This is a genomic window from Bacillus inaquosorum KCTC 13429, assembly GCF_000332645.1.
GTDB lineage: Bacteria > Bacillota > Bacilli > Bacillales > Bacillaceae > Bacillus > Bacillus inaquosorum.
In genome coordinates, this window is record NZ_AMXN01000006.1 from 115344 (window position 1) to 230686 (window position 115343).

At 38.3% G+C, this 115343-nt stretch carries 118 protein-coding genes, 7 tRNA genes and 15 pseudogenes (2 of these 140 cut by a window edge); 101 read left to right on the forward strand and 39 right to left on the reverse strand.

The annotated features are described in order from the left end of the window. The 5 genes from BSI_RS05705 to BSI_RS05680 all read left to right on the forward strand — a co-directional run. Window positions 1-175, forward strand: the end of a protein-coding gene (locus BSI_RS05705) for a D-alanine--D-alanine ligase (protein WP_003240327.1). 911 nt of this gene lie to the left of the window's left edge; 175 of the gene's 1086 nt are visible here — the last part of the coding sequence; its start codon lies beyond the left edge, outside the window; it ends in the stop codon at window positions 173-175. Window positions 176-246: 71 nt separating this feature from the next. Continuing rightward, entirely contained in the window at window positions 247-1620 is a 1374-nt protein-coding gene (locus BSI_RS05700) for a UDP-N-acetylmuramoyl-tripeptide--D-alanyl-D-alanine ligase (protein WP_032732222.1), read from the forward strand. Between the two features lie 399 nt (window positions 1621-2019). After that, complete coding sequence (gene cshA / locus BSI_RS05690; RefSeq protein ID WP_019257533.1) at window positions 2020-3504, forward strand: degradosome RNA helicase CshA; 1485 nt, start codon at window positions 2020-2022, stop codon at window positions 3502-3504. Between the two features lie 171 nt (window positions 3505-3675). Beyond that, the gene (locus tag BSI_RS05685) at window positions 3676-4155 is read left to right on the forward strand and encodes a PH domain-containing protein (protein ID WP_003240334.1); all 480 of its coding nucleotides are present in this window, start codon (window positions 3676-3678) and stop codon (window positions 4153-4155) included. Then, complete coding sequence (locus tag BSI_RS05680; protein ID WP_003240336.1) at window positions 4145-5626, forward strand: PH domain-containing protein; 1482 nt, start codon at window positions 4145-4147, stop codon at window positions 5624-5626. The genes BSI_RS05685 and BSI_RS05680 overlap by 11 nt, the downstream gene beginning before the upstream one ends. Here BSI_RS05680 and BSI_RS05675 read toward each other — a convergent pair. Further along, on the reverse strand, window positions 5623-6222 hold the full coding sequence (locus tag BSI_RS05675) for a rhomboid family intramembrane serine protease (RefSeq protein ID WP_003240338.1): 600 nt from the start codon (window positions 6220-6222) through the stop codon (window positions 5623-5625). The genes BSI_RS05680 and BSI_RS05675 overlap by 4 nt on opposite strands. A 94-nt stretch (window positions 6223-6316) precedes the next feature. Between BSI_RS05675 and acpS the strand changes: the two genes are divergently transcribed. The 17 genes and pseudogenes from acpS to BSI_RS05595 all read left to right on the forward strand — a co-directional run bounded on the left by acpS (window position 6317) and on the right by BSI_RS05595 (window position 18481). Beyond that, entirely contained in the window at window positions 6317-6682 is a 366-nt protein-coding gene (gene acpS, locus BSI_RS05670; RefSeq protein WP_003240339.1) for a holo-ACP synthase, read from the forward strand. Window positions 6683-6846: 164 nt separating this feature from the next. Further along, entirely contained in the window at window positions 6847-7863 is a 1017-nt protein-coding gene (locus tag BSI_RS05665; protein ID WP_080030878.1) for a LolA family protein, read from the forward strand. Between the two features lie 114 nt (window positions 7864-7977). Continuing rightward, a complete protein-coding gene (alr, locus tag BSI_RS05660) occupies window positions 7978-9147 on the forward strand; it encodes an alanine racemase (RefSeq protein WP_003240348.1) in 1170 nt (389 codons plus the stop codon). Window positions 9148-9261: 114 nt separating this feature from the next. Continuing rightward, window positions 9262-9543 (forward strand): type II toxin-antitoxin system antitoxin EndoAI, encoded by a 282-nt coding sequence (gene endB / locus BSI_RS05655; protein WP_003225183.1) that lies wholly within the window; start codon window positions 9262-9264, stop codon window positions 9541-9543. Between the two features lie 4 nt (window positions 9544-9547). Next, window positions 9548-9898, forward strand: coding sequence for a type II toxin-antitoxin system endoribonuclease NdoA (gene ndoA / locus BSI_RS05650; protein ID WP_003156187.1), 351 nt, complete (start codon window positions 9548-9550; stop codon window positions 9896-9898). A gap of 115 nt (window positions 9899-10013) precedes the next feature. Then, window positions 10014-10838, forward strand: a complete 825-nt coding sequence (gene rsbRA / locus BSI_RS05645; RefSeq protein ID WP_003240350.1) for an RsbT co-antagonist protein RsbRA — start codon at window positions 10014-10016, stop codon at window positions 10836-10838. A gap of 4 nt (window positions 10839-10842) precedes the next feature. Beyond that, complete coding sequence (gene rsbS / locus BSI_RS05640; RefSeq protein WP_003225190.1) at window positions 10843-11208, forward strand: RsbT antagonist protein RsbS; 366 nt, start codon at window positions 10843-10845, stop codon at window positions 11206-11208. Window positions 11209-11211: 3 nt separating this feature from the next. Further along, on the forward strand, window positions 11212-11613 hold the full coding sequence (gene rsbT, locus BSI_RS05635; RefSeq protein WP_003240352.1) for a serine/threonine-protein kinase RsbT: 402 nt from the start codon (window positions 11212-11214) through the stop codon (window positions 11611-11613). Window positions 11614-11624: 11 nt separating this feature from the next. Next, a complete protein-coding gene (gene rsbU, locus BSI_RS05630) occupies window positions 11625-12632 on the forward strand; it encodes a phosphoserine phosphatase RsbU (protein WP_003240354.1) in 1008 nt (335 codons plus the stop codon). A 61-nt stretch (window positions 12633-12693) separates the two neighbouring features. Next, window positions 12694-13023 carry an anti-sigma factor antagonist RsbV gene (rsbV, locus tag BSI_RS05625; protein ID WP_003240357.1) on the forward strand — a complete coding sequence of 110 codons (330 nt, stop codon included), beginning with the start codon at window positions 12694-12696 and terminating at the stop codon, window positions 13021-13023. Next, entirely contained in the window at window positions 13020-13502 is a 483-nt protein-coding gene (gene rsbW, locus BSI_RS05620; RefSeq protein WP_003240359.1) for an anti-sigma B factor RsbW, read from the forward strand. The genes rsbV and rsbW overlap by 4 nt, the downstream gene beginning before the upstream one ends. Continuing rightward, on the forward strand, window positions 13468-14256 hold the full coding sequence (gene sigB, locus BSI_RS05615; RefSeq protein WP_003240361.1) for an RNA polymerase sigma factor SigB: 789 nt from the start codon (window positions 13468-13470) through the stop codon (window positions 14254-14256). The genes rsbW and sigB overlap by 35 nt, the downstream gene beginning before the upstream one ends. Further along, on the forward strand, window positions 14256-14855 hold the full coding sequence (gene rsbX / locus BSI_RS05610) for a phosphoserine phosphatase RsbX (protein ID WP_003240363.1): 600 nt from the start codon (window positions 14256-14258) through the stop codon (window positions 14853-14855). Before sigB ends, rsbX begins: the two co-directional genes overlap by 1 nt. A 220-nt stretch (window positions 14856-15075) precedes the next feature. After that, window positions 15076-15368: pseudogene (locus BSI_RS23120) on the forward strand (hypothetical protein). After that, window positions 15365-15803 (forward strand): annotated as a pseudogene (locus BSI_RS05605) (EVE domain-containing protein). Before BSI_RS23120 ends, BSI_RS05605 begins: the two co-directional pseudogenes overlap by 4 nt. Next, window positions 15787-16230, forward strand: a complete 444-nt coding sequence (locus BSI_RS05600) for a MarR family winged helix-turn-helix transcriptional regulator (protein WP_003240368.1) — start codon at window positions 15787-15789, stop codon at window positions 16228-16230. Before BSI_RS05605 ends, BSI_RS05600 begins: the two are co-directional and overlap by 17 nt. A gap of 91 nt (window positions 16231-16321) precedes the next feature. Then, window positions 16322-18481: a Tex family protein gene (locus BSI_RS05595; protein WP_003240370.1), complete on the forward strand. Its 2160-nt coding sequence runs from the start codon at window positions 16322-16324 to the stop codon at window positions 18479-18481. A gap of 9 nt (window positions 18482-18490) precedes the next feature. On the opposite strand, the gene cmpA is transcribed toward BSI_RS05595, so the two are convergent. Further along, window positions 18491-18604 carry a cortex morphogenetic protein CmpA gene (cmpA, locus tag BSI_RS22440; protein ID WP_003225207.1) on the reverse strand — a complete coding sequence of 38 codons (114 nt, stop codon included), beginning with the start codon at window positions 18602-18604 and terminating at the stop codon, window positions 18491-18493. Between the two features lie 103 nt (window positions 18605-18707). Here cmpA and BSI_RS05585 point away from each other — a divergent pair, with 103 nt between their 5' ends. The 9 genes from BSI_RS05585 (at window position 18708) to BSI_RS22220 (ending at window position 20732) form a co-directional block, all read left to right on the forward strand. Continuing rightward, on the forward strand, window positions 18708-19160 hold the full coding sequence (locus BSI_RS05585; protein WP_003240373.1) for a SprT family protein: 453 nt from the start codon (window positions 18708-18710) through the stop codon (window positions 19158-19160). Window positions 19161-19282: 122 nt separating this feature from the next. Continuing rightward, window positions 19283-19357, forward strand: a tRNA-Asn gene (locus tag BSI_RS05580). Window positions 19358-19361: 4 nt separating this feature from the next. Beyond that, a tRNA-Ser gene (locus BSI_RS05575) sits at window positions 19362-19452 on the forward strand. A 29-nt stretch (window positions 19453-19481) separates the two neighbouring features. Further along, window positions 19482-19553 (forward strand) — tRNA-Glu (locus tag BSI_RS05570). Between the two features lie 12 nt (window positions 19554-19565). After that, window positions 19566-19640 (forward strand) — tRNA-Gln (locus tag BSI_RS05565). A gap of 26 nt (window positions 19641-19666) precedes the next feature. Continuing rightward, window positions 19667-19742, forward strand: a tRNA-Lys gene (locus BSI_RS05560). A gap of 11 nt (window positions 19743-19753) precedes the next feature. Next, window positions 19754-19835 (forward strand) — tRNA-Leu (locus tag BSI_RS05555). Between the two features lie 79 nt (window positions 19836-19914). Beyond that, window positions 19915-19998 (forward strand) — tRNA-Leu (locus BSI_RS05550). 239 nt (window positions 19999-20237) lie between these two features. Next, window positions 20238-20732, forward strand: a complete 495-nt coding sequence (locus tag BSI_RS22220) for an arsinothricin resistance N-acetyltransferase ArsN1 family A (protein WP_003240375.1) — start codon at window positions 20238-20240, stop codon at window positions 20730-20732. Between the two features lie 33 nt (window positions 20733-20765). On the opposite strand, the gene BSI_RS05545 is transcribed toward BSI_RS22220, so the two are convergent. Beyond that, window positions 20766-22061, reverse strand: a complete 1296-nt coding sequence (locus BSI_RS05545) for an NAD(P)-binding domain-containing protein (protein ID WP_003240377.1) — start codon at window positions 22059-22061, stop codon at window positions 20766-20768. Window positions 22062-22120: 59 nt separating this feature from the next. Beyond that, a complete protein-coding gene (locus tag BSI_RS0121405; RefSeq protein WP_050556900.1) occupies window positions 22121-22441 on the reverse strand; it encodes an ArsR/SmtB family transcription factor in 321 nt (106 codons plus the stop codon). Between the two features lie 179 nt (window positions 22442-22620). Here BSI_RS0121405 and BSI_RS0121410 point away from each other — a divergent pair, with 179 nt between their 5' ends. The 3 genes from BSI_RS0121410 to arsC are packed head-to-tail and all read left to right on the forward strand — an operon-like array spanning window position 22621 to window position 24718. Further along, complete coding sequence (locus tag BSI_RS0121410) at window positions 22621-22968, forward strand: ArsR/SmtB family transcription factor (protein ID WP_032732223.1); 348 nt, start codon at window positions 22621-22623, stop codon at window positions 22966-22968. An 11-nt stretch (window positions 22969-22979) separates the two neighbouring features. Beyond that, entirely contained in the window at window positions 22980-24278 is a 1299-nt protein-coding gene (locus BSI_RS05540; RefSeq protein ID WP_032732224.1) for an arsenical efflux pump membrane protein ArsB, read from the forward strand. 20 nt (window positions 24279-24298) lie between these two features. Beyond that, window positions 24299-24718 carry an arsenate reductase (thioredoxin) gene (gene arsC, locus BSI_RS05535; RefSeq protein ID WP_003240381.1) on the forward strand — a complete coding sequence of 140 codons (420 nt, stop codon included), beginning with the start codon at window positions 24299-24301 and terminating at the stop codon, window positions 24716-24718. Window positions 24719-24924: 206 nt separating this feature from the next. On the opposite strand, the gene BSI_RS05530 is transcribed toward arsC, so the two are convergent. Continuing rightward, complete coding sequence (locus tag BSI_RS05530) at window positions 24925-25482, reverse strand: recombinase family protein (protein ID WP_003240384.1); 558 nt, start codon at window positions 25480-25482, stop codon at window positions 24925-24927. Between the two features lie 217 nt (window positions 25483-25699). On the opposite strand from BSI_RS05530, the gene BSI_RS05525 reads away from it, so the two are divergent. Together BSI_RS05525 and BSI_RS05520 are read left to right on the forward strand one after the other, a co-directional pair. Continuing rightward, on the forward strand, window positions 25700-27166 hold the full coding sequence (locus tag BSI_RS05525; RefSeq protein WP_003240386.1) for a SulP family inorganic anion transporter: 1467 nt from the start codon (window positions 25700-25702) through the stop codon (window positions 27164-27166). Between the two features lie 17 nt (window positions 27167-27183). Next, a complete protein-coding gene (locus BSI_RS05520; protein WP_003240388.1) occupies window positions 27184-27603 on the forward strand; it encodes a universal stress protein in 420 nt (139 codons plus the stop codon). Window positions 27604-28027: 424 nt separating this feature from the next. Here the strand turns inward: BSI_RS05520 and BSI_RS05515 are convergent, their stop codons facing one another. Genes BSI_RS05515 through immR form a run of 3 tightly spaced genes read right to left on the reverse strand, consistent with a single transcriptional unit; the run spans window position 28028 to window position 30039 of the window. Then, window positions 28028-29134, reverse strand: coding sequence for a tyrosine-type recombinase/integrase (locus BSI_RS05515; protein ID WP_003240389.1), 1107 nt, complete (start codon window positions 29132-29134; stop codon window positions 28028-28030). A gap of 12 nt (window positions 29135-29146) precedes the next feature. Further along, window positions 29147-29659 (reverse strand): metallopeptidase ImmA, encoded by a 513-nt coding sequence (immA, locus tag BSI_RS05510; RefSeq protein ID WP_003240391.1) that lies wholly within the window; start codon window positions 29657-29659, stop codon window positions 29147-29149. Further along, complete coding sequence (gene immR, locus BSI_RS05505) at window positions 29656-30039, reverse strand: helix-turn-helix transcriptional regulator ImmR (RefSeq protein ID WP_003240393.1); 384 nt, start codon at window positions 30037-30039, stop codon at window positions 29656-29658. The genes immA and immR overlap by 4 nt, the downstream gene beginning before the upstream one ends. A 273-nt stretch (window positions 30040-30312) precedes the next feature. On the opposite strand from immR, the gene xis reads away from it, so the two are divergent. The 24 genes and pseudogenes from xis (at window position 30313) to BSI_RS22230 (ending at window position 47205) form a co-directional block, all read left to right on the forward strand. Continuing rightward, on the forward strand, window positions 30313-30507 hold the full coding sequence (xis, locus tag BSI_RS05500) for an ICEBs1 excisionase (RefSeq protein WP_003240395.1): 195 nt from the start codon (window positions 30313-30315) through the stop codon (window positions 30505-30507). Next, window positions 30504-30764, forward strand: coding sequence for a hypothetical protein (locus tag BSI_RS0121415; protein ID WP_048356433.1), 261 nt, complete (start codon window positions 30504-30506; stop codon window positions 30762-30764). The genes xis and BSI_RS0121415 overlap by 4 nt, the downstream gene beginning before the upstream one ends. Window positions 30765-30816: 52 nt before the next feature. Then, on the forward strand, window positions 30817-31077 hold the full coding sequence (locus BSI_RS05495; RefSeq protein ID WP_003240400.1) for a hypothetical protein: 261 nt from the start codon (window positions 30817-30819) through the stop codon (window positions 31075-31077). A gap of 202 nt (window positions 31078-31279) precedes the next feature. Beyond that, window positions 31280-31407: pseudogene (locus tag BSI_RS22800) on the forward strand (hypothetical protein). Window positions 31408-31442: 35 nt separating this feature from the next. Next, window positions 31443-31823 (forward strand): helicase processivity factor HelP, encoded by a 381-nt coding sequence (gene helP / locus BSI_RS0121420; RefSeq protein ID WP_009966619.1) that lies wholly within the window; start codon window positions 31443-31445, stop codon window positions 31821-31823. A gap of 35 nt (window positions 31824-31858) precedes the next feature. Beyond that, the gene (conQ, locus tag BSI_RS05490; protein ID WP_003240403.1) at window positions 31859-33301 is read left to right on the forward strand and encodes a coupling conjugation protein ConQ; all 1443 of its coding nucleotides are present in this window, start codon (window positions 31859-31861) and stop codon (window positions 33299-33301) included. Further along, window positions 33294-34352: a DNA relaxase NicK gene (gene nicK / locus BSI_RS05485; RefSeq protein ID WP_032732225.1), complete on the forward strand. Its 1059-nt coding sequence runs from the start codon at window positions 33294-33296 to the stop codon at window positions 34350-34352. Before conQ ends, nicK begins: the two co-directional genes overlap by 8 nt. 264 nt (window positions 34353-34616) lie before the next feature. Further along, window positions 34617-34883 carry a hypothetical protein gene (locus tag BSI_RS05480; protein ID WP_003240409.1) on the forward strand — a complete coding sequence of 89 codons (267 nt, stop codon included), beginning with the start codon at window positions 34617-34619 and terminating at the stop codon, window positions 34881-34883. An 11-nt stretch (window positions 34884-34894) separates the two neighbouring features. Continuing rightward, a complete protein-coding gene (locus BSI_RS05475; RefSeq protein WP_003240412.1) occupies window positions 34895-35212 on the forward strand; it encodes a hypothetical protein in 318 nt (105 codons plus the stop codon). Window positions 35213-35224: 12 nt separating this feature from the next. Continuing rightward, complete coding sequence (locus tag BSI_RS0121425; RefSeq protein WP_032732226.1) at window positions 35225-35533, forward strand: hypothetical protein; 309 nt, start codon at window positions 35225-35227, stop codon at window positions 35531-35533. Next, a complete protein-coding gene (locus BSI_RS05470; RefSeq protein WP_003240416.1) occupies window positions 35523-36587 on the forward strand; it encodes a conjugal transfer protein in 1065 nt (354 codons plus the stop codon). Before BSI_RS0121425 ends, BSI_RS05470 begins: the two co-directional genes overlap by 11 nt. An 11-nt stretch (window positions 36588-36598) precedes the next feature. Next, the gene (gene conC, locus BSI_RS05465) at window positions 36599-36847 is read left to right on the forward strand and encodes a transposon conjugation system subunit ConC (protein WP_003240418.1); all 249 of its coding nucleotides are present in this window, start codon (window positions 36599-36601) and stop codon (window positions 36845-36847) included. Between the two features lie 12 nt (window positions 36848-36859). Beyond that, window positions 36860-37384, forward strand: a complete 525-nt coding sequence (locus tag BSI_RS05460) for a conjugal transfer protein (protein ID WP_003240419.1) — start codon at window positions 36860-36862, stop codon at window positions 37382-37384. Further along, on the forward strand, window positions 37272-39767 hold the full coding sequence (conE, locus tag BSI_RS05455) for a VirB4-like ATPase ConE (protein WP_219858579.1): 2496 nt from the start codon (window positions 37272-37274) through the stop codon (window positions 39765-39767). The genes BSI_RS05460 and conE overlap by 113 nt, the downstream gene beginning before the upstream one ends. A gap of 17 nt (window positions 39768-39784) precedes the next feature. Then, complete coding sequence (locus BSI_RS05450; protein WP_003240423.1) at window positions 39785-40111, forward strand: YddF family protein; 327 nt, start codon at window positions 39785-39787, stop codon at window positions 40109-40111. Between the two features lie 3 nt (window positions 40112-40114). Then, on the forward strand, window positions 40115-42562 hold the full coding sequence (conG, locus tag BSI_RS05445) for a transposon conjugation system subunit ConG (protein WP_080030879.1): 2448 nt from the start codon (window positions 40115-40117) through the stop codon (window positions 42560-42562). Further along, window positions 42559-43548 carry a bifunctional lytic transglycosylase/C40 family peptidase gene (locus tag BSI_RS05440; RefSeq protein ID WP_032732227.1) on the forward strand — a complete coding sequence of 330 codons (990 nt, stop codon included), beginning with the start codon at window positions 42559-42561 and terminating at the stop codon, window positions 43546-43548. The genes conG and BSI_RS05440 overlap by 4 nt, the downstream gene beginning before the upstream one ends. Window positions 43549-43562: 14 nt before the next feature. After that, complete coding sequence (locus tag BSI_RS05435) at window positions 43563-44069, forward strand: YddI family membrane protein (protein ID WP_003240428.1); 507 nt, start codon at window positions 43563-43565, stop codon at window positions 44067-44069. A gap of 62 nt (window positions 44070-44131) precedes the next feature. Beyond that, complete coding sequence (locus BSI_RS05430) at window positions 44132-44512, forward strand: DUF4467 domain-containing protein (protein ID WP_072592623.1); 381 nt, start codon at window positions 44132-44134, stop codon at window positions 44510-44512. A gap of 214 nt (window positions 44513-44726) precedes the next feature. Continuing rightward, complete coding sequence (gene rapI / locus BSI_RS05425; RefSeq protein ID WP_032732228.1) at window positions 44727-45902, forward strand: response regulator aspartate phosphatase RapI; 1176 nt, start codon at window positions 44727-44729, stop codon at window positions 45900-45902. After that, on the forward strand, window positions 45859-45978 hold the full coding sequence (gene phrI, locus BSI_RS22225) for a phosphatase RapI inhibitor PhrI (RefSeq protein WP_010886415.1): 120 nt from the start codon (window positions 45859-45861) through the stop codon (window positions 45976-45978). Before rapI ends, phrI begins: the two co-directional genes overlap by 44 nt. Before the next feature lie 73 nt (window positions 45979-46051). Next, window positions 46052-46738: a hypothetical protein gene (locus tag BSI_RS21865; protein WP_003240434.1), complete on the forward strand. Its 687-nt coding sequence runs from the start codon at window positions 46052-46054 to the stop codon at window positions 46736-46738. A gap of 305 nt (window positions 46739-47043) precedes the next feature. After that, window positions 47044-47130: pseudogene (locus tag BSI_RS23310) on the forward strand (aspartate phosphatase); the annotation flags it as partial. After that, window positions 47093-47205 (forward strand): annotated as a pseudogene (locus BSI_RS22230) (phosphatase RapI inhibitor PhrI). The pseudogenes BSI_RS23310 and BSI_RS22230, both read left to right, overlap by 38 nt. A gap of 147 nt (window positions 47206-47352) precedes the next feature. On the opposite strand, the gene BSI_RS05420 reads toward BSI_RS22230, so the two are convergent. Continuing rightward, the gene (locus BSI_RS05420; RefSeq protein WP_003240437.1) at window positions 47353-47667 is read right to left on the reverse strand and encodes a YfzA family protein; all 315 of its coding nucleotides are present in this window, start codon (window positions 47665-47667) and stop codon (window positions 47353-47355) included. A 156-nt stretch (window positions 47668-47823) separates the two neighbouring features. Continuing rightward, window positions 47824-47975: pseudogene (locus tag BSI_RS23125) on the reverse strand (IS1595 family transposase); the annotation flags it as partial. Between the two features lie 585 nt (window positions 47976-48560). Here BSI_RS23125 and BSI_RS0121435 point away from each other — a divergent pair. The 3 genes from BSI_RS0121435 to BSI_RS21870 all read left to right on the forward strand — a co-directional run bounded on the left by BSI_RS0121435 (window position 48561) and on the right by BSI_RS21870 (window position 50701). Further along, window positions 48561-48986: a MarR family winged helix-turn-helix transcriptional regulator gene (locus BSI_RS0121435; protein ID WP_032732229.1), complete on the forward strand. Its 426-nt coding sequence runs from the start codon at window positions 48561-48563 to the stop codon at window positions 48984-48986. Between the two features lie 172 nt (window positions 48987-49158). Further along, window positions 49159-50118, forward strand: a complete 960-nt coding sequence (locus BSI_RS05415; protein ID WP_003240443.1) for an NAD(P)H-dependent flavin oxidoreductase — start codon at window positions 49159-49161, stop codon at window positions 50116-50118. A 235-nt stretch (window positions 50119-50353) separates the two neighbouring features. Next, window positions 50354-50701, forward strand: coding sequence for an NADPH-dependent FMN reductase (locus BSI_RS21870; RefSeq protein ID WP_050556901.1), 348 nt, complete (start codon window positions 50354-50356; stop codon window positions 50699-50701). Window positions 50702-51522: 821 nt separating this feature from the next. Here the strand turns inward: BSI_RS21870 and BSI_RS05410 are convergent. Further along, window positions 51523-52344, reverse strand: coding sequence for a MerR family transcriptional regulator (locus tag BSI_RS05410; protein ID WP_003240447.1), 822 nt, complete (start codon window positions 52342-52344; stop codon window positions 51523-51525). A 162-nt stretch (window positions 52345-52506) separates the two neighbouring features. Between BSI_RS05410 and BSI_RS05405 the strand changes: the two genes are divergently transcribed. Next, window positions 52507-53331 (forward strand): SDR family oxidoreductase, encoded by an 825-nt coding sequence (locus tag BSI_RS05405; protein WP_003240449.1) that lies wholly within the window; start codon window positions 52507-52509, stop codon window positions 53329-53331. 130 nt (window positions 53332-53461) lie between these two features. Here the strand turns inward: BSI_RS05405 and BSI_RS05400 are convergent, their stop codons facing one another. After that, window positions 53462-54355, reverse strand: a complete 894-nt coding sequence (locus BSI_RS05400) for a DMT family transporter (RefSeq protein WP_003240451.1) — start codon at window positions 54353-54355, stop codon at window positions 53462-53464. 579 nt (window positions 54356-54934) lie between these two features. On the opposite strand from BSI_RS05400, the pseudogene BSI_RS22555 reads away from it, so the two are divergent. Next, window positions 54935-55175: pseudogene (locus BSI_RS22555) on the forward strand (response regulator aspartate phosphatase); the annotation flags it as partial. A 185-nt stretch (window positions 55176-55360) separates the two neighbouring features. Here BSI_RS22555 and pdxR (BSI_RS05395) read toward each other — a convergent pair. Then, the gene (gene pdxR / locus BSI_RS05395; protein ID WP_032732230.1) at window positions 55361-56836 is read right to left on the reverse strand and encodes a MocR-like pyridoxine biosynthesis transcription factor PdxR; all 1476 of its coding nucleotides are present in this window, start codon (window positions 56834-56836) and stop codon (window positions 55361-55363) included. Window positions 56837-57104: 268 nt separating this feature from the next. Between pdxR (BSI_RS05395) and BSI_RS05390 the strand changes: the two genes are divergently transcribed. Together BSI_RS05390 and BSI_RS22560 are read left to right on the forward strand one after the other, a co-directional pair. Then, window positions 57105-58043, forward strand: coding sequence for a DMT family transporter (locus tag BSI_RS05390; protein WP_003240459.1), 939 nt, complete (start codon window positions 57105-57107; stop codon window positions 58041-58043). A gap of 450 nt (window positions 58044-58493) precedes the next feature. Next, window positions 58494-58640 (forward strand): annotated as a pseudogene (locus BSI_RS22560) (tyrosine-type recombinase/integrase); the annotation flags it as partial. Between the two features lie 2 nt (window positions 58641-58642). Here BSI_RS22560 and BSI_RS22565 read toward each other — a convergent pair. Then, window positions 58643-58781 (reverse strand): annotated as a pseudogene (locus BSI_RS22565) (tyrosine-type recombinase/integrase); the annotation flags it as partial. A gap of 3 nt (window positions 58782-58784) precedes the next feature. Here BSI_RS22565 and BSI_RS23130 point away from each other — a divergent pair. The 3 genes and pseudogenes from BSI_RS23130 to BSI_RS0121445 form a co-directional block, all read left to right on the forward strand. Further along, window positions 58785-58886 (forward strand): annotated as a pseudogene (locus BSI_RS23130) (lipoprotein); the annotation flags it as partial. A gap of 691 nt (window positions 58887-59577) precedes the next feature. Continuing rightward, window positions 59578-59811 carry a helix-turn-helix transcriptional regulator gene (locus BSI_RS05385; RefSeq protein ID WP_003240464.1) on the forward strand — a complete coding sequence of 78 codons (234 nt, stop codon included), beginning with the start codon at window positions 59578-59580 and terminating at the stop codon, window positions 59809-59811. Next, entirely contained in the window at window positions 59808-60164 is a 357-nt protein-coding gene (locus BSI_RS0121445; RefSeq protein WP_032732231.1) for a hypothetical protein, read from the forward strand. Before BSI_RS05385 ends, BSI_RS0121445 begins: the two co-directional genes overlap by 4 nt. Window positions 60165-60379: 215 nt before the next feature. Here BSI_RS0121445 and BSI_RS22575 read toward each other — a convergent pair. Both BSI_RS22575 and BSI_RS05380 read right to left on the reverse strand, forming a co-directional pair. Next, window positions 60380-60558, reverse strand: a pseudogene (locus BSI_RS22575) (tyrosine-type recombinase/integrase); the annotation flags it as partial. 108 nt (window positions 60559-60666) lie between these two features. After that, window positions 60667-61293: a hypothetical protein gene (locus BSI_RS05380; RefSeq protein ID WP_003240468.1), complete on the reverse strand. Its 627-nt coding sequence runs from the start codon at window positions 61291-61293 to the stop codon at window positions 60667-60669. A 227-nt stretch (window positions 61294-61520) separates the two neighbouring features. Here BSI_RS05380 and BSI_RS0121450 point away from each other — a divergent pair. The 5 genes and pseudogenes from BSI_RS0121450 to BSI_RS05365 form a co-directional block, all read left to right on the forward strand. Further along, a pseudogene (locus BSI_RS0121450) lies at window positions 61521-62389 on the forward strand (hypothetical protein); the annotation flags it as partial. Between the two features lie 11 nt (window positions 62390-62400). Beyond that, window positions 62401-62703: pseudogene (locus BSI_RS22240) on the forward strand (lysozyme family protein); the annotation flags it as partial. Window positions 62704-62884: 181 nt separating this feature from the next. Continuing rightward, entirely contained in the window at window positions 62885-63577 is a 693-nt protein-coding gene (locus tag BSI_RS05375) for a FadR/GntR family transcriptional regulator (protein ID WP_003240477.1), read from the forward strand. Further along, window positions 63574-64782 (forward strand): CynX/NimT family MFS transporter, encoded by a 1209-nt coding sequence (locus tag BSI_RS05370; protein WP_003240479.1) that lies wholly within the window; start codon window positions 63574-63576, stop codon window positions 64780-64782. The genes BSI_RS05375 and BSI_RS05370 overlap by 4 nt, the downstream gene beginning before the upstream one ends. 734 nt (window positions 64783-65516) lie before the next feature. After that, window positions 65517-66386 (forward strand): EamA family transporter, encoded by an 870-nt coding sequence (locus BSI_RS05365; protein WP_003240481.1) that lies wholly within the window; start codon window positions 65517-65519, stop codon window positions 66384-66386. 781 nt (window positions 66387-67167) lie between these two features. Here BSI_RS05365 and BSI_RS0121455 read toward each other — a convergent pair. Both BSI_RS0121455 and desA read right to left on the reverse strand, forming a co-directional pair. Next, window positions 67168-67620: a hypothetical protein gene (locus tag BSI_RS0121455; protein WP_032732232.1), complete on the reverse strand. Its 453-nt coding sequence runs from the start codon at window positions 67618-67620 to the stop codon at window positions 67168-67170. A 789-nt stretch (window positions 67621-68409) separates the two neighbouring features. After that, window positions 68410-69435, reverse strand: coding sequence for a Delta(5) desaturase DesA (desA, locus tag BSI_RS05360; RefSeq protein WP_003240486.1), 1026 nt, complete (start codon window positions 69433-69435; stop codon window positions 68410-68412). Window positions 69436-70228: 793 nt separating this feature from the next. Between desA and cspC the strand changes: the two genes are divergently transcribed. Continuing rightward, window positions 70229-70432 carry a cold shock protein CspC gene (gene cspC / locus BSI_RS05355; RefSeq protein WP_003240492.1) on the forward strand — a complete coding sequence of 68 codons (204 nt, stop codon included), beginning with the start codon at window positions 70229-70231 and terminating at the stop codon, window positions 70430-70432. Between the two features lie 623 nt (window positions 70433-71055). On the opposite strand, the gene BSI_RS05350 is transcribed toward cspC, so the two are convergent. Both BSI_RS05350 and BSI_RS05345 read right to left on the reverse strand, forming a co-directional pair. Next, the gene (locus tag BSI_RS05350) at window positions 71056-71517 is read right to left on the reverse strand and encodes a CarD family transcriptional regulator (RefSeq protein ID WP_003240494.1); all 462 of its coding nucleotides are present in this window, start codon (window positions 71515-71517) and stop codon (window positions 71056-71058) included. A 490-nt stretch (window positions 71518-72007) separates the two neighbouring features. Further along, complete coding sequence (locus BSI_RS05345) at window positions 72008-72895, reverse strand: AraC family transcriptional regulator (protein WP_003240496.1); 888 nt, start codon at window positions 72893-72895, stop codon at window positions 72008-72010. Window positions 72896-73387: 492 nt separating this feature from the next. On the opposite strand from BSI_RS05345, the gene BSI_RS0121460 reads away from it, so the two are divergent. Beyond that, window positions 73388-73765 (forward strand): YdeH family membrane protein, encoded by a 378-nt coding sequence (locus tag BSI_RS0121460; protein WP_032732233.1) that lies wholly within the window; start codon window positions 73388-73390, stop codon window positions 73763-73765. Between the two features lie 577 nt (window positions 73766-74342). Further along, window positions 74343-74936, forward strand: coding sequence for a YdeI/OmpD-associated family protein (locus BSI_RS05340; protein WP_003240498.1), 594 nt, complete (start codon window positions 74343-74345; stop codon window positions 74934-74936). A 125-nt stretch (window positions 74937-75061) separates the two neighbouring features. Here the strand turns inward: BSI_RS05340 and BSI_RS05335 are convergent, their stop codons facing one another. Together BSI_RS05335 and BSI_RS05330 are read right to left on the reverse strand one after the other, a co-directional pair. After that, on the reverse strand, window positions 75062-76231 hold the full coding sequence (locus BSI_RS05335; RefSeq protein WP_003240500.1) for an MFS transporter: 1170 nt from the start codon (window positions 76229-76231) through the stop codon (window positions 75062-75064). A gap of 99 nt (window positions 76232-76330) precedes the next feature. Then, complete coding sequence (locus BSI_RS05330; RefSeq protein WP_003240502.1) at window positions 76331-76606, reverse strand: HPr family phosphocarrier protein; 276 nt, start codon at window positions 76604-76606, stop codon at window positions 76331-76333. A 444-nt stretch (window positions 76607-77050) separates the two neighbouring features. On the opposite strand from BSI_RS05330, the gene BSI_RS05325 reads away from it, so the two are divergent. Further along, on the forward strand, window positions 77051-77596 hold the full coding sequence (locus BSI_RS05325) for a TetR/AcrR family transcriptional regulator (RefSeq protein ID WP_003240506.1): 546 nt from the start codon (window positions 77051-77053) through the stop codon (window positions 77594-77596). Between the two features lie 37 nt (window positions 77597-77633). Then, a pseudogene (locus BSI_RS23140) lies at window positions 77634-77720 on the forward strand (GNAT family N-acetyltransferase); the annotation flags it as partial. Window positions 77721-77801: 81 nt separating this feature from the next. Here BSI_RS23140 and BSI_RS05320 read toward each other — a convergent pair. Further along, complete coding sequence (locus tag BSI_RS05320) at window positions 77802-78659, reverse strand: YitT family protein (protein ID WP_003240507.1); 858 nt, start codon at window positions 78657-78659, stop codon at window positions 77802-77804. A gap of 363 nt (window positions 78660-79022) precedes the next feature. Then, a complete protein-coding gene (locus BSI_RS05315) occupies window positions 79023-80399 on the reverse strand; it encodes a sigma-54 interaction domain-containing protein (protein WP_003240509.1) in 1377 nt (458 codons plus the stop codon). A gap of 202 nt (window positions 80400-80601) precedes the next feature. On the opposite strand from BSI_RS05315, the gene BSI_RS05310 reads away from it, so the two are divergent. The 3 genes from BSI_RS05310 to BSI_RS23315 all read left to right on the forward strand — a co-directional run bounded on the left by BSI_RS05310 (window position 80602) and on the right by BSI_RS23315 (window position 83975). Continuing rightward, window positions 80602-81585: a proline racemase family protein gene (locus BSI_RS05310; RefSeq protein WP_003240511.1), complete on the forward strand. Its 984-nt coding sequence runs from the start codon at window positions 80602-80604 to the stop codon at window positions 81583-81585. Between the two features lie 443 nt (window positions 81586-82028). Then, window positions 82029-83387 (forward strand): branched-chain amino acid transport system II carrier protein, encoded by a 1359-nt coding sequence (brnQ, locus tag BSI_RS05305; RefSeq protein WP_003240513.1) that lies wholly within the window; start codon window positions 82029-82031, stop codon window positions 83385-83387. Between the two features lie 204 nt (window positions 83388-83591). Then, entirely contained in the window at window positions 83592-83975 is a 384-nt protein-coding gene (locus BSI_RS23315; protein ID WP_373695040.1) for a VTT domain-containing protein, read from the forward strand. Between the two features lie 158 nt (window positions 83976-84133). Here the strand turns inward: BSI_RS23315 and BSI_RS05295 are convergent, their stop codons facing one another. Further along, window positions 84134-85024, reverse strand: coding sequence for a LysR family transcriptional regulator (locus tag BSI_RS05295; RefSeq protein WP_003240517.1), 891 nt, complete (start codon window positions 85022-85024; stop codon window positions 84134-84136). A gap of 169 nt (window positions 85025-85193) precedes the next feature. Between BSI_RS05295 and fumC the strand changes: the two genes are divergently transcribed. After that, entirely contained in the window at window positions 85194-86582 is a 1389-nt protein-coding gene (gene fumC / locus BSI_RS05290) for a class II fumarate hydratase (RefSeq protein WP_003240519.1), read from the forward strand. Window positions 86583-86870: 288 nt separating this feature from the next. On the opposite strand, the gene BSI_RS05285 is transcribed toward fumC, so the two are convergent. After that, entirely contained in the window at window positions 86871-87632 is a 762-nt protein-coding gene (locus BSI_RS05285; protein WP_003240521.1) for an MBL fold metallo-hydrolase, read from the reverse strand. A 240-nt stretch (window positions 87633-87872) separates the two neighbouring features. Here BSI_RS05285 and BSI_RS05280 point away from each other — a divergent pair, with 240 nt between their 5' ends. Next, entirely contained in the window at window positions 87873-88283 is a 411-nt protein-coding gene (locus tag BSI_RS05280; protein WP_003240524.1) for an Lrp/AsnC family transcriptional regulator, read from the forward strand. Between the two features lie 143 nt (window positions 88284-88426). On the opposite strand, the gene BSI_RS05275 is transcribed toward BSI_RS05280, so the two are convergent. Further along, complete coding sequence (locus BSI_RS05275) at window positions 88427-89290, reverse strand: DMT family transporter (RefSeq protein ID WP_003240527.1); 864 nt, start codon at window positions 89288-89290, stop codon at window positions 88427-88429. Window positions 89291-89444: 154 nt separating this feature from the next. Here BSI_RS05275 and pdxR (BSI_RS05270) point away from each other — a divergent pair, with 154 nt between their 5' ends. Next, window positions 89445-90836 (forward strand): MocR-like pyridoxine biosynthesis transcription factor PdxR, encoded by a 1392-nt coding sequence (gene pdxR / locus BSI_RS05270; protein WP_032732234.1) that lies wholly within the window; start codon window positions 89445-89447, stop codon window positions 90834-90836. 458 nt (window positions 90837-91294) lie between these two features. Then, entirely contained in the window at window positions 91295-91720 is a 426-nt protein-coding gene (locus BSI_RS05265) for a MaoC family dehydratase (RefSeq protein ID WP_003240530.1), read from the forward strand. Window positions 91721-91771: 51 nt separating this feature from the next. Here the strand turns inward: BSI_RS05265 and BSI_RS05260 are convergent, their stop codons facing one another. Then, entirely contained in the window at window positions 91772-92344 is a 573-nt protein-coding gene (locus BSI_RS05260) for an alpha/beta hydrolase (RefSeq protein ID WP_003240532.1), read from the reverse strand. Window positions 92345-92425: 81 nt separating this feature from the next. Then, window positions 92426-92755, reverse strand: a complete 330-nt coding sequence (locus BSI_RS0121465; protein WP_032732235.1) for a winged helix-turn-helix transcriptional regulator — start codon at window positions 92753-92755, stop codon at window positions 92426-92428. Between the two features lie 373 nt (window positions 92756-93128). Here BSI_RS0121465 and BSI_RS05255 point away from each other — a divergent pair, with 373 nt between their 5' ends. Beyond that, complete coding sequence (locus BSI_RS05255; protein WP_003240536.1) at window positions 93129-94001, forward strand: YitT family protein; 873 nt, start codon at window positions 93129-93131, stop codon at window positions 93999-94001. Window positions 94002-94122: 121 nt separating this feature from the next. Here BSI_RS05255 and BSI_RS0121470 read toward each other — a convergent pair. Further along, a pseudogene (locus BSI_RS0121470) lies at window positions 94123-94288 on the reverse strand (winged helix-turn-helix transcriptional regulator); the annotation flags it as partial. Window positions 94289-94635: 347 nt separating this feature from the next. On the opposite strand from BSI_RS0121470, the gene BSI_RS05250 reads away from it, so the two are divergent. The 4 genes from BSI_RS05250 (at window position 94636) to BSI_RS05235 (ending at window position 98897) form a co-directional block, all read left to right on the forward strand. After that, window positions 94636-96288 (forward strand): FAD-dependent oxidoreductase, encoded by a 1653-nt coding sequence (locus BSI_RS05250; protein WP_003240539.1) that lies wholly within the window; start codon window positions 94636-94638, stop codon window positions 96286-96288. A 54-nt stretch (window positions 96289-96342) separates the two neighbouring features. Further along, window positions 96343-96690, forward strand: coding sequence for a metal-responsive transcriptional regulator AseR (aseR, locus tag BSI_RS05245; protein WP_003240541.1), 348 nt, complete (start codon window positions 96343-96345; stop codon window positions 96688-96690). A gap of 12 nt (window positions 96691-96702) precedes the next feature. Next, the gene (locus tag BSI_RS05240) at window positions 96703-98001 is read left to right on the forward strand and encodes an arsenical efflux pump membrane protein ArsB (RefSeq protein WP_003240543.1); all 1299 of its coding nucleotides are present in this window, start codon (window positions 96703-96705) and stop codon (window positions 97999-98001) included. A 149-nt stretch (window positions 98002-98150) separates the two neighbouring features. Next, the gene (locus BSI_RS05235; RefSeq protein ID WP_003240545.1) at window positions 98151-98897 is read left to right on the forward strand and encodes a MerR family transcriptional regulator; all 747 of its coding nucleotides are present in this window, start codon (window positions 98151-98153) and stop codon (window positions 98895-98897) included. 116 nt (window positions 98898-99013) lie between these two features. Here BSI_RS05235 and BSI_RS05230 read toward each other — a convergent pair whose 3' ends face one another. Then, window positions 99014-99934: a DMT family transporter gene (locus BSI_RS05230; protein ID WP_003240547.1), complete on the reverse strand. Its 921-nt coding sequence runs from the start codon at window positions 99932-99934 to the stop codon at window positions 99014-99016. A gap of 135 nt (window positions 99935-100069) precedes the next feature. Between BSI_RS05230 and BSI_RS05225 the strand changes: the two genes are divergently transcribed. Next, complete coding sequence (locus tag BSI_RS05225) at window positions 100070-101518, forward strand: aminotransferase-like domain-containing protein (RefSeq protein WP_003240549.1); 1449 nt, start codon at window positions 100070-100072, stop codon at window positions 101516-101518. Between the two features lie 78 nt (window positions 101519-101596). Here BSI_RS05225 and BSI_RS05220 read toward each other — a convergent pair whose 3' ends face one another. After that, a complete protein-coding gene (locus tag BSI_RS05220; protein ID WP_003240551.1) occupies window positions 101597-102214 on the reverse strand; it encodes a flavin reductase family protein in 618 nt (205 codons plus the stop codon). Between the two features lie 89 nt (window positions 102215-102303). On the opposite strand from BSI_RS05220, the gene BSI_RS05215 reads away from it, so the two are divergent. Continuing rightward, window positions 102304-102984: an ArsR/SmtB family transcription factor gene (locus BSI_RS05215; RefSeq protein WP_003240553.1), complete on the forward strand. Its 681-nt coding sequence runs from the start codon at window positions 102304-102306 to the stop codon at window positions 102982-102984. An 86-nt stretch (window positions 102985-103070) separates the two neighbouring features. Here BSI_RS05215 and BSI_RS05210 read toward each other — a convergent pair whose 3' ends face one another. From BSI_RS05210 to BSI_RS05200, 3 genes are all read right to left on the reverse strand, one after another. Continuing rightward, window positions 103071-103508, reverse strand: coding sequence for a carboxymuconolactone decarboxylase family protein (locus tag BSI_RS05210; protein ID WP_003240554.1), 438 nt, complete (start codon window positions 103506-103508; stop codon window positions 103071-103073). Between the two features lie 89 nt (window positions 103509-103597). After that, complete coding sequence (locus BSI_RS22245; RefSeq protein WP_080030882.1) at window positions 103598-103774, reverse strand: hypothetical protein; 177 nt, start codon at window positions 103772-103774, stop codon at window positions 103598-103600. Further along, window positions 103771-103920 (reverse strand): hypothetical protein, encoded by a 150-nt coding sequence (locus BSI_RS05200; RefSeq protein WP_003240557.1) that lies wholly within the window; start codon window positions 103918-103920, stop codon window positions 103771-103773. Before BSI_RS05200 ends, BSI_RS22245 begins: the two co-directional genes overlap by 4 nt. Before the next feature lie 271 nt (window positions 103921-104191). Between BSI_RS05200 and ydfH the strand changes: the two genes are divergently transcribed. The 3 genes from ydfH to BSI_RS05185 all read left to right on the forward strand — a co-directional run bounded on the left by ydfH (window position 104192) and on the right by BSI_RS05185 (window position 108345). Beyond that, the gene (ydfH, locus tag BSI_RS05195; protein ID WP_087947097.1) at window positions 104192-105415 is read left to right on the forward strand and encodes a two-component system sensor histidine kinase YdfH; all 1224 of its coding nucleotides are present in this window, start codon (window positions 104192-104194) and stop codon (window positions 105413-105415) included. Then, the gene (gene ydfI / locus BSI_RS05190; protein ID WP_032732236.1) at window positions 105408-106049 is read left to right on the forward strand and encodes a two-component system response regulator YdfI; all 642 of its coding nucleotides are present in this window, start codon (window positions 105408-105410) and stop codon (window positions 106047-106049) included. Before ydfH ends, ydfI begins: the two co-directional genes overlap by 8 nt. Window positions 106050-106170: 121 nt before the next feature. Continuing rightward, window positions 106171-108345 carry an MMPL family transporter gene (locus BSI_RS05185; protein ID WP_003240563.1) on the forward strand — a complete coding sequence of 725 codons (2175 nt, stop codon included), beginning with the start codon at window positions 106171-106173 and terminating at the stop codon, window positions 108343-108345. A gap of 52 nt (window positions 108346-108397) precedes the next feature. Here BSI_RS05185 and BSI_RS05180 read toward each other — a convergent pair whose 3' ends face one another. From BSI_RS05180 to mneP, 3 genes are all read right to left on the reverse strand, one after another. Beyond that, complete coding sequence (locus BSI_RS05180; RefSeq protein WP_003240565.1) at window positions 108398-109087, reverse strand: DUF554 domain-containing protein; 690 nt, start codon at window positions 109085-109087, stop codon at window positions 108398-108400. Window positions 109088-109178: 91 nt separating this feature from the next. After that, window positions 109179-109991, reverse strand: coding sequence for a MerR family transcriptional regulator (locus BSI_RS05175; RefSeq protein ID WP_003240567.1), 813 nt, complete (start codon window positions 109989-109991; stop codon window positions 109179-109181). A 155-nt stretch (window positions 109992-110146) separates the two neighbouring features. After that, window positions 110147-111040, reverse strand: a complete 894-nt coding sequence (mneP, locus tag BSI_RS05170; protein WP_003240568.1) for a manganese transporter MneP — start codon at window positions 111038-111040, stop codon at window positions 110147-110149. A gap of 501 nt (window positions 111041-111541) precedes the next feature. Between mneP and BSI_RS05165 the strand changes: the two genes are divergently transcribed. The 4 genes from BSI_RS05165 to BSI_RS05150 all read left to right on the forward strand — a co-directional run bounded on the left by BSI_RS05165 (window position 111542) and on the right by BSI_RS05150 (window position 114183). Next, window positions 111542-112162 carry a nitroreductase family protein gene (locus BSI_RS05165; protein WP_003240570.1) on the forward strand — a complete coding sequence of 207 codons (621 nt, stop codon included), beginning with the start codon at window positions 111542-111544 and terminating at the stop codon, window positions 112160-112162. Window positions 112163-112189: 27 nt separating this feature from the next. Then, window positions 112190-113128 (forward strand): ring-cleaving dioxygenase, encoded by a 939-nt coding sequence (locus tag BSI_RS05160; protein WP_003240575.1) that lies wholly within the window; start codon window positions 112190-112192, stop codon window positions 113126-113128. Window positions 113129-113266: 138 nt separating this feature from the next. Further along, window positions 113267-113656: a DoxX family protein gene (locus tag BSI_RS05155; protein ID WP_003240578.1), complete on the forward strand. Its 390-nt coding sequence runs from the start codon at window positions 113267-113269 to the stop codon at window positions 113654-113656. Window positions 113657-113844: 188 nt separating this feature from the next. Further along, on the forward strand, window positions 113845-114183 hold the full coding sequence (locus tag BSI_RS05150) for a thioredoxin family protein (RefSeq protein WP_003240579.1): 339 nt from the start codon (window positions 113845-113847) through the stop codon (window positions 114181-114183). A 67-nt stretch (window positions 114184-114250) separates the two neighbouring features. Here BSI_RS05150 and pdxR (BSI_RS05145) read toward each other — a convergent pair whose 3' ends face one another. Beyond that, window positions 114251-115343: the 3' portion of a MocR-like pyridoxine biosynthesis transcription factor PdxR gene (gene pdxR, locus BSI_RS05145; protein WP_032732237.1), read on the reverse strand. Its footprint extends 293 nt past the window's final position; only the last 1093 of its 1386 coding nucleotides appear in the window; its start codon lies beyond the right edge, outside the window; its stop codon occupies window positions 114251-114253.

Genomic DNA, 115343 nt, shown 5'->3' on the forward strand with positions numbered 1-115343 from the left:
TGACGGCGAAGTTCTGATCAATGAAGTCAACACAATGCCTGGCTTTACACCTTTCAGCATGTTCCCGCTGCTCTGGAAAGAGGCCGGAGTGGAATACGCTGATCTGATTGAACAGCTTGTAGAGCTTGCAAAAGAACGCCACGCTGAGAAACAATTAATTAAGCATACATTCTAATGAAGATGGACACTGCCGGTAAGAGGGCAGTGTCTTTTCCCGTATATACAAAAGAAAGAGAGGGACCTCACTTGATTAAGCGAACAGTAAAGAACATTGCCGAGATGGTCAAAGGCACACTGACAAATCCGCAATATGAACAAACAGTCATTCATGGAGTGGCAACTGATACAAGAAAACTCGAACAGCATCAGCTTTTCATCCCGCTAAAAGGGGAACATTTTAACGGCCACACTTTTGTGCCGCAGGCTTTTGATGCAGGTGTTGCGGCCGTTCTTTGGGATCGGTCAGAACCAAATCCGCCCGAGAATCAAGCCGTCATCTTAGTGGACGACACCCTTTCCGCTCTTCAGCAGCTTGCAAAAGCTTATTTGCAGGAGCTTGGCACCCGTGTCATCGGGGTAACCGGAAGCAATGGCAAAACGACAACGAAAGATATGATTCACGCCGTCCTGGGAACCCGGTACCGTGTCCACAAAACAGGAGGAAACTTCAACAATCACATCGGTCTGCCGCTGACGGTTTTAGCTATGCCTGAAGATACGGAGATCGCTGTATTGGAGATGGGAATGAGCGCCAAAGGAGAAATTGATCTCCTGTCCCGCCTGGCAAACCCGGATGCGGCAGTGATTACGAATATCGGCGAATCCCACATGCAAGACCTTGGCTCAAGAGAAGGCATCGCGGAGGCGAAGCTTGAAATCATTAACGGGCTTAAAGAAGACGGAGTGCTGATTTATATCGGGGACGAACCGCTCCTTCAAAAAGCATACAGCTGCCAAACGAAAACGTACGGAACGGGAGCTCAAAATGATTATCAGCTTCAGGATGTCAGCCAGAGTGAAGCAGGAACTCATTTTACAATCAAAGGGATGGAAAAAACGTTTTTTATTCCGATACTCGGTAAGCACAATGTCATGAACGCCATGGCTGCGATCGCTGCGGGGGCTTATTTTGGCATCACGACTGAGGATGCGGCAAAAGGACTGAGCGGACTAAAGGTAACCGGCATGAGACTTGAACTCATCAAAACAGACAGCGGCATTTCGATTATCAATGACGCTTATAATGCGAGTCCGACATCCATGAAGGCTGCCATTCAATTGACAGAAAGCCTTGAAGGCTACGGGAAAAAAATGCTCGTGCTCGGCGATATGCTTGAACTCGGCGATCTTGAAGAAACGTTCCATAAAGAGTGCGGCGCTGTAATCAGCCCTGAAAAAATCGACCGCGTCTTTACGTACGGAAAACTGGGAGCATTTATTGCGGAAGGCGCACTGAAACACTTTGAGAAAGAACGCGTCAGCCATTTTACTGAGAAAAAGGATCTCCTTCAAGCTGTGAAAGAAAACGCGTCAAAAGGAGATTTGATTTTATTCAAAGCGTCCAGAGGTATGAAGCTTGAAGAAATCGTTAAAGATTTAATAGAGAGCCCGCTTTCGTAAAAAAATCTTGCGGAAAAACCGCATATTGCATCATAAAATAACATGATGTGCAAACACTAATGTATGCCGGCCAGAAATTATGTATATCTGGCCGGCTGCGGCTATGATACAATAAATACAGGTTATTTCGCGATACGAACATATTCGTCCGGCGTTTCATCCGCCGACCCGAAGTTCTCCGCCGGACACATGGGAGCGGATGGAGCATCAGCCGGCATATTCGAGAAGCTGATCTGCTTCTCATCTTATTGAAAAACAAATAGTGTAATGGTAAGATAAAACTTAAAGTAATTCGGGCTTTGTATACGGATGGATCCTGTCCTTTTTGTCTAAAGGGCAGTTTTATAAGTGGTAAATCACGACATTACTGAAACAGCAATTAGAAGGAGTTTGAATAATTTGACTATAACGTTTCAAGATTTTAATTTAAGTTCTGATCTCATGAAAGCAATTAATCGTATGGGATTTGAAGAAGCAACACCGATTCAGGCACAAACGATACCGCTCGGACTTTCAAATAAAGACGTCATTGGACAAGCGCAAACAGGTACAGGTAAAACAGCTGCGTTTGGTATACCCCTTGTTGAAAAAATTAACCCCGAGTCTCCTAATATTCAAGCAATCGTAATCGCGCCAACCCGTGAATTAGCCATTCAAGTATCTGAAGAATTATATAAAATCGGACAAGATAAGCGTGCGAAGGTTCTTCCTATTTACGGCGGACAGGATATTGGACGGCAAATCCGGGCGTTAAAGAAAAATCCGCATATCATTGTCGGAACACCTGGACGTCTTCTTGACCACATCAACCGCCGCACAATTCGTTTAAACAATGTAAACACTGTAGTAATGGATGAAGCGGATGAAATGCTGAACATGGGATTCATTGACGACATTGAATCTATTCTTTCAAACGTGCCGAGCGAGCATCAGACACTTCTGTTCTCTGCGACAATGCCAGCACCGATCAAACGCATTGCAGAGCGCTTTATGACTGAGCCGGAACACGTAAAAGTAAAAGCAAAAGAAATGACGGTTTCTAACATTCAGCAGTTCTATTTAGAAGTGCAAGAACGCAAAAAATTCGATACACTGACTCGTCTTCTTGACATTCAGTCTCCTGAGCTTGCGATCGTATTCGGACGCACAAAACGCCGTGTCGATGAGCTGGCTGAAGCCCTGAACCTACGCGGATATGCGGCTGAAGGAATTCATGGTGACTTAACGCAGGCGAAACGTATGGTTGCGCTTCGTAAATTTAAAGAAGGTGCAATCGAAGTTCTTGTCGCAACTGATGTTGCCGCTCGCGGACTTGATATCTCAGGCGTAACACACGTGTACAACTTCGACGTGCCTCAAGATCCTGAAAGCTACGTTCACCGTATCGGAAGAACAGGCCGTGCAGGAAAAACAGGTATGGCGATGACGTTCATTACACCGCGTGAGAAAAGCATGCTTCGCGCAATTGAACAAACAACAAAACGCAAAATGGACCGCATGAAGGAGCCTACACTTGATGAAGCGTTAGAAGGCCAGCAGCAGGTTACTGTTGAACGTCTTCGCACGACAATCAGTGAAAACAACCTGAACTTCTACATGACAGCGGCAGCTGAGCTGCTTGAAGATCATGATGCAGTAACAGTGGTTGCGGCGGCTATCAAAATGGCTACAAAAGAGCCGGACAACACACCGGTTCGCTTAACTGACGAAGCGCCGATGGTCAGCAAACGCTACAAGAACCAGCGCTCTTCTAAACGCAGAGACGGACAAGGCGGCGGCTACCGCGGCGGAAAAGGGAAAAGCAACAACCGTTCTTCCTACGATAAAAAGCGTTCAAACGATCGCCGTTCTTCAGGTGACAGACGCCAGAAAAAATCTTACTAATTCTATCGATTAAGAGCCCAAAACATAACGTTTTGGGCTTTTTTATGTTCATGATTTGTTATTCAGCAAACTTTCAGCTGACGGATGCCATTTTTCTATGTATGCTTAAGAATGAAACCTTTCTGTATAAGAGACGTATAAGTAACGACGAAAAAACGGGAGGTAGGTATTTTGAGAGAGCAGCCAAAAAACCAAATCAGTCCAGACGGATTAAAGGTTTGGCGACTTCAAGAGATTATCGTATCTGCTGTCTGCTTGCTTATTGTCATAGCAGTTGCAGTGTTAAGCTATTATTTCCATTGGCCGTACTGGATCAGCGGCGTGCTCGGCGCGGTTTGGCTGCTGGGTTCGGTTGTGACGGTCTTTATCATTCCAAAGATCCGTCATAAAGTATGGCGCTATGAAGTCCATGAACATGAAATAGATATTCAGTCAGGTATTTTTGTGGTAACGCGTGTGATTGTCCCGATGGTCAGAGTTCAGCACGTCGATACGTCACAAGGGCCGTTATTGAAAAAGTACAACCTGGCAACCGTAAAAATTTCCACGGCCGCGACCGTTCATTCGATCCCCGCTTTAGAGATGGAGGAAGCGGATCGGCTGAGAGACTCCATTTCCCGTCTGGCAAGGGTGACTGACGATGATGTCTGAACCGAAACGCCTGCACCCGGCGGCAGTTATTTTGAATTTATGCCATACCATTATTCAAACGATAAAAAATATCATTCTGCCATTCTTTTTTGTGTATATCGTCAATTCGAACAATACTGTCCGTTTTTACGGAGCCATTGCGCTCGGTGTGCTGTTCATCTGGCTTGTAGCCGCAAGCATCATCAAATGGAGAAGGTTTACCTATCGAATCGAAGATGACGAATTTAGAATTGAAGAAGGCTTGTTTGTCACGAAAAAGCGATACATATCGATTGATCGGATTCAAACGATGAATACGAGCGCGGGCGTGATCCAGCAAATCTTTAAGCTTGTGAAGCTGCAAATTGAAACGGCAGGCGGAGGCAAGGAGGCGGAAGCTGTTCTTTCTGCTATTTCTGTTGAAGAAGCCGAACGGATCAAGGAAGCCGTCTTTAAGAAAAAAGCACAAAGGCACGAAAGCGAACACGATAAAGAATGGCTTGAAGCTGAGCAGGAGCTGATTCCGGCGGTTGAGCCGGAAGAGCACTATCGGATGAACATGAAAGAATTGCTCATGGCCGCCTCTACCTCCGGCGGAATCGGAGTGATTATCTCCGCTGTATTTGCGCTTATTTCTCAGCTTGATGAAGTGCTGCCGATGGATTGGTTTTTTGATAAATTTTCCTTTCTTCAGCACGCCAGCATCGGCATTTACGCGGTACTCATTTTTATCGGTTTATTTATCGCCTGGATTTTCAGCATTGCCGGTATGATGTTTAAATACGCGAACTTTCAAATCATTAAAAAAGAGCAGGAACTGGTGATTTCAAGAGGGTTTATTGAAAAACATCAAGTCACGATTCCGCTACGAAAAATACAAGCCATTAAAATAAAAGAAAACATCATCCGCCAGCTTTTCGGCTTTGTGACGGTGTCCATCGTCAGCGCGGGCGGCGGCGACCGGGAAAAGGAAGAAGGCGCTTTGACCATTCTCTTCCCGATGATTCATAAAAAAAAGCTTCCGCACATGCTGCGGACATTTACGCCGGAATACACGCTGGAAGAAAACTTCCGCCGTCTGCCGCGGCACGCGTTGAAACGCTATTTATTCCGTTCCGTCATTTTTTCAATCTTTTTGATCATTCCATTATGTATCTTCTTTCAGCCATGGGGCTATCTGTCGATCATCCTGCTGCCGATTGAATTGATCTTCGGCTACCTCGCATATAAGGATGCAGGATGGACGATCAACGGGGATCGTCTTCAATTGACGTCCAGATTTATCAGCAGAACAACGGGAATTGTGTTAAAAAGACGAATGCAGGTTTGCAAGTTCAGCCAATCGTATTTTCAAAAGAAAGGCCGTTTGTATACCATTTCTACCTCGGTAAAATCATCGAGCCTTATGGAAGAATTATCGGTGAGGGATGTAGGTGAAGAGGATGCAGACTTCATTTTAAACTGGTACTCATATGAAAAAGCGGACGGTTAATACCGCCGCTCTTTTTTTTGCACACATAAAAACGAGAGAAGAAACCCGCCGCAAAGTCCAAACAGATGGGCCATCATGTTAATATTGGAGTTGATAAACGACATGAGAACGGCAAATGCGAGCAGTGTGAGAATCATTTTGGAATGCTCCTGCCCGATCAGCTCTTTGCGAAAAAGAACCATAAACAGATACACGCCGAACAGCCCGAAAATCGCTCCTGAAGCCCCGACATGCACGTAATCAAGCGGCTCTGTAACATATGTGCCGATATTGCCGATGATGCCGGAGCCAGCGTACACAAGCAGGAAACGCGCTTTTCCCAGCATGCGTTCCAAAGCAGGGGCAAATAAAAAGATGGACATGGAATTAAACAGCAGATGGGTAAAACCGGCGTGCAGCAAAACCGGTGTGATCAGCCGCCACCATTCACCGTTAGCGACGCCTAAATTATAGCCTGTGACGGCATCTCTCCATAACACGACTGAATGGACAGGAAGTGAAAAAAACAGCCAGAGAACGGCTTGCAAGGCCAATATAAAGGTGACAACGGGATAAAGCCTGATAAACGTTTGGAAATTTTCAGTCCGTATAAACATTCCGAGCCCCTTTTCTTCATTTTGGTATTTCTATAGTAACACGTTTATGAGACAAACCATTCAAATAGTACGTACGCAAAGGAGGTTATCACACATGATTTACGGCATTGGACTAGACATCACCGAGCTTAAACGGATCGCTTCTATGGCCGGCCGCCAGAAAAGGTTTGCTGAGCGGATTTTGACGCGAAGCGAGCTTGACCAATATCATGAGCTTTCAGAGAAAAGAAAAATAGAATTTCTTGCGGGGAGGTTTGCAGCAAAAGAAGCTTTCTCGAAAGCGTTCGGCACCGGTATAGGAAAACAGCTCAGTTTTCAGGACATTGAAATTAAGAAAGATCAAAATGGCAAGCCCTATATCATTTGCGCGAAGCTGAGCCAGGCCGCCGTTCACGTATCAATCACTCATACAAAGGAATACGCGGCCGCACAGGTTGTGATTGAAAGGTTGTCAAGCTAGTCTGCATATTAGCGAAACCCCACTCATATATTTGATAATGCATTAAGGGAGACAAGTTGTTTGAGGCTTTTATGGTACGCATCCGTTCTGCCTAACGTGTACCGAGCGTACCGTTAAAGTCAAACAAGCGATTTCTTCCTTTTACATCAATTGAGAAAAAGGGGTTGAAAAAGGTGAGAAAAAGCTTTGTTTTGCTTTTAACGGGACTGCTTGCTGTCCTTATTCTTTCTGCCTGCGGGGAAAAAACGCAGCAAGATATTGTGACCGGGTTAGATGAAAAGGCGAAAGAATACACCTCGTACAAAGCAAAAGCGAAAATGACCATCGAGACAGGGAGTGAGCCTCAAGTATACAATGTGGAAATCTGGCACAAAAAGCCGTCTCTGTACAGGGTTTATCTAGAAAATCCGAAAAAGGACCAAAACCAAGTCATTTTACGAAATGAAAACGGAGTATTTGTTCTCACGCCGTCTTTAAATAAGAGCTTCAGATTTCAAAGCGACTGGCCGAACAACAGCAGCCAGGTCTATCTGTTTGAATCGCTCGTAAAGGATGTTCAAAACGATTCAGATGCAGTCTTCACTGCGAAAGAAAAGAAATACGTATTTGAAACAAAAACGAACTATCAGCATAACAAAATGCTCCCAACGCAAGAAATCACGTTTAACAAAAAAGATATGAGCCCGTCATCTGTTAAAGTCATGGATACTGACCGAAAAGTGATGGTGAAAGTAGAATTCAGCAGCTTCGAATTTAATAAACAATTCGACAAAGAATCATTTGACGAAAAGAAAAATATGACCCTTTCTCAAATGGATGTTGCCACAAGCGCGAAGCCATCCGATACATTCGCGGTCAAAACGCCGCTTGAGCTGCCGCTTGGCGTAAAGCTGCTTGAAGAAAAAGATATTTCAACTGAAGACGGGAAGCGGATCATCATGACCTACGGAGGAGAAAAATCATTTACCTTAATTCAAGAAAAAGCCCAGATTGCCAAGGCTTCCTCCTCAGTTACGCTGAACGGCGAACCGGTAAATCTCGGCTACACCATCGGCGCCTTGTCGGATGCCTCATTATCATGGACATATGACGGCGTAGATTACCTTCTCTCATCAAAAGATCTTTCTAAAGAGGAAATGGTGGCAGTCGCGAAAAGCATGCAGGGACAATCATCTAAATAATTGCCAAAGGCCAAACATAATTTGGCCTTTTTTTCGTCAGGCATCGTTTCCCTTTGGACTATAATTTTAGTATGATATGTAAATGATATTGAATAAAAGCTAGGAAGTGTCATTATGAGCACAAAACCTTTTTACAGAGATACGTGGGCGGAAATCGACTTGTCCGCGATAAAGGAAAATGTCAGCAATATGAAAGAACACATCGGCGAACATGTCCATCTGATGGCAGTTGTAAAAGCGAACGCCTACGGACATGGTGATGCAGAAGTAGCAAAGGCTGCTCTTGACGCAGGTGCTTCATGCTTGGCCGTGGCCATTCTGGATGAAGCGATCTCACTGCGCGAGAAGGGCCTGAAGGCGCCTATATTGGTGCTTGGCGCGGTTCCCCCGGAGTATGTGGCAATCGCGGCGGAATATGACGTGACATTAACAGGTTATTCTGTTGAATGGCTTCAGGAAGCAGCCCGCCACTTGAAAAAAGGTTCCCTTCATTTTCATTTGAAGGTCGATACGGGGATGAACAGGCTTGGTGTAAAAACAGAAGAAGAAGTTCATCACGTGATGGCGATTCTTGATCGCAACCCCCGTTTCAAATGCAAAGGGGTATTTACGCATTTTGCGACAGCGGATGAAAAAGAAAGAGACTATTTCTTCATGCAGTTTGAGCGCTTTAAAGAACTGATTGCTCCGCTGCCGCTAAAAAAAATGATGGTGCACTGCGCCAACAGCGCCGCCGGTCTTCGGCTGAAAAAAGGCTTTTTCAACGCGGTCAGATTCGGCATCGGCATGTACGGTCTCCGTCCGTCAGCCGACATTACGGACGAAATACCGTTTCAGCTGCGTCCCGCATTCACCCTGCATTCGACGCTGTCGCATGTCAAATTGATCAGAAAAGGCGAGAGCGTCAGCTACGGAGCGGAATACACAGCGGAAAAAGACACATGGATCGGGACGGTGCCTGTAGGCTATGCGGACGGCTGGCTTCGAAAATTGAAAGGAACCGAAATTCTTGTGAAGGGAAAACGGCTGAAAATCGCCGGCCGAATCTGCATGGACCAATTTATGGTAGAGCTGGATCAGGAATATCCGCCAGGCACAAAAGTCACATTAATTGGCCGGCAGGGGGATGAATATATTTCCATGGATGAGATTGCAGGCAGGCTCGAAACCATTAACTACGAGGTATCTTGTACAATAAGTTCCCGGGTTCCCCGTATGTTTTTGGAAAATGGGAGTATAATGGAAGTAAGAAATCCTTTATTGCAGGAAAATGCAAGCAAATAGCATCTCATAATGAGAATTCATAAAACAGCTTTGCTTGAAGAGTGAATAATGGTATCATTATCACTGGATGGATAAAAGAGTCGTATCCGTAAGTTTGGTGGAGGTGTATGTTTTTTGTCTGAATCCAGCGCAAGAACCGAAATGAAAATCAGCTTGCCCGAAAACCTAGTAGCTGAATTGGATGGTGTAGCGATGCGGGAGAAACGAAGCAGAAACGAACTGATATCACAAGCAGTGAGAGCGTATGTCAGCGAACGAACAACTCGTCACAACCGTGATTTGATGAGACGCGGCTATATGGAAATGGCGAAAATCAACCTGAATATTTCTTCTGAGGCTCACTTTGCGGAGTGCGAGGCTGAAACGACAGTTGAGCGCTTAGTCAGCGGAGGATAATCATTTGATTGTGAAACGCGGCGATGTTTATTTTGCTGATTTATCTCCTGTTGTTGGCTCAGAGCAAGGCGGGGTGCGCCCGGTTTTAGTGATCCAAAATGACATCGGAAATCGCTTCAGCCCAACTGCTATTGTTGCAGCCATAACAGCACAAATACAGAAAGCGAAATTACCAACCCACGTCGAAATCGATGCAAAACGCTACGGTTTTGAAAGAGATTCCGTTATTTTGCTGGAGCAAATTCGGACGATTGACAAGCAAAGATTAACGGATAAGATTACTCATCTGGATGATGAAATGATGGATAAGGTTGATGAAGCCTTACAAATCAGTTTGGCACTCATTGATTTTTAGACATATGTACAGGTTGCTCAAATAGAGCAACTTTTTTTGTTTTCAAAAAACATAAACGATATAATAGTGAAATAACGAAAAAAATATGTTGTTTTTTATCGGGAGGTAAGCGAATTTGATGTCGAATCAGACTGTATACCAGTTCATTGCCGAGAATCAAAATGAACTGCTCCAACTGTGGACTGACACACTAAAAGAATTAAGCGAGCAAGAATCATATCAGCTGACTGACCAAGTGTATGAAAATATATCTAAAGAGTATATCGACATTCTTCTTTCATCTGTTAAGGATGACAGTGCTGCTGAAAGCCAAATCAGCGAACTGGCGCTGAGAGCCGTCCAAATTGGACTTTCTTTGAAGTTTCTGGCTACGGCGCTAGCTGAATTCTGGAAGCGTCTCTACACGAAAATGAATGATAAGAGATTGCCAGATCAAGAGAGTACGGAATTAATCTGGCAGATCGACCGCTTTTTCAGCCCGATTAATACAGAAATCTTTAACCAATACTCAATCTCATGGGAGAAAACAGTATCCCTGCAAAAAATCGCGCTGCAGGAGCTATCTGCGCCACTCATCCCGGTGTTTGAAAATATCACCGTGATGCCGCTTGTCGGAACAATTGATACCGAACGCGCTAAACGAATTATGGAAAACCTTTTAAACGGCGTCGTCAAACACCGATCACAAGTCGTGTTGATTGATATTACGGGTGTTCCTGTCGTCGACACGATGGTTGCCCATCATATTATTCAGGCGTCTGAGGCGGTAAGGCTTGTCGGAGCGAAATGCCTGCTAGCCGGAATCCGTCCGGAAATTGCACAGACCATCGTTAACCTGGGGATAGATTTATCCCAAGTTATTACTAAGAATACCCTGCAAAAAGGAATTCAAACAGCATTGGAAATGACAGATCGAAAAATTGTTTCATTGGGGGAATAACATTTTGAGACATCCGAAAATCCCGATCTTGAAACTGTATAATTGCTTATTAGTGTCCATTCAATGGGAACTTGATGACCAAACCGCATTAACCTTTCAAGAAGACTTATTAAATAAAATATACGAAACAGGTGCTAACGGGGTTGTCATTGACCTGACATCTGTGGACATGATTGATTCCTTTATCGCTAAAGTGCTGGGCGACGTGATCACGATGTCTAAACTAATGGGCGCAAAAGTGGTCTTGACGGGAATTCAGCCTGCTGTGGCAGTTACGCTGATTGAACTTGGAATCGCACTTGAGGAAATCGAAACCGCGCTCGACTTAGAGCAGGGGCTTGAGACATTGAAGCGGGAATTGGGGGAATAGCGAATGAACGACCAATCCTGTGTAAAAATCATGACAGAATGGGATATTGTGGCCGCCAGACAACTGGGACGAAACGTTGCAAAAGAACTCGGTTTCGGCACGGTAGACCAGGCTAGAATTACAACGGCTATTTCAGAATTAGCCAGGAACATTTATTTATACGCCGGTAAAGGCCAGATTGGAATTGAACAGGTCGCAGACAGAGGAAAAAAGGGCCTGAAAATCATAGCGGAAGACCAAGGGCCGGGAATTCCTGATATCCGCAAAGTCATGGAAGACGGGTTTTCAACGTCTGGCGGACTCGGAGCGGGACTTCCCGGCGTGAAAAGGCTGATGGATGAATTCAGTTTAAATTCCGTATCGGGGGAAGGAACAGAGATACAAGCCATTAAATGGCTTCGGTAGGAGGTAAGAACGTGGATTTTAGGGAGGTTATTGAGCAGCGGTATCATCAGCTGCTTAGTCGATATATAGCCGAATTAACAGAAACATCTTTATATCAAGCCCAAAAATTCAGCCGAAAAACAATCGAGCATCAAATTCCTCCGGAAGAAATCATCAGCATTCATCGCAAAGTGCTGAAGGAGCTGTATCCGAGTCTCCCGGAAGATGTTTTTCATTCGCTGGATTTTTTAATAGAAGTCATGATTGGATATGGAATGGCTTATCAGGAGCATCAAACCCTCAGGGGGATACAGCAGGAAATCAAATCAGAAATTGAAATTGCGGCAAATGTCCAGCAGACGCTGCTCGGAACAAAGATTCCGCAGGAAGAAGCACTGGATATCGGCGCCATCAGTGTGCCCGCTAAACAGATGAGCGGTGATTACTACCACTTTGTCAAAGACAAGGAATCGATTAATATCGCAATCGCGGACGTGATCGGAAAAGGCATTCCGGCGGCACTTTGCATGTCCATGATTAAATACGCGATGGACTCTTTGCCGGAAACGGGTATACACCCTTCTCAGGTGCTGAAAAATTTAAATCGGGTTGTTGAACAAAACGTTGACGCAAGTATGTTTATTACGATGTTTTATGCAAATTACAATATGGACAAGCATCGATTTACATACGCTTCAGCAGGACATGAACCGGGATTCTATTATTCTCAGAAAGACAACACGTTTTACGATTTAGAGGCCAAAGGGCTCGTTCTTGGTATCTCGCAGGATTATGACTACAAACAATTTGATCAGCATCTGGAAAAGGGAGATATGATTGTTCTCTTTTCTGACGGCGTCACAGAATGCAGGACGGAAAACGGCTTCTTGGAGCGTCATGATATACAGAAGCTCATTGAGGAACATATGTGTGGCTCTGCGCAGGAAATGGTCAAAAACATTTATGACAGCCTCCTCAAATTGCAGGATTTTCAGCTTCACGATGATTTTACGTTAATTGTTTTAAGAAGAAAGGTTTAGCGTTTGCGAGCCGAGGGTATACAACAATTAAAGATTTGAAGGATAATTTGAGGTGATACGAATGAATATAAATGTTGATGTGAAACAGAATGTGGATGATATACAAGTAAACATTGCAGGAGAAATCGATGTGTATTCAGCTCCGGTGCTCAGAGAGAAGCTTGTTCCTCTAGCAGAACAAGGCGCTGACTTAAGGATTTGCCTGAAGGATGTCAGCTACATGGACAGTACCGGACTTGGCGTCTTTGTAGGGGTTTTTAAAACAGTGAAAAAACAAGGCGGTTCCCTCAAGCTTGAAAATCTGTCTGACCGGCTGATCCGTCTATTCGAAATTACTGGTCTTAAGGACATCATTGATATTTCTGCAAAGTCAGAAGGTGGAGTGCAATGAAGAATAACGCAGATTACATCGAAATGAAAGTGCCGGCCCAGCCTGAATATGTAGGGATTATAAGGCTGACACTGTCAGGCGTCGCGAGCAGAATGGGCTATACGTACGATGAAATTGAAGATCTGAAAATCGCAGTCAGTGAAGCGTGTACAAATGCGGTTCAGCACGCTTACAAAGAAGATAAAAATGGGGAAGTGTCAATACGATTCGGTGTGTTCGAGGATCGTTTAGAGGTCATTGTGGCGGATGAAGGCGACAGCTTTGATTTTGATGAAAAACAGCAGGATCTTGGGCCGTACACACCTTCACACACAGTCGATCAATTATCAGAAGGAGGGCTCGGTCTATATTTAATGGAAACGCTCATGGATGAAGTCAGAGTGCAAAACAACTCCGGCGTCACCGTAGCGATGACAAAGTATTTAAATGGGGAGCGAGTTGATCATGACACAACCATCAAAAACTACGAAACTAACTAAGGATGAAGTCGATCGGCTCATAAGCGATTACCAAACAAATCAAGATGAACAGGCGCAAGAAACGCTTGTGCAGGTGTATACAAATCTGGTTGATATGCTTGCGAAAAAATATTCAAAAGGCAAAAGCTTTCACGAGGATCTCCGCCAGGTCGGCATGATTGGGCTGCTCGGCGCGATTAAGCGATATGATCCCGTCGTCGGCAAATCGTTTGAAGCTTTTGCAATTCCTACAATCATCGGTGAAATTAAACGTTTCCTCAGAGATAAAACGTGGAGCGTTCACGTGCCGAGACGGATTAAAGAACTGGGACCAAGAATCAAAATGGCGGTTGATCAGCTGACGACTGAAACACAAAGGTCGCCGAAAGTAGAAGAGATTGCCGAATTCCTTGATGTTTCAGAAGAAGAGGTTCTTGAAACGATGGAAATGGGCAAAAGCTATCAAGCCTTATCCGTTGACCACAGCATTGAAGCGGATGCGGACGGAAGCACCGTCACGATTCTTGATATCGTCGGATCACAGGAGGACGGATATGAGCGGGTCAACCAGCAAATGATGCTGCAAAGCGTGCTTCATGTCCTTTCAGACCGTGAAAAACAAATCATAGACCTTACGTATATCCAAAACAAAAGCCAAAAAGAAACTGGGGACATTCTCGGTATATCTCAAATGCACGTCTCGCGTCTGCAGCGCAAAGCTGTGAAGAAGCTCAGAGAGGCCTTGATTGAAGATCCCTCCATGGAGTTAATGTAATGATCCAGGTTGAAGAAAACGAGCATATTCAAACCCTTGTATACCAAATGAATAAAGAAGGAAAATCGATTTGCGGCGACAGCTTTTTTATGAAGGCTGATGATAAGGAGTTAATTTGTGCGGTAGCTGACGGACTTGGAAGCGGATCGCTTGCCAACGAATCCTCTGCAGCCATCAAAGCCTTAGTGGAAAACTATGCGAATGAAGACGTACAAAGCATTATCGAACGCTGTAATCAGGCGATGAAAAACAAAAGAGGCGCAACAGCATCTATCCTGAAAATCAATTTTGAACAAAGGCAGTTTACGTACTGCTCTGTCGGAAACGTACGGTTTATTCTGCATTCCCCGTCTGGTGAAAGCTTTTATCCTCTGCCGATTTCAGGCTATTTATCAGGCAAGCCGCAAAAATACAAAACGCACACCGCCACTTATGAAAAGGGTTCAAAGTTCATTATACATACAGATGGACTCAACGTGCCCGACATCCGCTCCCATTTGAAAAAAGGCCAATCGGTAGAAGAAATATCGAATTCGCTGAAAATGTATACGACATCAAGAAAAGATGATCTGACCTATATTCTTGGACAGTTGTCCTAGGAAGTCAGAAAACGAGAAGCTGGAATACCGGCTTCTTTTTTCGGTTGACTATTAATAAGTACACTTATTATTTAGGGAGGTTGTAGAATGTGGAATTATGAATACACAGCGATAGCGGATGTTGATCTAGAAGAAATATGGAATCATTATCAGGAGACAGATACATGGAATCAATGGGATGCGGGTATCGCATCAGTTTCTTTGAGAGGGCCATTTCAAAATGGAACGGAAGGTACATTGCTTCAGCAAGGAAATACAGTTCCCTTTTGGCTTGAACAAGTGGAGAAACATCGGTCATTTTCTGTCATGGCCAATATGTCGCATACCAATGTAAAAATTGAATTTTCTCATGTGCTTCAAAAGCAAAAAGAAGGTCTTCACATAACGCATGGGATTGTATTAGAAGGAGCTGAAGCAAAAAAATGGGGAGAAATCATCGGGCATGAACTGTCTAAAGACATCCCGGCGGCTGTCAGCAGGCTTGTCCACCTTTGCGGAGGAGTGATAAAATGAACACGAAATATTGGATCGGCGTTGTGTCAGAGCAGCATGTATTAAAAGGTGCTGCCAGCTTTTGCACAGCTGTGTCACGGAAAAAAAGCCCCGCTCGCCAAAATGAAAGAGGGAGATTGGCTAATTTATTATTCTCCGAGAGACGCATATCCAGACGGCAAACTGCTGCGGAGTTTTACTGCGATCGGCAAAGTGAAAAGCGGAAACATCTACCCATATCAAATGGCTCCGAATTTTATCCCATACCGATTAGATATAGACTACTATCCATGCGATAAAATCGGTTTTTACGGCATTAAATCACAACTTGAATTCGTTCAGGAAACCAAGCATCTCGGCTTTTTATTTCGGAGAGGACACTTTGAAATCAGCAAAAATGACTTTTTGACAATATCACAAGCGATGGGAGTAAATATAAGTGGAATGGCACTCTGAATTTAGCGGTCCGAACACAAGCCCGGGTTTTTTATTATGGCAGGTTACACAAAGCTGGCAGCGGAAAGTGGGAAAAGCGTTGGCTGAGTTTGATCTGACCCACGTTCAATTTGTTCTGCTGACCTCGTGCAGGTACATGATTGCCCACGGAGAAACCGTCACGCAAAAAAAACTCGCAAACTTCAGCCAGACCAATATCATGATGGTTTCGGAGGTTGTGCGGACGCTTGAGAGAAAAGGATTTATCCAAAGAAGCAAAAATCCTCAGGATAAAAGAGAGGTCCTCCTGTCACTTACAGAAACAGGAGGAGAAAAAGTAACAGCGGCTCTGCCGATTGTTGAGGAGATTGATCAAGCCTTCTTTGCGGCTGCGATGGAAAAAGAGAACTTTTTGAGCGGCTTGCAGGAACTTTTAAAAAATGAGTAAACACGGGCAGCGCCAGCTGTCTTTTTTTATGTGTTTTTTTCGGTTTTTGATACACTAGAGAAAGAACGACAAAATTGGAGGCTTTGGTTACATGGAAACGTCAGCCCTTTTAAAACAGCAAATTGCGAAAGAAATAAGTTTATCACAAAAACACGTTGAAAGTGTCATCCGCCTGCTTGAGGACGGCAACACAGTCCCGTTTATCGCCCGGTATCGAAAAGAGCAGACGGGTTCAATGGATGAGGTTCAGATTCAGACGATTTCTGAACGCTGGCAATACATACAAAACCTGAATCAGCGAAAAGAAGAAGTCATCAGGCTCATTGCAGAGCAGGATAAACTGACAGATGACTTAAAACGAAAAATTGAGCAATCGGTGAAGCTTCAGGAAGTGGAAGACCTTTACCGCCCGTATAAACAAAAACGCAAAACAAAGGCGACAGTCGCGAAAAGCAAAGGCCTCGAGCCGCTTGCCGACTATATCTTGACACTTCCGCAGGATGATCGTCTGGCAGAAATCGCAGACCAATACATCAGTGAAGAAAAAGAAGTGTTCACAAGGGAAGAAGCGATTGAAGGCGCCAAGCACATTATTGCGGAACAAATCTCAGACGAGCCGAATTTCAGAAAGTGGATTCGCCAGGAGACCTTTAAAAAAGGAACCATTAAGTCTACAGCCGGTAAGTCGGCAGACACCGACGAGAAAAATGTTTATGAAATGTATTACGAGTATGAAGAGCCAATCGCAAAAGTCGTTCCGCACAGGGTGCTGGCGATGAACCGCGGCGAAAAAGAAGGCATTTTAAAGGTATCTATCGAACCGCCTGCAGATCACATCAAGGCGTATTTAGAAAAACAGATCATCAAGAACCGCTCAACATCCGTAAAAGAGATTTTGCAGGAGACGATTGAAGACAGCTATAAAAGGCTGATCCAGCCGGCAATCGAGCGTGAAATCAGAAAAGAGCTGTCAGAAAAAGCGGATGAACAGGCGATTCATATTTTCTCTGAAAACTTGAGAAAGCTTCTGCTTCAGCCGCCGATGAAAGGCAAAACCATTCTCGGTGTTGACCCGGCCTTCCGAACTGGCTGTAAGCTCGCTGTGTCAGATGAGACCGGAAAAGTCTTGAAAATTGATGTCATCTACCCCCATGCGCCAGTCAAAAAAACGAAGGAAGCCCATGAAAAAGTCAAAGCGATTCTTGAGCAGTATCAAGTCGAGATGGTGGCGATCGGAAACGGCACGGCGTCCAGAGAAACGGAGCAATTCATCGTCAATGTATTGAAGGACATGCCGCGTAAAATTTATTATGTGATCGTCAATGAAGCGGGAGCAAGCGTATATTCGGCTTCTGAGCTTGCCAGAGAAGAATTCCCTGAACTTCAGGTTGAAGAGCGCAGTGCCGTATCTATTGCGCGAAGACTTCAAGACCCGCTCGCGGAACTCGTCAAAATCGATCCAAAGTCTGTGGGTGTCGGGCAGTATCAGCATGACGTCAGCCAAAAACGCTTAAATGAATCTCTGCGTTTCGTCGTCGAAACGGTCGTTAACCAGGTTGGAGTAAACGTCAACACAGCATCCGCCGCGCTGCTTCAATATGTAGCGGGATTATCAAAGTCTGTCGCAGGCAACATTGTCAAAAAACGTGAGGAAATCGGGAAGTTTTCTAATCGAAAGGAATTGAAGGACATCCCGAGACTCGGTGCGAAAACCTATGAGCAGTGTATCGGTTTCTTAAGAGTGCAGGAAGGGACAGAGCCTTTGGACAGAACAGGCATCCACCCGGAAAGCTACAAAGAAACAAAAGCGCTATTGAAAAAGCTCGGCCTTTCAACAGAACAAATCGGCACGGCGGAATTGAAGGACAAAATCAATCAGCTGGCGCTTTCTGAAACGGCAAAAGAGCTGGGAATCGGAGAAATCACCCTGAAAGATATTTGTGAACAGCTGACAAGGCCGGAACGCGATCCTCGCGATGAGGTGCCTAAGCCTTTACTGAAAACAGACGTCCTTCAGCTGGAAGATTTGAAAGAGGGAATGGAGCTGCAGGGCACCGTGCGCAATGTAGTGGACTTCGGAGCGTTTGTTGATATCGGAGTCAAACAAGACGGGCTTGTGCATATCTCAAAACTCAGCAATCAATTCGTCAAGCATCCTCTTGATGTCGTATCTGTCGGCGATATCGTGACAGTTTGGGTTGACGGCGTAGATGTACAAAAAGGCAGAGTATCGCTGTCTATGGTAAAATAAAAGCACTGCTTACGAGCAGTGTTTTTTCCTATAGAAATACCAGCATTGATTCAGCAGTTTAATTTGGTAATTATCTTTTTCAAGGAACGCTTTTTGCATCTGCTTTTTAAGCCAATTTGGCATAGGCTCATTCCTCCTCAGCTTTTATCATAAGAGGGACGGTGATTACCATATTGTATGCGAACGGTGAATTGTCCCGTTCAATGTTTTTTAAGTGAGGTGCACCATGGATAACAAAGAGCTTCAAAAGCTGACAGAGGATATTTCTGAAACGTATTTTAAAAAGCCGTTCCGCCATCAGGCGCTTTTTAATGACCGGCTCAAGACCACGGGCGGAAGGTACCTGTTAACCTCTCATAACATTGAATTGAACAGGAAATATTTGATTGAACACGGCAGGGAGGAACTGATCGGCATCATCAAGCACGAGCTCTGCCATTATCATCTTCACCTTGAGGGAAAAGGGTATAAGCACAGAGACAGAGATTTTCGAATGCTGTTGCATGAAGTCAACGCGCCAAGGTTCTGTACACCCCTTAAGAAAAAAACTGAAAGCAAAAAAACTTATATGTATATCTGCACGGCCTGCGGCCAACAGTATATAAAGAAGCGTGCCATGAACCCTGACAGATACAGATGCGGAAAATGCCGCGGAAAAATAAAAAGAATTTTTTCGTGAAAAAGGTTGACGAATATGGCAAGCCTATGTTACATTATAAAAGTCGTCACGAGAGATAAATAAAAACATTTACCTCTTGACACTGTAAATCGAGGCTGATATAATAAGTCTTGTCTCATTATTCCACAGTAGCTCAGTGGTAGAGCTATCGGCTGTTAACCGATCGGTCGCAGGTTCGAATCCTGCCTGTGGAGCCATATTGGAGAAGTACTCAAGTGGCTGAAGAGGCGCCCCTGCTAAGGGTGTAGGTCGCGTAAGCGGCGCGAGGGTTCAAATCCCTCCTTCTCCGCCATAAGAATTCGATATAAGTTCTCAACCATCGGCCCGTTGGTCAAGCGGTTAAGACACCGCCCTTTCACGGCGGTAACACGGGTTCGAATCCCGTACGGGTCATTCCATTTTCGTTGGGCTATAGCCAAGCGGTAAGGCAACGGACTTTGACTCCGTCATGCGTTGGTTCGAATCCAGCTAGCCCAGCCATTTTTATTTTTGAAATTGAATAGTAAGAGCCATTAGCTCAGTTGGTAGAGCATCTGACTTTTAATCAGAGGGTCGAAGGTTCGAGTCCTTCATGGCTCACCATTTGTATTTTTGCGGGTGTGGCGGAATTGGCAGACGCGCTAGACTTAGGATCTAGTGTCTTACGACGTGGGGGTTCGAGTCCCTTCACCCGCACTTTAATTACAAAGTGCACGCAAATTGGTTTTACTAGGTTAAGAGTCTAATAAACCAGCACAAACAATTTAATGATCACGCGGTCGTGGCGGAATGGCAGACGCGCTAGGTTGAGGGCCTAGTGGGTGAATAACCCGTGGAGGTTCAAGTCCTCTCGGCCGCATCAATGATACCAAGGGTTTTGACATCCTTGGTATTTTTTTGTGCTTGTTTTTAGATTGTCTGCTGCCCACAAACTGCCCACTTACCTAAAGTAAGTTATCTTTTTAAATTATTAGGATAGGTGTTCATGAAACATTTCTTGTATTTTTGATATTTTCCTTTAAAGTGGCAGGTAGTGTTTGTATACTTGATTAATCAAAAAAAATTGATTAAAATGTAAAAAAAGAAAGGGGATAGGGGATGCTTCTTATAAGAACTGCAAAAGAATCGGATGTAAATAGAATATTAGATATTTATAACCAAGGCATAGCTGATCAGATTGCTACATTAGAAGTAGAAGAAAAAGATATTGATTATATGGCAAATTGGTTTTCTAATCGTGAAGGGAAATATAAGGTCCTTGTTGCTGAAATAGACCATTGTGTAGTAGGGTGGGTTTCTCTAAATCCATATTCTCACCGTTGCGCATACCAAGGTGTTGCTGATTTATCTATATATATTGATCGTAATCATCGAGGAAAAGGTATAGGTAAAGAACTTTTGTCGAATATTGAAAAAGAAGCAATTAAATCCAAGATACATAAGATCGTGTTATTTACATTTCCTTTTAATCAATTAGGGCAGGGTTTATATGCTTCAATGGGGTATCGCGAAGTTGGTATATTTAAAGAACAAGGGAAAATCGACGGTCATTATGTAGATGTAATGGCAATGGAGAAAATACTTACAAAGTAAACAGGTCTCTAAAGAGAGACCTGTTTTTTTATATTAATCACAACAGCATGATGTTTTAGCAACAGAAGGTTTTGGTGTTAGTTTACAAACTCCTGTTTCAGGTAGTTTTAATTCCACACGTTCAGCAGATTCCTTATCACCAGTGATATATGCCACAACAGAACGAGCCTGCTCGTAACCAGTAGCTAATAAGAATGTCGGTGCTCTTCCGTAACTTTTTGAGCCAATAATATAGAAGTTTTTTTCAGGTTGTCTTAATTCTTTTTCGCCATGTGGTCGAACAGTTCCGCAGCTGTGGATATTAGGATCAATTAAATTAGCCAAATCTGGCACGCACTCTAAAGCAGAATCAAATGTATGGCGAATTTCTTTTAAAAACTGAAAATCTGGTCTTGCACCTGTATTCGCAATAATTTCGTCTACATCTTTAATTATTTTTTGTTCCTGTTGCTGGAATGCTAGAATATTTAATTTACCGTCAGATGTGGATGCGATATTTTCAATGAATGTTGAAGGGTACGATTTAATAAGTCCATTTTCTAAGATGCCCCGTAATTTTGTCCCTAATTGCCCTCTAGCAGGCAACTGATCATTTCCTTCTCCCCCGAAAACTTCTGTAATATCCTGTTTTCTTAGAATCCAGATGATCTCTGTATTTTCAGTTTGCTCTTTTAACTGTGTTAAATCTAGCAAAGTATTTACAGCTGAATGACCACTCCCAACAACTGCAACAGTCTTATTTTTATATCGATTTCGATCCCGATTTAAAATATCTGGAATTCCATAATAAATCTGATTAGAAATCCTTTTTTCAGCATCAGTTATGAGTCCTTCAGCGTTTATTGGATTTGGATTTTGCCAAGTACCTGTAGCGTCAATAACTGCTTTTGCTTCATATATTTTCTCTTCAGTGTTGTTTACTTTCACTCGAATGATAAAGGGTGCTTGATCTCTGCCTTTTGTTTTGACTTTATCAAACCCTTTTTTTCCAACATGAAGAACAGGGCTGTTCACATGGATATAAGGTTTCAGTTCAGGCAGTTCCGTTAGTGGTTTTAAGTATTTGGAAACAATTTCTTGTCCTAGTGGGAGTTCATCTTTTGGAGGAAGAGGAATAACGTGTTTTTGTAACAATTCTTTTGCTGCTTGGTCTATATTATATTCCCAGGGTGAAAACAGCCGTACATGCCCATAATTTAAAAAGTTGGTTCCGATTTCTTTTCCTGATTCAAACAGAATAAATGATTCGTTTCTTTTAACAAGATGAGCTGCTGCGGCAATTCCTACTGGTCCTCCCCCAATAATGGCTACTGGTAATGTTTTTTTCATAATATGTATCCTCCTATAAATCAATTTTTTTTGATATATAATTTAAAATAATTCCCTTCCTAGCGAGAAGGGCGGAATAAACAGCATAATTCTGCTGATAGCAAATGGTTTATTTCTTTTTCGTTCAATGAGTAATAACTCCATGTACCTTTTGTTTCTTTTGTAATTAAGCCTGCATCTAATAAAATTTTTAAGTGATAAGATAACTTAGATTGTGGCATCTGGATTTCATCAATTAAATCACAAACACAGGTAGAGCCACGTTCACAAAGAATGTGTAACAAATGAAGCCTTTTTCTATCAGATAATGCTTTAAACTTTTTTTCGTAATGTTCAAAGGTCTCTTGCAACTGCTTATTCTCTAGAGGTATTTGTAACAAATGAAGTCCTCCTCTGGTTTATTAATCAAATAATTTTGATGTTCTTATCATAAGTGAAATAAGAAAGGAAATCAAGATAAAAATCAATTTTTTTTGATGTTTAAATTGCTACTCATTTATATAAGCGTTGACTTATATTATTAACTTATTATACAATGTGCGCAAGGGGGGGAGGAGAAATGACTACTCAATCTAATCTTGAAGCTGTTAATGTGGTACATTGCTTAAAAATTTTAAGCGATCAAACGAGGCTCCTAATAATGAAACTTCTTCAAAGTAAAGAATACTGTGTTTGTCAGTTAGTTGATATGTTTCAAATGAGTCAACCTGCTATTAGCCAGCATCTCAGTAAACTAAAAAAAGCAGGACTTGTACATGAATCTAAAAAAGGGCAATGGCGTTTTTATTCTATAAACCAATCATGTCCTGAGTACGATTTGATACTGTCTATTCTTAATAAGATTGATTGTCACGATACGTTGTTACAGTCAATTAAACAAAAAGAAACTCAGGTTTCTTGTCGTTAGGAGGTTCTATGTTGTTATCGTCAATCTTAGCTTCACTTATTTTTGTGCTGACTCTTGTATTTGTTATTTGGCAGCCGAGAAACTTATCTATTGGCTGGTCAGCTTGCGGAGGCGCCGCATTAGCCTTAATTGTAGGAGTTGTTAATTTTCAAGACGTTATAGATGTGACGGGAATTGTTTGGAATGCAACATTAGCGTTTATTGCGATTATCATAATTTCTCTAATTCTCGATAATATAGGTTTCTTTGAATGGGCAGCCTTACATATGGCTAAAGCAGCCAAAGGTAATGGTGTGCTGATGTTTGTTTATGTGACGATACTGGGGGCAATTGTTGCAGCATTTTTTGCGAATGATGGTGCTGCTCTTATCTTAACTCCAATTGTTTTGGCTATGGTTCGAGCTTTGAATTTTCAAGAAAAATTGGTTTTTCCATTTATTGTGGCAAGTGGGTTTATAGCAGATACTACATCCTTACCACTGGTTGTCAGTAACCTTGTCAATATTGTATCAGCAGATTTCTTTCACATTGGATTCATTGAATATGCATCGAGAATGATTATTCCAAACCTGTTCTCGCTTATTGCGAGTATCATTGTTCTTTACCTTTTCTTTAGAAAAAGCATTCCAAAACATTATGATCTTTCTGAAGTTAAAAAGCCTGTTGAAGCTATAAAAGATCAGAAAATGTTTCGTATTTCTTGGATTGTTTTAGGACTCTTGTTAGTTGGCTACTTTATAAGTGAACTGTTTTCAATACCTGTTTCCATTATAGCTGGTATCATTGCTATTTTATTTCTCGCAATGGCGCAAAAGAGTTCAGCCGTTCAGACGAAACAAGTTCTTAAAGGCGCACCATGGGCAATTGTATTCTTCTCAATAGGTATGTATGTTGTCGTATATGGATTACGAAATGCAGGTTTAACAGATGTTCTATCTGATATTATCCAAGCTGCGTCTAACCAAGGATTGTTCGCGGGTACTATTGGGATGGGCTTTATTGCAGCTATATTGTCTTCCATTATGAATAATATGCCTACCGTTATGATCGATGCATTAGCGATTGCCGGCACAGATGCACATGGGATAGTGAAAGAAGCATTAATATATGCAAATGTGATAGGCTCTGACTTAGGACCTAAAATAACACCAATTGGTTCACTGGCTACACTTTTATGGTTACATGTTCTATCTCAAAAAGGTGTAAAAATTTCTTGGGGAACATACTTTAAAACAGGAATTATCTTAACAATCCCAACACTATTTATTACACTTGTTGGTCTTTATATTTGGCTTTTGATTATTCATTAAACTTTAAGGAGAAGATGAAAATGTCAAAGAAAACAATTTACTTTTTATGTACTGGAAACTCTTGTCGCAGTCAAATGGCTGAAGGATGGGGTAAAAAATACCTTGGAGATGAGTGGAATGTATACAGTGCCGGAATTGAAGCACATGGATTAAATCCGAATGCTGTTAAAGCTATGAAAGAAGTTGGTATCGATATCTCTAATCAAACATCAGACATTATCGACCCTGATATCTTAAACAATGCTGATTTAGTTGTTACACTTTGTGGTGATGCAGCTGATAAATGCCCGATGACGCCTCCTCATGTAAAGCGTGAGCATTGGGGGTTTGATGATCCGGCAAAAGCACAAGGTACAGAGAAAGAAAAATGGGCGTTTTTCCAAAGAGTACGTGATGAAATAGGGAATAGGTTGAAGAATTTTGCTGAAACAGGTAAATAGAATTGAATCTTTTCTTTACAAAGGATGCATTTTTTAAATGTGTCCTTTTATAAATATAGCTTTACAAACGTACACTAAATTCTTGCCCTGAATCACATCATTGTAATTAAATGTACATGCTCTTTTATTCTTTTAGAGTATAAAAAAGAGCAGACAATTAAGGCATTCTGCTCCAAGTTTTTAATTTTCCAAAGAAAAAATAAAATTTAGTCAAAATCATTCCAATTATCTAAGTAGCGGTATAACGTTGTTTTACTGATACCCGTCTCTTTGGTAATTTGCTGAATGGTATACTTTTTGCTTTGATACATCTCCATAGCACGGCGGACATTATGATCAGGTTTTCTCGGACGTCCTGTATTTTTCCCCTTTAATTTTGCCTCTTGAATTCCAACCTTTGTGTTTTCACTAATTATGTCAAATTGAAATTCGCTGACTCTTTCTAAAAAATCGAAGAAAATGGAGCCGTCTTTTTTGGAGGTGTCCACTTTATCTAAAAACGAAATAAAGTTGATTTGTTTTGTTTTGAAGAATTGAATGATATCAATTAGGTTTTTTGTAGAGTCGGCAATACTGTACAACTTATAAATGACTACGGTATCTCCGATGTTTAAACTTCTACATAATGACTCAAATTCTGGTCTGTTTTTTGCTGAATTTGTTTGTTCAATATATATCTTTTCACAGTTGTATTCTTTAAGTGCGGCTAGCTGTTTTGTTACATCCTGATCTTGACTAAACGGACGTGCATATCCAAAAATCAAATCATCAACCCCTGATGAATTTTGTATATTTTATTATAACAAAATAAGATGGATAGCGCAGAGTGCGCTATTAGTTCCAAAAAAGATCTATTTTGGTACAAAAAATTGTAGACATTTGAATTCTTGTTTGTTACATTTTAAATAGTTACAAACGGCCCTGACTTCTATGAGAGTTAGAAGTCAACAAAAATAATCATAAAGAGGTGTACTGTATTTTATGTTAAAAAAATTAAATATGGAGTGGTTCTCAAATATAAAGGGGGACTTATTAGCTGGTATTGTCGTTGCTTTAGCTTTAATACCTGAAGCCATTGGTTTTTCCATTATTGCAGGTGTTGATCCTATGGTAGGATTGTATGCTTCATTTTGTATTGCTGTAGTGATTTCTTTTGCAGGTGGCAGACCTGCTATGATTTCTGCGGCTACTGGGGCTATGGCTTTGTTAATGGGAACGTTGGTGAAGGATCATGGATTACAGTATCTGTTTGCTGCTACGATCCTGACGGGTATCATCCAAATCATATTTGGGGTTCTGAAAGTGGCGCGATTAATGAAATTTGTACCTCGATCGGTCATGGTAGGTTTTGTTAATGCACTGGCCATTTTAATTTTCATGGCACAAGTTCCTCATTTTGTTGGTATATCCGGTATGACATATGTGTTTGTCGGCATAACCTTAGTCATTATTTATTTGTTCCCGTTTATTACAAAAGCTGTTCCAAGTCCTTTAATAGCGATAGTATTTCTCACGGTCGTTTCTATTTGGGGTCATTTTAATGTTCAAACAGTTGGAGATTTAGGAACAATCAAACAAGCTTTGCCGAGCTTTTTGATTCCCGATGTTCCATTAAACTTTGAGACGCTGTCAATTATCTTCCCGACTTCTATTGCTCTTGCTGTCGTTGGTCTGCTTGAGTCGCTGTTGACATCTTCAATTGTAGATGACATGACAGACACAGATAGTAATAAAAACAGAGAGAGTCGAGGACAAGGCATTGCCAATATCGTTGCAGGATTTTTCGGCGGTATGGCTGGATGTGCGATGATCGGTCAATCTGTTATTAACGTAAAATCCGGAGGGAGAGGCAGGCTGTCAACCTTTACGGCTGGCGTGTTCCTCATGTTTTTAATACTCGTTTTAGGTGAATGGGTTGTTCAAGTTCCTATGCCTGCATTGGTTGGCGTTATGATTATGGTTTCAATTGGAACATTCGATTGGTCTTCGCTCCGAACGCTTAGAAAAGTCCCACTTACTGATACAGTTGTCATGATTGTTACTGTGATTACAGTTGTAGCAACAGATAATTTATCCATTGGTGTAATTGTAGGAGTCATATTAAGTGCCATATTCTTTGCTTCTAAAATTTCAAGAGTAAGGGTCGATATCACTACTGTTTCAGATAAAGAAGTTGTTTATGATATTAAGGGTCAAGTGTTCTTTGCTTCTGTTCAAGATTTTGTGAATTCATTTTCATATGAAGATGTAAAAGAACGTATCGTGATGAACTTTTCCGAGGCGCATATTTGGGATGATTCAGGTGTCGCCGCAGTAGATAAAGTTGTCTTGAAATTCAAAGAACATCATGCAGATGTTAAATTGGTTGGCTTAAACGAGTCAAGCCACAATTTGATTGAAAAGCTTGCTACTTACAAAAATCCGAACGCACAGCCGTCAGGTCACTAAGGGGAAGGTGAAGGGGTATGTATAAAAATATCTTGTTGGCAGCTGATGGATCAGAACATTCTATTCGATCAGCAGAACATGCAATCCGTATAGCAAAACTGGTACCTGATTCAAGAGTGGAGATCATTTATGTTAAGGACTTTTCAAAAGCAAAAAGTGAAGTGCTCCATACTTCTAGTACTGAAGAATTGGAAATGGAAAGACGTAAGAAGTTAGACCCGATTATAAAAAAATTTGATCAAGCTGGTGTACAACATGATTTAATCATGAAACATGGAGAACCAGGACCCACAATTGTCTCTTATGCAAATGAAAATCAATTTGATATGCTCATAGTAGGCAGCAGGGGATTGAATTCATTACAGGAGATGGTGTTGGGTAGTGTAAGCCATAAAGTTGCTAAACGTGTGAACTGTCCTGTGCTGATTGTAAAGTAATTGTTGAACAAGTCGATTAAGAATAAAATCGGCTTGTTTTTATTGTGTGTAGCCATATGAACTGGACACCAATGAAATATATTAATTAACACTGTCTGTTTATGAAAAGCACTACTTCATTTTTACAAGGAAGAAATCATAATTTCTAATCAATAATATAAAAAGGGTAGTACGGACGTTTATTGTTTGTGCTCACCATTTTTTAACCATAATTTATATAAACGTATGGAAATGATGGCAAATGAATATAAGGAATGTAATGAAAATAAGCTTTCATAACCAATGATATGGATTTACTATGTTGAGGGCCTAGTGGGTGTATAACCCGTGGAGGTTCAAGTCCTCTCGGTCGCATCAATGATACCAAGGGTTGATTCCCTTGGTATTTTTTGTGTTTGTCTATAAATTGTCTACTGCCACTTACCTAAAATAAGTCATCTAATTTATCAGCCATTTCCTTCTGTTTGTTTGGATATAGGTGTCCATAAACATCAATTGTTGTTTTTACAGAACCATGTCCTAAACGCTCTTTAATTGTAATGTAATCTTCTCCTTGGTGTATTAATAGTGCAACATGTGAATGTCTAAAATCATGTAAACGTATAGGAGTAAGATCGCTGTCCTTGCAAAAGTATTTAATCTTCCGACTGAAAATATCTTTTCTTGAAGGTGTATCTTTATATTGAAAGATATAGGTATCATTTGAATGTCTAATACCTAAATCATTAAACAACTCTTTTTGTGCTTCTCTCCAAACCTCTAGTAGATTTAGCAATTTTTTATTGATACTAACTCTCCGAATCGAATTTTTGGTTTTTGGTGTTGTGACAACAAATTGACCATCAAGCCAGGTACAGGATTTATGCACATCTATTTCTAATAAGATTTTGTCAATATCTTTCCATTGCAGGGCGAGCATCTCACCACATCTTAGTCCAGTTAAAAAAGCAACGGTATAAAAGGTTTTAAACAATAACTGGTCTTGAGGTATTAAACTAATAAATTTTTTGAATTCTTCTGGTCTCCAAAACTTCATTTTCTTTCTTGTTAAAGGTAATCGCTTAACATTGTCACATGGATTTCTTTTTAAGATTTCTTCATGTACAGCTGTATCAAAAATTTTGCTTAGACTAGTCATTATATTATTAACCGATTTATTGCTTAGACCTGTTTCGATTATATGTTTTCTGAAATCAATTATTTCTCTATGTGTGATTTTTTGTATATCTGATTTCAAAAAGTAGCTAGATATATGTTTGTTTATAATGTATTTCTGATTCTGATAATAGTTAGGTTTGCTATCTATTTCACAATTTGCTAAGTAAATTGAAATAAGAGTCTGAAAGCTTACTGATCTAGACTTTCTTGCTCTTTCTTCCTGAAATTCTCTTCTTAATATTGCTTCTAATTCTAGAGCCTCTTTTCTGGTAGAGGCTACGGGTCTTGTCCGAATTCTTTCTCCAGTAATCGGGTCAAATCCAAAGCTAACGTCAACTTGATACCGACCATTTTCAAGTTTTTTTACAGACATTTTACTTCTCCTTTAACCAAAAGCGCTGATTTCTTGTGAATAAATTTTTCTGTTATTAAATGAGCCAATTTGAGAAAGTTTATAATCGGTAACAAATGATGGTACATTGAAGTAGGCGGCTATTTGTTCTTTGTTAAAACCTTGTATATATGGGAGAGCTTCATTAAGCATTTTATCTGTCAGTATTAATTCAGATGCAAATAGGCTTGCTTGAAGTTCAAGTTTATCTTTTAGAACTTTGGAGCAATTCACAACTTTAAAAGTGTTCAATCTTTTATGGAGGAAATAATGCCCTAATTCATGGGCAATTACAAATTGTTGATGTTGAAGGTTCTCGTTGATATGAATTAAATACTGATCTGTGGCTTTGTCATGTTGTAGTAGACCGTTTGCTTGTCCAAGATCATTTTTGAGTATATAAATATTTTGGATGTTACAAATTTCATAGACATTATTTGTACCATGTGTCTTAATTACTGATTGGACTTTATGTTTAATTCCTTTGCTTGTATAAATTGTTATCACTCTTTCTTCTTTAATTCGTCAATGAATTTAATTCCGTTTTTTAATGCTTTTTTGACAAGGCGTGCAGTTTCCTCATCAAATTCACCATCATTCATAAAAAGGAGTGTATCTTCATCCTTTAATTCCTGTATGGCTTCATTAATTGTTTTATTGAGTAAATCAGTTTCGTTTTTCTTGCTTACTTCATCCTTTCCTAATAAATAGTCTGTAGATACGTTATATAAGTTGCTCAATTTTAAGAGTGTGTCTGTATCAGGATCTCTGTAATCTCTTTCGTAATTAGACAAGTTATTGTTACCGATGTTAAGTTTCTCTGCGGCTTCTTTCTGAGTGTATCCAGCTTTTTGTCGAGCTTCTTTTAATCGTTTGCCTAGGCTCATTTTTATCATCCATTTCACAAAGAGTTGATTTTTATAAAAATAATAACAACATTTTTTGGAGAATTCATTAATTTCACCTATAAGTTAAATAAATAATTAAAAATTCTCCTTTTAGGAGTGTTCATTTCTTCTTTATGGAGAGTTTAATTATCAATATTTCCATATATGTTCAAAAAAATACACTTTAAGGTGAATTTTGTGTTGACTTACACGAAAAGGAGTTTTATAATAAAGTTAATTCACAAAGAGTTGAGTTAACGAGGAGGTGATATTTTGAAAGGAGAGTTTTTAACTGCGAGAGATATTCAAAAAATTCTTGGAGTTAAACAGGCTAAATCTTATGACATCATTAGAACTTTGAATGCTCAAATGAAAGAAGAAGGATATATGGTCATTCAAGGTAAGGTGAGTAGAGCTAAGTTTGAAGAGTGTTATTGTTACAAAGGTCCAAAATCTCAAACGGGGTGATTTTTATAAACATTGATATAACAAACTCGTTTATGAAAGAAGCTGTTCCTTTAGCCAGACAAATGGAAGGTGATTGGATAGCACGAATGAAAATTGCTCTGAATTCAGTCATCATAAATCATTATTTAAACCTTCCCTTAACAATTGAAAATGTTAATGAATTACTGCGAAAAGGCGTTTCATATCGCAGGATATGTAAGCATTATGGCATTGGAAGAAAAGACATTGAAAAGCTGCGGCAATCATCCATAGTGTGACGTTATATACCACTATAGGGAGCCGTTAAGAATCCTTTGAAAGGGGGGTGCGATGAAAATAAGAGTAAATGCAACAATCATTACTGATGTTGAAGCTTTAAAGGCTGATAAGGATTTGAATCATTTTAAAGACTATGCCACTTGTGAAACATTCGTTGTTGATGCTGATAATTATTTGAAGGCTAATGAAGAAATATCTGAGTTGTTAAAAGGTTGGGATTGGTGGTGTATCTGGTCAACTCGTCCATTGAGTAAAAAGGATAACCAAGTGTTTACTTTGTATAACGATGATTTATATAACTTATGTCGCTAGGAGTGTTTGTTCCTTGAAAACTACATATAGACAAAAAAAGCGCCTTGACGAATGATCATCAAGAACGCCGTGTAAAGATTAGACACCTTTATTATACGGCACTTTTATAAAAATGTCATGCGTGAGTATTTGAGTGATGAACAGCAATCACTTTAAATGCTGTAGCAGGCTAGAATAAGCGTGCGGAATAGCTGTAGTCAGCTTGATGGCTATAATTAGCCTACTAGGTTGCCATGAGGGCATAAAGCCGTTAGCAACTGATAAGCGCCAAGATGGATCAGAACCGGAGCGAATCAAAAACATAAAATCGAAATTAATGTTCTTTTGTAAATAAATTATAAAAAAATGAAATGGGGATATGAAAAATGAACTTAAACTTTATTGTACCGGATATCAATATGACTTTTGGAGACATGAAATTCATGGGACTTAACAGAGAAAGGTATGTTTATGATCGTGAAAATAATAAGCGTACTGACGTACTGGAATCTAGGATTTATAACATTGCTAGTGCTGTTCAAGGTGGTCAAATTGAAGTAACTATTCCTGAGTATGCTGGGGCAAAAGAAATTCCTCCTTTTGCAGATATTGAGTTGAAAAACCCAAAAATTAGTGCTATGGCGACTAGTCAAAGGGATTCGACGTATGCCAATGTAATGTGGAAACTTGAAGCTGATGATATTGTTGTTAAAGGTGGCTCTTCTGTGAAACCTGCCGCGGCAACTGGCGGGAATGAAAAGAAATAACATGATGCTCTCATATCGGCAGGCGGGTGATGTATATGAGTGATTTCTTAAACAAAAGATTTTGGAAATACAGGGGCAAACGAATCCGCCCGTACATGAGAAACAACGTAAAATTAGCAGGCGCAATCATCTTTGTGCCTGTTTTTTTATTGTCTATGTTCCTTTTTTGGAGAGAACAACTCATTCATTTTGATCTATCTCAAGTGATAAAAAATTTTGAATGGAATGTGCCTTTAATCTTTAAAAGCGTTTTATGCTCTGTGCTAATTGCTGTTGGGAGCATAGTTGCATCTTACTTTCTTTTGTTTGACAGCTATAAGAAAATCCTTCACAGGCAAAAGATTGCTAAAATGATTTTCTCTAACAAGTTTTACGAAAAAGAAAATGTGAAAGTAAGAAAAATCTTTTCAAATGAAACTGACTCAAAGGAAAAGATCACATACTTTCCTAGAATGTATTACCAGGTCAAAAACAACCACATCTATATTCGTATAGCTATGGACATGAGCCGTTTTCAGAATCGCTTCCTAGACTTAGGAAAGGATTTGGAAAACGGCTTATTTTGTGACTTGGTTGATAAACAAATGGAAGAAGGTTTTGTATGCTTTAAGCTTCTTTACGATGTCAAAAAGAATCGTATTTCCATTGATGATGCAGTGGCTGAGAATGGAGTCCTTCCGTTAATGAAGCATATCTCATGGCAATTTGATAAGTTGCCGCACATGCTTATTGCGGGTGGTACAGGTGGAGGGAAAACATACTTCATGCTAACGATCATTAAGGCATGTGTTGGACTGGGGGCAGATGTAAGAATACTAGACCCTAAAAATGCAGATTTAGCAGACTTGGAAGAAGTACTTCCAAAAAAGGTCTATTCCCAAAAGAACGGTATTCTTATGTGCCTGAGAAAGTCTGTAGATGGCATGATGGAACGAATGGATGAAATGAAGCAAATGTCTAACTATAAGACAGGTGAAAACTATGCCTATTTAGGCTTAAAACCTGTTTTTATCTTCTTTGATGAATATGTGGCGTTTATGGATTTGTTAGATATGAAAGAAAGAAACGAAGCCCTTTCTTACATGAAACAGTTGGTCATGTTGGGGAGACAGGCGGGTTACTTTCTCGTTTTAGGGGCACAACGTCCAGATGCAAAATATTTGGCTGACGGTATTCGAGATCAGTTTAGCTTCCGTGTGTCGTTAGGTTTAATGTCAGATACGGGCTACGGGATGATGTTTGGTGATGTTGATAAAGCATATGTGAATAAAAAAGAGACAGGGCGAGGATATGCCAATGTTGGCACTGGTTCAGTGTTGGAATTTTACAGCCCTATCGTGCCGAAAGGATATGATTTTATGTCGTCTATTAAAAATGCGCTGGTTGGAGTCGAGGGAGCGCAGGCGACGGCAGTCGCCAGCGGCAGCGTAAGCGACCAGACGGCCAGCGGCGAAGGAATGAGCGAAGCGAATGGATGAGCTAAAACAACCCCCCCACGCTAACAGGGGGGTAGTAATCGTAAAAGAAAAAAATGAAACCGTTGAAAGTCCTTTGGTATCAATGGTTGACTATATTCGAGTCTCTTTTAAAACTCATGATGTTGACCGAATTATTGAAGAGGTTCTTCACCTTAGCAAAGACTTTATGACTGAGAAACAATCTGGTTTCTATGGCTACGTTGGCACGTACGAACTGGACTATATCAAAGTCTTTTATTCTGCACCAGATGATAACAGAGGTGTTTTGATAGAAATGTCCGGTCAAGGTTGCCGTCAATTTGAATCCTTCTTGGAATGCCGGAAGAAAACATGGTACGACTTCTTTCAAGATTGCATGACACAAGGCGGTTCATTTACTCGCTTTGATTTGGCGATTGATGATAAAAAGACGTACTTTTCTATACCGGAGTTATTAAAGAAAGCCCAAAAGGGCGAATGTATTTCACGTTTTAGAAAATCCGATTTCAACGGCTCCTTTGATCTATCTGATGGCATTACAGGCGGAACGACAATATATTTCGGTTCTAAAAAGTCAGAAGCGTACCTTTGCTTTTATGAGAAAAACTATGAACAAGCAGAAAAGTATAACATTCCTTTAGAAGAACTAGGCGATTGGAATCGTTATGAATTGCGGCTTAAAAATGAACGTGCACAAGTGGCTATAGATGCTTTATTGAAAACAAAGGATTTAACCTTAATCGCTATGCAGATCATTAATAACTATGTAAGGTTCGTTGATGCTGATGAAAACATCACTAGAGAGCATTGGAAAACGAGCCTTTTTTGGTCTGATTTTATAGGTGATGTTGGGCGACTTCCTTTGTACGTCAAACCACAAAAAGACTTCTATCAGAAATCAAGAAACTGGCTTCGTAACTCTTGTGCTCCCACTATGAAAATGGTGCTTGAAGCCGATGAACATTTAGGGAAAACCGATCTGTCAGATATGATTGCAGAAGCTGAACTGGCAGACAAACATAAAAAAATGTTAGATGTGTACATGGCTGATGTTGCTGACATGGTTGTTTAAAAACAAGCTGCTAAAGCTTTATAAACACAGGTGATGCGATTAAACGTATGTGTCAACGGTACCGGAACGAAGTGAGGATAAGGAGTTGACATATTCAGCGCTACCCAAACCCTCTTGGCATTGAACAAACAACCGTTTGTTCCTGCCTACCGGCGAGGGAGTCCCCCGATGATTCGGGGGAATAGGGGGCTAGATTAACAGCAATCCAACGGGCTTCCGTTGGTGGGTTGGGTGAAACCCAAGAACTTAAATCGGAGGGATAAGATGTTTAACATTAATCTGTTGAATCAGGCCCGACTAGAGAGTGATTTGGAGTCTCTTGGCTGTTTAGAAATTGCTGAGGAATTGATTGAAAAAATGATGGAAGATGTCTTTTACAGTGACGTAGCTCAAAGGGTCATAGTCCAAACTCTTGCGGTTATAGATAACATGAATGCTAAACTTCAAGCCACATTCAACATACTGGAGGATGAAGACGCTGAGACAGATAAACGGAGTGTCGAATTTGAAGGAATAAGCTACTATCACTGAGGGGTGAAAACATGGATTACAAGATTATAAATGAGTCCTCCCTTATAAACACATTAGAACGGCATCTTAATATGGACTTGTTGGATGACGTTCTGGAAAGATTAAGTGATGAAATGTCTTCGGGGTATGATCAAATGATCATTATTCATGTTAGAAAGGATAACGGCGGGGACATGGTTGCGAACTTGTATTTTCACTTTAGAGTCCTTGAAGAAAATGAAACGGAATCAGATGACGGAGGAGTTCTTGTTGAATTTGTAATGTATGACCCTCATGTTATAAGAAAAGATTACGAAGAAACCTATCTTAAAAACGGAGGACGGATATAACGAGGTGATCAAGTGTCTGCGGTTGATAATCACTTCAAAAGGCTGGGCTTTAATGTTGGTATTCCCTCTTTAGTCTTTGTAAGAAGTTTAAGCAGAGACTGCATGTTGGTTGTCGAGGGTGAACGAGTAAAAGGGTTTGCTGAGTATCGTTACACATTCTACAAGACTAGATATTTGCCGGACGGTCGAATGACTAGCTTAAAAGTTTATATGGAGAATCAAAGCATAAAAAGGGTGTTACATCGTGTAGCATCCTTTTTATCTTTCTTGGAAAGAACGAAACAAATTGAACAGGAGGAGTGTGAAATAATTGTTCAATAAAGAAATCGGCTCTGATAAAAAAGAAGATTCATTTTTTCGGTCTGCCTTTCAAAAACTGAAACGAATTGAACGACCAGAAAAAGATAAACAAAAAGTACCTCGTGACAGGTCGAAGCTGATCGCAGTTACACTGTGGTCTTGTGTTGGGGGCTTGCTGTTTATTTGTATGCTTGCTGTGCTTCTATCAATTAACACAAGATCCCAACTTAATGACATAAAAGAAGAAGCCAATAAGCCAACAAATAACGATAAACAAAAAATTTCGGTGACTGCTGCTGAAAACTTTCTATCAGGGTTTATCAATGAATATGTGAACGTGAAGAACGATCAAGAATCTATTGAAAAACGTATGCAGAGCCTTGAAAGCTACATGGTGAAACAGGAGGATAACCATTTTGAAGATGAAGAACGCTTCAATGTGGATGGCTTAAAAGGTGATCGAGAGTTAAAAGGATACAGCTTATATAACGTGAAAGAAGGTGATAAAAACAGCCTTTTTCAATATAAGGTCACATATGAAAATCTATACCCTGTAGAAAAGGAAGTTGAAAAAGAAGTTAAAGACGGAAAGAAGAAAAAGAAGGTGAAAGAAAAGGTTAAAACAAACGAGAAATCTGAAAAACAAATGTTGCTGAATATTCCAGTCACAAATAAAGGTGATTCCTTTGCGGTGTCTGCTGTCCCTTACTTTACACAAGTTTATGATCTGAAAGGCGATATTGCTTCTAAAGGTAAAGAAGAAACTAGAGACGAATATGCGGGCGAGAAAAAAGAATCTATTGAATCATTTCTTCAAAATTTCTTTGAGAAATACGCTTCTGAAAAGAAAGAAGAAATGGTTTATATGATGAAAAAGCCGGAAGCATTGGAAGGAAACTTGTTATTTGGGGAAGTGCAGTCAGTGAAAATCTTCGAGACGAAAAAAGGTTTCGAGGTTTTTTGTGCTGTCCGATTTAAGGAAAAAGAAAATGACATTCCGGTAAATGAAAAATTCAGTCTAGAGATTACGGAAAACAGCGGTCAGTTTTATGTAAATAAACTTAAACATCAATAGGAGGTTTAAATATGGATTTCATGAATTTCTTTATTCTTGGCGCAGACCTTCCAACACTTGGAGGGGTAAAAGGTTGGGCATCAGATGTTGTTATCCAATTCATTACGATCGTGGTCATGTTCATAGCCGCAAAGAATCTTATGAAATTAAAAATGGGCGGCATTATCTTTGTTTGCTGTATTGGTAGTGCGGTTACATGGATTATTAAGCACTGGCCAGAATTCTCCGGCTGGATCAATGCGCTAATGGAAAAATTGTAAGGGGGCATCTGAATGGGGCGTCTGGTGTTCAACTACCGGAAGGCAATGAGAGAGCCGAAAAAGATTCAGCAATTAACCGAAAATTATTCATTACCCTTTGCAGTTGAGTTAATACCGGCTATTAACTATTTCATTTTTGTTGGTCTCTGCTTTGGATTTTGGTACGGCGTGAGGATGATTTTTCCTCACGCTTTTGATAACAGTTTCGTCATCGTGATTTTTGGAATACCGATTTTTTTAACAATGCTTGTTACGAAAATAAAGCCGGAAGGAAAAAACATCTATTTATACTTAATTGATTTTGCAAAGTATTACTTCTTCATCAAGCTTCCACAAAAGAAGTTTTGCAATGACCGAAAGGTTGATTTAAGTAATGAAAAACAAATTGAGTTTCGAAAACTTGTGAAGGTGGTGGATTATTCGAATGAGACTAAAAACGCCTATGAAGGCAATACACAAGAATTTGCTGTTAACAAGAACGGGCGACGTGTGGGCGTACTACCGAATAAAAAGCAATTCGATTCCTATGCAAAATAAAGAAAAAGTTGAATCGTATAAAAAGAAGTGGCAGCATCTTTTTGAAGAAATTACATCTTATGAGGATTTTCACTTGATGATGTATCCAAGTGAGTATGAATTAGAAAAACGATTTAAAGATTTAGAAACAGATATTGCAGCAGATGCAATGGATGTGGCACGTTACTACAATGAAGAAACGGTAAGGCTGTTAGAACAGCGATTAGGAAGGCTGACAAAGTATGACTTCATTTTAGGTGTAAAACTGAAAAGCAGTCTTGTAAATATTAGTGTCGAACTTAAAGACAATATACTATCTTTTTTCAATACAGCGACTGATACAGTCGTGAAGATGCTCGGGTGGGAACAAAATGTTTCCACCTCTTTTTTTGAAAAATATGAGGAAGTTGAAGAAACATTAGCGAATATCATGGCTTCTGTTCGCGGAGAACGGCTTTCAGAATCAGAAATGACATACATTAACCGTTATCACTTTGTACGTGGGTTAAAGCACCAAATGAATGAAGAAAGTGAAATAAAGGATGTTCGCTCTATTACAAACACTATTATAGACCCCACTGACCCATCAGTTTTACATCTGCATAGTGACCAAGATGAAGGCTATTCAGCTTTTGTCGTGATTGACGAATTTCTTCACAATATGTCGGAAAGTGATTTGTTTTATGAAGCGCAGTCTCTTCCCTTCCCTGTTGAAGTGCAAATGAAGATTCAAACGGAATCAAAGTCCATTACCAAGCCTGCCCTCAACATCAAAAGACAGCAATTGAAAGAAGAACAAAAAGAACAACAAAGCACAGGCGATCGAAGTGATGTTTCCACTGTCACAAGTGCCACAATGATAAGGCATTTACAAGATGAAATAAAGAAAGAAGATGTGCATGTGATGAACTGGCTGTCGGTGATAGTCGTTCATGGAAAGACAAAAAAAGAATGTGTGGGAAAAGCAACGATTGTCAAAAGGCATTTAAAAGGCGCTGGCATTACTTGTCGGCTTCCGGTGGCTGATCAACTGAACCTTTTTTATAAAATGCTTCCTGGTGAAAAGTTAGACATAACCGATAAGAACTGGATTCAAAAAACAACGCAAGACGGTGTGGCAGAAAGTCTGTTTGCTGTTAACTCTGATATTGGTTCGAAAATCGGGTTCTTCCTAGGTTGGGTTGATCGTTTTCAAGAGCACACTGATTTAGAAAATGCCATTATGTCCAGCCGTGATTTAGTCTTATTCCACCCTTTCTTAGCGAACCAGCAGTTAAAAGGTTCAAAGACACGTTCTCCTCATTGCTTAATCACAGGAGACACAGGAAACGGCAAGTCATATCTAGCGAAATTGATCTTTAACTATATCACCATGTTAAACATCAAATCTCTGTATATAGACCCTAAAAAGGAAATGAGAAAGTGGATTCAAAGAGTCTTGAATGATGAGTACATTAGAGAGAACTTTCCCTTATATATTGCACATTTAGAGAAATACAACTATATCACGCTAGATCATGAAAACACGCACAACTGGGGAGCGCTTGACCCTATCTCCTTCCTCCCTCCTATGAAAGCAAAAGAGCTAGTTCAAGTCATTTTTGAACAAGTATATGACTTTAAAGGGAAGGACGACATAAACACAGCTTTCCTCCGTGCTACGTCAGAAGTGATTGATGCGAAACAAAACGGTGAACAGGTCGGCTCACTTGATATTATTCGGAAGATGCAGAGCCATCCCGAAGATGCTGTACAAAAAGCTGGTGACTATTTAAATGAAGTCGTGTCAGATTCCATTTTAAAACTTTGTATTCATGATGGTTCAAACCCTGCATTGTCACTTGAAAAACGAATCACCATTTTAGAAGTTGAAAACATGGATTTGCCTGATCATGCTGAACGACTTGAAAACTACACGATATCACAATTAAAGTCTAGTGCGGTCATGTTTGCACTCGGTAAGTTCTGCGAACTATTCGGCATGAATCCAGATGAACAGACTGTTGAATTTATAGACGAAGCTTGGATATTTACCACGTCACAACAAGGAAAAAAAGTAGAAAGACAAATGCGCCGGATTGGTCGCTCATACAACAATGCGGAATACTTCATTTCCCAATCCACAAAAGACGCTTTGAAAGAAGAAGATTCCGGAAACTTTGGCGTTGCCTTCGCCTTTGACGAACCAAACGAACGTGAAGAAGTGTTGAAATGGATGAACATGGAGGTCACAAAAGAAAATAAAAAAATGATGGAATCCATGTTCCAAGGTCAATGCTTATTTAAAGATTACTATGGCCGCACCTCCAAAATTTCAATTGAATGCCTATTCGAAGAATGGCAAGGCGCTTTAAAAACAGTCGAGAAAAAAGCTGTCGCATATGCGGAAGAAAAATATTTGTAAAAGGGGTTGAAACGTACATGGAAATAGCTTTCTTAAACTCTCTTGTTGTCACGAGTCCAGGCTTTTATAAAGCTGAAAAAATCACATTGGACGAAGTGAAACAATGGCTGAAGCATTATGACGGTCGATACAAAAGTTTTATCGGGCATAAATCAACGGCACAGTTTCTGCAAAAATTATTAGGCATCGAGATTGAACAAAACCGAAAGACTTTTAGGCATATGAAATATCAAAAAGCAATCTGTTTCTCTCTGTATGAACGATATCCCGAAAACGTACTGCTAACGCAGAGAGACTTAGAGAAAGCAAGGTACCAATTTTATTTATTAACTCGGTTAGATTAGGAGGTGGCTGTAATGAAAAAGAAACGAATTTTGATTGTGTCGGCTATCGTGTTGCTGTTTTTAACTGTTGCTTCAGCTGTAACGGTATTTTCGGCTGATGGAGATACAACGACGCAGCCAAAAGTCGAAAAAGCTGGCGGCGTGGAATTGAAGGTGAAAAGGTTTCCAATCTCACGCTATCAAGCGAATAATGAAGCATCTGACGATTTAATCAAGGGGGCGTTTGTTGGGCTGACAAACGTCACTTTTTCTTTTGCGGGAAACATTGTCCGTGTGGTTGATGCGGGGATGGATATTTTGTATAACTTGCAACCGATTGACGAGTTCGCAAATTCTATTACAAACGTCTCTAAAACAGTTTATAAAACACTGAAAAAGAATTTCGGTGAAGCTTTATTTATTTTCACGTGCGCCTATGTTGTCTACCTATTCTGTGTGAGAGGTAGCGTAAAAGAAGCAATGCGGCGGAGTATTCTATTTATTTGTGTCATGGTGATCGGTGGGCTTTGGATGTCGAACGCTGGTTATTACATGAAAGTGTTGAATGCCTTGTCTGTAGAAGCGCAAGGAAAGCTTTTAACTGCGGGAAATGGATTGGTTGGCATTGTTCAAGATGAAGGCAATTTTGCAGACAGTTCAGCGATTGAAAAAGGAAAAGAAATGGAAGGCACAGTTGCGGTTATGCGTAATCTTTACTTTGACATTGCTTTGATGAAGCCTTTTTTAATTGTGAATTTTGATGAAACAAGCGAAAAGAAAATCAATGAGGAAGATACAGATAAAGGCGGACTTAATCGTATAGATAAACTGCTTTCTTATAAGCTTTCAGAGGATGGAGAAAAAGATAAAAAAGATTATATAAAAGAGACTGAAATTGATGATTATAAAAATGAATCTATGACTTCTGGAAATGTGTTTAATCAGCTGGGAGAGTCTTTTATCGCTGTGGTCGCTTCTATTGTCATTGGGATACCATTTTTAGCATTAGCGTTCTTTAATTTCTTGCTTCAAGTTGTCGCTTTAGTGATAGTTTTCTTTGTGCCATTTGCTTTCATCTTAGCGTATGTTCCTCAATTAGCTTATTCGGGATTTGTTACGCTTGGACGCTTGGGGAGTGTTTACCTACTGAAAGCAATGTTAGGGGTTATCGTTCTGTTTGTGTACGTGACTTGTTTTATCGTTGACAAGTTAATACCGCCAAATGGTTTTGGAATGTATCTTTTAAATGTTGCTGTCCTTGCTTCAATCCTGTGGATTGGTTTTCACAAGAGGGATGCCATTATCAAGTTTGTGACTGCTGGAAAAGTTGTTTCAGTTGATAATAATATGATGGAAAACATGAGACAAAACATTGTTCAGCCTGCTTGGGAACAAGCGAAGAAAATAGGTGGAGTATGGGGTAACGGAGGCGGCGTATTTACTGACTTTACAAAGCATTTTGAGGGGAGAAAAGATGGTTCAAATACTGATGGCGTAACTGGTGCTTCAAATGGTGTCGGTAATTCACCGAGTGGGGCTGCTATGGGATATGATAATACTCATGCTATTTCAAGAACCCCGCAAAAAGAAACAGCTAACGGAATAGCTAATCATAACAGTCGAAGCTTAAAACGCAATCCTCAAACTCTATCGAAAGAACAAGAAAAGCAAAAACAAAAAGAAGCCTTTGCAAATGCAAAAGAAAATAAACAGCAATCCCATTTAGACAGATTGAGAAAAGACGGAATAAACTCTCCTATGTTGAAAGATGCTTTGAATGAAGGAAATGAGGCTTTATCCAAACGAGCACCTATCTTGCAGGATAAAAAAGATGAATCAGCACGAACAGATCAAAAAGAATATGTGGAACAGCTTCTTAAACAGCCCAATAACCAGCAACAAACTGACGATGCATCATTACAGCATGAAGAAGAACCTACTTCTAATCGTGCGCCTGTCTTACAAGAGAATGAAAAAGATACAGAACGTACTGATCAGAAAGCGTATATTTATGACGAACAAAATCAGAATCTTGAAACAGATCAGCAACAAGATTTTGAAGTCCAGAAAGATGATTCTGTTTCCAATAGTGAGCCTGTAGCACAAGAGAAAACAGCAGAAATCAAACGATCAGATCAAAAAGTCATGATGAATCAACCTGAACCGCAGCTCGGTTTTGAAAGTTCTCAATCTACAAAAGTAGAAAATCAACCTATTGCCGATAACGAACGTAAAATCAGACCATCTGAACCCGCAAAAGTTCATTCAGATGGTATTCGTGTTGATGAAAATCAGGCTGTTGCTCCTGCTGAAAATAAGACTGTATCAAGAGAAAAACAGCCTTCATCACAAACAATTAAACGGACTGAACAAAGCGTTAATTCATTTGACCAAGTGTCTTTGAATGAAATTGCAAGACGCTCTTCATCAAAAGTAGAAGATCGACTGAGAAGGGATGAAAGAACAAGATGATAAGTAAAAAGGTAGTTCTTCCTTTGGTATTCTCGGCTCCTTTTATCTTCTTTTTTGTTTTATGTATCGTAGTGGTTATGACGATTTCAAGAGAAAATCAAGTCGGGGACGATTTTATAGGCGGCGGGGATGGCGAATATGAAACAGTTGGAATTGCGCCGGAAGTGGAACGATTTAGAGCAGTATTTGAGAAATATGCCCGTCGAGAAGGCGTTTTTGACCAAGTGAATATTATTATGGCGCTCACCATGCAAGAAAGTGGTGGGCGTTCTTTAGATATCATGCAAAGTTCCGAAAGTATTGGCTTACCTCCCAACTCCATAACTGACCCAGAACGTTCAATTGAAGTCGGCATTAAACATTTTAAGAAGGTTTTTAAACAGGCTGGCGGTGATGTTCGTTTAACCTTACAGGCATACAACTTTGGTTCTGGATTTATAGACTATGTCAAAAAGAATGGCGGGAAATACACAAAGAAATTAGCACTTGATTTCAGCCGATTGCAAGCTTTTAAAATGGGCTGGAAAAGCTACGGTGACCCAAGTTATGTTGACCATGTCATGAGGTATGTGAAAGGCTCTGATAAAAATGTGAAGCCTGTGAATGGCTCTATGGATTTCTATGAAACGGTCATGAAAGAAGCTTTGAAATATGAAGGGCAACCGTATGCCTGGGGAGGTTCAAACCCGAAAACTGGATTTGATTGTTCTGGCCTTGTTCAGTGGTCTTTTGCGAAAGCTGGAATCACTCTTCCTAGAACAGCACAAGAACAACATGGGGCAACCAAGAAAATAAGTGAAAAAGAAGCGACTGCGGGTGACTTAGTGTTCTTTGGCGGCACATACGAAGGAAAAGCCATTACTCACGTCGGCATTTATGTAGGCAATGGCAGAATGTTTAATTCAAATGATAGTGGAATCGAATATTCTGATTTGAAATCAGGTTACTGGAGAGATCACCTTGTATCTTTTGGACGCATTAAATAACTAGGAGTGAAAATATGAAAACACATATTGCATGGGCTTCAGCTTGTTTATTATTAGTCATGTTAACTGGATTTTTCACGAATGGACAGCAAACGTATAAGATTGAAAAGTTAAAAGATAAAAATGAAGTTTTGAGCGAAAAAATTAAGGAATTGAACCATATAGAATCAACAAGTAGCGCTTCGGAAAATAAGGCATTTTTTGAAGCGTTTTTTAATTACTCCGACATAGATAAACGATATGAAACAGTTAAGAAGCACACAACTGGAAAAGGGTTTGATTATGCATTCCCTTCTCGCTCTGATCAAAAGCACACAGTCAGCGTGCAAAGTGAATTACTATCACTAGAGAGTTATTCAAAGCCGTTAGATGAGTCTCATGAATTGTTTTTAAACATTGTTGAAGTCGCCACAACTGTAAATTCAGTCACTACGAATCAAGTGTTAATTGTACAAACGACTATGAAGAAAGAAAAGGATGGTTGGTTAGTCGATAATGTGCAGGTTAAGGGAAATGGATAAAAGGTGGAAAAGATCAATTTGTTTGTTTATACTAAATATTGAAAAAGGAGGTAATGTTTATTTTGAAAAACCTTTTTATTTTCCTTAGTTTGATGATGATGTTTGTTTTAACTGCATGTGGTGGAAGCAAGTATGATGATGCGATTGATGATGTAATTAGCCAATATAAAGAGCATAAAGGAAATGACACAGAGATAAATATTAAAAGAGAGAATGCGATTGTTAGAGTCTATGAAGGGGGCAAATATATTCAGTTTGCATTTTATATGCCGGATAACTCTTCACGTGAATTAACAACATTTAAGTATTATGAAAAAATAGGAGATAAATATGAAAAGATGACTGATATGCCGGGGAATGGAGAAAATGATCGACTTGGCTTATCAAGGAAAACACCAGATTATGAAGAAGCAAAAGGTAAAGAAACTAAGTTAGAGGAGTAAACCATATGTTTACTCCTCTTTTTTTGTGTTTATGAAAGGGTTGCCGTGATGTTGGCGTCAAGTCGCAAAAGTATTGGTGTAACCGCAAAAAAACCGCAAAGGAGTAGATATAATGTACCTTTTTACAATTCATCTTTGTAAAATAAAGGGTGTTCTGACATAATACAATTAATGTAAATATTCGAACAATTTATGTATGGATGGGGGAATTTTCTTGCGGGGTGTTTTCTTAGATAAAGATAAAATTCCGTACGACATAGTCACAAAAAAGTTAAATGATTGGTATACATTAATAAAAGATGATCAAGTTGAGCATGCAGAGATTATAAAAATAGAAGTAGAGAAAGAATTGCTAAACATGGAAGAAAACCAAGATGCCTTGTTATATTATCAGTTATTAGATTTTAGGCACGAGATAATGCTGAGTTATATGAAATCTAAAGAAATAGATGATCTCAATAATGCTTATGAGACTATAAAAGAAATTGAGAAACAAGGGCAATTAACTGGTATGTTGGAATATTATTTTTACTTTTTTAAGGGTATGTATGAGTTTAGGCGAAAAGAATTAACTTCAGCCATAAGTGCCTATCGAATAGCTGAATCAAAGTTGTCGGAAGTTGAGGATGAAATAGAAAAAGCAGAGTTTTTTTTCAAAGTGTCCTATGTATATTATTATATGAAACAAACATATTTCTCCATGAATTATGCAAATCGTGCACTCAAAATATTTAGAGAGTATGAAGAGTATGCGGTCCAAACTGTGCGTTGTCAATTTATTGTTGCAGGTAACCTGATCGATTCTTTAGAATACGAAAGAGCCTTGGAACAATTTCTGAATTCTTTGGAAATTGCCAAGGGAAGTAACATAGAGCATTTAATTGCAATGTCACACATGAATATTGGGATTTGTTATGATGAATTGAAAGAATATAAAAAGGCTTCACAACATTTAATTTTAGCGTTAGAAATTTTCGAAAAATCAAAACATAGTTTCCTAACAAAGACTTTATTCACTCTAACCTATGTAGAAGCAAAACAACAAAATTATGATGTTGCTTTGATATACTTTAGGAAAGGGCGATTTATTGCCGATAAAAGTGATGATAAGGAATACTCAGCGAAATTCAAAATATTAGAGGGATTATTTTTTTCTGATGGTGAGACTCAATTAATAAAGAATGCATTTTCATATCTGGCTTCGAGAAAAATGTTTGCTGATGTTGAAAATTTTTCGATTGAAGTCGCTGATTATTTTCATGAACAAGGAAATTTAATGCTCTCTAATGAATATTATCGTATGAGTATTGAAGCAAGACGAAAAATTAAAAAAGGGGAGATTATCGATGAAAATCAGCCGGATTCTATTGGCAGCAGTGATTTTAAGTAGTGTATTTTCAATAACTTATTTGCAAAGTGACCATAATACTGAGATCAAAGTGGCTGCAGATAGGGTAGGGGCATAGGTTACTAAAATAATTAGAAAAAGCTTAATCTTTTTGATTAAGCTTTTTTATAAAAATACGAAAGGAAAGTGAAATGGAATACTCATTATTAGAAAACGGCATAGATTCATTAAAGAAAGCTAAAACTAACATAGAAGAGTATGAGAAGTATCATAAGGGAAGCAGTTATCACTTTTTAAAAGATGCAATTATATTTCTTAATCATGGAATAGAAATTTTATTGAAATACATATTGTCAAAGCAAAATGAATCATTAATATTTACTGATATAAATTTATATATGGAAGCAAAAGAAAAGCTAAAGAATGAAAGTAAGGGTAAGAAAAACCTATTTGATTTTAATAACAAGCGAACCGTTTTTGATGTTGATTTGGGTAACGGCAATAAAAAGAAACAATTGTATACAATTAATTTGAATGAAGCAATTAAAAGAATTAAGTTTTTACTTGATATAGATATATCAGAAGATGTTGAGACGGCAATAACACTTATTAATGATTATCGAAATCATATAACACATCATTCAATCATTTTAGATGAGCCCAGTGTTAATGAATTAGTTGAGAAGATAAAATTTTTATATAGTCATATACTTGATTTTTTCCAAGAACATATCACAGAAAGAAACGTAATGAATGAAGTGGATGCTGAGAGATACCTGTATACAAAGCAAGAATGGGAACAATATCAAAGAGAGTTGGAAGATTTTCATTATGAGAGGGCAATGAGTCGTATATCGCTAGATGCTGATGAAATGTAGATTTAATTGGTCTCAGTAAGGTGCCCAATTTGTGCCCAGAATTCATGAGAAATGATGAAAATAGATGTAAATAAAATAAATAGATGCTTAGAATAAAAGCTTTTGTAACCTATGATATGTTTTTACTAGGTTGAGGGCCTAGTGGGTGAATAACCCGTGGAGGTTCAAGTCCTCTCGGCCGCATCCCAATAATACCAAGGGTTTAACCACCTTTGGTATTATTTTTTTGTGCGGAAAATACGGCTAGAAGTAGAGAAAGAATTGCTAAACATGGAAGAAAACCAAGATGCCCTGTTATAGTTATATTATCAGTCGCTGATTATTTTCATGAACAAGGAAATTTAATGCTCTCTAATCAGCCGGATTCTATTGGCAGCAGTCATTTTAAGTAGTGTGTTATCAATAACTTATTTGCAAAGTGATCATAATACTGAGATCAAAGTCGCTACAGTAGGGTAGGGGCATAGGTTACTAAAATAATTAGAAAAAGCTTAATCTTTTTGATTAAGCTTTTTTTAAAAGTTCTGTTAAAGTTTAATGTTAATTTATAGTCTAAGTAAAACTCTTCTCAAACTTTATTCATTTTAATAAACCATATTTATTTTTAATCATGGTTATTTAGAGCTATTGCTATAGTGTCTAGGCGAAAATACGTTTTTTAATGCACTTATTATTCCAGGCACAAGAAAGAAGACGCCAAAAAAGACAGTAAGTAAATTTAATTGTGGTGTTTCATAAAAAGTAAACCATTCTATAAAAATTGACGATTCCGTAATTCTCCCAAATAGTGTTCCATCAATCTCTTTATAATTAGGTAACCATCCTGTTGTTTCAAATGTAATAAAAATTATCTGTGACAATAAAAATACACCAATTTGAGAAACCCAATATTTTTTCAAAGATGAAACACTTTTTTGCTTTTCAGCCAACTAAAATCCCTCCCTGCATTAGATTCCATTTTATATTGATATACGGAAAATTAAAGTTCAAAATTTAACATCTTTTTCTATTGTTTATTTTGTTATTGAACTCAACTGCATGTTTAGTTCAATTAAACTGCCCGTTAGTTGAATAAGAAATAATGTTTATATCGTAAATCTAGATATCCTTAGTATATCATACGTTTCCATATTTTGTATTAATTTTCTTTTATCAAGTTATTTATAGTAACAGTATTCCTTTGATGTTGAATGGATTCTAACACTTGAAACCAAGCTAGATAATTGTTCAGATATTGAAGGAAGTTGACGCGGAGAGATACCTGTATACACTGCAAGAATGGGAGCAATATCAAAGAGATTTAGAATTGTTTTATTACGACAGGGCAATGAGTGACATATCACTTGATGAAATGTAGAGTTCCGTTGGTCTCTCATAGGTGCCCAATTTGTGCCCGGAATTCATAAAAAATGATGAAAATAGGTGTAAATAAAATAAACAGATGCTTTGATTAAAAGCCTTTGTAACCCATGATACGTTTTTACTAGGTTGAGGGACTCGATTTAATGAAGGTACAAAAACATATTGGTATCTTTTAATTTTTGCCTTATCGTTATTCGTCTCGTTGTTTATCAAGACCTAAATTGTAAAAAGTCATATAAAATAAGGAGTGAAACATGTTATACATGAATAATATGTTTCACTCCTTATACTTTTTGTTCAACAATCGCATCGGTTTCTAAAAGAAAGATATACCATTCTTATGTCACAAACGGAGCAGGTTAGCTGAAGAAGAGCAATCAATGTAGAAACGTTGACAACTAAAACACAACCATGATATATTTAGCCCGCTAAATATTTTTTGGCTAGAGGAGGTTTATCTTTGAAGATTAGTGTGGACTGTGATATTCGTATGTCCTTGGATAAAGTTTCTTCCCAAATGCGTCGGAATTATAGTGAGAGCCTTAGAGAACTCAATCTTTATGTCGGCCAAGATAATTTACTCTCGCGTTTGTGGTTAGGTGATGGAATAACACAAATGCAGCTATGTGAACATTTAAAATGCGAACCGCCTACGGTAACAAATATGGTTAAATCGCTAGAGCAGAATGGTTTCATATACCGTAAACGTGATGAAGAAGATGCAAGGGTTATGCGAATTTATCTAACGGACAAAGGCAAAGAATTAGAAGAACCCGTTAGAATTAAATGGAATGAACACCAAGAAAAATTACTACAGTCAATTTCAGCTGAAGAACGCTTAATATTAAGGGATTTAATAAAGCGTATGGAGAAAAACTTATCTTAAGTTTTCTCTCAAATGTATATTTAGTACCCTAAATAAATATTTAGTAACCTGGAAGATACTCTGCCCAAAATATTGTACTAATAAGTAAGCCAAACTGAAAATTATTTAGTAAACTAAGTATTTCTTTAAACCAACTGAAGGTTGAAAATAATCTAAGCAGGAGGATTCAATAATGAATAATAGAATATGCAAAATATTAAATATAGAAAAGCCGATTATACAGGGCCCGATGTCTTGGGTTACTAATGCCGAATTTGTTGCGGCGGTAAGCAATGCTGGTGCATTAGGATTTCTAGGTCCAAATGCCGGTCAGGTTGATATAACTCGTTCACCCGAAATAAGTGCGGAAAGAATGAGAACTGAAATACAAAAAACAAAATCATTAACTAATAAACCATTTGGAGTACCTGTAATCGTAAATCGTGATTTAGCTTACACATGGCCAATTTTAGAAACAGTTATTGACGAGAAAGTTCCTGTTGTTATTGTGAACGATATACTGGATGAAAGAATCTTTAAACCATTAAAAGAAAACGATATTAAAATTGTTTATAGACCACTTACTCCTACTATTGAAAATGCAAAAGCTGCAGAAGAATTTGGAATAGATGTTTATGTAGCGACTGGATTTGATGAAGGTGGTACGGTTCCAGAACGAGTTATTGGAACATTTTCGATTGTTCCAATGATTGTAGATGCTATAAATACCCCTGTAATGGCAGCTGGTGGTATTGGAGATGTTAGAGGAGTGCGTGCCGCATTTGCTTTAGGCGCTGAAGGTGTGTTTGCTGGTAGTGTCTTTATTCCAACAAAAGAAAATCCAGCAGCAGAAAACGTGAAACAAATGATTGTAGATGCTACAGCAGAAGATTTACTAATGTTCCGTACTTTACCAGCATACTATCGTTCTTTACCTACTAAATTTGCGAATGAACTAGTAGAAATGGATAAACAAGGTGTTAGTCGTGAAGAAATAGCAAAAATGATGCGTGGATCAATTGGAATGCGTATCGGCATGCTAGAAGGCAATACAGATGAGGGCTATATTTCTGTGGGTACTGGAATTACGCCAATTAAAGAAATCAGAACTGTAAAAGAAGTGGTTGATACTTTAATGCAAGACTTTAATTAAAATATTAGGGTCTTCGGAATATTTAGTGGAATTCCCTTTTCAATAGTTAAAAACATTTACTTATAACTCGGACTATTTGGCGGTATGTTAGTTCAAACACTAGTTAAATTAAATTCGATATTCGAATGCATCACGTGCAAAATAAATTTCACCCTAAACTAAGAAATAGTTTAATGGAAACAGAGTCTCTGAAGTGAAGTAATTTTAATTAATATTTATTGTAGGAGAGATTCGTATGGAAACAAAGATTAATATTGTAGCCCTATCAGGAAGTAGCCGGAAAAAATCATCAACTCAAAAAGCACTTAATAGCCTAAAAAAATTCATGCCCAACGGTGTTGAATATGAAATATACAATGGTATTGAAAAACTTCCGCATTTTAATCGTGATTTAGATAGTGATAAACCACCAGTAGAGGTGCAAGTATATAGAGAATCGCTTTCAAGAGCCGATGGAGTCATTATCTGTACACCCGAATATATAAAGGGTGTACCTGGTGTCTTGAAAAATGCTTTAGAATGGTTGGTGTCGTCTGCAGAGCTTTATTCGAAACCAGTAGCGGTTATTACAGAATTCATGTGATGGGAAAAATGCGCATCAAGCATTACAACTCAATCTAAGTATGTTAAATGCGAATGTATTCGATGGTGGAGCGTTATTAATTTCAGGAGCAAACAATAAATTGAACGAAGACGGGGAATTTATAGAAAATGAGGTTAATTCCTCACTAGAGTTATTAATATCTAAATTGCTTGAAGAAGTCAATAAGAAAGGTTCTTTTTAGAACAGGTGTTTAGATAAATAAAAAGGACAACGGGTAATTGCCGGCAGATTAGTTAGTATGCTAAGTTTTTTGTTTTCTTCGATCTGCTTGGTTTTCAGCTTCAGATAACAAAGACTTTACTTCAAATACCTTCATTGTCCAATCCTTTCAGTGATTTTATATCTAAATATTACCATGGAATAGATGTGAAAGTTTCAAAAATTGTTGTTTAAGAAGAAGTAACGAATGTTAAAACATTTGATCCTAGTGAGATTTGGAGAAGTGGGGGAGTATAGGGTGATTTTTGCTCACCAAATATTAACCATAATTCATACAAACCTATAGAAATGATGTAAAGTGAAGTTAGAAAGTGTAATGAAAATAAGCTTTCATAACCAGTGATACGGATTTACAATGTTGAGGGACTCGATTTAGATGAAGATACCAAATCATATTGGTATCTTTTTTGCTTTAGATTTATTAAATCTCCTTTAGGAGTTCATGACTTGCCACCAAATACAAGTTGTGTTCCTGAGGTTAATCAACTTTATTATTTTTGCATTCTTTCGTTTTAAGTCTTGAATAACACCTTATATGTTTACAAACCATTTTTCTTTGTCGTCGCCCAATATAATGAGCTTCACTTTAAAATTTGCACAAAAACCTTAATTAAATACTTTTCATAGCCTTTAACTGATAGCTCATCTAACATAACTTCCTCATAGAAAAAGCCTTGCAATTGTAGGCCTTTGTCATAAGAAAACTTTAATAATCTGTTATAAGTTTCTTTAATACGTGAATACCCGTCTGAGTGATACGCAGTTAAATATGTGCCTTTGCTTCGGACATAATTATAATGATTCAGTGTTTTGTCAACCCTAGTATAAAGATGATCATAACTAAAAGGTTTACCACTTACTATTTTCTTAATATCCATCATCCAACCTGGTGAGTGATGAGTATCTATATTGTAAGTGTTTAAGTACTTATTATGATTTATCATGGAATCATAAATGCTTTTATCTCCTGTAAAAGGTTCTGCTTCAGTTAATACTAATGCTTCTTCTTTCCTTTCTTCAAATATAATAGCTGAACGATCTATTTTGGCTGCTTTCTTCGTAATACTTGATTTCTCCGAGATGATTTTTTTCATTTTTTGAAGCTGTTTAATTTTAGCGTCAAGAACTGCTTCTTTACTTTCAAGAAGATAAATAAGTTCATCGGGAGATCTTTTATTAAGATATTCCTTTATCTCCTTTAACGGCATTTCTAATTCTTTTAGGGTTGATATTACTTGAAAAACATCGATTTGATTTATTGAATAATATCTATACCCGTTATCAGCTTTCAATTCCGGAGAAAAAATCCCAATTCGATCATAGTGAAATAGTGTATCTTTGCTTACTCCCATTAACTTGGAAAATTGCCCAGTCGTTAAATGAGTTTGTAAATGTAAGTCCATTAAAACATCTCCTTGACTATGGTGTTACACCACCCTTTATTATAACCAAGAAGGGCAGAGATGAGTAGATATGGAGTTCATTTTATATTTTCATTTCATTGATTATTTCGATAATTTTCTGAGTCCTTCAAATTTAAAATGTGATTTTGGGAGGAAATAAACATGACAATCTTAGTTACAGGAGCTACGGGAACAGTAGGCTGCTGCATTGTGGGGCTTTTACATGAAAAAGGAGTTAAGGTAAGAGCGTTAACAAGAGCTATAAACAAAACAAATCTGCCTGCTGAAGTTCAAATTGTCTCTGGAGATCTTGATAAACCTGAATCTTTACAGCCTCATCTTTATAAAGTCGATAGTTTATTTTTTATCACGCAAAGTGATCAATCAGACACTAAATTCATGACAAATAAAAAAATTGTTCAAATGGCTGAAGAAGCTGGCGTTAAAAGAATAGTTGCAATAATGGATTTTGAAGGGAACCCTATTGAAGAAGTAATTAAGAATAGCGGAATGGAGTGGACGATATTAAGGCCTGTAGAATTTATGAAAAACGTCCTTTATGATTGGGCAGAATCTATCCAAAAAGAAGGAATAATTCGAACTGCATTCCCTGATAGTCTAAGCGCTAGAATCCATGAAGCTGATATTGCGGCTGTTGCAGTAAAAGCTCTCACGGAGGAAGGACATCATAGACAAACATACGATTTGACTGGACCAGAAGCATTAACTCCTAGAATTATGGTTAAACAAATTTCTGAAGTTATTCAAAAACCTATTGAGTTGATTGAAATGACAGAAGATGAAATGAAAAAAGAATGGAAGAGCAAAGGATATGAAGAGGAGTTTATTAATTATTTCATCATAGAAATGGGAAAAAACCCGCCAAAACAAGTTTATACAGTTTTACCAACAATAGAACTGGTCACAGGAGAACCAGCAAGAACATTTGCACAATGGGTTAAGGAAAATAAGCATCACTTTGAGTGAAGTTTAGAAATAATTCTCTTAAATTAACAGGATATTTGTCAATTGCTAAAGCCAAATTTTTTTATAATATGAAAAAATCTGCAAAAGAACAAAACCAGTGGGAAATGAATGCCGCCCACTGGTTTGTGTGTTACTTAGTTGATAATTTCTTTAATTGTTTTGGAAATTTGATTGATTTATTCTCACTAACAAATGTTGAGCCTAAAAGGAGTGCGCCACCTAGCATTTGAACAATGGTCATTTGTTCTTGTAGGATAATGGCAGAAATTAATATAGCTACAAATGGATCGACATAGCTTAGCATAGCAATACTCTGCCCTTTTAATTTTTGCATACCCGAGAAAAATAACCAAAATCCTATACCGGTGTTTACAATTCCTAAAATGATGATAAAAGGGACGGATGATCTAGATACTCCAAAGATACCGAATCCTTCTGTGAAAAACACATATGGCAAGAGCAGTAATGCGGTTATTCCAAGTTGGATGATTGTAATTTCTAACCTGCCCATGTGGTGAATAAATTTATTGATTAACATCAATGCAGCGTAAAATGCAGCTGCAACTAACCCGAAAAAGATCCCAAGTAGATCCTCTGTTCCAGATGCACTTATGCCGTTTCCAACAACTAATAACATTCCTATTATCGCTATACCAATACAAACAATTTTTTTGACAGGTAGTTGTTCCTTAAGGACAAATGGTGAGAGAATCATGACAAACACCGGTGCAAAGTAATACCCTAATGTTGCATTAGTAAGTGTTGTATGATCGTACGATTGATAAAGAAATATCCAATTTCCGCCTAATGCAATACCAGATAGAAATAAGATGTAAGCATTAGCTTTTACTAATTTCCACGGAATGGTTTTCTTCATCATAAAAAACACGATTATTAAAAATAAACATCCAATTGAACTACTTAGTAAAGCTGTTTCACTCGAAGATAAATCAATGTATCTTACAACTAAACCCATTGTACCGAAAATAATCATTGATAATATAAACTGTATCTTAGATTTCATTGTCTACTCCTTCGAATCTGCGAAACAGCTTATATTTCGCAGATTCTTAATCTGTTTTAAATATAAGCTTATTCACTGCTGATTCAACAGCTGGAGTAAACGGCGGTGGCGGTGATGTTGAAAATGGCTTCCAGACGTAAAGATTTATATCTGAGAGTAGCATGTTAATCCCCCTATTTATATTGTATTTTCAAAAAGTTAGATATTACGAAAAGATGGTTCTAAATAGATTATACATGAAACATTTTCTTGAAGGATACGAATGTTTCATATTTAATTATAAATACCTGGAAGACCGACTGTGGTTGTCGAAGAAACACCAGACTTAAGGGAAAAGAGACAGAAGTATGAAGAGTAGACACAATGTGTTTGCTCCTCTTTTTTTCTGTCTTGAAAGGGATCATCGTGATGGTTGGCGTTAAGTCGCCAAAGTATTGCTATAACCGCAAAAAAACCGCAAAGGAGTAGATATAATGTACCTTTTTGCAATTCATCTTTGTAAAATAAAGGATGTTTGTTCCGGCATAATACAATTAATGTAAATACTCGCACAATTTATGTAAGGATGGGGCAATTTTCTTGCGGGGTGTTTTCTTAGATAAAGATAAAATTCCGTACGACTTAGTCACAAAAAAATTAAATGAATGGTATACATCAATAAAAAATGATCAAGTTGCAAGCAGAGATTATAAAAACAGAAGTAGAGAAAGAGTTGCTAAACATGGAAGAAAACCAAGATGCCCTGTTATATTATCAGCTATTAGAATTTAGACACGAGATAATGCTGAGTTATATGAAATCTAAGGAAATAGAAGATCTCATGTAAAAGGATACGAACAAAAACCGATGTCCCGCACATATAGGAACATCGGTTTTTTCTTTATTGAGGACTTGTGATCACTTATATTAAATACGATTAAGAATCTTCGAAATATAAGCTGTTTTGAAGATTCTTAGGAGTGGACGATGAAAACTAAAATTCAGTCTATATTATCAATGATTACTTTAAAAATTTGGCCTATTTTCACTTGTTTTTTGGGATGAAATCGCAGCATGAAAGATATTACATAATGTTGTAATTCCATGTTTCAATAGTTCCTCATTTATATATGAGTAACTAATACGCAAATGATTATTTTCTTGCCCTGCTGGATAACATGCTGATCCTGGTAAAAATGTTATCTGTTGCTTTTTTGCTTCTGATAAAAGAAGATGACTATCAATCCAAGAAGGCAAACTGATCCATAAATTTAATCCTCCTTCTGGTATCGTCCAAGATACACCCTCAGGAGAAAGACTTGTAAGTAAATCAAGAGCTAAATCTCTTCGGATTTTTAGAGCCGTCCTCAACTTCTTTGAGTGATCTATCATTCTTTTAGAGTTAATCAAGGGAAGAATAGCCTTTTGTGTAAGTAAAGGACTTCCTAAATCAGCATTTGCTTTTGCAGCTAATAAACGATTGAAAATAGAGCCAGAAGCTGTTAATATTCCTATTCTACAACTCGGAGCAATCGTTTTGCTCAATCCTCTTAAATAAATTACATTACCAAACTGATCCATGCTTTTAAGGGTGACAGGTGGTTTCTTTTCAAAATAAATCTCGCTGCATGGATCGTCCTCCACAATAATACTATGAATACTCCCGGCTATATCAAGTAACTGCTTACGTCGTTTTAGAGACATAACAAAACCTGTTGGATTATGAAATGTAGGAATCGTAAAGATAACTTTGGGCTTATGTTTTTCACATACGTTTTGGAGTATATCTATTCGCATTCCATCTTTATCAACAGGCACCGTAAGTATGGTAGCACCTCTTCCCCGAAAAATATCAATTGCCCCCGGGTATGTCGGTGCTTCCATTACCACCACATCCCCAGGTCCAACAAATGTACGAGCAACAAGATCTATACTTTGTTGAAGACCACTTGTAACTAAGATATTTTCTGGTGTAGAAGTAACCCCTGACCTTTTTAAATAGGCAGACATTTCACTCCTTAGTTGATTATCACCTTGAACATTCCCGTATATAGACAATAACTCTGGATTCTCCGAAAGAACCTGTTGTACCTCATGCTCAAAATATCTGTTTGGAAGTAGTTTAGGATCTATCATGGACGATGAAAGATGAACTTTTTGAGGAGCAATATGATAACGAGCAAACTGGGATCTTGGTAGATAATCTTGAAGTGATAATTGCCAATCGTATGAAGGTATTGCTTCTACTTTCTTTTTCTCGCTTATTTTTGCTTTTACAAAAGTACCTTTTCCTTGGATAGAAGTAGCAAATCCATCTTGTTCTAATTGTTTGTACGCCTTGACAGCTGTAACCAAACTTACTTCCAGTTGTTTGGAAAGACTACGTACAGAAGGCAATTTCGATCCCTCTTCCAAAAGTCCTGAACGGATTCGGTCAACAATAGATTGATATATTTGTTTAGATAGTGATTCCCCTTTATTTCTTTGAATATCAATTTGCACCATAAATCCTCCTAAGTGTTATACATTTGGTTAGTGTTATAGACTTATTCATATAGCAGATTTTAATATATTTATTTTAACCCTTGAATGAAAGTTATTCACACATAAGAATAAAACGCTATTAAGTAAGTCTTCATACAGTAGTTCCACAGATGAAAACACAAAGGTTAAGTGTTATAGAAATGTGTTGAGTGTTATACAAACGTTAAAGTAATATGGCACTTATAGTTGAACATAGCATTACACTTGGAAAATGGAGGAGTAACTTGTGAATCAAAAACGCTTATTACTAACTTACGGTTTAGTGTTTTTTGTTACAGCTATTTGGGGACTTAATCTTGTTATAATTAAAGTATTGGTGGAAGATTTACCCCCTCAAACAATGACAGCTTTTCGAATTATGATGGCTGGGATTACAGCATTAATCATGATCGTTCTGGGGAAATCATTTCGTCGTTTATCGAAAAAGGAATGGATTTATACATTACTTGGAATGTTATTCGGTGTCATCTTACACCATTCGCTAATAGCAGTAGGCTTAACAATGATTGATGCTTCGAATGCTTCTTTAATTCTTGCATTAGTTCCACTCACAACTGCAATACTTGCTGTTCTCTTTTTAGGTGAACAATTAACAAAATTACGAGTGCTTGGTTTTATTCTAGCATTAACCGGCGTCTTCTTTATTCAGGGTGGGTCATTTAGTAACATGCAATTATCTCAGGGAGAATTAATTATAATTATTGCTATGTTTGTCCAAGCCATTAGTTTTATTTTCGTAAAAAAGGCAACAGAAACACTTGATTCAAAACAGGTAACAACAATAATGTACCTAGCTGGCTCAATTGGATTGTTGATTATTAGTTTTATAACCGAACCTGGCGGGGTCAATGAAATGACTTCTGCATCTTTATTTACTTACTTTTTATTTATCGTATCTGGGTTAGTGGCAACTGGAATTGGATATATTGTTTTTAATGCAGCTATTCAGCGGATAGGTGCAGGTCAAACAGCTATATTTAACAACTTTGTTCCATTTTTTGGTCTTGTATTTTCCGCTATTTTTTTAAATGAAACAATTACAACTTCACAATTAATCGGATTTGTATTTATTGTGGCTGGTGTTCTATTTGGTACAGGTTATATTGGTAGACTATGGGCGAAAAAACATAGACGGATTAACAATACTAAAAAGAGTGTGGGATAAACTATCTCTCGCCAGCTTTTTTAAATTGGATGGAAACTTTTGAATGTGGAAAGTGATATAGTGGTTATTGGCAGAGTGACACGTGCAATACCATAAAAATATTCAGTGGTTTAATAACCTAAAAACAGAGCCCATTTTATTGTGGTACTTGAAGAATGAGGATACCAAATGAACAGGTTGATATCTTTATCGTTTTAGCTCATCATTTTTTTACCATATTTCATATAAACGTAATAGAAATGAAGGCAAATGAATTTAAGGAGTGTAATGAAAATAAGCTTTCATAACCAATGATATGGATTTACTATGTTGAGGGCCTAGTGGGTGAATACCCGTGGAGGTTCAAGTCCTCTCGGCCGCATCAATGATACCAAGTGTTGTAGACCCCTGGTATTTTTTTGTGCTTATTTTTATTGTCTGCTGCCCACAAACTGCCCACTTACCTAAAGGAAGTCATCACAAGAAGAGTTGTTTAATGAATTAGGTATTAGACATTCACATGATACCTATATCTTTCAATATAAAGATATACCTTCAAGAAAAGATATATTCAGTCGAAAGATTAAATACTTTTGCAAGGACAGCGATCTTACTCCTCCTCTCCAATGTTCTAGTAGCTTAAGCAATTTTTTATTGATACTAACTCGTCGAATCGAATTTTTGGTTTTTAACAACATATTGACCATCAAGCCAGGTACACGATTTATTCACATCTATTTCTAATATGATTTTGTCAACTAAGGAGATAAATACGAGAAGATGACCGGTATGCCGGGAAATGGAGAAAATGATCGTCTTGGCTTGTCGAAGAAAACACCAGACTATGAAGAAGTAAAAGGTTAAGGGACAAAGTTAGAGGAGTAAACAATGTGTTTACTCCTCTTTTTTTCTGTCTATAAAAGGATTTGCACGATGATACCGTTAAGTGCAAAAGTATTATTGTAATTGCTTACTGATTAATAAAAAAATCCTTCATTGTAATGAAGGATTTATAAGGTGATTCCATAATTTTTTTCTTTCGTAGATGGGCTGATGCCATGTTACACATTTTCCTTCTCCATATATCATTTTTGATGACTATTAGAATATTTCACAATTGCTTTTGCCAATTTTTCCGGAGCCATTATATCTGCTGAGTGATCTTGCCCCGGAAGCGTTTCGTATTTAGAATTAACAATTGTAAGTGCACATAATCAAAATAATCATGAAGATAACAAACCATATTGGTATCTTTTTTGTTTATGCTTTAAAGTTATAAGTTGTTTTTCAAATTGTTGTGCTCTCCATCACCCGATTTCATTACTCTAACCGTTTTTTGCACTACTGAATATCATAAAACGCACCACCAAAAACCAAATAAAACCAGATTGATAAGTGAACCTGACAGAATCATGAATTTCATCAGGTTCTTTCTGCATTCTGGTTCTTAAATCAAAGTAATCTAAGTAAACATAAAGGTATTTTATATTTTTGTATAAGTTTACTTTACTTTTGTATAAGGTAAGTTTATAATTTGGTTCAAGAGGTGATGGTCATGAAGAAGGATTTTGGTGATTCGATCTCAAATAAGGTTTATGAATATCGTGTACTTGCCAGATTGTCTCAGCAAGAATTAGCAAAGAAAGTCGGGGTTTCCAAACAAACCATCTTTGTAATGGAGAAAGGAAATTATGTTCCGACTCTGCTGTTAGCTTTTCGAATTGCCGAATTTTTTAATGTGGATGTAAACGAGATTTTTACTTATGAGAAAGGAAATGATCAAAAATGAAAATTAATTCGATCACAGATACTATCACTAACGCAATTTTTTCTCCTTTAAAGTCCTGGGCTGAACATTCTCCGGGAAATTGGAATATTCTTATTGGCAGTGGGTTTGTATTGCTTGTAGTCGGATTGATTCTGACATTCGTATTTATTAAAAAAATGGGTAAGGCTGACGAAAGAACAAATCAAATATCATTAAAAAGTTGCCTCTTTATGTTATGTGGAGTAATTTTGTGTGACACGATTTTCCCAAAAGAATATATGTGGCAAGTTTTCTTCTTATTTAAATATTCTCTTGCATTATTAGCTTCAGGAATCTATCTAGCCGTTCGATATAAAAAAGATTTTTTAAACTGAAGAACTAAATTGAAAGAAAGTAAGTTCAATTACCAAGAAATATAGTGGCTCTGTAGTTTTAATTGTTTTAAGAGAGGTAACGAAAATTAGATCATTTTATAATGAGATTTGGAGAAGTGGGGAAGTAAGGGGGTTTTTTGCTCACCAATTATTAACCATAATTCATACAAAATTATAGAAATGATGTAAAGTGGTTCTCCTTGGTGTCTGAATAGTGCAACGGTATAACAGTTTTTAAACAATAACTGATCTTGAGGTATTAAACTAATAAATTTTTTGAATTGTTCTGGTCTCCAAAACTTCATTTTTTTCTTGTTAAAGGTAATCGTTTAACGTTGTCACATGGATTTCTTTTTAAGATATCTTCATGTACAGATTTATCAAAAATTTTAGACTAGTCATTATATAAGCACAGCAAACTGGCAACTGTCATGACAATACAAAAAATCACTATTCTCATTCTTCTTAAGAGAATAGTGATTTTGAAACTTCTTTACCTAGATTACTTGATTTGGATTGCCGAAGCCTTGTTGTCCCAATCTGAAGCCATATTGGCCGTTTTGCCATACCAATCAGAATGTCTAAACATGACTCCTTTGCCATACCCTTGAGTTGAAGTATGCTCCCAGAGCGTCGTTGAATAGCTTGAAGAAGGTGAAGCCGTACTTAAAGAGGAAATTCTGTCATTCCAAGCGGAAGACAAGTTTGTAAATCCGTCTCTCCAATAAATATACTGCCCGCCTTTATTTTTATACTCATAGAAATCGGTACAGCAAGAGCCGCTTGCCGTCGGCTGGAATTTGTTTTGAAGCCTTTGTTTATCTTTTGCGATAAATGCCTCTAAAGTTACCTTGCTCGTGAATCCATATGCCAACAAATCGCCGTTTTTATTCTGTTTAGGCAGAACCATGGTCACTTTTATGTTGTTGGATTTGTTGTTCACTTGGGCCGGAGAATTCACATCTTTTCCATCTACAGATAAATAATGGAATGACTTAATCGTATAATCATTTGACTTGGCATCGTTTACATTCGCCGGCGCAGCGCTTGCCGGCAATGCAGTAGTCATCAAACAGGCTGCTGCAACGATACCCATCCCTATCGTTTTTTTGAACTTTGCTTTAAACATATGACAACACTCCCTTGCTTAATTTTCCTATTATTCAATAGGATGGAAGTTATAATAGCATTAATAGAATGAAAATGATGTCTTTTTTTGCAGAAAAACACTAAATTAACATTTATTTAAACTTTCTATTCAGCCGGTTTAAAAAAGAGGATAGACAAATGCATGAATAATATGAATATCCACTTATTAGATGAAGTTTTAGAAAGGTTAAGTGATGAAATGTCATCGGGGGTAAAAATGGTTCAAATTCAGAAGGTGTCACTAGTGAAAGTGGCGGTAATTCACCGAGTGGGGCTGCTATGGGATATGACAATGCTCATTTTATTTCAAGAACCCCGCAAAAAGAGACTGCAAACGGAATAGCTAGACATAACAGCCGAAGCTTAAAACGAAATCCTCAAACTCTATCGAAAAAACAACAAAAAGAAGCATTTGCGAATGCAACAAAAAATAAACAGCAATCTCATTTAGACAGATTGAGAAAAGACGGAATAAACTCTCCTATGCTGAAAGATGCTTTGAATGAAGGAAATGAGGAGTTATCAAAAAGAGCACCTATTTTACAGGATAAGAAGGATGAATCAACTAGAACAGATCAAAAAGAATGTGTGGAACAGATTCTTAAACATCCTGCAAGTCATCACCGACAATCTGACGATGCTTCATTACAATATGAAGAAGAAACTGCTTTTAATCGAGCGTCAGTCTTACAAGAGAATGAAAAAGATACAGAACGCACTCATCGGGAAGCGTATGTCTATGAAGAACAAAATCTGAATACTGAAACAGATCAGCAACAAGATTTTGAAGTCCAGAAAGATGATTCTGTTTCAAAGAGTGAGCCTGTAGCCCAAGAGAAAACAGCAGAAATCAAACGTTCGGATCAAAAAGTCATAATGAGTCAATCTGAACCACAACATGGCTTTGAAAGCCCTCAACCTACAAAAGTAGAGGATCAACCTATTGTTCATCACAAACCATTAGACGAACTGAACAAAGTGTAAATACATTCGAGCAAGTGTCTTTAAATGATATAGCAAGACGCACTTCTTCAAAAGTAGAAGATCGACTGAGAAGGGATAAAAGAACAAGATGATGAGTAAATAGGTAGTTCTTTCTTTAGTATTCTCGGCTCCTTATCTTCTTTTTTGCTTTATGTATCGTAGTGGTCATGACGATTTTATAGGCGGCGGGGATGGCGAATATGAAACAGTTGGCATTGCACCGGAAGTGGAACGATGTAGGGCGGTATTTGAGAAATACGCCCGTCAGGAAGGCGTTTTTGACCAAGTGAATATTATTATGGCGCTCACCATGCAGGAAAGTGGTGGGCGTTCTTTAGATATTATGCAAGGTTCCGAGAGTATCGGCTTATCTCCTAACTCCATAACTCATACAGAATATTCGCTTGTAAATTTAAATAAAGGCTCTGCCATTTTGCTGTTAAATTCTATATCATCACCATGAGCAGCGGCATTCCCTGCCTCTTTAATTACCTTCTTATTTTGTTGTCTTAATTTCATAGGCGTGATAAAATACCAATTAACCAAACATCCTATGTTTGATAAATGCATTACAGGAGGATATACACATGCTTCAGAAAACAAACCGGCAGACGCTGGTTGAGCAAGTCGCTCTACAAATGGAAAGTTTGATCGAATCAGGCAAGTGGGGTGTCGGGATGCGCATTCCGGCCGAGCCGGAGTTGATGAACGAGCTGAATGTTAGCCGCAATACATTAAGGGAAGCAATTCGGGCATTGATACATGCGGGACTCTTAAAGACGAAACAAGGTGACGGAACTTATGTCTGCTCTTCAAGTGCTTTGGGGGTCGTGTTGAAAAAACGTATTTTGCGCTCCGATACGTTGCAAACATTAGAAGTCCGGTATGCACTCGAACGTGAGGGAGCCCATCTAGCTGCACAACGCAGAACCGACGACGAGGCCCGCGAACTTCTTCTCCAACTGGAACGCTGCGAGGCAGCGGCAGAACTCGGTAACATTGATGGCTTTGTAACGGCGGATATTCATTTGCATCAAAGCATCGTCAAGGCCTCGCATAATGAAATATTGATCGAAATATACAACCATATCGCTGAAGCGTTGCAAGATTCGATTACAAGCCTGACTCGTTATGAAGTCGATGTGGATTTTTTGGAAATGCACAGACAGCTGGTGGAAGCGATTGTCGGTCAGGACGCCGATCGTGCCGTGGAAGCAGTTCATCGCTATATCCAGGAATCGAAGGATGTTATCGCCGTTGAAGAGGGGGAGCGGCCATGAGCGTACAAAGTGGTACGAAGCCAACTGGGTTAAAGCGTTCGCTCTCATTGAGTTGGCCGATCATCATAGGCATCGTCCTTATATCACTGACGATGCGGTCACCGCTAACGTCGGTAGGCCCACTGGTAGGATCGATTCGCGAGTCCCTTGGATTATCGAATACCGCGGCAGGCTTGCTTACGACATTGCCGTTGCTTGCTTTCTCGCTTCTTTCCCCCTTCGCGCCTATCTTGGCGCGCCGCTTCGGGATAGAACGAATCATACTTTATGCATTGGTTCTGCTCATGGTAGGTATTGCTGTCCGCTCGCTGACTGCAACAGTTCCTTTGTTTGCAGGCACCGTTTTGCTTGGACTCGCGATAGCGGTGTGCAACGTGCTAATTCCAAGTCTTGTTAAACGGGATTTTTCTCGTAATGTCGGTCTTATGACAGGGCTGTATTCAGTGTCGATGAATTTATGCGGTGCGATAGCCTCCGGTGTAAGTGTCCCGCTCGCCCGCAATCTCGGTTTTGGCTGGAATGGCGCACTTGGAATCTGGGGATTGCTCGCTCTGATAGCCGCACTATTCTGGTTTCCTAAAGCGCGGGCGAGTCACGCGTCAGCCATGATAACAACTAGCGGTGCGTCGACGCGGCGAAGTCTGTGGCGTTCACCGCTGGCATGGATGATTACACTTTTTATGGGATTGCAGTCTCTGCTTTTCTATGTTTTGATCGCTTGGTTACCTGAAATCATGACAAGCCGGGGCTTGAGTGAAGACAGCGCTGGTTGGATGCTATCGCTATTTCAATTCGCTTCGCTTCCCGTATCATTCATCGTACCGATCGTTGCGGGACGCATGAAGAACCAGCGTTTACTGGTTGTCATAATGACTGTCCTGTTTTTTGTTTCATTGAGTGGCCTTTATTTCGGCGATAATGCACTTATTTTGTTATGGACAATTTTACTCGGAATTGCTGGGGGATGTGCGTTCAGTTTGGCTATGATCTTTTTAAGCTTGCGGACGAAGGATGCCTCCGATGCGGCTTCTTTGTCCGGTATGTCGCAATCTGTTGGATATTTGCTGGCTGCAACAGGACCGACCTTGTTTGGTTTGCTCCATGACGTCACGGCAAGCTGGAACCTCCCAATATCATTGTTGCTTATGGTCAGCATTCTGCTGTTCATATTTGGCCTGGGTGCGTCAAAAAATCACACGGTATAAGGGGCTTTGTTTCAGTAAAGCTCTTTCTAGAGGAACCATGAACTGCCTATGCCGTTGGGTTTAATAAAAAAGGCGATGATTACTATAGTCATTGGGTATATTGATTATGGAAACCCATAATGGGATTATATAAATCGTTCTTCTTCTTAGTATGAGCATGAAGATGCAGACATGGAATTTAAATAAAACTACACTTGAAATAAATGAAAAAGAGAGACGTTGAGTCTTTCTTTTTTATTCGTAAAATATTTTTGGAAAATCTGAACATTTTTTAACGAAAGCTTTATTTGCCATGGCTTATGTTGAGGCGAAACGAAAAAAGTGGAGATTATAAATGAAGAACAGCCGAATTCTATTGACCGTAATGGTATTAAGTAGCATCGTAATATTTACTCACTTTGTAGATGCAGACAGTGCTTCAAATGGTGGCTTTAAAATTGCCGCAGATCGAGTTGGTGCATAACATAGTTATGAATGAGTTTCCAAAAAAAGACATTGTGTTTCATGTTCAGTTTTTCATTAAACGGTATTTAAATTTTATAAGGACAAATTTAAAATAAGTTTTGTAAACAGAATCAATTATTTTATTGACAATTAATTTATAATACTGTTAAATTTGAATAATAAAATCTATTTTAGAGCGTGGATTTTTCTAGAGGAAACTCTATTTTCGCCACACTACTGTCAATTGATAGTAGTGTGGCTTTTTTTATGGAAAAAAGGAGGGAGAACTTTTGAAAAGTTGGCATTATGGATTAATTGTATTTTTAGGTGGGTGCTGTTATGGGATATTATCTACATTCGTTAAGCTAGCCTATTCAGCTGGTTATTCGGTCACAGAGGTGACAGGTGGGCAGTATTTATTTGGAACACTGATGGTCTGGATACTAGTTTTGTTTACAAAAAAGCGAAAAGTAACGCGAAGTCAAACTATTAAGTTACTACTATCCGGCATCCCTTTTGGTTTAACAGGAGGATTTTATTATCAATCGTTACAATCACTTCATGCATCACTGGCTATCATTTTACTTTTCCAATTTGTTTGGATTGGTACATGTTTCGAGTGGATGTTTTATAAGAAAAAGCCTACAAAAGGGAAAATAATTTCGATAGCTATCCTGCTAGTCGGGTCTATCCTAGCAGCTGGGATTATTTCAGCGAAGGGAATGAATATGTCTTGGCAAGGTATAATCTGGGGACTACTCGCTTCCTTAACGTTTTCAACCTTCATCCTTCTTAGTGGTTCAGTTGGGAAAGATACTCCACCCTTACTAAAGAGTGCTCTGCTTTCCACCAGGGGTTTAGTCGTTGTATTTCTATTGTTTCCCCCTATATATCTATTTGATCTTCCTGTTTTAAAGGGCGTGGCACCCTATGGTTTGCTTCTTGGTTTTTTTGGAGTTGTCCTTCCGCCTCTTTTATTTACCATTGGGATGCCACATGTTGGACCAGGACTTGGCACCATATTAACAGCATCTGAACTTCCAGTAGCTGTTTCAATGGCAGCACTAGTGTTAGAGGAGCATGTGAGTATAGTACGATGGATGGGAGTCATCCTCATATTAGGTGGAATTGCCGTCGGTAATGTACGTTGCAAAAGCTAAACTGGATTCTGGCCAGGCACATCGAGATTCTCCTTCGCAACATTCTTGATTGCGTTTAACTAAGGGATCAATGCATTAAAGGTGCCCATCAATTAAGATGCTAACTCTTTTTACTAATACATTGAAAGGAGTTTTATCATATCAAAGTATAGAGATTTCCTGGAAGGTTTTTTAGTGGGGTAGTGCGATTGCAGCACACCAATATTCTGTGTCCTCTTCTTTTTCTATTGAGGATGTACCATCGATAACTCATTATTCATTTGGTTCATTTACAGTTAAAACAGTGCCAATTTTGTGCCCTAAATGAATATAAATTGATGTAAATGAGTGTAATGAATGACTTCAAATGCTTGAAATAACAGGCTTTTGTAATCGATGATAAGCTTCCACTTTATTGATGCCTTCGTTTTTTATTTTACTTATCTTGGCGAGTGGTCAAGGTTTCTTTACTGCCCAGAAAATATGAAAAACATCAAAAAAGGTGTAAATAATGATAATGAGCGCTGTATAACCCTTAAATATAGGACATGATAAGATTTCATAAGGTTGAGGGGAAAAGAGCAGGAAAAGCAGGAGCAGAAAATTGGAGAAAAGTAGTTACTAAGGGGTTTGATTTGCATCATATAGGATTTAATACAAAACCTTTTATTTTTAGAAAAAGAGAAGATGAAAAACCTGGTGTGAATTTATCTCCAAAGTATAGAAAGTAAGGAATCTTTTAAAAAACTAAAAAATGATGAAATTACGGAAAGGTAATGAGTGATTACCTTTCCGTAATTCGTTAATTATTTCTTTGAGCAATACGATACTTCATCTTAACACTACCACCTTGAGCCGGTGGTGAAGCTGTAAATGTGTAATTGTATGTCCAACCAAACCAACCATTTTTAACCTCAGTCGAAATGTTGCCTTGCTTGCCTGGTGCGATGGTTCTTGAGACTTTTCCATCAATTGATATTTTTATGTCATTACTCCCGTTATTTGAAATCCAGAAGTTTACTTGTGCTCCGTCATTCTCATCTAATTCGAACTCCCGACTCCAGCTTGATTGATCAACAGAGCCCTCTGAAACCTCCTTGTCTAGAGCTTTGAATTCTCCACTACTTGTAACTGCATAATTTTTCGACGATACACTTGTAGTCGAATCCGCAAAAGCAGGTATAGTACAAGTTCCAACAATTACACCAGCTATCAGAGTCGATGTTACTCCTTTGAAAATGGACTTAGGATTCACGATTAAGCACTCCTTATTAATTTAATTTATTATACATGCATACTTCGTATGCATAATACAAATAATACCATGTAAAATAATTACAGTAAATGATTTTTTTGGACAATAATGTTTGTAACTCAACTTTTGTACCCCAAACATCCCAAATCAGACGAGCAAGCCTTGATATAGCTAGGTAAGTGGAAATTGAGATCTTCTTATTGAGGTACTGCTATTAGCAATGATTTTCCGATACCCGCAAAACGAAAAAACACTATCCTTTCTCTAAAGTAACGAAAAGGATAGTGTTTTTTGTGCTATTCAAGATTAATACGTACTCTTTTTTATCTCTGTCTATCTACACTGAATTACAAAATCGGACAAGTCAAGATACTACCAAAAGAAAAAACTATCGCACCCAGTGGGCCAGACCACATTACTTCTCTTGTAAGTGGTTTCTTAGGTCTTAGCTGGAATTACAAATTTAAAGCTAATATTTTTAGTGATTTTTTTAAAAAAAGTAGTGCCCAATTTTTGCCCAAAATTCATGAAAAAAGAAGAAAATAGGTGGAAATGAAGATAAAGAATGCTTTATTTATAAGGTTTATGTAATACATGATACGTTTTCACTATGTTGAGGGTCTAGTGGGTGAACAACCCGTGGAGGTTCAAGTCCTCTCGGCCGCATTGTGGAGTCTACAAGTGTATTTGGCACTAAAAAAGTGCTGACCTCTGCACAAATCCGTTGTGCGAGTCTGCACTTTTATTCTGCATTATACACTTCCTTTATCATCGTTTAAGGAAGTGTATTTAATCGGTTGTTAGCCGGGTTGATACTTGGCTTTTAGCTTTTTTTAAGTGGCTAAAACCTACAAATTTTTTGCCTTCTTCATCCCATAGGCGGAACTTTAACGACTTAAAACTTGTTGCCAGTGTAATAGTTGGTACGTTTTGCAATGGTTCAGTGTTGTTATGCACTTTTTCAAGCTTATAGTTTGGGACTCTCGGGCTTAAATGATGAACATGATGGAAACCGATATTGCCTGTTAGCCATTGCATGACTTTTGGAAGCTTATAAAAAGAGCTCCCTTCAACTGCTGCTTTTACATATTCCCAATGCTCATCTTCTTCAAAATAAGAATCCTCAAACGTATGCTGAATATAAAACATCCAAATTCCGAGAGATCCTGATATTATAAAAATTGGAACCTGAACCAGCAGGAAGTTTTGCCAGCCAATAGCCCAACATAAAAGTGCTGCCAAAACGACGATCCCCAGGTTTGTTACATACGTATTTATCAGTTCTTTGCGTTTTGCCCCTTTACGATTAAAACGATTGGTAATCCCGAAGACGTAAATCGGCCCAATAATAAACATAACAAACGGATTTCTGTACAAACGGTACATTAGTTTTGTCTTCGTTGAGGCTTCCTTATATTCCTCAACGGTCAGTACCCAAATATCGCCTGTACCGCGTTTGTCCAGGTTGCTGCTTGTCGCATGATGGACAGAATGATCGTGTGCCCAATGATCAAAAGGGTGCAGAGTCAGAATTCCTGTTATTGTTCCAAGGATTCGATTCGCCTTTCTGTTCTTAAAAAAGGAATAGTGGCAGCAATCATGAAAGATGATGAAGGTTCTTACTAAAAAACCTGCCGCAACGACAGAAATCACTAATGTAAGGAAATAAGAAATCGACAAACTCTTATATGCCAAATACCATAACAGGAAAAATGGAACCAATGTGTTAATGATTTGACAAATACTTTTTTGTAAATCGGACTTTTCATAGGGTGTAACCAGTTTTCTCAAAGTCCTTAGGTTTTGTTCATTCATTTTTTAAAAGTTTCCCCTTCCCTGATGATCTTCTAAGTATAGAAAACGTTTTATTGCCTTTGAAGTCCCAGCGTCATACACCATATATGATAAGTATCTTTCCCATTCATCTGTAAAATTATTGGAAATAATAAACTGATTTCCAGCTCAACTAAATCTTTATTAGCAGAGCCAGCCGGGATACAAAAGGCGTATGGGACTATACCCGGCTCTTTATCGGGTTAAACTCTCTCCCTGCTCCCCTATGGGAAATGGTTTGATTTATGAGTCATTTCCTAGTTTATTAATTAAAAAGGCTTTGAAAAGTGATAATGAAGAAAAGGAAGATGATTTGTGGTCAAGTATTCCTGGCAAAAGGGGATAAACCATGAGTGACCGTTTGGAAACATCTGCAGAAACAAAGCTTTACCAGTAAACAGCCCTGCTTTAAAAAGAATATCTTGCACTTGCCATGAAACAGCTGAGCTTTTTAAAGAAATCTTTAACAATCAATAATGAAGTACTTTTTAGCAAAGAAAAAGGTTTGAAGACACTCGCGATTCATTTTCACGGTGTTTTCAAACCATAATTATTAATGGGCCTCTTATTCTGCACTGGTATCCACATGTTTAATAAATAATGCCATAAAAAAAACGATAATATTAATTTGCAGTTATTTCCGTTTCGTGTTAAGATAAAGAAGAATTATTTTTGTTCGGTGTAAAGGATAGTATGAATATCGACTTTTCGTCTTGATGATACTTTGGGCAGGGATAGTAAAACAATGTGTGGTAACGCACTAGGAGGCAACAAAATGGAACAAGGTACAGTGAAATGGTTTAATGCAGAAAAAGGTTTTGGATTTATCGAACGTGAAAATGGAGACGATGTATTCGTACACTTCTCTGCAATCCAAGGTGACGGATTCAAATCTTTAGACGAAGGTCAAAAAGTAACGTTTGACGTTGAGCAAGGTGCTCGTGGAGCTCAAGCTGCTAACGTTCAAAAAACTGCTTAATCTTCAATCGTGTATACAAACAGGCTCTTTATAGAGGGCCTGTTTTTTTATGTTCTGCTGTATAATACTCAATAAAAAACCCTACTCAACGTTCGAGTAGGGAGATGCTACAAGGTAATAGAAAAAGATTTAACACTTCAAAGGTTTGTTTACAGTATAACATACTTGATTGACAATATGCGGAATGTATATAAATTAATTACTTTTCTTTTCGTATAGACCTACATTTAAGATAAACAATTACTATTCACTGTCGCAATGGATATAAGAAATTCTTAAAGATAGAGGTGAGATTGATTGTACTTTCTTCTAGAAATAATCACTTAGATATACCTAACACAATGAAAGCCCTGCCTCTCTTCCATCCTTACGGCTCCTTGTCCGTGCCAGTGTGAATCAGGATTACAAAAATCGAGTGACTATTTTATCGAGTTTTTTGATAAAACTTTAAATGTTCGTGAAGACATTTAAATAATAAAAATGGATTAGAAGGAATAACAAAAGAGGTTAATGTTCTAAAAGTAAGTTGAAGAAGTTGAACGTTTTTGAAATGGATTTACTTTTTATCATGATATTATCTGAAAATTCAGGGTATTTATGCAATACATGATCTATAATTAATCTTAACAGAAACTTTTTATTTGTTTTTCAGTGATTCCTTTAATTACTTCCAGTTCACTAATCAAAAATTCATATGCATTATCCAACATTTTTTTTTCGCTTGCATTAAGTGCTTTTTCTTTCTTCATACGCATTAAATCACGTACAACTTCAGCGCCTTCTTGTATTTCACCCGTTTTTATTTTGTTCGTGTTTACTATATACCTTTGCTTATACGGCAGTAACCTATCTGATTCTCCATGCTGAAAAATGTGTATAATGTGTTTTAATGCACGTATATCAGTAACTGGTCGTATACTTGAACTCAATATTTTACGCGTTGGAATCATAACTTGCATATTACTAATAGTCATTTTTATGACATAATACTGTTGTTTTTTTCCTAAGATTTCTTTTTCTTCTATGGCTTCAATTATACCTGCTCCGTGCATTGGATAAACAATGTTATCGCCAATTTGAAACATATCATCCACCTCCATATATGGTAACCTTCTTAAGACTACCATATATGGAGGTGTATTATCAAACTTTTAATAATAACATGATTAAATTTTTGTTGTCAATAACTTTTTTATAAAATCAGATCAAGCAAAAATAACATCAAAACAATAGGGAACTTGTCGGATTTCCAATAAAGGAAATGTCAATGGGTCCGTGTATATAAATCAGTTTTTCATTAAAAATGAGTTATTAAAGCTCCTTTAGGAATTCATGACTTGGCATCAATGACATGTTTGCTGATCTATATGGGCACAAATTTAATCACCAATTTTCAACCATAATACGTGAAAACTTATAGAGTGGAGGATAGAGAGTGTAATGAAAACATGCTTTCATAACCAGTGATATGGTTTTATAATGTTGAGGACCTAGTGTTAGAATAATTCACCCAGCTTATGAAATGTTTGCTGACGTTGAAAGAGGAAGGGGTTAGACCCCTTCCTTAAAGAACCTTTAGTTCCTCTTATTTCTCTTTTTTGAAATCGGTATCCAAATTTCACTTTTAAAGGATGGCGATGTTACATCCTTATGCTCGTTCCACAGTATTTCTGGACCTTCTATTTGTTCATAATTTGACGATGGGAACCATTCGGAATAAATGCGTCCCCATACTTCTTGCAGTGTATCCGGAAATGGTCCGATTGCTTCGAATACAGCCCACGTTGAGGCAGGAACTTCAAGCTGTGAGAGGTTATTTGGACACTGTTTCGTTGTGGCTGCGCCAATATAGTGATCGAGCTCTCCTTTTTCCTCTAACCGACCTTCAGAAAAGTTCGTGGATGCACTAATCAGACCCAAAGGCGCTACATTAGAAAGCTTTTTAAGTTTATTTATTGCTTCTTCATCTAAACTTTCCCACATAGATGCAATTTCCGGATTAACTCCTTTGAAAATAATAGGAACTCTTTTTTTAATGCCAACGATGCGAAATGCCTCTTTTTCTTCAATACGATAGTTCATTTCACTTCCTCCTTTGATTGATAATTGGAAGGTCATTCGTGGATAAGCTTTAAGTGAATGGCCATTATTTCTAGCTTCTGATGGTCTTATGCCATGCAAATTTTGAAATGCTCGTGCAAAGGAATCTGGTGAGTTATAACCGTACTTTATTGCAATGTCAATAACCTTTACGCTGCTGTCTTTAAGTTCAAAAGCTGCAAGAGTAAGACGTCTGCGACGGATATATTCCGATAATGAAATACCTGCAAGGAAGGAAAACATCCTTTTAAAATGATATTCAGAGCAGAAAGCAAGCTTTGCGGCTTCTTTAAAATCAATATCGTTAGTGAGGTTTTCTTCAATATACGTTAATGCTCTATTCATACTTTTAAGCGAATCCATTTATTTGACCTCCTTTAACAAAAGAATAACAGGAGTGAAATGTATCTACCCGACATTCCGTGCACAGTTTTGCAGGATAACTTATATGTAATAAAGTATGTTATTCACCTGTTTTTGTACAGGTATTTTAAAAAAGTTGGTTTCTTAAAACATTCTATAAAGACATATGCATACTACAACAATTATTCGGTAGTTTGTTTTGAAATTTCTTTTTGGGAAGCGCTATAAGTTTTGAATTGTCTAATTTCCATGAATTTGTTATGTTGTTAGATAAAGGTTACATTACAGTATTGGCGAAAAAGGAGTGAAGTTTTCAGGAGGTCAACGTCAACGAATTGATATTGCAAGAGCTTTATCAGAATTCACTAGAAGAATTAATGAAAAATAGAACTGCATTCATATTTTTTCATTGAATAACATAAAGTGGTTATGGAAATTGAAAAAAAGCAGGATACCCGTTTTTAGTACGTTTAAAAAAAAGGAGTCATAACGTTGTTAAAAAGGTTTTCTCTGGTTTTTCTTACGCTAATTATGTCTATAATTGTTGTACTTGTGGCTGCTAAAAATTCCCCTGGAGATAATGTCATTTCATTTGATGAGCCTATTATTTTAATGATATCAATTGGGATCGTTGTATTTTTATTCATCCCTCCTTTAGTCATGTCCTTTTTTGGTAACTGGGTTGTACGAATAATATCTGGAGTATACCAATGTTTTATTGTTTTAACTTTTATGGGGCTCATTCCAATTGGATTTCTTATTCCCAATGGCTTTTTGACAATTCTTCTTTCTATTGCAGGAACTTTAGTTAGCATAACTAGTGTTGCAGTAACCTTATTAATTGGTAAGAATAAAGAAGTTACATACTAATAAAATCGTTACATTTAATGAACTATCCCTGCCAAGTTGACGGTGAAATAATAAACAAGGTTAGAAGGCTTTATTCCAAATTTCGATGGAAAGAGGCCTTCTCTTTTTTTTGTAGGTTTTTTATGTTATGAACATGGATATAGCCCTTGATGACTTGGGTGTAGCACTTGAATAGCAAAGTGTACCGGGGCATATCTTATAAGATTTCCTGCATTGATAACGTTTATTATAAATCAGGAGATGTATCTCGACGTGAAATGCAACAGCCCGCAAATTTCCTATTTACCTCAAAGTAAGTCCTCTAAACGGTCAGCAGTTTCTTGTCCAAGCCTTTTTTTATGGTTGCATAATCTTCACCGTAAGCTTAATCTATTGAATAAATCATATAGTTTGAACCTATACAATGGATGATAGGAGAATAAAACAAATACCGTGATGTCAAAAATAAAATTGACAGGGCAGGGGATGAAGAAAAACAGAGCGTGATATCTATGTAGAATCGGGAAGAGCCTAAAAAATTGTTAGTGGAATAACGCAAAGGAATAAACCGAACTGCTCCGGAAAGAGGGGGATCATGATGTCAAATAGCAGAACGAATCCTAAGGTTGATGAATTTTTAAGTAAAGCTACAAAGTGGAAGGAAGAATACGAGAAGTTAAGAAATATCTGTCTTGACTTTGAGCTGACCGAAGAATTTAAGTGGAAGCATCCTTGTTACACGTTTAATAGTAAAAACATCGTTTTAATACATGGATTTAAAGAATATTGTGCGCTTCTGTTTCACAAAGGTGCCTTGATAAAGGATGACCATGGGATTCTCATCCAACAAACGGAGAATGTACAGGCGGCACGCCAGATTCGGTTCACCAATGTTCAGGAAATAGTTGAAATGGAAACCATCTTAAAAGCCTATATTCATGAAGCCATTGAGGTTGAAAAAGCCGGTTTGGAAGTGGATTTTAAAAAGGATACTGAATATAAAATTCCTGAAGAACTTCAAAGTAAATTCGATGAAATCCCTGCCTTGAAAGCTGCTTTTGAAGCATTAACCCCGGGGCGGCAAAGAGCATACATTCTTTATTTTTCTCAAGCCAAACAATCCAAAACACGAGAGTCAAGGATTGAAAAATATATGGAGAAAATCCTCAATGGACAGGGATTAAAGGATTAGTGTGATCGGTGAGAACATACATGGAACTTGTCCACAATACTGAAGGTCTGTCTAAACAAGAAACATACCAAATGATATTGGTATGTTTTTAAATTTCACCTACCATTTTATTGCGGGTATACAGTTTATCTGAAAAATTGTTTCTCGGGACTATACAAAGAAGTTCTTAGTAAAATCGATATCAAGCTTAATACAACGGATAAAAATCCCACTAATACGACGTATTGCATTCCAAATACTGATATAAATAATCCGCCTGCAGCTGTACCAATGGTTGTTCCTAAGTTAGCGGATGTTAAAAATAATCCATTAGCGAAATCAGGAGCTTCTGGAGCTGCAGATGTAATCCAATATTGATTGATATTATTTCCTATCCCAGCTACTATTCCCCAAACTAAAGTAATGATAGCCATAGGTAAAGTAAACTGCCCTATTAAAAATAATATGATGTACACGATTCCTAATATGAATGGATAAAAAATGACAGATTTGATGGGTTTTTTAGTGAGTAACTTACCTGCCGCAATGTTTCCAATCATATTTGCCCCCCCGAAGATGAATAATATTAAACTAATTGTATTTGGAGACATTTCCGTAACTGTTTTCAGATATTCCGCAAGATAACTATACACCCCGAATATTGCTGAGTTTATTAAAATAACAGCGATAATGGAAAGCCAAGTAACTGTTTTTTTTAATACGCTTACCTGTGCTCCATAAGAAAGTCTTTCTTTAACAGGCATAGAAGGGAAAAATACGAATGTAGCAATGAATGTTAGAGCATTCACGATAGCAAAGAATGACATGGCCATTTGAAGCGAAAGCGTACTAGCAAGAAAACTTGCGATTGGCACACCAAGCACCATACCTGCAGACACTCCCATAATTACCTTAGCAACAGCCTTTGGTGATTCTTCCTTGGGAACTGAGTGAGCAGCTATTGTAAAAGCCGCTGAAAAATAAATGGGATGAAAAATGGCTGGAACCACGCGAGCAATTATTGCGATCGTAAAGTTTGTTGCAAATAGAGAGACTATGTTACCAAGAACAAAAATACCAAGTACAAGCAACATTGCCTTCTTGCGGTTTATCCCGGAAAATAATAACGGCATAGTTGGCCCGCATATAGCAACAGTAAGTGCAAAGAGGCTCACCAGCCATCCTGCCTTAGATACACTAATATGAAAATAATCAGCAATGAAAGGTAATATCCCGATAACTCCCATTTCGGTGTTTATAATGCCAAAAGTTCCAACGGTCAATATAAATATTAATAAATTATTTCGTTTGGTCAAAGAAGCAACTCCTAACTTCAGTCATTAATAATTAGGCTACAAGTTTACATTTTTTAGGGTATATATATCCGGCCCACCTTTGATGGGCGGACATCAAGTTTACTGTACATAATCTCTTTTTATTAAATAATCTTTAATGTATTGTATAGCCTGCGCCTCGTCAGCTCCATCAGCCTGTATATATATTTGGGTTCCAGGATTTATTCCTAAGTCCATAATATCCATTATGGATTTAGGTGAGTGTTTTAGATTAACAGTTTTTCCTCGATATTTAAGAAAAATATCTGATGTAAATCGATGAGATAAACTTACTAACAAGGTTGCTGGTCTCGCAAATCCTGTTTCCTTAATGATCGTAAATTGTTTTTTAATCATTCTTCACCTCATATGATCATGATTGACACAATGTAGCCTTTAATAAAATCTTTTTAAAAAGCTAAGAGAGGAGGTTTTAAAAAAGCCTCATTTTTTCTTCAGATTCTCTTCGAAGAAGGACTCTAGCTTGTAAAACGGGATGTGCTGCTTTTTGTCGTACAGATCCACATACCCTGCATTGAGTTTGCCGCCAATTTGTAAGTATCTTCGCTGAAGTACCTGGAGTGGCATTTTCACCTGCGATGAACAGAATAGGATTTTGTAACTAAAATGGACATTGACGTCATTTGAAAAGGAAAAGCATTATTGATTAATGAATCAGCAGTTGTTTATTATTGTAAATAGAAAAATAGTGTGTACAATGGTTAAATTCATGCAATTTGTTGATTATTCAACATTTCAAACGAAATTGTTGATTATCTTAAGAAAGTTTGGTGACCAGCTATGACCAAAGTGGATAGAAGAATAACAAAAAGCCAAGAAGCTATTAAGAGGGCTCTGATTGAGCTGATGACTGAAAAAAGTTTTGATCACATTACAATTAAGGATATTGCTGACAGAGCAAATGTTAATCGAGGAACCATCTATCTTCATTATTTAGATAAATTTGATCTGTTGGATAAAATCATGGAAGAACATATAAATAATATGGGAGATTTTTGTGAATCAGCAGCTGAAATGGATTGGATTGAATCGACTGTACACTGCATGGAATACCTTGAGAGTAATTATTTATTCTTTTCAACGATGTTAGCCAGTGAAGGAGCGCGATATTTTCGCAGTCAATTCCTTAAGTTTAATATCGAAGAGTTTAAGAAAGATGTCGATATAACGAAAGGAAAAAATCACGGCCAAAGTGAAGATGTCATTGTTGAATTTGTTGCAAATGCTTACGTAGGGGTAGTGGAATGGTGGTTAAAAAACGAAATGCCTTATTCGCCTCGTGTCATGGCAGAAAAAGTGGGGGAATTGTTAGAGAGGATTGTATAATTTATCTACTTCTAGGATTCTCCAAGGAGTTGTCAGTTTGCAAGAGTTAAGCAAAGAAAAATATAATGGCTTGATAACATTGTTTCAAAACAAATGTTGCCCAACATTTGTGTATTCAATTTTATTAAGGGAGGAGTGAGCTTTTTAACAAGCACTCCTCCACTCTCCCTCAAAAATCATCAAATAAATTAAAATGAGTTTATATTTAATTTGCCTTTTTAGCTAACTTATTGTTCATCAATCCGAATTTCCCGCCTACCGCTTCTTTCACCTCATGAATAACGATAAAGGAGTTTGGATCAATGTCTTGAACACTCTTTTTAATTTTTAGCAGCTCGTTCTTTTTAATGACAACATAGATAATACGTTTATCCTTATTAGCATAATAACCATATCCATAAAATATAGTTGCGGCGCTGCCGAACTCACTAGTAATGAACTGTGCAATTTTTTCATATTGATCTGACATAATGGTCATAGCTTTCTTATTATGAAAACCTTCAATCATTATATCGACGATCTTGACGCACAAATAAACAAAAATAAACGTGTATAATGTGTTATTAATTCCCACAGCAAATATGGAGGCAAATATAATGAAGCTATCCATATAGAATAAGCTTTTTGAAATACTATACCCTTTAGTATAATTTAATAAATAAGCCATAAGAGTGGTTCCTCCGGTAGAACCATCTGCAATAAAAATCATGGCGAGCCCTGCCCCCATCAATAAAGCTCCAAACACAATACCTAAAATGATGTCATGGATGGCAAATGGAATAAAGCTTACAATTTTTAGAAAAACAGAGGTCATAATGGCCCCGAATGTGGTATAAAGGATCGTTTTCTTTGTTAAGAATTTATAAGCTGCAGCTATAAAAACAAGGTTTATTAGAAACGTACTTATACTTGTTGGTATATGAAATAGATAATATAAAACTAAAGCAATACCAACTGTGCTTCCATCACCTAATTTATTTGGAATAACAAAAAACTCAATAGATGCAGCAATTAGAAATGTTCCAATGATAATTAAAAGGACATCTTTGTAAATATTTTTCATTATAAAAACCTCCTTTTCTATAGGATTTGCATAAAAAATAATAAAAAACGTCTCAGATATTGTTATGTTAAAAACATAATCAATTTCTAAGACGAAAGAATTACGATACTTATTTATTTCTCTACTTTCCTCAAAATAATTTATTCAATTAAAAGTACATCTTAAAAAATCATTTGAGAGGATTGCTCGATATCTCCGGTGATTATATAAATTTCCCTGATTGATGTCAATATTAATTGTAAATAGATTATTAGTACACACGTAATCAAAATTTATATAGTTTTTCGCTGTATAAGCTATATGTTGCTTCGATCGTGATCAGATGTGAATACGATTATGAATAGGAGTTTAAGCAGATTATCATTATATTTTAATATTATATTGTTTTATCTTGTTATAAAGACTCACCCTTGAAATCCCAAGTATTTTTGCTGCAGCACTTTTATTTCCATATGTTTCTTTTAAAACTTCCCTGATCTTATCTTTTTCTAATAAAGCTTTCTCATGGGCTAGTCCTTCTTTATTTATATTTTTATCTATGGTCACCACAGGAAACACATTTTTAATATCCTCAGCGCTAATATTTAGTTTATCCGTAAATATAATCATTCTTTCTACTACATTCCTAAGTTCTCTAACATTCCCAGGCCATCTATAGCTTGTAAACAATTCCATTGCGCTATCCATTAAAGCCGGTGTTTCTTTTTGATATTTTGTTGAATATTCTTGTGCAAAGTTTTTAACCAATAGAGAAATATCTTCATTTCTATCTCGGAGAGGAGGAATATTTAGAGTAACAACATTTAAACGATAATATAGGTCTTCACGAAATGCTCCTTTTTTGACCATTTCCTCTAGGTGGCTATTAGTTGCCGCAACAATTCTGATATCAACTTTTATGGCCGTATTTCCTCCTATCCGATACACTTCTCTCTCTTGCAATATCCTTAATAATTTTACTTGCATATCGAGCGGCAGCATGCCAATCTCATCTAAAAATAAAGTGCCGCCATCAGCCATTTCTACTTTCCCTTGTTTTCCAGATTTGTGGGCACCAGTAAAAGACCCTTTTTCATAGCCGAAAAATTCACTTTCAAAAAGGGCTTCTGGGATCGCACCGCAGTTAATTGGAATAAATGGTTGCTCCTTTCTTAAACTGGCTTCATGGATGCCTTGGGCAAAAAGTTCTTTTCCAACTCCACTTTCCCCATAAATTAAAACCGTAGCATCAGTTTTTGCCACCTTCAACGCCAATCCCTTTGCATTTTGTATAGCAGCACTATGTCCTTTTATTTCAGATAAAGGATCTAAATGTTTTTGTAATTTATATTGCTGCTTTATTTTCTGTAGCTCCGTAGTCCGCAATGTCAATTTTTCGTTTAACATTACAATATTTGTTATATCTTGATCTATTGAAATGGCTCCTATTAATTCTTGCTTTTCATCGAAAATAGGGGAAGAGCTTATTAATACATGTTTATCAGGCCTAGGCTGATGATAGACATTAAAGACCGGTTTATTGGTTTCAAGTATTTCTAACAGTTTCAAATCCTCTTTTTTGAAAAAATCACTAATCTTCTTATTTTTGATATCTTCAAGCGGTATCCCGTACATTTCCTGTGCATGTGAATTCCAATAAACTACTTTTCCGGACGAATTGATAATTGTAATCGCATCAGAGCTGGTTTCTATTAATGTATTCAAATAATAGAGCAAATGCTCGTTTGATATATCTTTCATGGCATACATCCTTTTGAGGAAATGGTTGTAAAGTGTAAATGTCACTTTGTTTACAATAATGTAAAGTTAATTAACGATTTTATTGTAATCAATTGGCGAAATAGTTGCAATTACGCTACTAATAACAATACTTAAAATTGGCACAATATTTGCATTATTAATTGATATCCTTTTAAATTTGTAAATTGGAGGTTATCGATTAATGGAATTACTGCAAAGTTATATTGAGACTATTGATGCTCATACCATGGGAGAAGCAGCAAGAATAGTAGTAGGGGGAATACCAAAGATCCAAGGTAAGTCCATGATGGAAAAAAAGCATTTTATGATAGCTAGAATGGATCATATCCGTAAACTTCTTATGCATGAACCAAGGGGGCATCTCAATATGTTTGGAGCCATCTTAACTGAGCCGTGTCATTCAAAATGCGACCTGGGTGTTTTATTTATGGATAGCGGCAGTTATTTAAATATGTGCGGTCATGGAACGATTGCATCTATTACGATTGCTATTAATAATGGCCTAATTGACAGAAAGGACAAAGTTTTACTTGATACGCCTTCTGGAATAGTTGAGTGCCATGTAGTCTACGAGAAAGAAAAAGTGAAAGAAGTATCTTTCATTAATGTTCCAGCATTTTTATTAGAAAAGGATATAAGCGTATACGTTGAAGACATTGGCTATTTAACGATAGATGTAGCCTTTGGAGGAAGTTTTTTTGCAATAGTCGATGCCGAACAGTTAAGTCTCGAACTTAACATTGAAGAACAAGACAAAATAGCACCGCTCGGTATGGCCATTAGAAGGGCTGCAAATGAACAATTAAACATCAGGCATCCTGACATACCAGAAATAAATAAAATTGATCTCGTCGAATTTAGTTTAGAGTTAGGCAAGAATCATTATAAGAATGCAGTTGTGTTTGGAGATGGACAAATCGACAGGTCCCCTTGTGGAACAGGTACATGCGCCAAGCTATCAACATTAGAGCTTAAACCAGGTGAGTACATCATTCAGGAAAGCATCATTGGCTCCAAGTTTAAAGGCACAGTAATTGATTATACGAAGGTTGGGGATTTTAGAGCTATCATACCTAAAATTACTGGAGCTGCGTGGATGACTGGTATTCACAAGTTCTCATTGGAGGCAACTGATCCGTATAAGGAAGGCTTTTTATTTAAATAGGTAAATTGTTTATCGCTGGTGTCACGAGTTTAAATGGGGGACTCACAAAAGATTTTTTGTTATTGCCTTCTCAAAATAAATTGCTTAATAACTGTGCAAAACGTTGGGGCTAGCTTGGAGCGCAGTCTGTTGTTGCCGGTACAATTATTGAAGAAATGGTTGTAAGGCAAGGCATTAAATGCTCAGGGTATTTCTGCAACGATTGACAATCTGGGTGTATTTGTTTTTGACAAACAGGAAGCAATTAAGGCGCAAAAACAGATATCGGAACACATGACCACAAAATTTCCTTTATAGGATGATAAAACTACTATTTTTAGATTCCGTTTCAATCATTTCCATTACCTCAGTCTTTTGTTTTTGGATCATTATCGGTAATAGAAAATACTGATTTATCTTTTAGATAGAGAATATAGATTTATTTCGACAGAGGGGGAATAATAATGAAGAAAAGCCTGCCTTTTTCACAGGTTCTTGCAATCGGATTGATGCTTTTTTCCATGTTTTTAGGTGCAGGAAACGTCATTTTTGCTCCGATGGTAGGTCAACAAGCAGGAACAAATACTTGGATTGCAATGAGTGGATTCTTAATAACTGGAGTTGGGCTGGTTCTGCTTGCAATTATTGCTTTAACTCGCGGAGGAGGAACTGTCGAAAAACTTGCAGAGAGAGTACATCCGCTTTTTGCCTCAATATTCGTATTATTGCTTTTCCTTATGCTCGGTCCTATTTACGTTATTCCGCGGACAAACTCTGTCTTATACGAAATTGCTATAAATCCATTAGTTGATACAAAAACGAATACAAGTATTTATTTACTTATTTTCTCTTTTGTATTTACTTTTCTAACAATCATTCTCTCATGGAATACAACAAAGTTTGTGGGCCGGCTAGGTAAGATTATCACGCCAGTATTTTCAATATTAATAATCATTTTAATTGCAAAATCGCTTATTACCCCTATGGGAAGTATAGGTGAGCCTCAGAAAGAGTATATGAGCGGAGTTTTTTTAAAAGGAGTAACTGAAGGATATTATACAATGGATGTTCTCGCAGCTTTTGTTTTTGGAGGGATATTCATTAAAAGTATCAGTTCCTTAGGTATTAGTTGTGAAAAGGAAGTATCCACTTTATTTATTAAAGCGGGGATTATCACAATAATTGGTTTAGTCGCTTTGCAAATTTCAATGGCATGGATAGGAGCTTCTAGTGTGGAGGCGATTGGTTTTAAAGAAAATGGCGGAGAAGTGTTAGCACAGAGCGCGATTACTCTATTTGGCCCGTTTGGAATTTGCATCATTGGAACCGTTATTTTTTTAACGGGGATTACAACCAATATTGCCTGTTTAGCAGCTGTATCTGAGTATTTCGAAAGGATTGTCCCTTCGGTCTCGTATAAAAAATGGTTGATCATATTTTCTATTTTAAGTTTTGTTATTACAAACTTTGGTCTCAGTACTATACTGACATTCACATTTCCAATACTATTATTACTCTATCCTATAGCGATTGCCTTGATTGTATTAATTTTCACAAATAATTTGTTTAGCGGTCATAGATCAGTTTATATAGCTACAGTAATTGGTGTAGGATTTGTCGCAATCCTCGATGCCCTAAAGGAAGTGAATTTTTTAACAGAAGTCGTCAATCATATCTTTGGATTTATTCCGTTATTTGAAAATGGAGTAGGATGGATGACTACAGGCTTGATAGGATTTATTATAGGGCTGCTAGCCGCAAAAGCAAGAAAAGAACCGGCCATTTTGATTAATAAACCGGGAAGAGAGATCACTAAAATTTAAGTAACACCTTATGCAAATCGAATATGCTCGTAAAAGGCAGCAGAGGGATAAATTCAATACAGGGAATGGTGCTTTGGAGTGTAAGCCATAAAGTAACTAAACGTGTAACCTGGTTCAGTATTGATTTGTAAAATGTTTAGGGAACAAGCCGATTTTTAAAATTGCCTTGTTTTTTTATAAGTTTATTACTGTGAATAGGGCAGCATTTTTTTAACCGAAACCTTGGTTTATCTTTTTTCGAAAATGTTTTCAAGCGGAAAAATGGTGAAGAATTTGGAGCGTAAACATCCAGATTTAAAAAAATTATTGGAGACTTACAATTATAAGTTTTTGGCATTGGGGATGATTTGTCCGATAGCCCCAACAGATGTCGTGTGTTTTTTATCAGCAGCCGTTGGGTTAAAGTATCGTGTTTACATTTTAACTGTAATTATTACGAATATCCCTCTATTAATATTTTCTAGCTTTATTGTGATCAACTTCAGTGAGTCTTTAGTGGGTACTGTATTAGTTATCGTATCATTTGTTTTGATTTCTGTTGTATCCATTAAAATGTGGAACATTCTTAAGCAGAAGCAAAGCGTGTAGGGATAAACTATAGATCGTATATGACGTGATGTTCAGTAAATACAGGAGCGCAATAAAGAAAGGATATATGAAAGAAGATACCATGCAAAACTGGTATCTTTTTTATGTGAGTTTTTCTAGAGTATCCTGTACATTCCAGCAATGACAGTAACTTAATACTATATCGAATCTATTTGAGGAAACTGATTGATGATATATTGCTTGAAGTTTTCAGTGACAGGTGATAGATACTTCCCTTCAATCCAAGAAATACCGACTACACGCTCAAACCTTGGCCAACTAATACGTACCTTTACGATATTTGTTTGGTCTAAGCCTTTAAAATCAGGAAGAATTGAAACGCCAAGACCCGCTGCAACAAAACCTGCGATTGTAGCAGCTTCTTCACCTTCAAATACAATGTTTGGGGTAATATTAACCTGTTCAAAAATATGATCTATTGTCACTCGAAGAGCGAAACCTTCTTTCATTAAAACAAAAGGCTCATTAGCAATTTCGTTTAACGTAATATCCTCACGAGTAGCTAACACATGATTTTTTGGCAAAAATAAAAAGAGCTCCTCCTTCCATAAGGGTTTCCACATTATATTTGATTCGGCTGGAAAAGAAGCAAGTAGGCAGAGATCAAGTTCACCTGATTTTAGTTTATCTAAAAGCAAATTAGAGTGAGACTGGTTTAGTTGAAAATGAACTTTTGGGTAATTATTTTTAAATGTTCCAATTAAATGTGGAACGATTGTTGTACCCAGGGTATGTAAAAAGCCTAAAGACACTTCACCTTGATCCGGTTTTAAAAGAGATTGAATTGCTTCCTTTCCTTCAGTAAATTCTTTAATTATGGAATCAACCCTCTTGAGGAATATTTCCCCATACTTATTTAATTTAATGGACCGGCCTTGTCTATCAAAAAGCGGAACACCTAAATGATTTTCTAATCTAACAATAGATCGAGAAAGTGCTGGCTGTGTAATTGATAAAGTTTCAGCAGCTTTCGTTACATGCTGTATACGAGCAAGAGTTTGGAAGTACTCTAATTGTTCCCATTCCATTAAAAAAATCCTCTCTTTTTATAAATCATTACATAAATGAATTAAAATCATATTTATTATGCATTATACATCATAATTTATGAGTGTTATGATAAATTCATCGGCAAAATAAATAAAATTTTATATAAATATTAAATTAATTAGGGTGTTCAAAAGGAGGAACTATTAAATGAGCTATCGAATTGAAAAGGATACTTTTGGAGAAATAAAGGTGCCTGCTGATAAGTTTTGGGGGGCGCAAACACAACGTAGTAAAGAGAACTTCAAAATAGGTTCTGAAAAAATGCCTAACCGTATTGTTAAGGCTTTTGCTATATTGAAGCGCAGTACAGCTATTGCTAATAATCGTCTAGGTAATTTGGATAGTGAAAAAACAGAGGTTATTACAGCAGTTTGTGATGAAATTCTTGAAGGCAAATATGATGATAATTTTCCACTCGTTGTTTGGCAGACGGGAAGCGGAACACAAAGCAATATGAATGTTAACGAAGTTGTAGCAAACCTTGCAACAGCTTTATTAAAAGAGAAAGGCTCTATACAAACCATACATCCAAATGATGATGTCAACCGCAGTCAAAGTTCGAATGACACTTTCCCAACAGCGATGCATGTTGCAGGTGTATTAGCTATCTATGAACAATTAGTTCCTGCACTTGATCAACTTCGGAACACATTAGATGAAAAAGCAAAAAAATTCAATGACATTGTAAAAATAGGACGTACACATCTTCAAGATGCTACACCTTTAACTCTTGGACAAGAAATTAGCGGTTGGGTATATATGATTGACCGTTCGAAAGAAATGATATTGGAAGCAACTGAAAAAATGCGTGAGCTTGCTATCGGGGGTACGGCTGTAGGGACAGGCATTAACGCACATCCACAGTTTGGAGAGGTTGTCTCAGAGGAAATCTCGAAGTTTACAGGCCAACATTTTAAAAGTTCACCTAATAAGTTTCATGCCTTAACTAGTCATGATGAAATAACATATGTACATGGTGCTATGAAGGCATTAGCTGCTGACTTAATGAAAATTGCGAACGATGTTAGATGGCTTGCAAGCGGTCCCCGCTGTGGTATCGGGGAAATTTCAATCCCGGAAAATGAGCCCGGCAGCTCCATTATGCCCGGTAAAGTTAACCCTACACAATGTGAAGCCCTTACCATGATTGCGGCTCAAATTATGGGGAATGATGCAACTATTGGTTTTGCTTCAAGTCAGGGCAACTTTGAACTCAATGTATTTAAACCAGTTATCATCTATAACTTCCTTCAATCCGTACAGTTACTGAGTGATGGAATAAAATCTTTCCATGATCATTGTGCGGTTGGTATTGAACCTAATAAGAAAACCATTGAGGAAAATCTTTCCGGCTCTTTGATGCTTGTCACAGCATTGAATCCTTATATCGGATATGAAAATTCAGCAAAAATTGCCAAGTTTGCTCATAAAGAAGGCTTGACGTTAAAAGAGGCTGCTGTGCAACTCGAATTATTAACGGAAGAACAATTTGATGAGATGGTTAAGCCAGAAGATATGGTGAAACCAAACATTTAAATCTTTTAAGATAAAAACTAGTTACTAATCAGTAACTAGTTTTTTATTTCAATTGTGATGAAACCATTGACATAAGTTTCAATAGAGGAAATTTTAAATACTCCAAAGGAATCATGAGAGAAAACATAACGGATTTCCCCGTTTATTTTTTCAGATTCTATTAAATCTTTGCACCAGGAATCAGTCTATCTAATTGCGGGTAGAATACAAAGTTTATTAGGGCAGAAGTCTTTTTCAACCGTTTCAAAAAAATTGTTTTCAATGCCCATTCTGTCCTTCAATAAACATTTATAATGAATATGATTCACCATCATCAGGCACTAAGACACGAGAGGAGATTCCTTTTTCATGAATAAAAGATTTTAATTCTTCTCTTGATAATCCCCAATGGTTGACAGCCTCCATGTGGCTCACGATGATTTTTGCTTTTGCAGCAGCCTTATACGTTTCATAGATATCTTCTTTACCCATGACGAGAGAACCGCCTTCAAAGAATTGATTATCTCCGCCGTTCACTACAATGATGTCCGGCTGATGTGTATCAATCTCTTCTTGAACCGCATCATACCAGACTGTATCTCCGGCGATATATAATGTTTTCTCACTTTGGTGTTTGAACACAACGCCGCATACAAGACCTGCAAGTTTTAGAATTTCTCCTCTTCCGTGTTCGCCTTTTGTTTTTATTAACTGAATGCCTTCAAAGACTGTATCTTTTGTTAAAACTTCGACGTTTTTGAAACCGGCATTTCGTATTTCTGTTGCATCTTCTTCATTTTGGGAGAACAGCTTGATATCTTTTGGCAATACCTTTTTAGCCGCCTCATCCCAATGGTCGAGGTGTAGATGGGTAACAATAACAGCATCAATATCGTTAATAATATGGTCTACAGAGGCTGGCAATTCAACTAAAGGGTTGTTTTGATCCTGTCTTGGCGCGTTTGGAAATGGCGGATAAGCACCCTTCTCAGCCAACATGGGATCTATTAAAAACGTTTTGCCTGCATATTTGACAACAAGTGTGGCATTACGGATTTGTTGAATGTTCATGTATAACACTCCTTTTTTTTAGATGTGTATAGTTTACGGGCAGCCGCTGAATAAATACATGGAACAAATCAAGTCTTTCTGTCGATTGACTTGATTTTTGAAAGTATGTAATTTATTTTGTATAAATTGTCATTAAGGCAGAATCAGGTTAATTAAATGAAACGAATGTTAAAGTAATGTGCAGGACTGCACCTTTTAGAGAGATGATGAACAGAAAGATTTTAGAAGGGATTTGATTTCATGTTGGATCACACAGACATGCAAATATTAGAGGAGTTATCTCAAAATAGCCGTATTACAATGAAAGAATTAGGTGAGAAAGTTCATTTAACAGGTCAAGCAGCAGCCTCAAGGGTAGCCAAATTAGAAGACAACGGTGTCATTGAGGGATATACAATTAAAGTGAACCAAGTGAAATTAGGGTGTTATATACATGCTTTGCTTAATATCTATACAAAAAGCACCCATCATCAGCCATACCTGTCATTTATCAAAACACAGGAGAAATATGTCATCAATAATTATAAAATCAGCGGGGATGGCTGTTATCTTCTTGAATGCAGATTTCCGTCTAATGAAGCGTTAGATCAATTTTTAGTGGAATTAAACAAGCATGTCAATTATAAATTATCGATTGTGATTAACAAGTAGAGGCTCTTTCTCTTTAATAGCTAAATAATCTGTGAGGTCTAAGTCCTCTCAGCCGCATCAAGATACCAAGGGATGCAGCCCTTGGTATTTATTATGCCTTCATTTATTTTTGAAGTTTACTCATCCAGCCTAAATCGTCTACCTTACTTTGCAAATCGCCGAGCAGCTGCCACGCACATGATAACGGCAATATTCACTGCAACGAGTGCCCAGCCCACTTTCTCGTGCAGAATTACTGAGGCAAGCAGCAGTCCAAAGAAGGGCTGAAGAAGCTGCAGCTGCCCAACCGCCGCAATTCCGCCTTGGGCGAGACCTCGATACCAGAACACGAAGCCGATCAGCATGCTGAATAAGGACACATAGGCAAGACTGAGCAGCGCAGGCACGCCGATGCCCGACCATGAGTCCGGTGTAAAAAAGAAGGACAAAGGCAGCATCAGAGGAAGCGACAGAACGAGTGCCCAAGAGATCACCTGCCAGTTCCCCAGACGCCGTGAAAGCCTAGCCCCTTCTGCATAACCAAGACCGCATACGACGATAGAAGCCAGCATGTACGCGTCGCCAAGCGGGGATGATCCTCCCCCCTGGATCAGGGCGAACCCTGCTACTAGTAAGCTGCCGGCAGCTGAGAAAATCCAGAAGACTGGACGGGGACGTTCCCCTCCGCGCAGGACGCCGAAGATCGCCGTCGCAAGCGGAAGAAGCCCAATGAAGACAATAGCATGTGCGGATGTGACATACTGAAGCGCTAAGGCTGTCAGCAACGGGAAACCGATCACCACGCCGAATGCTACCACCAATAGTGAAATGATGTCTCTTTTGGCAGGATGCTGCTGCCGGAAAATGAGAAGGAGACCCCCAGCCAATACACCAGCTATCGCAGCGCGGCATACGGTGAGGAACAATGGGTTGAAGTCCGTCACAGCTAAGCGGGTTGCAGGCAGCGAGCCGCTGAAAATGAGTACGCCTATAAAACCATTTATCCAGCCATTTGTTGTTTTGTTCATTGCAATCACTCCAAATATGGTTCTTTTTAATGATCTGGATTTTCTTAACAAAACCAGTATCTAAGGATTACAATGACTATAAACTGGAATTGGCCTTTTATAAACAGCCAGTTTTCATAAAAAAATGCATACCAGTTAGGAGAACAACGTGCAAATGGATATCACGCCTTTTTTGAATAGAAATCTGGATATTCCGCTTTATCAGCAGCTTTATCGGTATTTCAAAGAAAACATGCACCAGGGGCGTATTCAAAAAGGAATGAAGCTCCCTTCAAAAAGACTCCTGGCGAGTCAGCTTTCCATCAGTCAAACGACTGTAGAACGTGCCTATGAACAGCTTGCCGCTGAGGGCTATATCGTGAGTAAGCCAAGAAGCGGATGGTTTGCTGATTATCATGATTCTGATTTTGCCTATCGTAAAATGCCAAGCGCATCACTAATTAAAGAAAAAGCACAAGAAAATAAACAATGGATTGATTTTCACTATGGAAATGTAGATTCTTCTTACTTTCCTTTTTCCGCATGGCGAAAAAGCATGGTCAATAGTTTAGACCAATATGGCCACGAGCTTTATCGTCCGGGAAATGATTTAGGAGAGTTTGAGCTGAGAACACTCATTGCAGAGTACCTGTATCAATCACGCGGTGTTCATTGTATCCCTGAACAAGTCATCATAGGTGCCGGGAACCCGATTCTTCTGCAAATCTTGTGCCAAGTTTTTGAGCCGAATATTTCCATAGGATATGAGGATCCCGGTTATCCAAGAGCACGCAAGATTTTTGAAGCCAATCGCATGAATATTCTTCCTATACCAGTTGATGATGAAGGCATCTGCATACAGAAGATCAAAGAACAGCAGCCAAACCTTGTATACGTCACGCCTTCTCACCAATTTACGCTGGGAACCATTATGACGATTAACAGAAGAATTCAGCTGCTCAAATGGGCGGCTGAAAATCAATCATTTATTATAGAGGATGATTATGATGGGGAATTTAGGTACACAGGACAGCCGGTTCCTTCCTTGCAAGGGCTTGATCAGCATAACCGTGTCATTTATATGGGCACTTTTTCTAAGTCTCTTCTTCCCTCGCTGCGCATCAGCTATATGATTCTTCCTTCGCCTCTTTTAAAAAAAGGCCATGACATCACGTCATTATATAAGCAAACGGTGTCCTGCCACAGTCAGCTGACGCTAGCTGAATTTATAAAAAATGGAGAGTGGCAAAAACACATCAACAGAATGAGAAAGCTTTACCGTAAAAAAAGAGCCATTTTATTAGAGGCTGTGCAAAGTGAATTAGGAAAGCATGTCAGGATTCGCGGAGAAAACTCTGGACTTCGCATCTTACTTGACGTTTATTTGCCATTTAGCGAAAAAGAGTTAATTGAGAAGGCAAAGGAGCATGGCGTAAAAATTTATCCTGTTTCTCTTTCTTATAAAAACAATCCTCCTACAAAAACGGTCTCACTTGGATTTGCAGGGGTTTCTGAATTCAACATACGAGAAGGCATAAAAAAACTGAAAGCTGCTTGGAAGATATAAGAGGTCTTTCAGCTTCGTTTAGAAAATAAGATATTCGAAATGGTTAAGACGACTAGCTTTAATACGATAAAAACCAAATAGTTATTGTTTTACGTTTTAACAACTTAAACTCAGTAACGGTCGATAATTGCACCGTAAATATCTTTAGTATAACTAGGGAAGAGTTGTGTGAAGAGTGAAGTCAAGTTGAGATACCTTAGGAATCATTAGGGGATGATGGCATTAAAAATATCAACAGCAATGAATGACAATACTGAAGATATGAGTGCCTTCAGTCTCCAGCTCATAATAAGTCTTGGATGATTTTTTTATTGATACCCCTAAAACCATTTTTACAATACCAATTAGAACCTTCTGCATCATAGGCAATTGATGAAGCTGTAAATGCAATTTTTTATTTGCTGATGTCTCAGTGCTACAATAAACAAGTACACAAATGACAAAATAGAGGTGTAAGCATGAAGTTAGATGAGTTTACAATTGGTCAGGTATTCAAAACGAAATCTTTAAAATTAACAAAAGATGATATTATGCGGTTTGCTGGTGAATTTGACCCTCAATATATGCATTTAGATGAGGAAAAAGCGAATAAAGGCAGATTTAATGGAATTATCGCTTCTGGCATACAAACGCTGGCCATTTCTTTTAAACTTTGGATTGAAGAAGGTTTCTATGGAGACGATATTATTGCCGGAACAGAAATGAATCATATTACATTCATAAAACCCGTTTATCCAGATGATGAACTGCATACAATTGTTGAGGTTCTTGATAAGCAGCCAAAGAGAAACGAAATGGGAATACTCACTGTATTGTTATCTACTTTTAATCATAAAGAAGAAAAAGTATTTGAAGGTGAGTTATCGGTATTGATTAAGCAATAACGCAGAAAGCCCGCTTTTCTAAAGCGGGCTTATTTAAATACTAAGAAAGTTTTAGCGGGTTTCTTTTGAAAAATAGGAGTTTAAAATATCATGAACAATAGGTAAAGAAGTAAATCCCTCATTTTCTAAAAAATGACCCCCGTGTTGGACTTCATAAAACGCAGCGTCAATTTGTTGTGCCAGATCCTTGCTCCATGCAAATGGCACAATTTGATCGTCCTTAGAAGCAATGACAGCACGGTGCTTTGCGGACCTGATGATTTTTTGATCATCAAATGATCCCTCTGTAAATTCATCTAACATCTTTAAATTGGACAATGATTTGGCAAAGCCGGAAACAAGAATGATTCCGCCAAGCTGTTCGCGCAATTGAGTACGTTCCAAAAACCTCAAAATGGCAGGGCACCCTAAGCTGTGTGCAACCAAATACGTATTCTCATGTAAAGAATGTTGATACAAAAAGAGTGTATCCAGCCAATCTTCAAGTCTTGGCTCAAGCGGATTAGGCATGTCTAAAACTTCTGCTTGAATCCCGTCTGCGAGCAGGCGTTTTTTTAGCCATGGAAACCAATGGTTTGCTGAGGAGGCTCTGTAGCCATGAATGATGTAGACTTGTTTTGTCATTTTTTTCTCCTAATAATATTTTTATTTAGTATAAAATTCCTCTCATTGGGAGACAAGTACGCACTTTTTTGTAAGTGGTTTTTATGCATGAGGTGCGCCTTGTGTTATTCCCCACTTGCACATCTCATCTATGAGGGGGTACAAAGACAGCCCTCTGTCTGATAACGAATACTCTACTTTGAGGGGGATTTGAGAAACCTCTGTCCGATGAATAAGGCCGTCGGTTTGTAATTCCTTGAGCTGTGCGCTTAACATTTTATGGGTGATTAAGGGCATAGCCCGTTTCAGCTCTCCGTATCTCATCGTTTTTTCACATCCTAACTCATAGAGAATTCTCATTTTCCATTTGCCCCCTATAAGAGATAAGGTGTATTCAAATGGGGCTTGTTTGCTGCGGCATAAGCTATTCAATGTAATCAAACCTCCTCTTTTAAAAGTATAATATCAGAATGAATCAGGATTTTCGGTGTTCTGATCTGGGCGTACATGTTTGATCTCGTTTGTATGAAGGTTACCGAGGAATGTAAGTTCCTTTGTATTTGTGCTTTAAAAGGATTGCTAGATCTCATCTGCATCAGGTACATGTTGAATGTTCTAAGTCATAAAGGGTTACCTTATCTTTAAGATTTGATATTCTTCGGTTTGTATATGGGATAAAATGGTATAAGGAGCAATCCTCTTACAAAAATTCCTGATTAACCTTTTTTAAAAGCATGTTTTTAGCTGAAAAAATCTATTATGGTATAGTTAAATATAACGAAATATTTAAGAAATGAGGAATGGTATGGATACAATCAAAAAACGTAAGAAATTTAAGGCGAAAATGATTCTGCAAGTCATCATGGTTATAATCGGAGGAATTATAGCGGCATATGGACTAGAAACAGTGCTTATTCCAAACAGTGTATCTGATGGAGGGGTGACTGGTCTTAGCATCGTTGGTTCACAGCTATTCAATTTGCCGCTGGGAATTTTGATTGCTGTTATTAACATTCCGTTTGTGTGGTTAGGATATAAGCAAATTGGGAAAAACTTTGCATTATTATCAATTATCGGAATCGTATCACTTGCCGCGGGTACAAGTTTTTTCCACCATACCCCGGCTATCATAGAGGGAGATACCTTGTTAATTACCGTTGTCGGCGGGATTATCCTTGGTTTCGGAATGGGCTTGGCGTTGCGTAATGGCGGCGCGTTAGATGGAATTGATATGCTTGCTGTGCTGCTATCGCGAAAACTGCCATTTGGAACGAGCGATCTCATTCTATTCTTAAACTTATTTGTGTTTATTTTTGTTTCCACAGTATTTGGTTTGCAAGGGGCGTTGCTTTCAGTCATTGCTTACTACATTGCATCCAAAGTCATTCATGTGGTTGAGGAAGGTTTAAGCGGTTCTAAAACCTTTCAAATTATTACCGCCGAACCTGAATTAATGGTAGAGACCATACGTGATCAATTAGGCCGAAGCGCCACATATAAAGACGCTTACGGGGGATTTTCCCACGAGAAGTTTAAAGAAATCACATGTGTCATCAACCGCTTAGAAGAAACCAAACTAAAGGAAATTATTAATGATATTGATAAAACCGCCTTTGTTACCGTATATGACGTAGCTGAAGTGAAGGGCAGCAATTTTAGAAAACTTAATCATCATTAGAAAAAAATGACCTTTCACCATCATCTATTGGACATGTAATCATCAGTCGTATCATAGAAATACCAAGGGTTTTGCGCCCTTGGTATTTTTTGCATTTTACTGATTTAAAGCAATTTAAATCTTATCTTCTGCTTGTTGTTTCAATTTTATTGATTCTGTCTCTATACTTTTCTCCCCAGTCATTCATATGCAGGATAACACGTTCTAACGTTCTGCCAAACTCAGTTAGAGTATTCCACTTTTGGAGGGACCTGTTTATAAACCTCGCGGTGAATCACGCCATCCCGCGCACCTAGAGGGTAAGATCTTTAGTGCGGGCAAAAACAGCAGAGAAACAAATTTAAATGGCATTCTTTAACTCGAATTTATAAGGAGCAGCTTTTGACTTTGGATAAAGGTATATAAAGTGAGACTTCTCATAATGGGACTTGACACTAAGAAAATAAATTTCATTTGATGTTTCGAATATAAGTGATTGATTATATAAATAAAAACTTATATAATCGCGGTGTAACAAAATCTAATGATTTTGGCGCTTTGGGGCGTGACTCAGATTTTGTTTTCGGAGTTTATTTTGTCATCGCAATTTATGTGTTTGAAATACTTGAAATCACTCATAATGGAGGATTATTCAATGAAGATGATTATAGTTGGTTCAGTTGCAGCTGGTACGTCTGTTGCGGCAAAAGCACGAAGAAATAATGAAAACATCGATATTACAGTTTATAATGCAGATTATGATATTTCATATTCAATTTGCGGTATTCCATACTTTTTAGGCGGGGAAGTAGAAAATCTGAGTTCCCTGACTCCAAGAAGTGCTGCATGGTTTAAAGATCGATATCATGTTGACATCTTCACCCGCCACGAAGTGACTCAAATCAATATTGAACAAAAGAACGTTGTGGTGAAGGATCTTGAAACGGGAATTGAAAAGATTGATTCATACGATTCGTTAGTTCTCGCTACAGGCGCATCGCCAATCACTCCAGATATCCCTGGTGTTGATAGAGAGCATGTCTTTCAAGTAAGGACGATACAGAATACTGCTCAAATTGATCAGTATTTGACAAAAGAAAATCCTAAAAGAGCAACGATTATTGGAGCGGGCTATATAGGACTGGAGTTAGCTGAACAGCTTACCCGCAAAGGGTTGGACGTAACCTTGATTCAACGCAGTCACCAAGTTATGCCACACCTTGATAAGGATATGGCGTTTAGAGTTGAAGAAGAACTTCGAAGAAATGGAGTGCACTTGTTATTAAATGAAGAAGCCACATCTATAGAGGAAAAATCAGTTCATACAAGATCAGGGCAGTGCATTGAATCAGATATTGTGATTGTAGCTGCCGGTGTCCGGCCTAATACGAAAATTGCAGCAGACGCTGGTGTTGCCCTTGGTTCAACCGGTGCGATTGCAGTGAATTCAAAAATGCAAACGAACGTAAAGGATGTCTATGCAGTGGGTGATGTTGCAGAAAGTTATTCCTTGATTACAGGTGATCCGGTTTATCGCCCGTTGGGATCTACTGCAAATAAGATGGGACGGATTGCAGGGGATGTACTTACCGGCGGGGATCTGGAGCATCGCGGCATCCTTGGAACAGGTATCCTGAGAGTGTTTGCCTTAACTGTAGGGCAAACCGGGCTAAGCGAAAAAGAGGCAAGAGAGCATGGGTATGACGTTGAAGTTCTATATAATCTCAAACCTGCGAGAGCTGACTATTTAGGCGGCAAAGAATTGGTGATAAAGGCTGTAGCAGATAAATCCACGGGGCGTATTCTCGGTGTCCAAATTGTTGGGGAAGAAGGCGTAGATAAGCGTATCGATGTGTTTGCAACAGCTATTACGTTTAAAGCGAAAGCAGAGGACTTATTCCATTTAGATTTGGCATATGCTCCGCCATTCAGCACCACCAAAGATCCAGTTATGTATACGGGAATGGCTCTTGATAATGCAATCAAAAACAAAAATCGTTTAATCACGCCAAATGAATTATTGAAAAGGATGGATAATGGAGAACGTTTGCAAATTATCGACACAAGGGCTGAAAAACAGTATCGCGTCTCACACGTGCCTGATGCATTGAATATTCCTTTGTCAGAACTTCGGGAACGTGCAAACAAACTAGATCCTGATCTCACCACAATCACTTATTGCAATAGCGGGGTAACAGGAAATGCAGCCCAAAACATTTTGATCAATATGGGAATAAAAGACGTTTACAATCTTTCCGGAGGAAACAAAAACTTTCAAACATATATCAAGCTAAAGGGTAATGTATAATCAATTAGCCTATATAATGATTTAATTATATATTGATTTAAAGGAGGGACTCATATGACTGTTGATTCAAAAATAGGAGTTGCTGCGATGACCCGCTGTTTAAAAACACTAAGTGATCAAACAAGGCTTATGATGATGAAAATATTTCTTGAAAAAGAATATTGTGTCTGTCAATTGGTTGATATGTTCGAAATGAGTCAGCCTGCTATCAGCCAGCATTTGCGAAAATTAAAAAACGCGGGATTTGTGAACGAGGACAGAAGAGGGCAATGGCGTTATTATTCAATAAATAAATCATGTCCCGAGTTTGATACACTGCAATTACTCTTACATCAAATCGATCAGGAGGACGAATTGTTAAAGCACATTAAACAAAAGGAAACTCAAGCGTCTTGCCAGTAAGGAGGTATTAGATTGACTTCAGTCATTTTGGCGTTATTCATCTTTTTATTAACTTTAGTATTAGTCATATGGCAGCCGAGAAACTTGTCTATAGGATGGTCAGCCTGTGGAGGAGCTGTTTTGGCTCTAATAGCCGGGGTTGTGAATTTTCATGATGTGTTAACTGTGACAGGGATTGTTTGGAATGCGACATTGGCTTTTGTAGCAATCATTATTATATCGTTAATCCTTGATAACATCGGTTTCTTTGAATGGGCAGCTCTACATATGGCAAAGGCTGCAAAAGGAAACGGTGTGCGCATGTTCATTTATGTATCTATATTAGGGGCTATAGTCGCCGCATTATTTGCAAATGACGGTGCAGCTCTTATATTGACACCGATTGTATTAGCGATGGTCAGAGCTTTAAACTTCAATGAAAAATTGGTTTTTCCTTTTATCATTGCCAGCGGGTTTATTGCAGATACGACCTCGCTTCCATTAGTAGTGAGCAATTTGGTCAACATCGTTTCAGCAGACTATTTTCATATCACGTTTATTGATTATGCATCCAGAATGATTGTCCCGAACTTGTTCTCGTTACTGGCAAGTATCATTGTACTTTACCTTTTCTTCAGAAAAAGCATACCAAAACGTTATGATCTGACTGAGGTAAAAAAACCTGTTGAAGCCATAAAAGATCAGAACATGTTCAAGCTATCATGGTATATCTTGGGGTTGTTGTTAGTTGGATACTTTGCAAGTGAATTCTTATCTATCCCTGTATCAGTGGTAGCGGGTATCATTGCAATCTTTTTCTTAATTGCTGCACAAAAGAGTCCAGCCGTTCATACAAAAAAAGTGCTGAAAGAAGCGCCGTGGGCTATTGTGTTCTTTTCAATTGGCATGTACGTTGTTGTGTACGGTGTCCGTAATGCTGGATTGACAGATGTCCTTTCAGATGTGATTCAAACCATGGCTGATCAAGGAGTGTTTGCAGGTACGATTGGAATGGGCTTTATTGCGGCGATTCTTTCTTCCGTTATGAATAACTTGCCGACTGTCATGATTGATGCACTGGCTATTGCCGGCACAGATACACATGGGATGATGAGAGAAGCGCTCATATATGCAAATGTCATCGGTTCAGATTTAGGACCTAAAATAACACCGATTGGTTCCTTGGCGACACTATTATGGCTCCATGTCCTTTCACAAAAAGGTGTGAAGATTTCCTGGGGCACGTATTTTAAAACAGGAATCATTCTAACAATCCCAACACTATTTATTACACTTGTCGGCCTGTACATTTGGCTGATGATTATTCATTAACCGGAAAATCGTAATGAAAAAGAACCTATAAAAGGTTCTTTTTTTCATTACATGGCTTGTTGTTTTTAGTCATAAAAGGTGAAATGAATGTGTTGACTCTTACCTTCGAGGATAACTTAGTATAAAGAACACGGAAAGGAGGAATTGAAGTGTATACCGTTCGTGAAGTTGCAAAGTTAGCTCACACAACAGTGAAGACGTTACATTACTATCACAAATTAGGCCTTTTGATTCCGGAGCAAACGACGGAAGCAGGCTACCGTTTATACGGAAAAAAGGATATCGAACGATTACAGCAAATCCTTTTTTACAAAGAACTGGATTTTCCTCTCAAAGAAATTCAACAATTATTAGATGGAGAAACTGATAGAGAAAATATGCTGATCCAGCAAAAATATTTATTAGAACAAAAAATCGAACGATTTAAAGGACTGGTCAAGACAATCAATTCCTCTATCAAAAGTGCCAAAGAAGGAGTCGAATTAGATATGGAAACAATGTTTAAAGGTTTTGAATCTGAAGAAGAATGGGAAGAAGCCTTAAAAGACCAAAATGAACATTTGAAAAAAGAGTATGATTTTGATTTATCCAATCAAACAATTGATGTAGAAGCAATGAACGGTTCTGCCATAGAAGCGCAGTTATTTAATGAAGATATGGTTCGATTCTTGCAAGAAGGCTTCTCGGCAAACGATCCAAACGTTTTGGATCGAGTAAAAGAACACTTGGCCTTTTTGAGAAAAAAGGGGCATCCATCAACACCGCAAGACTTTCTAAATCAGACAGAATTTTTCATCGCTGATGAGTTTCATAGAAATATGCTTGAGCAATTGCAAACAGGTTACGCTTATTTCCTGAATAAAGCAGCAGCTGCTTATTTGGCAAATATAAAATAGCATTCAATCATAAGCCATTTATTGCCCAGTTTCAAAAAGAGGTTATAAATGAAAATATGTTTTTACCAGGTAACGATAAAGGAGATACCAAACGATGTTTGGTATCTTTTTTTGCTTTAGAGTTTGTTACCCCTTTTAGAAGAAAAATGGGGGATTAAAATCTGATTCATTTTATTTCCTTTTAGGTAGGTGAAACACACTCCGCCGATTGTCACCGCCCCGCCTAGCAGGGAGAAGAATACGGGTATTTCACCTATCCACACCCAAGAAATGATCAAGGCCAAAGCCGGTGTTACATAAAGTGAAAGGGTTGCTTCAGAAGCACCGACGAGTGAAGTGACATATGCAAGTGCAAAGTATGGCACAACTGTTGGCAATAAACCTAAATAAACAATAGACAATGTTGCGTTCATGGATGCGTTTATCATCTCTCCGCCTAAGCCTGGCAAAAAAACAAGCATAGGTACTGTTCCGCCCCAAATTGTAAATGTTACGAATGGAATAAAACCATATTTTTTTATGTAACGGGGTTGAAAAACGAAGTAAATGCTTTCTGAAAAAGCTGCCAGCAGAATGACCACAATACCTTTCAATGAATATGTATAGTCTCCTGTCCCAAATGCAATTAATGACACACCGAATAAACTGATGATAGAGCCTATCCATTTAGTAAATCCAAAATGCTCCCTAAAAAACAGGCAGGATAACATAGCAGAAAAGATCGGTGCCGTGGTGACGAGTAAGCTTGCAACTCCGGCACTCACTGTTTTTTCACCGATATTCAGCAAGCTGTGATAGAGTGCAAAACCTAAAAATCCCAAAAAGAAAATGGCAGGAATGTCCTTCATGTCAGGTAAGCGCTTCTGTGTAAAAACCGCAAAAAGCAACAATGCCAGAGAGCCGACTAATAAACGAAATAAAGCAAGATGTTCTGGTGTGTAATCTTCCAGGCCTGCGCGAATCCCAGGAAAAGCTGATGCCCACAAACCGATCATCAGACTGTTAGATATGATCATTTGAACTGTTTTCTTTCGCATATTTCTCCCTCCTCTTTACAAAAACCAACCAGTTATTTAATGTGTTTCTATACTAATAAAGATTTGGTGATATGGCTTCAACCAGTTAAACGGATTTTAACCCAACCAATTTAGTTTGAAGGGAGACTGCTTATCATGAGCTTTCCAGAAGAAAAAAAGATGAAAAAACTTCCTAAGTACATACAAATCATTCATTTTATAAAGGAGAAAATAGGAAATGGAGAGTGGCCGATTGGAAGCAAGATTCCAAGCCAGCGCACGCTTGCAAAAGACTTTCAGGTAAATCGAAGCACAGTGATTACAGCCTTAGAGGAATTAATGGCAGACGGGTTAATAGAAGGCAGAATGGGGAAGGGCACAGTTGTTATCAACAATACATGGACACTACTGGCTAAGAATTCTGCTCCTAATTGGGATCAATATGTAACCTCTGGAATCCAGCAGCCTAGCCAAAAAATCGTTCAAGAGATAAACCAATCGGAATCAAATACGGATCTAATACAGCTCAGCAAAGGCGAACTTTCAACTGAGATTTTTCCTTTGGCTGCTATGAAAGAGATGATGGGCAAGGTATCTCAAAACATGGAAGCATTCGGATATGAGGAACCAAAAGGTTATTTCCCATTGAGAGAGGCATTAAGCAACTATTTAAGAACTATTGGAATTAATGCCTCACCTTCTTCCGTTCTGATTGTTTCTGGAGCGTTGCAAGCCTTACAGCTGATATCAATGGGCCTTTTGCAAAGAGGATCAACCGTTTATCTTGATCAGCCATCCTACCTTTATTCATTACACGTGTTTCAATCTGCCGGTATGAAACTGACTGGCCTTCCTATGGATCGAGACGGGCTTTTGCCGGAAAATATTCATATGCCTAGAGGGGCACGGGGAAGGGCTATATTATATACAAATCCATGTTTTCATAATCCGACCGGTATTTTAATGTCCAAAAAGCGACGAGAAGAAATCTTAGCAGCAAGTGAGAATACACAGCTTCCCATTATTGAAGATGACATTTATCGTGAGTTATGGATCGATGAAGTTCCGCCATATCCTATCAAAACAATAGATAAAAGTGGACATGTGCTATACATAGGCAGTTTATCGAAAACGTTAAGTCCTGGCTTGAGGATCGGATGGATCGTCGGTCCGGAACCTGTGATCGAACGTTTATCCGACATTAAAATGCAAACAGATTACGGATCCAGTTCGTTATCCCAGAGAGTAGCGGCAGAGTGGTTTACATCCGGCCAATACCAGCGGCATGTAGAAATCGTTAGACAGCAATTAAAGGTGAGAAGGGAATTGGTCTTGAGTGCTTTAGAGACCCATTTGAAGAATGTTGCAACATGGAATGTTCCTAAGGGAGGATTCTTTGTCTGGATAAAAATATTGCCTACTATATCAATGAAATTACTTTATACGAAAGCCTTATCAAAAGGGATTCTTCTTAATCTCGGCAGTATCTATGCTCAGGAGAAGGGGAATTATGTACGCTTATCATATGCTTATGCATCCCTTCAAGACCTTCAAAAAGGGATTTATGAATTGGGTTTGATGATAAAAGAATTAGCAAGTAAGTAACTCTATATCCTTAAATGGATGTTCACTAAAAAAGAGACCAAGCCTGATGATGGCTTGGTTTTGAAAAGGTAAAAAAGGTCATGTTTCTGAACGAAAGGTCTTTCCTATTTCTCTTCCTAAACCAAAATAATGTCTAAAATTATAGATAAGTGGACTCCATTTAGAAGGGTTTATATGGTTTTCGTTCAATATGATCCTTTCCTCGGCGTGAAAATGTAATGCTTGTGTCTCTACAATCGCAAATGATGGTTCATATTCTGGGATCCGAATATGTTTGACTACGACTTCAATGTGGATAGGGCATTCTTTAATTCGTGTTGGTGCTACCGTCTTTGATTTCAAAGGTGTTAAACCCGCTGCCTCATATTTTTCTTTTTTATATGTAAACCCGAGCTGTTTCTTCAAAGGCGGCACATTCTTTTTTCCGCTATAAGACGAAATTCTTTCAACGTGTTCCCATAAATCCGGGCCAGGCAAATTTATGACACATTCTTTGATTCTTTCCAAATTTTCAATGGCTTTTCCTCCCAGGCCTACTCCAAGCACAATATAGTTTCCAAGAGCCCAAGAAGAAGACATAGGACTAATATTAGTGGTGCCATCCTCATTCAATGTGGAAAGAAGAAATGTTGAGGACCCATAATACATGATTTTTGGTTTGATTTCTTTAAAATGAGTGTCTTGTTCAATGTCCAACTTTTATTCCTCCTTGTCATCATTACATACATATTGTAAAGGTTTAACATTTCAACTATCATCGAAATATGAATGTAAGGAGGAAAATCATGAATCCTAATATTGCAAAAATCTCTTCGTTGCTATCTGATCCCTCTCGTTCTTCCATTCTTCTCAGCCTAATGGATGGAAGGATACACCCTGCGGGAGAGCTTGCATATCTCGCTAACATTAAACCTCAAACCGCAAGTTTTCACCTGAATAAATTGCTTGAAGCAAAGCTGATTAGCGTAGAGAAGCATGGAAGACATCGGTATTATAGGTTGTCTAACTCAGAGGCTGCCAGCGTGATCGAACAGTTGCTTAGCATTGCACCTAAAGAAAAAGTCACGTCTTTAAAAGATTCAAAAGAGAAAAGTGACTTGCATTTTGCCCGTACCTGTTATGATCATCTGGCAGGTTATGTGGGCGTGCAAATCACAAATTCACTAGTTGAGCAGGGGATGTTAAGAAAAGTCGATTTAAACTTTGAGGTGACGTCAGAGGGCTCTTTGTTCTTTTCGAATTTTGGCATCAACGAAGAGCAGCAGCGAAATAAGAGGAGGGCATTTGCCCGCTGCTGTTTAGATTGGAGTGAGCGGCAGCATCATCTTGCAGGAGCGTTAGGAAATGCCCTATTGGTACGCATGTTAGAAGAAAAATGGATCGTTCGTATGCCGAAAACGAGAGCGATTAAGATTACACAAAGCGGGAAAACCGCATTTGAGAAGTACTTGAAAATGTATATTTAGGGTTTGAGTATTGGAGGAGAGGCATTTACTCAGAAATAATAAAGAAGGAGTGGGATTCGTTAACATCTTACTCCTTCTTTTTATGTTTAAGTTGCTTTATTCCCCATTGCAATAGAGATGCGATTCCAACTGTTTATCTGATTGATGATGAGAACAAGGTCAACATATTGTTTTTCATCATAATGCTCCCGCACTCGATGGTACAGCTCATCAGGAACCCTTTTAGATGGAATGAGGGTGATGTGCTCAGACAGTTCGAGAGCCGCTTTCTCTTCAGGTGAATAAAAATCACATTCATTCCAAGCGCTTAAACAGTAAATTCGCTGTTCAGTTTCGCCCATTTTGCGGGCATCGGAAGTATGCATATCTAAGCAAAAAGCACAGCCGTTGATTTGAGAAACTCTGATTTTGATCAGTTCTCTCGTGGTTCGGTTAATTGAGGATTGTTTCGTATATTTCTCCATATCCATCATCATCTTCATACCTTCAGGTGCAACATCATAGTAGGACACTCTTTGACTCATAAGGCAAGACTCCTTTCCTTAAGATACTTAGATTGTATCCCGGTATTGATCATTTTACCAATGTGCAGTTTGTATGGCATTATATTTCACTATCTTTTGGCAAGAAGCTGCTTTGAATAAAAATAGGGATACCCCAAAATGATGAGTGGAGCTGCTAATGCAAGCAGGATCCATGAGCCTGAGTGACTGTCTCTAATGACGCCAATGAATATACAAGTACCGATAAGAAAATATAATAAAGCACCTAAAAACCAATACATGTTCATTCCTCTTTTTCTTTACACGTGATCTTTGATTGAGTATTTTTGTCTTTCTCATTGCTTAATCGATCAGGGCACTGATTTTTTAACACTTTTTCAGTTCGGATGCCTTTTCTTTTTAATGATAAAATTGTGAGATCAATCGATTTCATGATGATCATTCCTTCAATGAATAGTGGGTTCCTTTTATTTTAAATGTAAATTTGGAAAGATAAAACGTACATAAAGGCAGAACGATTATGTACGTTTGGGCAATGATTACATGTTGCGAACCTCTAATGGTTCAATGCACCTTGGTATTGTTGTGTTCCTTCTCTTCCTATAAAATGATTGGATAAAAGTATGAGTTGCACGTTCAAATAAATGGTGTGCCGCTTTCATAAGGAACGGTTCAGTTAAACTGTTAAAGGAAGTGGATGAGGTTTGTTTAGAAGGAATCCTTTCAAAGAAAAATACTACTCACATGATAGGCGCGCATTAAATATGCTTGCACTCAGAGTTCCAGGACTAGCTTTTATTCTCATGATCTACATAGCCTCTATCGTGCTGCAATTTATTACTGGGAGCTGGTCCATTTTATTGCTTCATGTGTTTACAATATTGACAGCTATTTTTGCTTTGCTGCATTGGCACTCATATCGCTGGGTGAAGAAAAGGGTCATTCTCTATTTTGTACTGCAAGGTTTGATCACTTTTTCACTTGCTAATCTCATGACTGGCTTCTTAGTGCTGATCATCATTGGCCTTTATGCATTTTTGATTGGACAGATTATAGGAATGGCAGACAGAAGAAAGACTTTCCTCATTCTTTATTTATTGCTTCTGCTGTCAATCAATGTTCCATATCAGATTCACAAAGGTGAATATTTGCATTTTCTTGTCATTGCCGTACCTATTATGATCGTGATTATCACTTATGCCGCTACATTTTTTGCCCAAGTCGATGAAAAAATAAAAGCGCAGCTGACTCTTGAAAGGCTGGAGCTTGCCCATCAGCAGGTAGAACAGCTGACACTGCAAAACGAGAGACAGCGTATGGCCCGGGACTTACACGATACGCTTGCTCAAGGTCTGGTTAGTTTAAATATGCAGCTGGACGCTATTCATGTTCATCTCGCCAAAGACAACACAGAGAGAGCAAAAGAAATCGTTCAGCAATCTATGAATAGAGTGAAAAGCACATTAGCTGATGCACGTTCAGCGATTGACGATCTGCGCAGCAAATCTGAAGAAATCGGTTTTTTAAAAGAAAGAATTACCTCATTAATGGATCATTTTCAGGAGTCAACAGGCACGGCTTGTTTTTTAGACTACAGGTTACATCAGGTGCCAGATGTTCGTACAGCTGAAAACTGCTATTACATCATTGGAGAATGCATAACGAATGCAGCAAAGCATGCTGAAGCAGAAACGATCTGGGTAGCCATTTGGGATGATGAAAAAGGGAGACTGCATTTAACTGTCAAGGACAATGGCAAAGGATTTAATGTTGAAAAGGGAAAGAAAAAGAGAGGACATTATGGGCTTCTTGGTATACAAGAACGCGTCAGAGCAATGAATGGCCAATTCAATATAAAGAGTACAAAATCTATAGGAACACACATCGAGATTAACGTACCAATTCAGGGAGAGATGCATGATGAATAAGGTTTTAATCGTTGATGACCATCTTGTCGTGAGGGAAGGTCTGAAGCTTTTAATTGAAACGAATGATCACTACACCATCATAGGAGAGGCGGAAAATGGCAAAGCAGCAGTCCGCCTTGCAGATGAATTAAAACCGGATATCATTCTCATGGATTTGTATATGCCTGAGATGAGCGGATTAGAAGCCATAAAACAAATAAAAGAAAAACACGACATCCCCATCATTATTTTGACTACGTATAATGAAGATCACTTAATGATCGAAGGAATTGAATTAGGAGCGAAAGGATATCTGCTGAAGGATACGAGTTCAGAAACCCTATTTCATACAATGGATGCAGCGCTAGGAGGAAATGTGCTGCTGCAGCCTGATATTTTAAAACGTCTGCAAGAAATCCAATTGGAGCGGATGAAGAAGCAGAGCAGTGATACGCAGCTGACAGAAAAGGAAGTCATTGTTCTAAAAGCAATTGCGAAAGGTCTTAAAAGCAAAGCGATCGCCTTTGATTTGGGCGTCTCTGAGCGAACCGTAAAGTCTAGATTAACGTCCATTTACAATAAATTAGGCGCGAATTCAAGAACTGAAGCAGTGACGATTGCCATGCAAAGAGGCATTCTGACATTAGATGAATAACATCATATATTTGAAATTTGCCCAAACGTACATGCCCGAATGTACGTTTTTTTTATTTCATTGTCAACTACAATGAGAAAGCAAAGAATGTGATCAAGCAATGTACTGAAAGGAGATTATCATGTCAAGAATGTTATATAAATTAGGAGGATGGGTTGCTCGCCATCGCATAAAAGTAATATGTGCGTGGATCGTTGTGTTAGTTGCTTCGATAGCGCTTGCCATCACGTTAAAACCAAGTTTTTCTGAGGATATGTCCATACCTGACACACCTTCGGAAAAAGCGCTGGATGTCATTCATAAAGAATTTCCTCACGGTCCTGATAAAGGGAGCATACGGGTTATTTTCGGTGCTGAAGATGGAGAGAAGCTTACTGCAAAGTCAGCGAAAAAAGCAATCGAAAATACGTTCAAGGAAATCAATAAAGATGATTCCGTTGACTCGATTGCGAGTCCTTTTGTTACAGGAACAATCGCGAAAGACGGCACAGTTGCCTATGCTGATATCAAGTATAAATCTTCAGCAGATGATATCAAAGATGACTCTATCAAACACTTAAAAGACAGTTTGAAAATAGCTGATGATGAGGGATTACAGACGGAACTTAGCGGAGATGTGCCAGGAGCCGAGATGGAGATAGGCGGAGTATCTGAAATTGTCGGCATTATCTTGGCTTTTGTCGTGTTAGCCATTACTTTCGGCTCTTTATTGATAGCAGGTTTGCCGATTTTAACAGCACTAATTGGTTTAGGTGTAAGTATTGGACTGGTGTTGATTGGGACACAAGTATTCGATATTGCGTCCGTCAGCCTTTCATTAGCCGGAATGATTGGCCTTGCGGTTGGTATTGATTATGCTTTATTTATTTTTACGAAACACCGCCAGTTTTTAGGTGAAGGTATACAAAAAAATGAATCGATTGCGAGAGCCGCGGGAACAGCAGGAAGTGCAGTCGTTTTTGCCGGACTTACTGTTATCGTCGCACTTTGCGGATTGACTGTCGTTAACATTCCGTTTATGTCTGCAATGGGGCTGACAGCAGGGCTTAGTGTATTGTTAGCTGTTCTCGCTTCAATCACGCTTGTGCCTGCCGTCTTATCAATAACAGGAAAACGGATGATTCCGAAACCAAACAAGAAAAAAGAAAAACAAAGCTCTGAAACAAATGTCTGGGGACGCTTTGTCACAAAAAATCCTATCATGCTAAGTGTATGCAGCATTCTCATTTTGCTCGTCATTAGTATCCCATCTATGCATTTGGAGCTGGGCTTGCCTGATGCAGGAATGAAAGCGAAGGATAATCCTGATCGCCAGGCTTATGACTTGCTTGCCGATGGTTTTGGAGAAGGATTTAATGGCCAATTAACACTTGTAGCGGATGCCACAAGTGTGACAGGAAATAAGGCGGAAGCATTTGCAGATGCAGTGAAAGAAATAAAGGAACTAGACCATGTAGCGAGTGTTACTCCTGCAATGCCTAATAAAGAAGGGAACTTTGCCATCATTACGGTAGTTCCTACAACAGGTCCAAATGATGTAGCAACGAAGGATTTGGTAAAGGATGTACGCAGCTTATCAGATAAAAACGGGGTAGATTTGCTCGTTACTGGATCAACTGCAGTGAATATTGATATTTCTGATCGCCTGAATGATGCGATACCGGTATTTGCTGTACTCATTGTCGGTTTTGCGTTTGTGCTGCTGACGATCGTTTTTCGTTCGCTGCTGGTGCCGCTTGTTGCGGTTGCAGGTTTCATATTGACGATGACAGCCACTCTCGGAATCTGTGTATTTGTCTTACAAGACGGGAACCTCATCGACTTTTTTAAAATCCCTGAAAAAGGGCCGATACTCGCGTTCCTGCCGATTTTATCTATTGGGATTCTGTTTGGATTAGCGATGGATTATCAAGTGTTCCTTGTAAGCAGAATGCGTGAAGAATATGTGAAAACAAAAAATCCAGTACAAGCGATTCAAGCTGGATTAAAACACAGCGGGCCTGTTGTCACTGCTGCCGGTCTTATCATGATATTCGTGTTTGCAGGATTTATCTTTGCTGGTGAAGCTTCTATTAAAGCCAACGGATTGGCTCTTTCCTTTGGTGTGCTCTTTGATGCATTTATTGTAAGAATGACACTGATTCCAAGTGTGATGAAGCTGATGGGGAATGCAGCCTGGTATTTGCCAAAATGGCTAGACAAGATCATTCCCAATGTGGATATAGAAGGGCATCAACTCACAAAGGAGATACAGCCGGAAATAGATCATGAACAAAAGAAACAAATCAGTGTGTAGTAGAAAAAGCAGATCTTTCATGATCTGCTTTTTTGTTTAATATTTAAAATAATTAAAAATGCAATCCAAATGCCTGAATCACGAAAATGACAACAGGCGGTATCAACAGGGAAGGCAGCAGATTCAGCGTTTTACATTTCTTGATTCCCAGAATGCTTAACCCTGAGCTGAGGATAAGTATGCCTCCTACAATTGTGATTTCGTTTATAAGGTCTGTATTGATTGCGCTCTCCATTACTTTAGCAAATAAATAGATGGAGCCCTGCCAGGCAAATAACACAATGGCAGCCGCTGCTATTCCAAATCCAAAAGTCGAAGCGAGCACAATGGAGGTAATCCCATCTAACATACCGTTTGTCAGGAGGTACGTATAATTTTCATTCAGCGCGGCTTCAACAGGGCCCAATATTGACAGCGAACCTATACAAAATAATAAGATCGCAGTTGATAAACCTTCCGCTAAATTGCTTTTAGAGAATTTGTTCACCAGCTTGTTGAATCGCAACTCCAGATCGATGCTCTGGCCAATCAATCCTCCAAGGGCTAAACTCACGATAAAAAGAATGGGGTATTTACTATCAGGCAAATGCTGTGTAATGGCATTGATCCCTAACGCCATTGCAGCGAATCCCATTGCCTGCATCAGAATATCCTGGTATTCATCTTTAATGCCTTTTTTGAATATCCCTCCGATGATACTTCCTGCAATGATCATAACTGTGTTAAAAATAGTTCCAAACATAAGCTTTCTCCTCCAATAATGATTCCTGCATAAAAAATAAACCCTCTAGTTAGTAGAGAGTCAAGGGATATTGACAGCATATTCTTGGGGTTTACTTGATGGGCAGCAGGATTTCAGTCGCATAATTGTCTAGATTATTCGTAATCCCATAATCAATGAGTGTGATTTCGATTGAGTCCCCCGCTACCTCATAATGATGTTCTTTCATATATGCCAGTAACTTTTTGTAATAGGGTTCGGCTTCTGGATGTGACCCTTTAAACCTAATTTGCAGATATTCTCTTGAAGGAAAAATGATTTCTGATGAAGTGTTTTCATTTTCATCTTCAAGAATCATGAATATGCTGGAATATTTGTCGAACTGATTTGCTTTTACATTTGCTGCTGAAATGGATAAACCTATCTTGCCTATAAATATATCCTCGTTCACATTCAGATGAGTTCTCAATGCTGCCAATGAATGTTCGATATCATGGCCGAGAATATACTCATGCTGTAAATAAGCCACACGTAATGCGGGAAGTTTGATTTTTGAAATGAGATGTAATGGCGTGTTGACGGCATCTTCTATTTGGATGATCCGGCGGGAGATCTTTTTTTCAATGCGTTCCAATTCTTTCTTTTTGCGATCAATTTCAGTTTGCTGGCTTTTCAGTAAATGAATCAGAGTGTTTGTATTTTGGGAATTGTAAAAATCAAGAAGTTTATTGATGGGCAGGCCTAAAGCTCTCAAATACTTGATGGTGTCCAGCCGCTCAAACTGTTGGGTAGAATAATATCTATAGTTTGTTTGCTCGTCTTTATATTCCGGTTTCAAAAGACCGATTTCATCATAATACCTAAGCGCAGAGATTTTCACATTGAATAACTTTGAAACTTCTCCAATCGAAAAAAATTCCTTCATTCTAACAACCTTTCTGTACATTTGTTTGATTTATTCTTTACATACATCCACATTATATATGATGAAGGAGCCCTAAAGGTAATCGGGGTTAGAGGCTGAGGGTAGAAGGCGGATAATGCAGTGAAAAAAGCCCCTTTTTTTTGAAAGGAGCTTTTCTATTCTTCAAAATAAGGATTCACATGGATAAGCACTTCTTCAACATCTGAAAACTGTCTTTTGATTTCATTTCGGATTTCTCGGGCAATATCGTGTCCCTGCTTAATCGTCAAATCATAATCCAAAGATAAACGGACATCAAGCAATTTATAGTGGCCATGTTCTCTCGCGCGAATTTTATCGAGCCGTTTTACTTGAGGACAATGCAAAATAACAGCTTTATATTCCTCTATCAGCTCGGGATCAACACTTTTCTCCATGAGAACATCAACAGACGGCCTGATTAATTCCATTGAAATCTTAAAAATGAGGTAAGCCACGATGGCGCTTGCAATTGCATCGGCGTACAACAGAAAGGACCATCCGCGGGTGTTTCCGATAATCGCCAATAGGACGCCGATAAAAGCGGCGAGAGAGGCAACGATATCGCCTTTATGATCGTATGCAATCGCTATAATTGCTTTGCTGTTCCATTTTTCCCCCTGCTTTATGGAATAACGATATAAGATCTGCTTAGCCACGTACGAAATCAGAGCTGCAAACAATGCGCTGTATTGTGGAACGCTTGGCCCTTCAACAAAGGACAGAATCGCTTCTATTAGGATATAAACGGATACGATCACTAAGATAATTCCGACAATCGCCTCACTTATGACCTCAGCTTTTCCATGCCCGAAAGGATGGTCTTGATCAGGCGGTTTATTGGAAATGCCGATGACTGCCAGGACAGCAATCGAAGCAACGACATCCGCTGCAGAATGGATTCCGTCTGCAAAAACAGCTTCACTATCGCCTATCAGCCCACAAAAGACCTTTCCTGCCATTAAGATCAGATTGGCTATCAATGCAATCAAAGCTACCTTTTTGCTTATTTGTTCTCTTTCACTTGCCATTTTTTCCTCCTATAAAACTGCACAAAAAAATAGGAGTGCTTTTTGTTCGCTCTCCGTATCCTTTCTTGTGTAATCACTTTGCTTATCATACCAATTGAATTTCGAGTGGGTCTATAGCAACGTTGTTTCCTGTTTGCTAATAAATAAGGTGACAGAAAAAAAGTTGGAGCCAGGCTAAAGATCACACAGCAAACAAAGGGGTTCTTATGAAACAAGTAGTGACTATCCACAAACATAAATTCAGCTTAAGTGAAAAATTTCCACCTGATTTTTTAAAAACTGTTGACATGAGAACATTCGTATTTTATTATTATCTCATATTCAAGATATTTTAATTCAAGATATTTAGTTTGGATTTCAGAATAAAAACATGCAGGATTTAAAAAAGCGTGTTGCTGAATAATGTAGAGCAATCTCAATCATTGTCATTCTTTTGCATCATATGCAATCGATTTTTTATAAAATAATATCTCGAATTCGAGATAAAAGGGGTGTTCATAAATGGCTGAATTTTCACAGTTAGTTAATGAAAGAAGATCTGCAAGCAACTTCCTTCCAGATCATCCAATCACGAAAGATGAACTCAATGAGATGTTTGAATTGGTTGCATTGGCTCCATCGGCTTTTAATTTACAGCATACCAAATATGTGACGGTACTTGACCCGGATGTAAAAGAAAAGCTGAAGCAGGCCGCAAACGGACAATATAAGGTATTGAGCTCATCGGCAGTTCTTTTGGTATTAGGGGATAAGCAGGCATATCAGCAAGCGGCTGACATTTATGAAGGATTAAAGATGTTGGGGATATTAAATAAACAAGAGTATGATCACATGGTTCAAGACACAGTTTCGTTTTATGAAAACAGAGGAGAGCCATTTAAGAGAGACGAGGCGATAAGGAATGCTTCACTTTCTGCGATGATGTTTATGCTGAGCGCTAAGGAAAAAGGCTGGGACACCTGCCCTATGATCGGCTTTGATGATGAAGCCGTGAAACAGATTTTGAATATAGATGACCAATTTGAGATTGTCATGATGATTACAATTGGGAAAGAAAAAACAGAGAGCAGAATGCCGCGCGGCTACCGGAAGCCTGTGAATGAGTTTGTTGAATATATGTAAATTGAACGTTTAAAGGAGCGGGTAAAAATGGCTAAAAATACGATGGGAATACATCATATTACAGCAATTGTCGGTCACCCTCAAGAAAACACAGATTTCTACGCAGGAGTGCTGGGGCTTCGATTGGTCAAGCAAACGGTCAATTTTGATGACCCGGGTACGTATCATCTTTATTTTGGGAATGAAGGCGGAAAGCCTGGAACAATTATCACCTTCTTTCCGTGGGCAGGGGCTCGCAAAGGCATCATTGGAGACGGTCAAGTAGGCGTGACCTCTTATGTCGTGCCGAAGGGGGCCATGGCATTTTGGGAAAAGAGACTTGAAAAGTTCAGCGTTCCATACACAAAAATCGAGCGTTTTGGAGAACAGTATATAGAATTTGATGATCCGCATGGCCTACATTTAGAAATCGTGGAAAGAGAAGAAGGAGAAGCCAATACTTGGACTTTCGGAGATGTAACACCTGAGGTTGCCATTAAAGGTTTTGGGGGTGCAACTTTGTTATCAGCACAGCCTGAAAAAACAGGTGAACTGCTAGAAAACATTATGGGGCTGGAACGAGTCGGCAAGGAAGGAGACTTCGTTCGTTATCGCTCTGCCGGTGATATCGGAAATGTGATTGACCTTAAATTAACGCCTATTGGCCGCGGGCAAATGGGAGTCGGCACGGTGCATCACATTGCTTGGAGAGCTAGCGATGACCAAGATCAATTAGAATGGCAAAGATATATTGCTTCTCACGGATATGGTGTGACTCCTGTTCGGGATAGAAACTACTTTAATGCGATTTACTTCAGAGAGCATGGGGAAATCCTGTTTGAAATTGCAACGGATCCACCGGGATTTGCCCATGATGAATCACAAGAAACAATGGGTGGAAAATTGATGCTGCCTGTGCAGTATGAACCGCATCGAACACAAATTGAACAAGGGCTGCTGCCGTTTGAAGTGAGAGAGTTAGATTGATTTTAAATAATGCTGACGCATGAAGAAAATAAAGAGGTATATATTCAACAGATGATTGCTAAGACGGTACTGGCGGCAAAGAATCAGACTGGTGCCTTTCAGCATATCATGTTACATCAAAAATAAGGAGAGATAAAAATGGAAGATGCAGGACTGTTGCTTATTCGTATTATGATTGGTGTGGTGTTTCTGTTTTATGGATCACAAAAGTTATTCGGCTGGTTTGGCGGATACGGGATTAAAGGAACCGGACAATGGTTCGAGTCAATTGGGGTTAAACCAGGTAACGTCGCGGCCGCTTTATCAGGTCTTGGGGAATTAGTAAGCGGAATTCTATTTATTTTAGGTGTATTTCTCCCGCTTGGAGCTGCTATTATAACGATCATTATGTTAGGTGCCATCGTAAAAGTCCATGGAGCGAAAGGATTTGCAAATGGCGCCGGCGGTTTTGAATATAACGCAGTGCTGATTGCAGTCTCCATTGGGGTTGCACTCATCGGTTCAGGGGCTTACGCTTTGCATTTTTAATATACAATTATTTAAGAACAGTTACTGCTCGCCAGTAACTGTTCTTTTGTTTTGAGATTTTTGAGCATAACTTGCGGGTACTCTGCAAAGCAAAAAAGCGGATATTATAAATATAAATGTGTATAGTGAATGATACGCGTATAATGAGCTTGGTCATGAAAGGCAGACCAATTTGAAGGGGGAATTTGATGAAAGAGATGACAAAATTACATTCATTGGATTCTATAGAGAATTTTATCAAACAGCACCAATTCAGTTTTCTCTACATTTCAAGGCCCGGCTGTACAGTATGTCATGCTGTTCTGCCGCAGCTCAGAATATTATTGGAGCAGTTTCCAAACATCAAATTGGGGTATATCAATGCTGACGATGTAGAGGAGGTTGCCGGCAGATTTTCAGTCTTCACTGTCCCTGTGCTTCTTTTGTTCATTGATGGGACTGAGTTTCTGAGAGAAGCCCGTTTTGTTCATTTTGAACAGCTCGAAGAAAGGCTGAAAAGGGTTTATCAGTTATATCAAGATGAATAAAGTGTTTATACCTTTCAAATAAAAAGCCCCCTTTTAAGGGGCTTTTTATCATAGAAAGGGGAAAGCGTCATGCCGTCCCCCATGCTTGTTTTAAAAGCTGGACGCCATGTGTTATGTCATCAAAGCCAAGATGTCCGAAACCCAATTTAATCAGCGGATGATCAGAAGCGTTGTTTACAAAATAGAGCGCGGTAGGATAGACTTTTACTCCGTATTCTAAAGCACGCTGAATCAGCGATTCTTCTGAACAATTCTCATGAACCTTCACTAATATGTATAACCCGGACTGTTCACCTATTACGGATACATGATGTCCGAACTGATGCTTCACACTTGCAGCCAAGTGCTGCATTTTGCGTTTGTAGACAACGCGCATTCGTTTGATATGACGGGTCCATTCTCCTTCTTTCATAAATTCTGCCATGGTGAGCTGGCTCAGCAAAGAAGCGGTGCTTTCGAATTGATGAAATCGATGCTGATAGCGCTGTAAAATGGGCTCCGGCAGCACCATATAGCAGAGGCGAATGCCTGGGAGAAAAGATTTTGAGAAATTCCCCAGATAAATGACTCTTTGTGAATGAATAGAGGCCAGTGCAGGGAAGGGCTGCTGTGTGTAACGAAATTCACTGTCATAATCATCTTCAAGAATATACCCGTCTTTTTTAGCCGCCCAATGAATCAGTGCTTGCCGCTCCTGAATAGACATGCTTACCCCATAAGGGCTGTGGTGAGAGGGTGTTACATAGATTAATCTTTCATTCATTTGATGTAATGCTGAAAAATCGGCGCCTGTCTCATAAACAGGCAGCGTTTCGAGAGTAAAACCTTGCAGCTGAAAAGCTTCTCGTGCCCCAACATATCCAGGATCCTCTACGATGATGCCGGAAAAATCATCTTTTAAAACCTGTCCAAGATAAATAAGCATTTGCTGTGTGCTGCTGCCAATCATAATCGAATTTGCATCTGCTTTTACGCCTCGCGATTCTAATAGATAAGCCGCAATTTGTTCACGCAGGCATTTTTCTCCGAATGCTTCACCGTATAGGTAGCTCTTCTCTGATGCCAGCATTTGATTCGACTGCCTTCTCCATATTTTAAGCGGGAAATGTGTTTGGTCTACAGCCCCGGGGCGAAAATCAATGAGAATTTGCGGCGCTGTA

What these genes read in the sequence shown, in the direction of transcription:
- BSI_RS05680 (WP_003240336.1), top strand. Translation starts at nt 4,145, where the DNA reads ATGATGTCTGAACCGAAACGCCTGCACCCGGCGGCAGTTATTTTGAAT.
- BSI_RS05675 (WP_003240338.1), bottom strand. Translation starts at nt 6,222, where the DNA reads ATGTTTATACGGACTGAAAATTTCCAAACGTTTATCAGGCTTTATCCC.
- acpS (WP_003240339.1), top strand. Translation starts at nt 6,317, where the DNA reads ATGATTTACGGCATTGGACTAGACATCACCGAGCTTAAACGGATCGCT.
- alr (WP_003240348.1), top strand. Translation starts at nt 7,978, where the DNA reads ATGAGCACAAAACCTTTTTACAGAGATACGTGGGCGGAAATCGACTTG.
- rsbT (WP_003240352.1), top strand. Translation starts at nt 11,212, where the DNA reads ATGAACGACCAATCCTGTGTAAAAATCATGACAGAATGGGATATTGTG.
- rsbV (WP_003240357.1), top strand. Translation starts at nt 12,694, where the DNA reads ATGAATATAAATGTTGATGTGAAACAGAATGTGGATGATATACAAGTA.
- rsbW (WP_003240359.1), top strand. Translation starts at nt 13,020, where the DNA reads ATGAAGAATAACGCAGATTACATCGAAATGAAAGTGCCGGCCCAGCCT.
- sigB (WP_003240361.1), top strand. Translation starts at nt 13,468, where the DNA reads ATGACACAACCATCAAAAACTACGAAACTAACTAAGGATGAAGTCGAT.
- rsbX (WP_003240363.1), top strand. Translation starts at nt 14,256, where the DNA reads ATGATCCAGGTTGAAGAAAACGAGCATATTCAAACCCTTGTATACCAA.
- BSI_RS05595 (WP_003240370.1), top strand. Translation starts at nt 16,322, where the DNA reads ATGGAAACGTCAGCCCTTTTAAAACAGCAAATTGCGAAAGAAATAAGT.
- cmpA (WP_003225207.1), bottom strand. Translation starts at nt 18,604, where the DNA reads ATGCCAAATTGGCTTAAAAAGCAGATGCAAAAAGCGTTCCTTGAAAAA.
- BSI_RS05585 (WP_003240373.1), top strand. Translation starts at nt 18,708, where the DNA reads ATGGATAACAAAGAGCTTCAAAAGCTGACAGAGGATATTTCTGAAACG.
- BSI_RS22220 (WP_003240375.1), top strand. Translation starts at nt 20,238, where the DNA reads ATGCTTCTTATAAGAACTGCAAAAGAATCGGATGTAAATAGAATATTA.
- BSI_RS05545 (WP_003240377.1), bottom strand. Translation starts at nt 22,061, where the DNA reads ATGAAAAAAACATTACCAGTAGCCATTATTGGGGGAGGACCAGTAGGA.
- BSI_RS0121410 (WP_032732223.1), top strand. Translation starts at nt 22,621, where the DNA reads ATGACTACTCAATCTAATCTTGAAGCTGTTAATGTGGTACATTGCTTA.
- arsC (WP_003240381.1), top strand. Translation starts at nt 24,299, where the DNA reads ATGTCAAAGAAAACAATTTACTTTTTATGTACTGGAAACTCTTGTCGC.
- BSI_RS05525 (WP_003240386.1), top strand. Translation starts at nt 25,700, where the DNA reads ATGTTAAAAAAATTAAATATGGAGTGGTTCTCAAATATAAAGGGGGAC.
- BSI_RS05520 (WP_003240388.1), top strand. Translation starts at nt 27,184, where the DNA reads ATGTATAAAAATATCTTGTTGGCAGCTGATGGATCAGAACATTCTATT.
- BSI_RS05515 (WP_003240389.1), bottom strand. Translation starts at nt 29,134, where the DNA reads ATGTCTGTAAAAAAACTTGAAAATGGTCGGTATCAAGTTGACGTTAGC.
- immR (WP_003240393.1), bottom strand. Translation starts at nt 30,039, where the DNA reads ATGAGCCTAGGCAAACGATTAAAAGAAGCTCGACAAAAAGCTGGATAC.
- BSI_RS05495 (WP_003240400.1), top strand. Translation starts at nt 30,817, where the DNA reads ATGAAAATAAGAGTAAATGCAACAATCATTACTGATGTTGAAGCTTTA.
- helP (WP_009966619.1), top strand. Translation starts at nt 31,443, where the DNA reads ATGAACTTAAACTTTATTGTACCGGATATCAATATGACTTTTGGAGAC.
- conQ (WP_003240403.1), top strand. Translation starts at nt 31,859, where the DNA reads ATGAGTGATTTCTTAAACAAAAGATTTTGGAAATACAGGGGCAAACGA.
- nicK (WP_032732225.1), top strand. Translation starts at nt 33,294, where the DNA reads ATGGATGAGCTAAAACAACCCCCCCACGCTAACAGGGGGGTAGTAATC.
- BSI_RS05480 (WP_003240409.1), top strand. Translation starts at nt 34,617, where the DNA reads ATGTTTAACATTAATCTGTTGAATCAGGCCCGACTAGAGAGTGATTTG.
- BSI_RS05475 (WP_003240412.1), top strand. Translation starts at nt 34,895, where the DNA reads ATGGATTACAAGATTATAAATGAGTCCTCCCTTATAAACACATTAGAA.
- conC (WP_003240418.1), top strand. Translation starts at nt 36,599, where the DNA reads ATGGATTTCATGAATTTCTTTATTCTTGGCGCAGACCTTCCAACACTT.
- BSI_RS05460 (WP_003240419.1), top strand. Translation starts at nt 36,860, where the DNA reads ATGGGGCGTCTGGTGTTCAACTACCGGAAGGCAATGAGAGAGCCGAAA.
- conE (WP_219858579.1), top strand. Translation starts at nt 37,272, where the DNA reads ATGAGACTAAAAACGCCTATGAAGGCAATACACAAGAATTTGCTGTTA.
- BSI_RS05450 (WP_003240423.1), top strand. Translation starts at nt 39,785, where the DNA reads ATGGAAATAGCTTTCTTAAACTCTCTTGTTGTCACGAGTCCAGGCTTT.
- BSI_RS05440 (WP_032732227.1), top strand. Translation starts at nt 42,559, where the DNA reads ATGATAAGTAAAAAGGTAGTTCTTCCTTTGGTATTCTCGGCTCCTTTT.
- BSI_RS05435 (WP_003240428.1), top strand. Translation starts at nt 43,563, where the DNA reads ATGAAAACACATATTGCATGGGCTTCAGCTTGTTTATTATTAGTCATG.
- phrI (WP_010886415.1), top strand. Translation starts at nt 45,859, where the DNA reads ATGAAAATCAGCCGGATTCTATTGGCAGCAGTGATTTTAAGTAGTGTA.
- BSI_RS21865 (WP_003240434.1), top strand. Translation starts at nt 46,052, where the DNA reads ATGGAATACTCATTATTAGAAAACGGCATAGATTCATTAAAGAAAGCT.
- BSI_RS05415 (WP_003240443.1), top strand. Translation starts at nt 49,159, where the DNA reads ATGAATAATAGAATATGCAAAATATTAAATATAGAAAAGCCGATTATA.
- BSI_RS21870 (WP_050556901.1), top strand. Translation starts at nt 50,354, where the DNA reads ATGGAAACAAAGATTAATATTGTAGCCCTATCAGGAAGTAGCCGGAAA.
- BSI_RS05410 (WP_003240447.1), bottom strand. Translation starts at nt 52,344, where the DNA reads ATGGACTTACATTTACAAACTCATTTAACGACTGGGCAATTTTCCAAG.
- BSI_RS05405 (WP_003240449.1), top strand. Translation starts at nt 52,507, where the DNA reads ATGACAATCTTAGTTACAGGAGCTACGGGAACAGTAGGCTGCTGCATT.
- BSI_RS05400 (WP_003240451.1), bottom strand. Translation starts at nt 54,355, where the DNA reads ATGAAATCTAAGATACAGTTTATATTATCAATGATTATTTTCGGTACA.
- BSI_RS05385 (WP_003240464.1), top strand. Translation starts at nt 59,578, where the DNA reads ATGAAGAAGGATTTTGGTGATTCGATCTCAAATAAGGTTTATGAATAT.
- BSI_RS0121445 (WP_032732231.1), top strand. Translation starts at nt 59,808, where the DNA reads ATGAAAATTAATTCGATCACAGATACTATCACTAACGCAATTTTTTCT.
- BSI_RS05380 (WP_003240468.1), bottom strand. Translation starts at nt 61,293, where the DNA reads ATGTTTAAAGCAAAGTTCAAAAAAACGATAGGGATGGGTATCGTTGCA.
- BSI_RS05375 (WP_003240477.1), top strand. Translation starts at nt 62,885, where the DNA reads ATGCTTCAGAAAACAAACCGGCAGACGCTGGTTGAGCAAGTCGCTCTA.
- BSI_RS05370 (WP_003240479.1), top strand. Translation starts at nt 63,574, where the DNA reads ATGAGCGTACAAAGTGGTACGAAGCCAACTGGGTTAAAGCGTTCGCTC.
- desA (WP_003240486.1), bottom strand. Translation starts at nt 69,435, where the DNA reads ATGAATGAACAAAACCTAAGGACTTTGAGAAAACTGGTTACACCCTAT.
- cspC (WP_003240492.1), top strand. Translation starts at nt 70,229, where the DNA reads ATGGAACAAGGTACAGTGAAATGGTTTAATGCAGAAAAAGGTTTTGGA.
- BSI_RS05350 (WP_003240494.1), bottom strand. Translation starts at nt 71,517, where the DNA reads ATGTTTCAAATTGGCGATAACATTGTTTATCCAATGCACGGAGCAGGT.
- BSI_RS05345 (WP_003240496.1), bottom strand. Translation starts at nt 72,895, where the DNA reads ATGGATTCGCTTAAAAGTATGAATAGAGCATTAACGTATATTGAAGAA.
- BSI_RS05340 (WP_003240498.1), top strand. Translation starts at nt 74,343, where the DNA reads ATGTCAAATAGCAGAACGAATCCTAAGGTTGATGAATTTTTAAGTAAA.
- BSI_RS05330 (WP_003240502.1), bottom strand. Translation starts at nt 76,606, where the DNA reads ATGATTAAAAAACAATTTACGATCATTAAGGAAACAGGATTTGCGAGA.
- BSI_RS05325 (WP_003240506.1), top strand. Translation starts at nt 77,051, where the DNA reads ATGACCAAAGTGGATAGAAGAATAACAAAAAGCCAAGAAGCTATTAAG.
- BSI_RS05320 (WP_003240507.1), bottom strand. Translation starts at nt 78,659, where the DNA reads ATGAAAAATATTTACAAAGATGTCCTTTTAATTATCATTGGAACATTT.
- BSI_RS05315 (WP_003240509.1), bottom strand. Translation starts at nt 80,399, where the DNA reads ATGAAAGATATATCAAACGAGCATTTGCTCTATTATTTGAATACATTA.
- BSI_RS05310 (WP_003240511.1), top strand. Translation starts at nt 80,602, where the DNA reads ATGGAATTACTGCAAAGTTATATTGAGACTATTGATGCTCATACCATG.
- brnQ (WP_003240513.1), top strand. Translation starts at nt 82,029, where the DNA reads ATGAAGAAAAGCCTGCCTTTTTCACAGGTTCTTGCAATCGGATTGATG.
- BSI_RS05295 (WP_003240517.1), bottom strand. Translation starts at nt 85,024, where the DNA reads ATGGAATGGGAACAATTAGAGTACTTCCAAACTCTTGCTCGTATACAG.
- fumC (WP_003240519.1), top strand. Translation starts at nt 85,194, where the DNA reads ATGAGCTATCGAATTGAAAAGGATACTTTTGGAGAAATAAAGGTGCCT.
- BSI_RS05285 (WP_003240521.1), bottom strand. Translation starts at nt 87,632, where the DNA reads ATGAACATTCAACAAATCCGTAATGCCACACTTGTTGTCAAATATGCA.
- BSI_RS05280 (WP_003240524.1), top strand. Translation starts at nt 87,873, where the DNA reads ATGTTGGATCACACAGACATGCAAATATTAGAGGAGTTATCTCAAAAT.
- BSI_RS05275 (WP_003240527.1), bottom strand. Translation starts at nt 89,290, where the DNA reads ATGAACAAAACAACAAATGGCTGGATAAATGGTTTTATAGGCGTACTC.
- pdxR (WP_032732234.1), top strand. Translation starts at nt 89,445, where the DNA reads ATGGATATCACGCCTTTTTTGAATAGAAATCTGGATATTCCGCTTTAT.
- BSI_RS05265 (WP_003240530.1), top strand. Translation starts at nt 91,295, where the DNA reads ATGAAGTTAGATGAGTTTACAATTGGTCAGGTATTCAAAACGAAATCT.
- BSI_RS05260 (WP_003240532.1), bottom strand. Translation starts at nt 92,344, where the DNA reads ATGACAAAACAAGTCTACATCATTCATGGCTACAGAGCCTCCTCAGCA.
- BSI_RS05255 (WP_003240536.1), top strand. Translation starts at nt 93,129, where the DNA reads ATGGATACAATCAAAAAACGTAAGAAATTTAAGGCGAAAATGATTCTG.
- BSI_RS05250 (WP_003240539.1), top strand. Translation starts at nt 94,636, where the DNA reads ATGAAGATGATTATAGTTGGTTCAGTTGCAGCTGGTACGTCTGTTGCG.
- aseR (WP_003240541.1), top strand. Translation starts at nt 96,343, where the DNA reads ATGACTGTTGATTCAAAAATAGGAGTTGCTGCGATGACCCGCTGTTTA.
- BSI_RS05230 (WP_003240547.1), bottom strand. Translation starts at nt 99,934, where the DNA reads ATGCGAAAGAAAACAGTTCAAATGATCATATCTAACAGTCTGATGATC.
- BSI_RS05225 (WP_003240549.1), top strand. Translation starts at nt 100,070, where the DNA reads ATGAGCTTTCCAGAAGAAAAAAAGATGAAAAAACTTCCTAAGTACATA.
- BSI_RS05215 (WP_003240553.1), top strand. Translation starts at nt 102,304, where the DNA reads ATGAATCCTAATATTGCAAAAATCTCTTCGTTGCTATCTGATCCCTCT.
- BSI_RS05210 (WP_003240554.1), bottom strand. Translation starts at nt 103,508, where the DNA reads ATGAGTCAAAGAGTGTCCTACTATGATGTTGCACCTGAAGGTATGAAG.
- BSI_RS22245 (WP_080030882.1), bottom strand. Translation starts at nt 103,774, where the DNA reads ATGAACATGTATTGGTTTTTAGGTGCTTTATTATATTTTCTTATCGGT.
- BSI_RS05200 (WP_003240557.1), bottom strand. Translation starts at nt 103,920, where the DNA reads ATGAAATCGATTGATCTCACAATTTTATCATTAAAAAGAAAAGGCATC.
- ydfI (WP_032732236.1), top strand. Translation starts at nt 105,408, where the DNA reads ATGAATAAGGTTTTAATCGTTGATGACCATCTTGTCGTGAGGGAAGGT.
- BSI_RS05185 (WP_003240563.1), top strand. Translation starts at nt 106,171, where the DNA reads ATGTCAAGAATGTTATATAAATTAGGAGGATGGGTTGCTCGCCATCGC.
- BSI_RS05180 (WP_003240565.1), bottom strand. Translation starts at nt 109,087, where the DNA reads ATGTTTGGAACTATTTTTAACACAGTTATGATCATTGCAGGAAGTATC.
- BSI_RS05175 (WP_003240567.1), bottom strand. Translation starts at nt 109,991, where the DNA reads ATGAAGGAATTTTTTTCGATTGGAGAAGTTTCAAAGTTATTCAATGTG.
- mneP (WP_003240568.1), bottom strand. Translation starts at nt 111,040, where the DNA reads ATGGCAAGTGAAAGAGAACAAATAAGCAAAAAGGTAGCTTTGATTGCA.
- BSI_RS05165 (WP_003240570.1), top strand. Translation starts at nt 111,542, where the DNA reads ATGGCTGAATTTTCACAGTTAGTTAATGAAAGAAGATCTGCAAGCAAC.
- BSI_RS05160 (WP_003240575.1), top strand. Translation starts at nt 112,190, where the DNA reads ATGGCTAAAAATACGATGGGAATACATCATATTACAGCAATTGTCGGT.
- BSI_RS05155 (WP_003240578.1), top strand. Translation starts at nt 113,267, where the DNA reads ATGGAAGATGCAGGACTGTTGCTTATTCGTATTATGATTGGTGTGGTG.
- BSI_RS05150 (WP_003240579.1), top strand. Translation starts at nt 113,845, where the DNA reads ATGAAAGAGATGACAAAATTACATTCATTGGATTCTATAGAGAATTTT.